A 115,343-nucleotide genomic window follows, 5' to 3' on the forward strand; every position below is an offset into this window, starting at 1 on the left:
AAGGTTCCGAACTGCGTGAGTTCGGTTACGCCCGCGTTGATGTGGTTGGCAAGAGCCGCCTGCTCGACGGCATCGAAGACCACATCGACGCTGACGGCCTGTTCGGCCTCGACGTGTGGATGAGCCACGGTGACAAGGTCACCCGGATGCCGGAAGACTTCCACATCCTCGCCAGCACCCCAAGCTGCCCGATCGCCGGTATGTTCAACGACGACCGTGGCTACTACGGTGTGCAGTTCCACCCGGAAGTGACCCACACCAAACAGGGCGGTCGTATCCTGTCGCGTTTCGTCCTCGACATCTGCGGCTGTGAAGCCCTGTGGACGCCGTCGAAGATCGCTGAAGACGCCATCGCCAACATCCGCGCACAAGTCGGCACCGACAACGTGCTGCTGGGTCTGTCCGGCGGCGTTGACTCCTCGGTTGTTGCTGCGCTGCTGCACAAAGCCATCGGCGACCAACTGACCTGCGTCTTCGTCGACAACGGCCTGCTGCGTCTGCACGAAGGCGAGCAAGTGATGGCCATGTTCGCCGAGAACATGGGCGTCAAAGTGATCCGCGCCAACGCTGAAGAGCAGTTCCTCAACAACCTGGCCGGCGAAGCCGACCCGGAGAAGAAGCGCAAAATCATCGGTCGCACCTTCATCGACGTCTTTGATGCCCAGTCGAACAAACTGGAAAACATCAAGTACCTCGCTCAGGGCACCATCTACCCGGACGTGATCGAGTCGGCTGGCGCGAAAAGCGGCAAGGCCCACGTGATCAAGTCGCACCACAATGTGGGCGGCCTGCCGGAAGAGATGAACCTGAAACTGGTCGAGCCACTGCGCGAACTGTTCAAGGACGAAGTCCGTCGTCTGGGTCTGGAACTGGGCCTGCCGTACGACATGGTCTACCGTCACCCGTTCCCGGGCCCGGGCCTGGGCGTGCGCATCCTCGGTGAAGTGAAGAAGGAATACGCCGACCTGCTGCGTCGTGCCGACCACATCTTCATCGAAGAACTGCGCAAAGCCGACTGGTACCACAAAGTCAGCCAGGCGTTCGTGGTGTTCCAGCCAGTGAAATCGGTTGGCGTTGTTGGCGATGGCCGTCGTTACGCTTGGGTGGTTGCCCTGCGTGCCGTGGAAACCATCGACTTCATGACCGCGCGTTGGGCTCACCTGCCTTACGAACTGCTGGAAACCGTCTCCGGCCGCATCATCAATGAAATCGAAGGCATCTCCCGCGTCACTTACGACGTGTCGAGCAAGCCGCCGGCGACCATTGAGTGGGAGTGATCCCGCTGCAGGTTGATTAACGAAAAACCCTTGGCCTGAAGCCAAGGGTTTTTTCGTTTCATGCCCTGAAAACAGTCAGCTGGGTAAGCGACTTTGCAGGGTCAAGCCGATCTCTATCAAGCGCTGGGATAACGCGCCGAGGTCACGGAACATGATGCCGCTGATCCGCGGCATCGTCTGTGCCCAGATGTAAACCTGACCGTCCCTTCTGCGATTCACCATTGTTCGAACAATATTGCTGGCACTGTCGCGACGCACGAGTGTGTATGCATTCTGCGTTTTTTCGAACATGAACATGCCGTTGCGATTCAGCAGTGTGTTCACTGTTGCCTCAGTCCATTGCGGTACAGGTGCTGCGATCTGCAAGCGCAGATCAGCGTATAAGACGTCGGAGGAGTTGCGCGTCGTTGCCCCGTTATCAAACGGACCTCGAGCGACTTCCAGTCCCGGGTCGACTCTGATGTCAGCCACTTCGGTGGACGCCACTTCTTCGATCCGTAAACCGATGCCGCCTCTGAGTTCGCTGATGCCTGGCAGATTTCTGAAGGTATTGGTGTTCGTTGCGTCGACCAGGGCAACCCATTTCCCTGGTTTGTTGAGGAGATCGTCACCCCACATGATTTGATTGGCGAGCCGGGCGTGGATCATCTGCTCTTCGATCGAAGTCAGCGGTACCTTCAACTTGTAACTGTGCGCGACTTCAAGCCCATGGGGCCGGATGCCATTGGCCTGAGCAGCCTTGATCAGTTCAAGGATGTTGAATCGTTCATCAGGGTCGGTACCCAGGCTGGACAAGTAGCCTCGAAGATCCTCTGACATCTCTCCCGAGCGGTAAAAGTCATTGAGATCTTCCTGGGCAAAATCACTCAGCAAACCACGTACGTATAGTGTGCGGATATGCCGTGAAAACGTCGGCATGTTTTCGATCATGAAACGCATACTGGCGATGCGATCAAGTGTTTCGCCGACGACCAGCCCATCGGTATTGGCAAAGATGCGATCAATCAACTCAGCGGCCTGCATCTCGGCGTCGATTTGCGGGATGACTGGTCGTGCGGGCAGGTTGGTCCAGTTCAGTTCTGAGTAATACTCTTTGGCCTCGTTTAGCATGGACGTGCGTCTGTCGCGGAAATAGGCTGCATACGTATCGGTAGTTGATGATTTACCCTGGTTTGCACTGGCAAGCTCGACGGAAGTCTCGGGCAAGTTCATTGCCCATCTTTTCATTTTCGCCAAGTCCATTCCGATGATGTCGTTGAGAGGAGTAACCAGGCGCAACGGCCGCGCAACCGGTGAAACCGGTTCGACGAGGGGAAGCTCCGCGGACGGCGTGGCCGGATCCGGGGCCGAGGACGAGGTCAGGTCAGTGTCCAGGAAACACGCCTTGCCCACGCATTGGCCTCCTCCCCTGAGACGCAGCGCGGGTATGCGTTCCCACTTGCCGCTACTACCGAAGCGTACGGGTAACGAGTACGCGAATTGATTGGGGCGTTCGGGATTGACAATGGCCCAGTTGCCACTGTCTTCAGAGTCGGCAAAGTAGCGCACGTAGTACGCGGCACCCTCCATTTCGATGGCATGGCCCGGCTCCTTGTCCAGGCGGTAAATACCCTCATATTTGCCTGGCGCTGCCTCTACAGAACGCTGTGCCAGTAACTCGTTGCATCGATATTTGGCAGGAATCTTTGGAAAAGACGAACCCTGGCGCGCAGCAGCCGTGGCCAACTGCTGGCTGGATGCGAGGGTCGTCTCGATGGGGATTTCGTTTGCCAGCTCAACGGCCGCCTCTGGATCAACCGCCGTGACTGGCGGTAGATCCCGAGGCGGCAAGAATGGTGGTTCAGGCGAAGTGAGCTCGATCAACCCGCGCATTTCTTCAGCTTCAGCAAACTCCACCTGTGGGCCCACTTCAAGTTGTGGGCCAGTGCTGATCAGAAACGGAATGTTGAACACAATGTCGATCGCGTTGAGCACTGCGCCGGTGACACCGGCTTTGCGTTCGGTTGGCGTAGTGCCGTTGACGGCCTGATCGATGTTCAAGCCCAAGTTCGCGATGCTCGCGCCAATCAAAGGCAACGCCACAGGCCAGCCCACAGCGGCCATCGGGCCGAACACTTTCAGACCGGCACTCAAATAACCGATCCACAGTTTTTTGCGCAGGGCACTGTTGGATGTGAGTGCCAAATGTGCCTCGGCAACCATGCTCGTGCGTGTCGACTCGCTCAACCAAGTGAATGCGTCACCGCTGATCGCGACGTTGCTGCGATTGATCATTCGGTGATCGCTGTGGCCCCAGGTGCTCACCAGACGGTTCATCAGGTCGGTGAGGTTTTCGGTCATGTGATTGCGCTCAGCCAGCGGGAAATGCTTGAGAAAGGCCGTGCGCTTGTCCTCTGAATTCATCTGCTCAAGCATCCACCAGTGCAGATCCGTTTCATTGTCCATCAAGAGGAATGACTGGGCTTCGCCTGGCAAGTAAAGGGTCTGCCTGCCACTGTCTTCCACCAGACGCAGCGCATTGGAGGCTAGCTGGCCATCGAGATCCAGCGCCCGCACTTCAGCACCGACCGGGTGCAACGCTTGCAGCATTTGCAAGGTAACGGGCCAGGTGACGGGCCCGATAACCGAGGCGACGACGCGCTGAAAATCAGTCCCGTCAAGGTCACCCTGTTGCAGCGCCTGCACCGCCAGGCTGAGAAAGTTGCACTTTGCCAAGGCGCGGAAGTTATCCGACGAGGTTTGCCAGAATGTCGTCAGTTGACCTGTGTAACGCGCGCTGAAATCGACATCCCAGAACGCTTTCAGCACATCGCTGCCAAGCAGCCGTACTTCATTGCTCTGATTGAAGTTTTCCGCCTCCGGGCCATCCGAATAGAAGCCGCAGTAAAGGCCAAGCAGGTCTGCGTTGTCTTGATCAGTCGCACGAAAGCGATGGATCACCAACTGCGTGAGGGTGAGCGTTTCGTAAGGCTTTTCGAGCAAATGCTCCCAACCCGTGAAGGTCAGCGCGCTGCTCTGCGCCGTTTTGAAACGGTGGAAGTAAACCCGGTCGGAATCCAGGCCGGACAGGCCTTTGTCCGCCAGGAGTTCGTTGGCGACTTGCCGGGCTGCGTCGAGCAGACTCGGGCAAGTCTGCACGATCGTCGTGGCAATCGCTTTGAGGGCAGTTTTGTCCGCTGCGTTTGGCAGGAGACGTCGTTCGGGGGAGGTCATGCGTTCTTCATCCTTGAGAAACAAAGACCGAGCATGACCGATTCGCTCAAGGGGAGTGCACTAGCCGGCTACCGCATATTGCCCACTATTGATAATTGAGTGGGGGTGATGGAGGAGGACTGTTTGTCCGGCGTCCTCCAGGCACTTGTCGCCGGTATCAAAGATATTGGGATCGAATGAGATCTGTATCGAACGGCGTCAGCCCTTGATCTGGCGCAAACACTGCCTCTGCCTGCTGCGGCGAATCCACTCGTTCTCCCCGCGCTCGAGCATGTAAGTCGAAAAGTGTTTCCAGATCCGGGCGTGGTGTATGCACCAAGGCCCGCAGCATCAACGATACCCCGCTGAGGTTTTTGTCGACGTTGTTCCACCGGGGAGATGAAGTAAGCCCCAGATCGGCCCAAATCATGCGTCGTTCCTGCAAGTCCATCACGAATGGCAGACAAATCACTGTATCGGAGGCGATATCGATGCGATCGACCACGGAGCGCGGTTCGAATACTTCACCCGACGCCGTATCAGTGCGCGCCATCCAGCCAGCGAAGCATTCCGGAAGATCGCAATACGGCTGCTGAGTAAAAGAGTTGATGGACGTGACGACATAGCGGATACCTTTCTCGACCAGAACATCAAGGTCGAGGTCGATGAACTCCGAAGCCCCGTCGGGCGCATCGACGATGTCGCCGCTGTGGTAGCCGCCGTAACCCTTCAGGTTGTAGTACGCGACCGTATCTTTGAATACGAAATTGGCGTCGAAAAATGCGGCGGACAAGTCGATGTCCGTACGGGCACGACCGTTCTTCCACCACAGGAACAGGCGAATGAAACGTGTGTCGGGCATTGGCAGCCGACAGCCCCGAACCAGCGTACGTAGCGATTTCGATGCGGCGCGCTGCGCCAGCGGAACCTTGTATTCGTGTAGTGCTGGATCGATGTAACAGCGGCCTAGCGGCGGCAATGACGCAAAACGTTGTACGAGCGCGTCCTCACAGATGCGGGCTGCACGCGCCAATACTTCAGGTGTGAGAGGTTCGCGTCGATCCTTGATGGCATAGACTTTGGCGAATGAACCTTTCGGTGTGAACGCCCGCAGGGGCAAGGGGCGCGGGGCGCGAACCTGGACCAGTACCTGCAACAGGACAGGCGAGGACACCTGTTCTGCAACCGCCTCGAACGCGTCGAGTACCGAGTCTGCTTCCGTCGCGCGGCGCAGGGTCACGTCTAGTCTTCGTGCGAACTCACCGGGACGGCTTTGTAACAGGAGCGTGAGCGCGGTGATGTCACGCTGGGCCAGCAATCTTTCGACACGTGAATTAAATGTGATGGGCGGTTCGTTACGGCGCGCTGCCGTGATAACGGCTAGAGCTTGTGGGTACTTATCGCCGTAATCGCCGGGATGCAGTACTTCAGCCAGACGTTTCCAGCGCTCAGCATGGCGCATCACGTCTTCTGCTGCGTTGGGTATGTTATCGAGCAGGCGCAATAATAGACGGCGCATCGAGCGCTTCATTGCTTTGAAGCGTGTCGTAGCTGTCGTCAGCGACACGTCTCCGCCACTCAACGCGACCGCCAGTCGTAGCACATCAGTTGCTGTTTCGACGTTTCGCTGCAGGAATGCGTCCACACGTGCATCGCTGGCGACATACCGAATCAGCGCGCCGCCAACCTGTGCACGGATTTCCCGGAACGCAATGGTCTCTGGCAGCAGACGGAACACATCGCTTTTGTACTCTCGGATAAACCAGACGACATCGGCCGTTTCCTCCTCAGAGAGCGAGGTGCGCGATGAAACCAGCGGCTCAAGCAGTGACTCGAATTCAGCGACGCCTCCCGGTTCGATAACGCGGGAAATGAAGTTGCCTTCCAGCATCGGAGGTCGAGCGTGTTCAGTCGCTGGTAATCGCCAAAGCGTGAGGTAGTGGATGACGGCGTTAAGGTACAACTCCGCCTCGGAGGCCGCTAGAACATGCTCTGGAAAGTCTGGATAAAACGGCCGGTGGTGCACGTGAGCACCAGTCTGCCGGCGAAGCACTCTGATAATATCGCGCAGCCAGTACTTGAGTTCTGTGGCTGACAACATGCCGATTTGCTCGATCAGAGGCTCTGACAGTACGCATCGGAACGCCGCGACTTCCTGGACAGCCGACGCGACCTGGGCGCGCGTAGCACCGCCAGAACCCATCGGGACGTGAACTTTGCTGCGGCGACGCAGGAACAGCTCCTGATTCATACTTGAATTTCTCCTTTGATCGCCGTCATGGACGAGCTGCAGCATCGTGTCTACAGCAGATGTAAAAACGCCTGCAAGAAGCAGGCGCAGTGTGGAGAGCGAAACCCCTAGGTCATAGGAGGTTTAGAAGGAAGGTGTTCCATAGCCACGCCGGCATTCTACGTAAGGTTGTCTTTGTTTGGCAGGTGGTTGCCTGTTTCAACGGTAACAAGCTGCTTCGGCAGAAGATTGGTTAATACCGATCAGCCTCAAACAGGGATCCGGCTACGCAATATCAGCCCGGTATCGGACAAACGTTGAGACATTTCCTTCAGGTTAGCGAACTCAATGTCATTCACCCGCTGCCACGCAGGTCGGTGGAGGGAGACATTACCGTCACTCAATCGAGATATCGGAGTGCGCTGGAGCATGCCCTGTTTGCTGCGGTGGATCAGGGTGTAGCTGTCGCCTGCTTTTTCGAACAGATACATGCCGCGCCGGTACAAAAGATTCTCCAACGTCTCCTCGCTCCAGACCAGCTCGGGTGCCTGAACTTTCAAGCGCAAGTCGGCGCGAAGCAGATCCGGATTTCCTTGCCTGACAGTGCCACCGGGCGAGCTGCCGCGTGGCACTTCAATACCCGGATCGACATCCACACCCAGCTCTTCACCAATGCCGACTTCATCGATTCGCAGACCGATTGCTCCTTTCAATTCACTGATGCCCAGCAGTCCTCTGAAGGTATTGGTGTTGTGAGCATCCGTCACTACGATCCATTTTCCCGGGCTGTTGAGGTAGACGTCGCCGGTCATGATGTCGTTTGTCAGATAGGTGCTCATCATCTGCTCGTCGACGGAGGGCAGCGGGGTTTTCATTTTGTAGCTGGCGGCGCAGTCGATCGCCTGGACCCGAACGCCGTTCGCTCGCGCGACCTGGACCAGTTCCAGTGGGTTGAATCGACTGGCGGGATCGGTGCCCAGGCTGCTCAGGTAAGTGCGCAAATCAACGGTCATGTTGCCGCTGGTGAAGTAGCGGTTCAGCTCAACCTGAGCGAAGTCACTGAGCAGCCCACGCATGTAGAGGGTTTTCGCGTGGCGGGCCAGTGCCGGCATGCTTTCAATCAGAAAACGCAGGCTGGCGATGCGATCAAGGGTTTCTCCCACCACTAGCCCTGAAGCACTTTCAAAAATGCCATCGACAAGATCGGCCAGCGGCATCAGACGGCTGATTTCGGGGATTGCCGGACGCGCAGGCTGGATGATCCACGGCAGATTCTTGAAAAAGCCTCGGGCCGAACCTTGCAGCAGCTTGCGTTTGCCGGCGGCATACAATTCGAACGGGTCATCCATGCCAAAACCGCCTTCTCCGTCGGGCTGCAACTGGGCATGGGTTTCGTTGAGGTTCAACGCCCAGCTTTTAATGGAACGGCGCACCGGCGGATCGATGTCGTAGGCGCTGGTTACAGGACGCGGGGGGCGCGATGTCGAGGGTTGCAGTTCTTCCGCCGGTGGAGCGGCCGCCTCGGGTGATACAGGTTCGAAGGTGTCGAGTTCGAGATCCGGGGTGCATTGTTTGCCCATGCACTGGCCGCCACCTTTGAGGCCCAGGGCTGGCATCCGCTCCCACTGCCCTTCGCCATTGAGGCGGATCGGCAAGGCGTGAACAAGCTGGTTGGGACGCTCCGGGTCAACGATTGCCCAGTCGCCACCGCCGCGAGAGTTGGCGAAGTAGCGGACATAGTACGGAGTGTCATTCATCAGAACGGCATAGGGCGGATCAGAGTCGAGACGGTACACGCCGTGGAATTTCCCGTATCCCTCGCCGAGTGCCGCGCCATCGAGCAGTTCGTTGCATTGATAGCGTTCGGGCACCGGGGGCGGTGGGGCGTTCTGCGCCGGAATCAGCGTCGTTTCATCGATATTTGGCACGGTGATGTCGAGATCGTCCGGCACCATGATCTGCAATGGGGGGGCGGCTTCGGCGGAGGGATTCAAGGCTTCGCTGTACTCGGCCATTTCTGCGGCCTCTGCCGCCTCTACCTCAGCGCCCACCTCCAGCATCGGCCCGGTGCCGATCAGCAATGGAAGGTTGAATAACAGATTGATGCCACTCAATACCGCACCCAATACGCCCGCCTTGCGTTCGGCGTTGCTCTTGCCGTTCTGCGCCTGATCGATATTCAGGCCCATGCTGGCGATGGTCGCGCCTATGACCGGCAACGCCAGCGGCCAACCGACAGTGGCCATCGGTCCAAACACCTTGAGGCCTGCACTCAAGTAGCCGATCCACAGTTTTTTGCGCAGATCACCATTGGACGTCAGCGACAGGTGAGCTTCAGCAAACATCGCCTGACGTGTGGTGTCGCGCAGCCAGCTGAATGCATCATCGCTCAGCACCTGGTTTGTGCGGTTGATCAGGTGATGGTCGGCCCGGCCCCAGGTGGCCACCAGGCGATTCATCAGATCGGTAATGTTCTCGCTCATGTGCTGACGATCGGCGAGGGCAAAATGATTCAGGAAGGTCGCGCGGCGTTTTGCGTCGTTCAGCTGATCCAGAACCCACCAATGCAGGTCCGCCGGCGTTTCCTTGACCACGAAGGCTTCGGCTTCACTGGGCAGATAGATAATCTGCCGGCCGGCGGGGTCGACGATGCGCAGCAGCTGCGTGGCGACGTGCCCGTCAATGTCGAAGGCGCGTACCTCCCCCGTTGCCGTGTGGCTCGTGTGCAGCATGCTCAGGGTGACCGGCCAGCTTACAGGCCCCACCACCGAGTCCATCAGCCATTGAAAGTCACTGCCGGTGAGCTGCCCAAGATCCAGGGCCTGCACCGCACGGCTAAGGAAATTGCACTTGGCCAATGTGCGGAAGTCGTCAGCGTGGCTGTTCCAGAAGTCCGTCAGAGTGGCGGTGTAGTGACCACTGAAATCGAGGCTCCAGAACGCGTTCAAGACCTCGTTGCCGTGCAGGCGCACCTGATTTTTCTCGTCGAAATTCTCGCCCTGCGGACCTTTGGTGTAGAAGCCGCCGTATAGATCGAGAAGATCAGCGTTGTCCTGGTCGGTGGTGCGAAAACGATGAATCACCAACTGTGTCAGGGTCATCGATTCGTAGGGTTTTTCGCGGATGTGCTCCCAGCCGGTAAACGAGCGGGTGCTGCTTTGGGCGGTCTTGAAACGATGGAAATAAACCTGATCCGGATCAAGGCTCGACAAGCCTTTGGCTTCCAGCAGATCACGGGCCGCTTGATGGGCGGCGTCCTGCAGACCGGGGCAGTTCTGCACGACGGTATAGGCGATTCGCTTCAGCGCCGCTTTGTCTGCCGCGTTTGGCAGAGGACGTGGTTGGGTGGCGTACATGCTTTCTCCATCCTTGAGAAATGAGAGCCGAGCATGGCCGATTCGCTCAAGGGGAGTGCACTACATATGTACCGCACACGATCGTTGGAAATGTGCCGGGGTCAGCGCCGAGCCACGTCGGAAAAGTAGAACTTGTCGAGGGTGTGCCGTGATTCGGTGTACTCGAACTGCCGACCGTCCTGAAGAAAGGTCTGGTTGCTGACCACGATCACATGGCTCTGGCCGTCGAGATCCAGGTGCAGTTGATCGTCCTTGCTGCGCGGCACGGCTTCGATGGTGCGTTGGGCGTAGGCAATCTGTAACTGCAATGTCTGTTCGATATGCGCATAGATCGACTGTTCGGCGATGTCGAGGGACAGGCCGGGAATCACTTCGCTGACAAAGTGGTTGATGTCGAGGATGACCCGTTTGCCGTCGATCCGCCGCACACGCTTGATACGGGTGATGAGGCTGCCGGGTTCGGCGTGGATGTGCTCGAGCAGGGCGCCTTCGAGCGGGATCTGGCTCAGCTCGACCACTTCGGTGCTGACATCGTTGCCCAGGCGCGGGTAGGTCTCTTGAAAGCTGACGATGCCACCGAGCTGAAACTCGATCGGGTTGGTCGAAAGCACGAAGGTGCCTTTGCCGTGGATTTTCTGCGCAAAGCCACGCTCTTGAAGTAATTCGATGGCCTTGCGCACCGTGCCACGGCTGGCCTGATAGCTGTCCATCAGTTCGGTTTCGGAAGGCAGGCGGGCGCCGCGCTCCAGGCGTTCAGTCGTGATGCTGGCCAGCAGATCGCTATAGATCTGGTTGTATTTGCTCATGGGTAGGCTCGGTGCCGACTGTGCTCAAAGCTTCGAACCTTAAGGCCAGGGTAGGGCTTTGTCCATGTGGACGATGGAAATCACCTTAGGGCTGAGTAGGAAAATTCGTCTTCGGTCTGGCAGGAACATACATAAACAAACTCGTCTGTACGAGTTGTTGCATTAACTCGTACAGACGAGTATTTTTCGCTTCGGCGTGCTGCCAATAACAACAATCCATAGCGGAAGAACTAGCATGAGCCACGACTACCCGAATATCGCCAGGCAATTGCTGCAAAGCCTCGGCGGCAGCGACAACCTCGAACAGGCCGCCCATTGCGTCACGCGGTTGCGACTGGCCCTGAAGGACCCGAGCCTGGTCGACACTGCCACGCTCAATCAGATCGATCTGGTCAAGGGCTCGTTCTTCACCGGTGGTTTGTATCAGGTGGTGATCGGTCCGGGCGAAGTGGAAAAGGTCTATGCCGAACTGCGTCGCCAGACCGGTCTCGCGGCGTCGACCATCGCTGACGTCAAACAGAAAAGCGCCGAAAAGATCAACGCCATGCAGCGTCTGGTGCGGGTGTTTTCCGATGTATTCATGCCGATCCTGCCAGCACTGATCATTGCCGGCCTGCTGATGGGCATCAACAATCTGCTCGGTGCCAAAGGCATGTTCATTGACGGGCAGACCCTGCTCGATGCCTACCCGAAACTCGACGGGTTGTGGAGCCTGATCAATCTGATGGCCAACACCTCGTTCGTGTTTTTGCCGGCGCTGGTGGGCTGGTCGGCGGCCAAACGTTTTGGCGGCAGCGAGATCCTCGGCATCGTGCTCGGCCTGATGCTGGTGCATCCGGATCTGCTCAACGCCTGGAACTATGGCAAGGCCGTGGCCGGGCTCGACGGGCAGCAGTTGCCGTACTTCGACATTCTCGGGCTGTTTCAGGTGGAAAAGGTCGGTTATCAGGGGCAGATCCTGCCGATTCTGCTGGCCGCCTACGTGATGAGCGTCATCGAAAAATGGCTGCGGGCGCGCGTGCCCAACGCCATTCAATTGCTCGTGGTGCCGATCACCACCATCGTCGTTACGGGCGTGCTGGCGCTGGCAGTGATCGGCCCGGTGACCCGCCACATCGGCATCTTCATCACCGAAGGGCTGGTCATGCTGTTTGATCTGGCGCCGATGGTGGGTGGAGCGATTTTCGGTCTGCTGTATGCGCCGCTGGTGATCACCGGCATGCACCACATGTTTCTCGCGGTCGATCTGCAATTGATCTCGACCCAGGGCGGCACCTTCATCTGGCCGATGATCGTCATGTCCAATCTCGCCCAGGGCAGCGCCGCCTTGGCGGTGTTCTGGATGACCCGTAATGCGCGGGACAAGAGCATGGCGTCGACCTCGGCGATTTCCGCCTACTTCGGGATCACCGAGCCGGCGATGTTCGGCGTAAACCTGCGCTACAAGTTTCCGTTCTACGCCGCGCTCACCGGCTCGGCGCTGGGCTGTGTGTTCCTGTCGCTGAACAAGGTTCAGGCCTCGGCCATCGGCGTCGGTGGTCTGCCGGGTTTCATCTCGATCATTCCGCAGTACATCCCGATGTTTGTGCTCGGGATGCTGATTGCCATGCTCGTGCCGTTTGTTCTGACCTGTGCACTGAGCATGAAGATTGTCCGCCCCGGTTATCGGGTTGCCTGACATTATTGAAGGAGTTGCGCCATGCAAGACTGGCAACGTTCGGTGATCTACCAGATCTATCCGAAGAGCTTTCATAGCCACGCCGGCAACCCGACAGGTGATCTGCTCGGTATCGTCGCCAAGCTCGATTACCTGCAGTGGCTGGGTGTCGACTGCTTGTGGATCACGCCATTCCTGCGTTCGCCGCAACGCGACAACGGCTATGACATCAGCGATTACTACGCCATCGATCCGAGCTACGGCAGCATGGCCGACTGCGAATTGCTGATCGCCGAAGCGGGCAAGCGCGGAATCAAGCTGATGCTCGACATCGTGGTCAATCACACCTCGATCGAACACGTATGGTTCCAGCAGGCGCGCAGCAGCCTCGACAACCCTTACCGTGATTTCTACATCTGGCGCGATCAGCCGAACAACTGGGAATCCAAATTCGGTGGTTCGGCCTGGGAGTACGAAGCCCAGACCGGTCAGTATTACCTGCACCTGTTTGACCACACCCAGGCCGACCTCAATTGGGACAACCCCAAGGTGCGCGCTGAAGTGTTCCGGATGATGCAGTTCTGGCGGGACAAGGGCGTGGGTGGTTTTCGTCTGGACGTGATCAATCTGATCTCCAAGCCGGAGGACTTTCCCGAAGACCGCAGCGATGGCCGGCGCTTCTATACCGACGGGCCGAATGTCCACGCGTACTTGCAGCAGATGCACCGCGAAGTCTTCGAAGGGCACGACCTGATCAATGTCGGCGAGATGTCATCGACCAGCCTCGAACACTGCATTCGTTATTCGAATCCGCAGTCTAAAGAGCTGTCGATGACCTTCAACTTTCATCACCTGAAAGTCGATTATCCGAACCTGCAAAAGTGGGTGCGCGCCGATTTCGATTTCCTCCAGCTCAAGGGGATTCTGTCCGACTGGCAGACCGGCATGCAGGCCGGTGGCGGCTGGAACGCGCTGTTCTGGTGTAACCACGATCAACCGCGAGTGGTCTCGCGTTTCGGCAATGACGGCGAGCACCGCGAACGCTCGGCGAAGATGCTCGGCACCGCGCTGCATTTTCTCCAGGGCACGCCGTTCGTGTATCAGGGCGAAGAGTTGGGCATGACCAATCCGGGGTTCGAATCGATCGAGCATTATCGCGATGTCGAGACGCTGAACATCTTTCGCCTCAAGCGCGAAGCCGGCAGCAGTGATGCCGACAACATGGCGGCAATCAAGCAGAAATCCCGTGATAACGGCCGTACGCCGATGCACTGGGACGCCGGGCCGAACGCCGGTTTCAGCAGTGTCGAGCCATGGATCGGAGTGCCGGCCAATGCCGCGCAGATCAACGTCGCCAGACAGCTCGATGACCCCGATTCGGTACTCCATCACTACCGCAATCTGATCGCACTGCGTCGCCGCGAATCGTTGATGACCGAGGGGGTGTACCGACAATTACTGCCCGAACATCCACAAGTCTGGGCCTATGTACGTGAAGGCAGCGCCGAGCGTTTGTTGGTGGTGAACAACTTCTACGGGACAACCTGTGAAGTGGAATTGCCGGCGACGGTCATCAGCGAGTCAATGAGCCAGCGCCCGTTGATCAGCAACTATCCGGACGGGCCGTTGCGCAAACGCCAGGTGACGTTACGGCCTTACGAGTCCTTCGTTCTGCACCTGATCGATCCCTGATCCTTAACTAAAAAAACAGCTTTCAAAAAAACACGCAGAGCATTGCGCGGGGGATTTCTGCGCGCCGAATTCATGCAACCAGACAATAAAAACAATGGGGTGGCTTATGAAAACAACAATAAATCGCAGCCTTGCAGTCGCAGGTTTTTGCCTGGCCTTACCTTCGACTTCACATGCGCTGGAGTTTGGCGGCTATTTGCGCAGCGGCGTCGGCACGTCGGTCAACAGCAGCGGTCAGTCGTGCTTCCAGTTACCGGGGGCGCAGACCAAATATCGTCTGGGTAACGAATGCGAGCAATACGGTGAGTTGGAGTTGCGTCAGGATCTGTACACCCTCGACGACGGTTCGGTCCTGAGTGTCGATGGCATGGCTTCGCTGTATAACCGTTACGACCGCAGTCCCACATTCAAAGATGACAACGGCTCGATACGCTTGCCGCAGGCCTACGCACAGTGGTCAGCGATGCCCGCGCTCAATGGCGGTTCTCTGTGGGCCGGGCGCCGTTACTACAAGCGCAATGACATCCATATTTCCGACTTCTACTACTGGAACCAGAGCGCCACCGGGGGCGGGATCGAGGACGTATTGATCGGTGATCTGAAGTACAGCTACGCCTTTTCGCGCAAGGACAACCTGTACCAAAAGGACTACATCAATCGGCACGACTTCAACGTCGCCGGGTTCAAGACCAACCCTGGCGGTGAGCTGGAGTTCGGCTTGAGTTATATCGACAAACCCGACAGCCGCGATGCCCACCGGGGCTGGGCGATCACCACGCAACATGTGCAGACGGATTTCCTCGGCGGCAAGAACAAACTCGCGCTGCAATACGGTGAGGGGCCGGGCACCGGGCTGGGTTATACCGGCAACGTCAAACTGGACGACAGCAACAAGAGTTACCGGATGGTCGAATTTTTCGACTGGCAAGTGACGCCGCGTTTCGGTGGCCAGATTGCGGCGGTGTACCAGAAAGACATTCGTCCGGACGGTGTCGACCAGAACTGGATCTCTCTGGGTGTGCGTCCCGCCTATGCGCTCAGCGAACACTTCAAATTGGTCACCGAACTGGGCCACGATCAAGTTGAAGCCCCGGGTGGCACGCGCAAACTGAGCAAGTTCACGTTTGCCCCGACCTGGTCGCCCAAAGGCCCGGAGTTCTGGGCGCGACCCGAGGTGCGTCTGTATTACACGTACGCCACCTGGAACGAGGCGGCGAAACGTGCGGCCAACCAACTGGCCAAAGGCTCGGCACTCTCCGATACCGGCGCCTTCGGCAGTGCTCGTCACGGTGCGAATGTCGGATTGCAGGTCGAATACTGGTGGAAATAAGCGATGCTGATGGAGCGTCGCGCTCCATGGGCACTTCAAAGCATAAAAACTGCAGGTGACGTCATGGCCACACCCCAACCATTGCAACTGCTGGCTCCCTTGTCCGGTGTCCTGATGGCGCTTGAGCAAGTGCCCGATCCAGTGTTTTCCGGGCGCGTGATCGGCGACGGTCTGTGCATCGATCCGACCTCATCGACCTTGTGCGCGCCTTTGGCCGGGGTCATCAGCAACGTGCAGGTCAGCGGGCATGCGGTGAGCATCACCGATGAGCATGGCGTACAGGTGTTGATGCATATCGGCCTGGATACGGTGAACCTCGGCGGGCAAGGCTTCACCCGTCTGGTCGAAGAGGGGCAACGGGTTGCCGCCGGGCAGGCGCTGATCGAGTTCGACGCCGACTACATTGCCCGACATGCGCGCAGCCTGATGACGTTGATGTTGGTGGTCAGCGGTGAGCCGTTTACCTGGCTGGTCGCGTCGAGCGGGCGGGTCGAAACAGGTCAGCCGTTGCTTGAGCTTGTCAGCGCACAGGCGATCAGTGAAGAGACAGTCGCGGCAGACAGTCCAGCGCGGTTTTCACAGCCGTTGAAACTGCCCAATCCCAACGGTCTGCATGCGCGCCCGGCAGCGGTGTTCGCGCAAGCGGCAAAGGCTTTCGCGGCAAAGATTTACCTGCATAAACAGCAGGCTCAGGCCAACGCCAAGTCTCTGGTGGCGATCATGGCGTTGCAGACCGCGTTCGGCGACAGCGTGCAGCTCAGTGCGGTGGGCGAAGACGCTGACGCGGCAATCGATGCGCTGACCCGGTTGTTGGCCGAAGGCTGCGGTGAAACGGTGACGGCGGCGGCGCCTGTCGAGGTGGTGGAAACCGAGGTTCTGACTCTTCTGCGTGGCGTCTGTGCGTCACCCGGTTCGGCGTTGGGCCAAGTGGTGCAGATCAGCGAACCGGTGTTCGACGTCAGCGAGTTTGGCGGCGGAGCAGACCTGGAGCGTGTGGCTCTCGCCAATGCCCTGATCGAAGCGGATCTGGCCTTGCAGCATTTGCGCGACACCGCTACGGGTGAGGCTGAAGCCGAGATCTTCAAGGCGCATCAGGAACTGCTCGAAGACCCGGGCCTGCTCGATCAGGCCCAGGCATTGATCAGTAAGGGCAAAAGTGCGGCGTTCGCCTGGCGCGCGGCCACTGAAGAAACTGCGGCGATGTTTCGCCAACTGGGCAGTGCGTTGCTGGCCGAACGGGCGGCGGACCTGACCGATGTCGGACGTCGCGTCCTCAAGTTGCTACTGGGTATTGGCGAGCAGGCGCTGGAGTTGCCGCAAGGATGCATTCTGATCGCCGATCAACTGACGCCGTCGCAGACCGCCGGCATCGATACCAGCAAGGTGCTGGGCTTCGCTACGGTCGGGGGCGGCGCGACCAGTCACGTGGCGATTCTCGCCCGTGCCTGTGGTCTGCCATCGATCTGCGGGGTGCCGGTGCAGATGCTCGCGCTGAGTAACGGCACTCCAATATTGCTCGATGCCGACAAGGGTGAATTACATATACATCCCGACCCTGAGGTCGTCGGGCAGTGGCAGGCTCGATACGCACAACAGCGTCAACGCCATGAGCATGAACTGGCCAGCGCAACGCTTGCGGCACGGACCCGTGACGGCCATCACGTCGAGGTGTCGGCCAACGTCGCCTCGTTATTGGAAACCGAGCAGGCCATGGCCCTCGGCGGTGCGGGCGTCGGCCTGCTGCGTTCGGAGTTTCTCTATCTGGGCCGCAACCACGCGCCGAGCCATGACGAACAGGTCGCCACTTACAGCGCTATCGCTCGCTGTGTCGGGCCTGCGCACAATCTGGTGGTGCGCACCCTCGATGTCGGCGGCGACAAACCGCTGGCCTATGTGCCGATGGACAGCGAAACCAACCCTTTCCTTGGCGTGCGCGGCATTCGTTTGTGTCTGCAGCGTCCGCAGCTACTGCGGGAGCAGTTCCGGGCCATGCTCGGCTGCTGCGATCTGACGCGTTTGCACATCATGTTGCCGATGGTCACGCAACTGTCGGAGCTGCGTCTGGCGCGGCAGATGCTCGACGAGGAAATCCTCGCGCTAGGCCTGACGCAACGGCCGAAACTGGGGATCATGATCGAAGTGCCGGCGGCGGCGTTGATGGCGGATCTGTTTGCACCGCTGGTGGATTTCTTCTCGATTGGCACCAATGACCTGACGCAGTACACCCTGGCGATGGATCGCGATCACCCGCGTCTGGCCAGTCAGGCGGACAGTTTTCATCCCTCGGTATTGCGCCTGATCGCCACGACCGTGAAGGCGGCACACGCCCATGGCAAATGGGTCGGCGTGTGCGGGGCGATGGCTTCGGAACGTCTGGCGGTGCCGCTGTTGCTGGGGTTGGGTGTGGATGAACTGTCGGTGAGTGTGCCGATGATTGCACCGGTCAAGGCAACGGTGCGCGAGCTGGAACTGGCGGATTGTCAGGTCATCGCGCAGCAGGTGCTCGGTCTGGAAAGTGCCGGGCAGGTGCGTGAGGCGTTGCAGCTGTTTCATGAGGCAACCGTCGATACTTTACGGGTTCTGGAGAACTGAACATGTTCGATCAATTGCAGAAGGCATTCTGGAAAGCTCTGACCCCGGATCTGGTGGTGGATACCCCCGCAGCGGCGGCCGAGCCGAGCGACGGATTGAGCAGCGACATTGTCGCGGCGCTGGGGGGTGTGGATAACCTCCAGTCCCAGCAACCGCTGGCGTTGACGCGGGTACGGGTGGTGTTGCGTGATGTGTCGCACATGGACCCGAACGCGTTGAGCGCCGCCGGTGTCGCGGGCGTGATGCCTTTGGCGGACGGCGTGGTGCACCTGATTACCGGGCTGCGATCTTAAGCCGGCAGGTGATGTGCGGCCTCAGGTCGCCCTTACTGTTTCTCAACCGCAGGTGTATCGTATTCGCCTTTTGCAGGCTTTCAGGGCCTGCTGCTGATACGTGAGGTAGTTGAGTTCATGTCCTTTACCCGTCGCCAAATCCTCGGTGGCCTGGCCGGTCTTGTTGTCGTTGGTGTCGGGGCGGGGGGCGCGTCGCGTTATTGGCTCGGCAAAATGGCCGACGCCGAGGCGGGCCATGACTATGAACTGATCGCCGCACCGCTGGACGTCGAATTGGTGCCGGGGCACAAGACCGAGGCCTGGGCATTCGGCCCGTCGGCGCCTGGCACCGAGTTGCGTGTGCGCCAGGGTGAATGGCTGCGGGTACGTTTCATCAACCACTTGCCGGTGGCGACGACCATTCACTGGCACGGCATTCGTCTGCCGCTGGAAATGGACGGCGTGCCGTACGTGTCGCAGCTGCCGGTGTTGCCGGGCGAGTACTTCGACTATAAGTTCCGCGTGCCGGATGCCGGCAGTTACTGGTATCACCCGCACGTCAGCAGCAGCGAAGAGCTCGGGCGCGGGCTGGTCGGGCCGTTGATCATCGAAGAGCGCGAGCCGACCGGTTTCAAGTACGAAAAGACCTTGAGCCTGAAGAACTGGCACATCGATGACGAAGGCAATTTTGTCGAATTCAGTATTCCCCGTGAAGCGGCGCGTGGCGGTACGGCGGGGCGCTTGTCGACCATCAACGGTGTGCCGACCCCGGTGATCGAACTGCCGGCCGGGCAGATCACCCGGGTGCGTTTGCTCAACCTCGACAACACGCTGACTTATCGCATCAACATTCCCGGCGTCGAAGCGCAGATCTATGCGCTGGACGGCAACCCGGTCGAACCGCGCCCGTTGGGCAAGGAATACTGGCTCGGCCCGGGGATGCGTATTTGTCTGGCGATCAAGGCGCCGGCGGCGGGCGAAGAATTGTCGCTGCGCAACGGTCCGGTACGTCTGGGCACCCTGCGTTCGGTGGCCAATACCGACGCGCCGAGCGACTGGCCAAAAGCGCTGCCGGCCAACCCGGTGGCAGAGCCGGACCTGGCCAATGCCGAGAAACTCAACTTCAATTTCGAATGGGTCGGCTCAGTGTCGGTCAACATCGACAATGGCCGGCCGCCGAGCCTGTGGCAGATCAACGGCAAGGCCTGGGACATCACCGACAAGACCTGCGCTGACCGACCGATTGCCAGCCTGAAACTGGGGCAGAGTTACATCTTCGAATTGAAGAACATGACCCAGTATCAGCACCCGATCCACCTGCACGGCATGAGTTTCAAGGTGATCGCGTCGAACCGGCACAAGATTATTCCGTACTTCACCGACACCTATCTGCTGGGCAAGAACGAGCGCGCGCAAGTGGCGCTGGTGGCCGATAATCCGGGGGTGTGGATGTTCCATTGCCACGTGATCGACCACATGGAAACCGGCCTGATGGCCGCCATCGAGGTGAAGTGATGCGCCAGATTCGCCCCGCGGCCATCATCGACCGCAGCCGTGACCAAGACTTCATGCGTGAAGCGCTGACCCTCGCTGCACAAGGCGCAGCCCTCGGCGAAGTGCCGGTGGGGGCAGTGTTGGTGCAGGACGGCGAGATTATCGGGCGCGGCTTCAATTGCCCGATCAGCACCAGCGACCCGAGTGCCCATGCAGAAATGGTCGCCATCCGTGCGGCGGCGCAGGCGGTGGATAACTATCGCCTGCCGGGCTGCACGCTGTATGTGACGCTGGAGCCGTGCAGCATGTGTGCAGGCTTGATCGTGCATTCGCGGGTGGCGCGGGTGGTGTATGGCGCGCTGGAGCCGAAGGCGGGGATTGTGCAGAGTCAGGGGCAGTTTTTTACCCAGGGTTTTCTCAACCATCGAGTGCTATATGAAGGCGGGGTTTTGGCCGAAGAGTGTGGCGCCGTGCTGACCGAATTCTTCCGTGCTCGCCGAGCAAAAAGCCCCTCACCCTAACCCTCTCCCAGAGGGAGAGGGGACTGACCGAGCTGGATGGGCGAGGTCCGTCGACCTGAGATTCCGAGTCGAACTCAAGTCTTGAAAAGCTTAACGATCAGCCCCCTCTCCTTGGGGAGAGGGGACTGACCGAGTTGGATGGGCGAGGTCCGTCGACCTGAGATTCCGAGTCGAACTCAAGTGTTGAAAAGCTCAATGATCGGCTCCCTCTCCTTGGGGAGAGGGCTGGGGTGAGGGGTGGGCTCACCGCGGTGTTTGGGCGATTTGATTATTTACGAGCGACAATCACCGCGCGCATCGGCGCCGGCAATCCTTCAATCGTTTTGCTGTGATCTTCCGGATCAAGGAAATCACTCAGCGACTGATACTTCATCCACTCAGTCCCGCGCTGTTCTTCCACCGTTGTCGTGCTCACATCCACGCAGCGAATATCGCTGAACCCGGCACGACGCAACCACAACTCCAGCGCCGGCACCGACGGCAGGAACCACACGTTACGCATCTGCGCGTAACGGTCTTCCGGCACCAGCACTTGATGCTTGTCGCCTTCCACCACCAACGTTTCCAGCACCAGTTCACCGCCCTTGACCAGGCAATCCTTCAGCGCCAGCAAATGCTCGATCGGCGAGCGACGGTGATAGAACACGCCCATCGAAAACACGGTGTCGAAGCCTTCCAGGTTCGGCGGCAGGTCTTCGAACGGGAACGGCAGGTGCCAGGCATTCGGCTCGGACAGGTAACGCTGCACCGCCTGGAACTGGCAGAAGAACAGCCAGTTCGGGTCGACACCAATCACGCTGTTCGCGCCGGCACCGAGCATGCGCCACATGTAGTAGCCGTTGCCGCAGCCGACATCGAGGATGCGTTTGCCTTTCAAATCCAGATGCGGGGCGACGCGCGACCATTTCCAGTCCGAACGCCATTCGGTGTCGACGTGCACACCAAACAAGTCGAACGGCCCTTTGCGCCACGGCGACAAACCCATCAATGCAGTACGCATCTGCGCACGGGTTTCGTCGTCGCAATCGGTGTCGAGTTTCAGGCCATTGAGCAGATCGATTTCGCTCGGCTGAATTTTCGGCAAGGCATCCAGCGCACTTTGCCAGCGCTCCAGATCGCCGTGACCTTTCTCCATTTTCTTGTCGAGTTGCGCCTGCAGGGTGTTGGCCCATTCGGCCAGCGGTGTGCCGGCCAGACGACGGGCGAGGGGGGACAGATCAATCATGGCAAGGCAATCAACGAGGCAAAGTTAAGACACTGGAACCACGGCACGACTTTCGAGAACCCGGCGGCCAACAGGCGTTCGCGGTGTTCTTCGAGGCTGTCGGGCTTCATGACGTTTTCGATGGCGCTGCGTTTCTGGGCAATCTCCAGTTCGCTGTAGCCGTTGGCGCGTTTGAAGGCGACGTGCAGATCGGTGAGCAGCGCGTGTTCTTCGGCATCGTTGAAGCGCAGCTTCTCCGAGAGGATCAGCGCGCCGCCCGGCAGCAGCGATTGGCGAATGCGCGAGAGCAACGCGGTACGCTGATCCGGGGCGATAAATTGCAGGGTGAAGTTCAGCGCCACCACCGAAGCAGGCTGAAAGTCGAGGGCGAGGATGTCGCCTTCAATCACTTCGACCGGCAGCAACTCTTGGAACATCGAATCCTGACCGTTGAGGTATTCGCGGCAGCGTTCGACCATCGCGGCAGAGTTATCCACAGCGATCACCCGGCAGCCGTCGGTGCGCACGTGACGGCGCAAGGCCTGAGTCACTGCACCTAGCGATGAACCGAGGTCGTAGAGCACGCTGTTCGGCTGGGCGAACTGTGCGGCGAGCACACCGAGGTTTTCGACGATGGTCGGGTAACCCGGCACCGAGCGCTTGATCATGTCCGGGAACACCCGCACCACGTCTTCATTGAAGGCGAAGTCAGGCACCTGGGCCAAAGGCTTGGCGAAAATACGATCGGGTTCTTTGCTCACGGCGGTTCCGGCGGTGTAAATGGAAAGGCCGGCATTTTAGCCAAAAGGGCGCGGGGATGCTTGGGTTGTCTGATAAAACGCGGGGATATTGCTCTGGTTGATCGTTCCCACGCTCTGCGTGGGAATGCCGCCCCGGACGCTCCGCGTCCCTGCGCAAATGACGCAGAGCGTCACAGGATGCATTCCTACGCGGAGCGTGGGAACGATCAGATCCGTTTGGTCTGGGAGAACGCCGAGGCGGCGATGCCCCACTGGCCCAGCCAGTAGCTGAGGATGATGACGTATGGCGCGGCGTGGAATGGCGATACGAAGCGATCAATACCGATCACGCTGTCCGAGAACACAAACGCCAGCGCACCGCCCGCCGCTAGCAACGCCGAGCGTTTCGGCGCATCGGTGCCCAAACGGGCCAGTGCGCGCCAGAGCATCGCGCTGATCGCCGTGCCATAAACAATCACCGGCACCAGCAATGGCCCAAGACCGCTGGAAATCAGAAGACCCAGCAGCACGGCACCCACTCCGAGGGCAAGTACCAGCGGCAAAATCGCCAGACGTTTGCAGTCACTCAGATAAGCCTTCAGATAAGCCAGATGCGCGACCAAAAAGGCGCCGAGCCCGAATACAAAAAGATCCCCCGGCCACGCCAGCAACACATCACCCAGCAACGAGAAAATCAGACCGAGACTGATCCAGCGCCGATAGTCACTGGGTGGCGCGTCGTGCAGCCAGCCGAGCAATGCCAGCACCGGCAACGGTTTGACCAACAGGCACAGCAACGCCGCATGGGTGCTGACACCGTAGAGAAACGTCACCGCGCCCATCAGCGCCAGAATCAGCCAGCCCACGATCAATTTACCGAAATGGCGCAGTCAAAGGTTTCCACTGGCAGCACTTCCGGTGCCCACGGTTGTTGTGAAGTCAGGCGCAGGCGCCCGGTGCCGGGGGCGAAGGCCTGGAAGCGCCAGGTCGATAAACCCGCTGCGCCGACGACGCCAGCGTCTTCCGGATTGCTGTAGACCTCGGGGCTAAGTGCACGCAGTACGCCGCCAGCGGAATCCTGAATGGCCCAGCGATAACCCGTGGTCGGGTTGCTTGGCAGCATGATGATGAGGTTTTGCCCGTTAGTGAGCCGCACCGGGCATTCGCTTTGTTTTTCCACGGTCACGTTGTGTTTCGGTTGCGTGGCGCACGCGGCCAGCAATGAAAGGGCGAGGGGGAGAAACAGGCGAGTGGGGGACATAAGGTTAGTGGCTCCGGGTGTTCACGACGAACGGCGAGCATAACTGAAGATGAGACAAAGTGTGACAGTGCCTGCCCTCACCCTAGCCCTCTCCCAAAGGGAGAGGGGACTGACCGGGGGATATTGGTGAGGTACGCCGACCTGAACGTGCGTCAGCGAATCCATAATCGACCCGGTGTTTCAGGTCGGCGCATAGCGCAAGACCGCTCGGTTGGCTCCCTCTCCTGGGGGAGAGGGCTGGGGTGAGGGGCTACAGGCTACCGGTCAGAACAGGATCTTCGCCACATCGGCAAACTTCTTCGCAAAGTGCACCGTAATCCCTTCCTTCAGATAATCCGGCAACTCCTCAAAGTTACCCCGATTCGGCTCCGGCAAAATCAATTCGAAAATCTTCTGCCGCCGCGCCGCAATCACCTTCTCACGCACCCCGCCAATCGGCAGCACATGCCCGGTCAGGGTCAATTCGCCAGTCATCGCCACGCCTTTCTTCGGCGGTTGATTACGTGCAAGCGAGAGCAGGGCGCTGGCCATGGTCACGCCGGCGCTCGGGCCGTCCTTCGGTGTCGCGCCTTCCGGAACGTGCAGGTGGACGAAGGCTTCGTCGAAGAACTTCGCGTCACCGCCAAACTGTTTCAGGTGCGAGCTGACGTAGCTGTAGGCGATCTCTGCCGATTCCTTCATCACATCGCCCAGTTGCCCGGTGAGCTTGAAGCCACGGTTAAGCGTGTGAATCCGCGTCGCTTCGATCGGCAAGGTCGCGCCGCCCATGCTGGTCCACGCCAGACCGGTAATCACGCCGGTGCCGGACAGCACTTGCTCGTTGCGGAACACCGGATGGCCGAGTGACGCTTCAAGGTCTTTCGGCCCGAGTTTGATCACCGCTTTCGGCTCGTCAATCAGCTTCATCACTGCTTTGCGCACCAGTTTGCCCATTTGCTTCTCGAGCTGGCGCACCCCGGCTTCACGGGCGTAACCGTCGATCAAGGCTTTGAGCGCGCTGTCGCTGATGCTCAGGCTGCCCTTGGACACACCGGCCTTTTCCAGCAGTTTCGGCCACAGGTGGCGCTTGGCGATGGCGACTTTTTCTTCGGTGATGTAGCCCGACAGGCGAATCACTTCCATGCGGTCGAGCAACGGGCCGGGGATCGAATCGAGGGTGTTGGCGGTGCAGACGAAGAGGACTTTCGACAGGTCCATGCGCAGGTCGAGGTAGTGGTCGAGGAATTCGACATTCTGCTCCGGGTCGAGGGTTTCCAGCAGTGCCGAGGCCGGGTCGCCCTGGTAGCTCTGGCCCATCTTGTCGATCTCGTCGAGCATGATCACCGGGTTCATCACTTCGACGTCTTTCAACGCCTGCACCAGTTTGCCCGGCTGCGCGCCGATGTAGGTGCGGCGGTGTCCCTTGATCTCGGCTTCGTCGCGCATACCGCCGAGGCTGAAGCGGTAGAACGGCCGGCCGAGGGATTCGGCGATGGATTTGCCGACGCTGGTTTTACCTACGCCCGGCGGGCCGACCAGCAGCACGATGGAGCCGCTGATCTCACCTTTATAGGCACCGACGGCGAGGAATTCGAGGATGCGGTCCTTGATGTCGTCCAGGCCCGCGTGGTGTTTGTCGAGAATTTTGCGCGCGTGCTTGAGGTCGAGTTTGTCCTCGCCGTACACGCCCCACGGCACCGAGGTCGCCCAGTCGAGGTAGTTGCGGGTGACCGCGTATTCCGGCGAACCGGTCTCAAGGATCGACAGCTTGTTCATTTCTTCTTCGAGGCGCTTCTGCACCTGCGCCGGCAGGACTTTGCCTTCGAGGCGTTGCTCGAACTGTTCGAGGTCGGCGCTGCGGTCGTCCTTGGTCAGACCGAGTTCCTGCTGGATAACCTTGAGTTGTTCCTTGAGGAAGAACTCGCGCTGATGCTCGCCGATCTTGCGGTTAACCTCCGCTGAAATCTCTTTTTGCAGGCGCGCGACTTCGACTTCCTTGCGCAGCATCGGCAGGACTTTTTCCATGCGCTTGAGCATCGGCACGCAGTCGAGCACGCCTTGCAGTTCGGGGCCGGTGGCGGAGGTCAGGGCGGCGGCGAAGTCGGTCAGCGGCGACGGGTCGTTGGGGCTGAAGCGGTTGAGGTAGTTTTTCAGCTCTTCGCTGTACAGCGGGTTGAGCGGCAACAGCTCTTTGATCGCGTTGATCAGCGCCATGCCGTAGGCCTTGACCTCGTCGGTCGGCTCGGTGGGCTGGTGCGGGTATTCGACTTCGACCAGATACGGTGGGCGATGGTGTTTCAGCCAGGTCTTGATGCGTACGCGGCTGAGGCCTTGGGCGACGAATTGCAGTTTGCCGTTCTCGCGGCTGGCGTGGTGGACTTTGACCAGGGTGCCGTATTGCGGCAGGGCGCCGGTGTCGAAGTGGCGCGGGTCTTCCTGGGGCGTGTCCATGAAGAACAGGGCCAGGGAATGGTGTTCGGATTTGCTGACCAGTTCGAGGGTTTCGGCCCAGGGTTCTTCGTTGACGATGACCGGCAGGACCTGGGCCGGGAAGAACGGGCGGTTGTGGATCGGGATGATGTAGACCTTGTCCGGCAGGTTCTGGCCGGGCAGGGCGAGGCCTTTGCCGCTGGAGGTGTGTTCGATGTGTTCGGCTTCGGTGTAGTCGTCGGGGTTTTCCGGGAATTCTTGCTGGTCGCTCATGGGGCACCTGCGCAATGGGGTATGGGTCTTAGATGGGGCAGGGTTTGGGTGGTTTCAATGGCGGGGGATGTTTCTGCTTGTGTGTTCAGGGTTTTGACAGGGTTCACGCTTTTGACTTGGCGGCCTTTGGGCCGACCATGCTCTTTGGGGTTTTGGGTGTATATCCGTTTCTTCGGTAACGGCGGCTTAGGGTTTCGCCCTGACGGCGACTCACTTTTTTGACAAACGCCTCAAAAAAGTAAGCAAAAAAACGCTTGCTCCTACGTGCGGCCCGCTCGCTGGGGCTCGGGGTTCCTTCGCTCCGGGATCGATCCGGGCACAGCGCCTACGGTTTGCTTCGCTGCACCTCCTCTCGCTGTGTTTGGCTGCGCCAAACGGTCGCTGCGCTCCCACGCCCGGATCAATCCCTCCACTCAGCCTTCCGACGTCGCCTGTGGATCAAGATCAAGATCAAGATCAAGAGCAGGCGAGCTGACACTCGGCCTATTGAGTGGTGAAGAGCACGGCGCGCATGGCTTTGGTTTTTGTGGTGCTCTTGCCCCTCACCCCAGCCCTCTCCCGAGGGAGAGGGGGCCGATTTGTGGGCATTTCAGAATCTGAGTTCGACTCGATATTTCACGTCGGCGTAGCTCGCCCAAACACCTCCGTCAGTCCCCTCTCCCTCCGGGAGAGGGTTAGGGTGAGGGGCTTTTGATTTTACGTTCTGCATTTGGGTACGGGGTTACCTGACCAAGGTCGTTACAAAGGCCACGTCAGTTCCTGGAGCAGAAAGAACCCGTTGCAGGTGAGTTCACGTGTGTCATCCGTGTAGCGTGCCTTGCCGAAAAGTTCGAAGTCTTTGAAGTCATATCGGTAGAGGTTGGGGTTGAGCTTGGTGACTGCGATAGTTGAAGAGGACTCTGTTTTAAATTCATAAAACTGGATACCCCGGCCTGTAACGACTCGTTCAGAGTAGGCAGGTGTAGATGGCTTTAGCAGGTCGCGAAGTGAAACGGAAAAAGTTCGTTCGCTCGATAAGCCTTTTTTGTGACCGAAATCAAAGTAATACCCCCCTAACGGGTTGAATGACACAGAAGTGGCTTTGGTCCTGTAGCTGGTCAGATCTAAATACGTACCGCTGATAGTGCCTTTCACATCAATATCAAGAACACCGACGGCGAAGACTGCTGGGAATGCTTTTGAAGTTGTCATAGGGGGCTTCCTCGATTGATTGAGTTGGAGAAGGAAGTCTGAGAGAAACGGCATAACCTGTTAACTGTCATATCTGACAGGTTTTTATGCCTATTCGTGATGATGGCCTATGAGACGAGTTATATAGGACGCGCAAGATAATCCGGTGGCGGGGAGGGCCGCTTGCGAAAGTGACCTGACAGCCGACCCTTTTCTAGCTAAATGCGCTCAATCCGACTATGGGCGAGCCTGCTCGCGGACGCGGTGTGTCAGGCACTGTAGATGTTGAATATGCTGACGCCTTCGCGAGCAAGCTCGCTCCCACAGGTTATTTGGGGGTGTTTTTGAAATAGCGTGCACAAATAAGGCGATGCCTCTCGACAGTCATCTGCAATCTGGCGGTTAACTCATAGATCAAAATTCATTGCGGTTTATTTCGAAGCGGTCTTGGGCCCCTGTAATTTCTGACAGTAGACACGTTGCCCGGTCGATCCGAGATTAACCAGGCGTCCTCAGGCAGGGCGGCGCATGCCGATTTACGGACTTAAAGGAATCCAGCCATGAGTTATACCGATACGAGTTACGAGGGCTGCACTGTTCGCGAATACTCCCCTGACACCCCGGGTCTGCGTTATCGGGTGATCTATAGCGCGACGGATGAGAGTTTGTTGCTTGAGACTCGCAAACAGGCCGAGCAATTGATCATTGAGCGATTGCGGTTGATGAAAAACGGAGGGAAAGCTTCTTGAGTCAGCCGGGCTAACGCTCACCTGTGCAGGAGCAGCCTGCGGCAGCTCCTGCACAGGGTGGTTTGTCAGGTATTTGCGGGGATTTCGTGGTTATCCAGCACGCGGTTCACCGCCAGTTCGGCGAGCATTATGATCTGCTGAATGGCCAGGATCGTGCGCCGCTGTGGCAGGTCGATGTAGGCGGCGATGTCGCTGGTCATGAGGCTGGCCTGGGCCAGTGATTCGCAGGCGTGGACCAGAAGGCTTTCGCTGTCCTGTTCGGGGGCTACCTGAAACATGGTGCTGGGTTTGTGGAAGCGCAGGGTTAACGCGTTGGGCTTGAGGTAGTGGTCGAGGGCGCGTTCGGCGGCTTCGTGGAATTTCTTGGAATCGGGGGATTCGTAGGGCGAGGTGTCGTCGGTTTCGGGGGGATTGGGTGTTGGCTTTTTCATAGTGACGCTCCGAATGATAAGTGGGGCTGTCACTCTCAATCACCGCGACGCGACGGAGGGTGGCAGCTGTACGCAGGTTCGCGGACCGAGCCATTCGGCAATCTCGGCATACCCGAAGGTATCCCGCGCACAGCCACCATCAAACCAAACAACAAGCACCTGAGCGCTCCGGTTTGGGCCGGCGATTATGCATCAAATCGAATGAACTGCTCGGGCCGCGACGCCCGTTCGCTGAATTTGCAGCGACCCCCCGAGCCTATCCAGCCGATTTCCGAGGCACAACCGACGCGACTTGTCGGAAATCTCTCGCTGACAATGCGCTTCTGTAGGACGAACACCGTCCTTTGTAGGAGTGAGCCTGCTCGCGATGGCGGTAAATCAGTCACCGAAGATATTGACTGACATACCGCTATCGCGAGCAGGCTCACTCCTACAGGTTTTGTGGTGAATTCTGAAATGGCGTGCACAAAAAAGGCGATGCCCCTTGCGGGACATCGCCTTTATTTTTACCGCCGCTAAATCTTATTCCGGCAGTTTGTACGCAATCACGTAGTCACCCATTTTGGTGCCCAGCGAGCCGTGACCGCCGACAACCAGCAGCACGTATTGCTTGCCGTCCTTACCGGTATAAGTCATCGGAGTCGCTTGACCACCCGCCGGCAGACGCGATTTCCACAGCTCTTTACCGCTGTTCACGTCGTACGCGCGCAGGTACTGGTCGAGGGTGCCGCTGAGGAAGCCGACGCCGCCCGCAGTCACCATCGAGCCGCCCATGCTAGGCACGCCCAAGGTGAAGCCGATCGGGATTGGCGAGCTGTCGCGGCTGGTGCCGTTTTTGCGTTTCCACACGACTTTGCTGGTGGTCAGGTCGATACCGGCAACGTAACCCCAGGCCGGGGCCTGGCACGGTACGCCGAATGGCGACATGAACGGGTGCATGATCACCGCGTATGGCGCGCCGGTGTTCGGTTGCACGCCAGCGGTTTCGCTTTCGCGTTTGCTGCCGGCGGCGACTTGCTCGCGTGGCACCATTTTCGAAACGAAGGCCATGTAGTTCGGGCTGGTGAACAGCATTTGGCGAACCGGGTCGACCGAGACGCCGCCCCAGTTGAACACACCAACGTTACCCGGATAGATCAGGCTGCCCTGTTCCGACGGCGGGGTGTACTGGCCTTCGTAACGCAGTTCTTTGAACTGGATGCGGCACAACATCTGGTCGAACGGGCTCGCGCCCCACATGGCTTTTTCGGTCAGTTCCGGGGCCAGCAGGTTGAGGTCCGAACGGGCCTGGGTCGGTGCGGTGTGGTCGCCTTTCACGGCGCCTTGCGGGACCGGGATTTCCTTGATCGGGATGATCGGCGTGCCGTCACGACGGTCGAGGACGTACAGGCTGCCCTGCTTGGTCGGGGCGATCAGCGCAGGTTTCACGCCATCGGCGGTTTTCATGTCGAGCAGGGTTGGCTGGCTGCCAACGTCCATGTCCCACAGGTCGTGGTGGGTGAACTGGTAGTTCCAGCGCACTTTACCGGTGGCCAGGTCGAGGGCTACAACGCCGGCGCTGAATTTCTCGGCGCCCGGGGTGCGGTCTGCGCCCCACTGGTCTGGGGTCTGGTTACCCAGTGGCAGGTAAACCATGCCGAGTTTTTCGTCGACACTGGCCAGCGACCACATGTTCGCCGAGTTGCGGCTGTAGGTTTCACCCGGTGCCAAAGGCTCGGTGGCGTCTGGCTTGTCGCTGTCCCAGTTCCATACGAGGTGACCGTCGCGCACGTCGAAAGCGCGGATCACGCCCGATGGCTCGTTGGTCGATTCGTTGTCGGTGACGTGACCGCCCATGATCACCAGATCACGAGTGATCGCGGCCGGCGAGGTGGAGTAGTAGCCGCCAGCGGTGAACGGGCCGATGCCTTGGGTCAGGTCAACCACGCCTTTGTTGCCGAAGCCTTCGCAGATTTTGCCGGTGTCGGCATTCAGGGCGATCAGACGGGCATCAGCGGTTGGCAGGTACAGACGACGCGGGCAGGCCTGAGCAACGGCTTTGCCGGCTTCGGAAATCACCGCGGAGGCGGCGTTTTCAGACTTGGCGTAAGCGGCTTCGTCGTAGTACGACACGCCACGGCAGGTCATGTGGGCGAAGCCTTTGAAGCCGACCGGGCTCTTGATCTGTGGGTCGAAGCGCCACAGTTCTTTGCCGGTGTCCGGGTCCAGGGCCAACACTTTGCTGTGCGCGGTGCAGGCGTAGATCATGCCGTTGGCTTTCAGCGGGGTGTTTTCGTTGGTCAGCTCGACCGGGTCATCCGCGGTCGGCAGGTCGCCGGTCTGGATGCGCCAGGCTTCTTGCAGCTTGCCGACGTTGGCCGGGGTGATCTGCTTCAGCGGCGAGTAACGGTCACCGAACTCGGTACGGCCATAGGCCTGCCAGTCGCCATCAGGCATGGCTGGCGCGGTGCTGGTGGTGTCCGCGGTGTCGCGGCCCAGTTCGCCGAAGGTTTCGCCCGGGTGGGTGAACAGGCTGGCCAGAGCGGTAACGCCGGCCAGCACCACAGCGACGGTCAGACCGCCAGTGCCCATTGGCGCAGGGCCGTTAAGCAGCAGCGGACGACGGAACCACGGCAGCAACATCACGAAGCCGAGGACAAACCACAGGGCCAGACGTGGCACCAGTTGCCACCAGTCCAGACCGACTTCCCACAGCGCCCAGACGGTGCTGGCGAACAGAACGATGGCGTACAGGCCCAGCGCCGCGCGACGGCGCATCAGCATCAGAATGCCGGACAGCGCGATGCCGATACCGGCCAGCAGGTAGTACAGCGAGCCGCCGAGCATGCTCAGCTTGACCCCACCGGCCAACATGGCCAGGCCCATCAGTAGAAGCAGAATGCCGAGCAGGCTCGGTAGCAAACGGCCCCGACTCGAAGCACTTTCGGTGCTCATAGTGTGATTCTCCGTGACGTTTATGTAGTCCCGCGCTGTAGTCACTTTAGATGACGATTTGGCACAGGCATGGTTCAGATAAAAACTTGTCTAGCTAACGAAATTCATTTGTGTAGGAGTGAGCCTGCTCGCGATGGCGGTGCGTCAGTCTCTGGAGATGTCGCCTGAAACACCGCTATCGCGAGCAGGCTCACTCCTACAATGGATTTGCGTATTGCTTTAGAACGAGGACTGGATCTTGATCCCGCCGATCAGGGCGTCGTCGACGTCGTTCACGCCACCGGGGTGGCGGATGTATTGCAGGTTCGGGCGCACGGTCAGCCAGTTGGTTACGTGCACGCCGTAATACAACTCGGCGCTGTATTCGGTGTCTTGCGGCGGCAGGAACGACGGATCGTCGTAGTCGTACACGGCGTTGGCGCGGTTGCTGGCTTCAGCATTTTTGCGGAAGGCCGGGTTGACGTGTACGCGGGCGAGGGCGAAACCGATGTCGTCCTTGGCGCGCGCATCGAACGGGCCTTTGTAGGTGATGCCGGCCTGGACGTAGTTGTCGATCGCGTTGGTTTTCTTGTCGTGCATCGTGCCGTTGGCAAACACGCTGAGGCCGCGCGAGTTGTCGCTGGCCATGCTGGTGATCTGCTGCTGAATGCCCAGCCACACGCCGTGTTTGCTCGACGCGCTGCGGTAGGCTTCGCCGCTGAGAGCCGCCGGTTGGCCGTGGCTGTCTTTATAGACGTCGCTGGCATTGGCGTTGCTGTAGTAGTAACCGGCGCGGTATTCGCCCGGCAGGCCGTTGAGTTTCGGCGTCCACACCAGTTCGATCGGCAGGATTGCGCCCTGGGTGCCGCTGCCGCTGAGTTTGAAGCCGTTGCCGCGATCGAGGTTCGACGGGTTCTGCTCGTAGGCGCCGACCTGTGCGTACAGCTCCGGGGTCAGGTGATATTTGACGCGCAGCGCCCATTGGCTGACCGGCCAGTTGTACCAGATGCCGCCGACCCAGTTGCCGACCTGCGAGCCGCAGAACGCCAGGTTCTGGAAGTCGCACGGAAAGCTGTTGAAGTCTTCGCCTTCGCCGAAACGGCCGACCTTGATGTCGAGTTTCTGATCGAAGAACTTCTGCTGGTACCACATCTGCGTCAGGCGTGTGGTCTGGCCACGGCCCCAGACTTCCTGGGCCGAGGTGAAACCACCGACGCGCGGATCGTTGATGCGGTCGTTGCTGATGTTGTTGCCGCTGCGTTTGGTGATGGTCAGTTGAAACTCCGCATCGTCCCAGCCGAGGATCTTTTGCAGGTCCAGGTGTGTGCCCAGGCCAAACTGATCGCTGTAACGCGCGGTGCGGTCATGGTTGTAGCCACCGTGCAGGTTGCTGCCCATTTCGCCGGTGTAATCGAGCTTGAAATCGTAGCCTTTTTCCGAGAGTTCGGTGCGCGTGCCGTTCCAGTCACCGAGCATGTACGGTGATTCACTGTCGAACGCGGGCGCCGCTTGCACGCAGCTGGCGAGGCCGAGGGCGGTACAGCCGCCAAGGGTGCGCAGGGTTAAGATAGCGCTGTCTCGGGAGAAGGAAAAATCGGGCATGGCTAAGTCTTTTTTTGGTGTTTTCGGGGGCGCGAGCTGAGTGCTTCAATAAGTCGCAGGCAGTGAAGCGATTCAGCGGAAGGGCGGCAGGATAATGATCTGTTACAAAAACACAAAGGCCTTTTGTGAACATGCAGCGTTTCAGATTCGGTAACAGTGCGGCAAACGGGCGCATTGTCGGCCGGTTCGCAGCCTGCGATCTTTTCAGGTTGGCCTACATTTGAAGGTAGGCCTTCCACCCGATCACCCCCTCGGCTAAGGTGCGCGGCTTCTGCATTTTCACTTCGCCCAAAGGCCTGGCATGAACGAACAAACCCCCGATCCGCTGCACGGCGTCACCCTCGAACAGATTCTCAATGCGCTGGTGAGCCATTACGAATGGTCGGGGCTGGCCGAGCGCATCGATATTCGCTGCTTCAAGAGTGATCCGAGCATCAAGTCGAGCCTGACGTTTCTGCGCAAAACCCCGTGGGCGCGGGAGAAGGTCGAGCGCCTGTACGTGAAGTTGATGCGCACCAAGCGACCGCTTTGAAATGGACGCCGGTTGTTGGCGTCGTCGCCTGATCACCTGCGCAGCCGTGTTGGGCTGGGCGGGATTGGGCATTCAGCTTTACCTGATTTTCTTCGCGCGTTTAAGCGTTGGCGCGAGCCTGTTGGGCGGCGTGGTGAGCTTTTTCAGCTATTTCACGATTTTGACCAATACGCTGGTGGCGACGGTGTTGACCTGCGCGGTGACCGAGCGTGAATCCGCTGCGCGCCGCTGGTTTTTGCTGCCGTGGGTCAGCAGTGGGATTGCCGTGAGCATTGCTGTGGTCGGACTGGCCTACAGCATTCTGCTGCGGCATTTGTGGCATCCCGAAGGTTGGCAATTTATTGCCGATGAACTGCTGCACGACGTGATGCCGTTGCTGTTTCTAGGCTATTGGTGGTTGTGCGTGCCCAAGGGCACTTTGCGGTTGTGGCATCTGCCGGTGTGGCTGCTTTATCCGCTGGTGTATTTCATCTATGCGCTGCTGCGCGGGCATTTGCTCGGCGCGTATGCGTATCCGTTCATTGATGTGGCGGTGTTGGGTTATCCACAGGTGCTGGTCAATGCCGGGGGGATATTGGTGGGGTTTGTGCTGATTGGGTTGTTGGTCATTGGCATGGACCGATTACGGCGATGAAAATCAAAAGATCGCAGCCTTCGGCAGCTCCTACAGGTGTACGCATTCCAATGTAGGAGCTGCCGAAGGCTGCGATCTTTTGATCTGGGGATTTACTCCTCTTCGGAGGTGCCTTCGGCGCGCCAGTAGCCGACGGCTTTGATCAGTTGCTCATCCAACCCGTGCTCATCGATCAGCACCCGGCGGATCTGCCGTGAAACTTTCGTTTCGGTGGCTACCCACGCATACAGATTGCCCTTGGGCACCTGCAACTGCTTCACCGTACTCAGCAGGTTGTCCTTGCCACCGTCACGCAACACCCAGATCACATTGACCTGCGCTGCGCTTTCCAGCACTTGCTGCTCGGCGCCGTTCTCCACTTCGATCACCACCAACGCCTTGCGATTGGCCGCCAGGCCTTCGAGGCGGCGGGCGATGGCGGGCAGGGCGGTTTCATCGCCGATCAGCAGGTAGCTGTCGAAAATGTCCGGCACGATCATCGAGCCGCGCGGCCCGCCGATGTGCAGGAACTGCCCCGGTGTGGCTTGCTCCGCCCAGGTCGACGCAGGGCCGTCACCGTGCAGAACGAAATCGATGTCCAACTCCAGCGCGTCGAGGTCATAGCGACGCGGTGTGTAGTCGCGCATTTCCGGTTTCGGCCCATCGTCCTTGCCGGCGCCGAGCACCATCGTCTCCAGCGCGGCGGCTTGTTCGGCGTTCTGCGGGAACAGCAGTTTGACGTGATCGTCGGTGCCCAGGCTGATGAACCCGGCCAGCTCCGGTCCGCCGAGGGTGATGCGGCGCATACGCGGCGTCAGGTCGACCACGCGCAGGACTTCCAGCTTGCGGCGTTTGATTTCGTGCATCACGCGGTGAATGGTTTGGGTATCGACTGCAGTCATTCGGCTTTCTCCGGGGCAGGTTGAACGGCAGGGCCGTCGACGATGGCTTTGGCGGTGTCGTTGAGCAGGTCACGCACGCGCAGGATTTCTTCGGCGCTCCAGCGGCCGTGGTGCATCTGCAGGGCATGGCGCAGGTTGTGCACGGCTTCATGGATTTCCGGCGGCCGATCATGGCCGCGCAGCGAGCGTTTGCTCACATCGATGCGCATACGCACACCGTCCAGCGCCACGGCTTGCTCGCTTAAAGACAAACGACCGGCGTCGGTGGCGCTGTAGCGTTTTTTGCCGCCCTCGGCGTCGCCGGTGATCAACTCGCTTTCTTCGAGAAAGGTCAGGGTCGGGTAGATCACGCCGGGACTGGGGCTGTAGGCGCCGTCGAACATGCCTTCGATCTGGCGGATCAGGTCGTAGCCGTGGCACGGCTGTTCGGCGACCAGCGCCAGCAGCAGCAATTTCAGGTCACCGGGGGCGAACACCCGAGGGCCTCGGCCGCCGCGCTCGCGCCCGGGGCGCTTTTCGAAGCCGTCACGGCCGTCGCCGTGTTCGCGATGGGGGGAATGATGGTCTCTCATTTCTGTCTTCTCTCGTCGTGTTTAGATACAACTTAAGATATATCTTGGAGGGTGTGCAAGACGTTTTTCCCCGAGAAAGGGCGTCGCCTGACGAGCGGCAGATCCGATTCGGGCGCAAGCAGCGAATCTCGGCCGGTTGTCGGAAACGATAACTTGAAAGTTAAAGTCATCGCTCTATTGTGTGTAGAGTATATGTTCTAAATTGCACTAAGTTGCCGTGCTGTCAGGGTGAAGTTGCTGTATGGTTTTTTTACTGAAACTGTCTGTAGGGTGAAACTTACAGTCAATGTTTTGAATATCTGTTTTATGTTCTTTTTTCTTGCGGGTCATGGGGTTGTTTAACTACGCGGTTGTCGGAAGTTGCCTGCTTACTTCCAAGAGTTAACAGTCGATGATGCTTCGGCATTGAAAGTTCAAGTTGACCTGGCTCAACTCGGGCAGCGACTCGGGCAGTGATTGTCTTGAACTTTCAATGTTCATCCCCCTATCAAGAAAACAGGTACATAACGATGTTCAAGAAACTCGCAATCGCCGCTCCACTGGCTCTCCTGGCACTGGGTTCGACTGGCGCATTCGCCGCTGGTGAAGCGTCGCACTCGATCAGCCTTGTCGCGCATGTGCCGACCAACGGTTTCTATGTAGTGCCGACCGATCCGGACCTGGTCAACAAAGACCAGGACATGAGCTACCAGCCGAGCACCGGGAAAATGCGCGACGTCAATGGGTTCTTCGATGTGCGCAACAACAACGGTTCGGTACACGCCAGCCTGGAAAGCCAGCCGAAGCTGGTCGCTGGCAATACCTCGATCGACCTGCAAGTCATGCTCAACAACAAGGAACTGACCCTCACCCCGCAAATGGTTGTGGGTGAATCGGAGTCGGACGTCAACTACCGCGCACCGCTGAAAATCAGCGCGGTGGGCAGCAACTTCGTGCCGGGGGATTACACCGGCTCCGTGGCGATGATCTTTGATGCCGTGCCACCGGTTGCTGGCAACTGATCGCATTGATCAGGCACTAAGGCGCGCTTTTACCAGTGGCGCTAACCGACGGGGCAGATAGCAGTGTTTGTCCCGTCGGACTTTCCTTGTTTGTAAATCAGAGTACGAGTTCATGTTCCCGATGACACCCATCGCGGCTGCGCTTGCGCTGTTGTTTTGTGCCAGCGCAGCCGTGGCGTCCAACTCCACCGGTACCACGCCCCGCAGTCTGCTGGCGCAGGCCAAGGGTTTGCCGGCGGATTTCGAAGAGCATTTCTTTGATGTGCCTCTGGCGGTACGGGTCGAAGTCGATCAGCAACCGCTGGGTGAGGCCATGGTGGTGTTGTCGCACGATGATCGCATCACCCTGCTCGAATTCACTGACACCAGCGATAACCGTCTCGGCCCGGCCGAGCGGGAAAAATGGGCGAGCTATCTCAAGCCCGGCGTGCCCTTGGGCGCGTGCAGCGGTTCCTGTCCGGACCAGTTTCTGGCGGTGCATTACAACCTGGAAAACTCCCTGGTCTCGATCCTTACCGAAAATGCCGAGCGCGACGTTGAGGCCAAGCGCTATTACGAGCAGCCCGACAGTGGCAGTCACGGCCTGATGGTGCGTAACCAGCTCAACCTCAACGGTGGTCAGGAGCAGGATCTGGGCGGACGCTTCGGCCTCGAAGCCAGTTCAAGCCTGGGCAATTGGAGCCAGACGCTGAACCTGCAAGTTGCCCGTCTTGGTGGCCCGGACGACAAGCTTTATCACGCCATCCAGGAGCTGCACACCCAGCGCGAACTGCAAGGCAGTTTTTTCCGTCTGGGCTATTTCACCCCCAATTCCGAAGGGCTGATGCGCCAGCCGCGCACGTTCGGCACCAGCCCCGACACCGCCGTTGGTGTGATGTACGGCAGCTCCGACAGCCTGGCCATCAACAGCGCGATGCCCAGCGTTTATCCGATCTATGTCACCGCCAACCGTCAGGGCTCGGTGGAGATTTGGCGCGATGGTCTGCTGATCAATACCCAATCGGTGCCGGCCGGCTTGCAGACCCTCGATACCCGACCGCTGCCCGGCGGCATTTATGAAGTGGAAGTACGGCTGATCGAAGACGGTCAGATCACCTCCACCACCCAGGAGCTGGTGTACAAGCCCAACAACTGGCGCAACCTCGACGAGCGCTGGCGCTACAACGTCTTTGCCGGCGAAGAACAGAAACTGCTGAGCAACTGGGACACCCAGGCCAGCGGCAATCCGACGGCGGGCGCGTCAGTGAATTACCTGCTGCATCCGCGGGTGATCCTCGGGCTGTCGGCGCGGCAGATTCGCGAAAAACTGCAATACGGTACGTCCATCGACTGGACCCTGGCCAATCACCTCAGCCTCTACGCCAACGTCTACAAGACCGAGGATTACGGCACTGGTCTCGACTTGCAAAGCCTCTACAACTATGGCGCCGGCAGCATCGTCGTCAGTCACAGTCGTAGTTGGCTCGACACCACCTATACCTACGACACCCTGCCCGATGGCACTCGGGTTCGTCCGCGCAACGTGTTCATCGGCCAGACCAGCAATTCTTCGCTGGCGCTCAACCATCGCGTCAGCAGCAAGAGTTCAGTCAATGCGCGGGTGTCGCACAGCGAAGGCAATGTCGAAGGCATGGGTATGGATCTGGGCTGGACGCAGCGCACCACCCTGCTGGGCAGTGACGCCAGTTGGCGGCTTTCGTTGTTTGATCGGCCCGGCAGTTACAGCAGTGGTGATGCGCGCAATCGCGGGGTCGACCTGAGCATCAACATGGCGCTTGGCGCACCCGGCCAGCAGATCACCGGCAGCATCGGCTCACGCACGGCCCGCGACGGCACACGTGACAACAACGCCTCCCTCGGCTGGCGCAAGGATTTTCAGGATCACGTCCTGCAAAACGTGTCGCTCACGGCACTCACCGATACTTACGGGGTGGGCGTCGCCAGCCTCGCCAACTTCCGCACTGATGCGGTCAATGGCGATGGCTTCATTCAGCGCTCCTCCTACAACGGCAACTTCACCGGCGGCCTCAACGTTGACAGCACCTTGGTGGTCGGCGGGCAACAGATGCTCATGACCAGCCAGAGCGATGTGCGCGGCGCCGGGATGATCGTCGATGTCGAGTCGGATATCGAGGACATCGTCCTGCGGGCTGACGATTACAGCGGTGGCGGGGCGGCGTTGAAGCCGGGGCGCAACTTCATCCCGATCACCGCGTACCGGAACAGCTCGGTGAGTTTTGATTTCGAGGGTACCCACGTGCCGGCGGCGAGCATTGAGCCGGCACGCACCCGTTATCACCTGAACAAGGGCGGGGTCGAGTACCGCAAAGTCCGCGTGATGAAAACCCTGACCGTGCTCGGTCGACTGGTGGACGCACAAGGACGGCCGCTCAAGGGCCATCACGTGATCAACCACGCCAGCCGCGGTGTAACGGAAGTCGACGGCTTCTTCTCGATGGAAATGAACGCCGGCTCACCGACCCTCGAAGTGCGTCAGGGCAACCAGTTGCTGTGCCAGTTCCGCCTCGATGCCGGCAGCCATCGCAGCGAAAACGATGTGTTGATGATCGGCGACCTGCGTTGCACGCCGGACACGCTGGCCGACGTTACGTTCACCGAACAGAAGGCAGGTTGATCCGATGAAGATAATCACAAGTGGATGTGTATTGGCGCTGGCGCTGAGCATGTCGCCGGCACAGGCCATCAATCAGGAGATCCGCGCGCTGTTTCAACCGGATGCTTCTCAGCCGGGCAAGAACCTGTTCGTCAACCAGACACCCAATAGTGGCTATTGCGTGAACTTCCCCGCGCAATGCGCCAGCAACAACATGTTCAGCATTGAGTTGCCCGTCCGCTACAGCTCAGGCGAGCTTAGGCCGGGTGACGATGTCTCAGTGCAGGTTCCGGCCGGCTGGAGACGGTTGACGGTCACCAATCAGGATACTCAGGAAACGGAAACCGTAGAGGTGCGTATCACCGGCATCGGTTCCCGATTTGTCCTCAGCGATAGCGTGGATAACCTGACCGGAGTGGCAGCCCCCACAGGCCATGACATCCTCTGGACGTCCCTTAGCGGTTGGCTTTATGCCCCGGCGCCTTGCCAAGGCACTAGCGTGGCCGGGTACAGCGATCGCACCTATCGCTTTTTCTGGCAGACGCCTGTGCAAGCGCCCTGTACCAAAACCGCCGCTTTTCGCATCCCCTCTATGTACTTCGAGAGGATTGATTTTGCGTATGAGCTGAAAACCCCAAACCCGTTGAACATGTCGAGCGGTCTGTACACCGGATCCATCTCCTACAGCATGGGTCCCAACGGTGATTTCGATATGGGCGCGACATTTCAACCGGATGACGGCAACCTCACCCTGGACTTTGTGCTGGACGTACAGCACACCCTCAAGGTCGATCTGCCGCCGGGTGGCAACCAGGTGTCGCTGGAACCCCAAGGTGGCTGGGCGCGCTGGATCGACAGCGGGCGCAAGCCGACACGGATTTTTCGCGATCAGCTGTTTTACCTGTCCGCCTCGTCGCGCTTCAAAGTCAAGATGGTGTGCAATTCCACTGGCGGCCCGGCGTGCAAGCTCGGCAGCCCCAAGGGCAATACCACCGAGGTCGAAGTATCCCTCAGCTTGCCGACGGGGATTACCGGTCCCAGCGGCAATGTCACCCGGCATCCGTTAAAACACGACGAGTGGGCGGGGCCGTTCCTGCCAAGCCTGTACGTGGATCGCAAGCCCGGCACGCTGCATTTCGACATGACCCCGTTTGCCATCGAATTCCTGTTGCGCCCCGGCCTGAGTGACCGGCTGCGCGGCAACATCACCATTATCTGGGACTCGGAAGCATGAGCGGTCCCGCCTGGCCATTCTCGACATTCATGGAGTTGAAAACGATGAACCGTGGTTTTCTGCTGGGCCTGCTCAGCGTGTTTTGCCTGACGGCGCAGGCCGGTCCGCAGATCAATGTCGGCACCGTTTACGACTATCTCGACGCCGATAAAAGTACCTATCTGAAACGCGTGTTCAATAGCGGCGACGCGACGGCATTCGTCAAGATCAATGTGCTGGAAATCATCTACGACAGCGATGGCAAGCCGCAGGAAATTGCAGTCGAGAACGCTGCCGACGGCGCCTCACGCAATGGTTTGATGGCCAGTCCGGCGCGGCTGATCGTCCCGGCTCAGGGCATGCAAGGCACGCGTTTGCTGTACATGGGCGAGCGTGATCGTGAGCGTTATTTTCGCGTGCGTTTTGTCCCGGTAGTCCCGGAAAAGGAAGACGACTTTGTGGTCAGTGGCGAAGAGCGGGATGAGTACAAAAAATCGCTTTCGGCCGGGGTCAATGTCATGACCGGATTCGGCACGATCTTTTTCGTGCGGCCCAAGGACGTTCGTTTCGCCACCGTGGTCAATGAAACCGAGAGCCGCTATGAGCTGCGCAATGACGGTAACACCGTAGTGATTGTCGATGAGTTCAAGAGCTGTTCGCTGAGCAAGGAAACCGACTGTGGTGCGACCACCAAGCACCATGTGCTGGCGGGCAAGACTTTCGCGTTCGACAAGGACAAGGGGCGCGAGTACCGCTTCTTCCTGATCGAGGGCAGCGCCAGAAAAACCATAAAGACCGCCAGTCGCTAGGTCTGTTTTCCAATGACGCATCGGGTAAACCACATGATCAAGCAATGCATCCTCGGCACGCTGATGGCCACTGCCGTGTTGGCCAGCGTTGGGGCCTGGGCCGCTCGCGAAGAACACACCTTTGAAGTGTCCCTGACCATTCCCAGCCGGCCGTTCTACATTATTCCCGCAGAGCCGGACTGGATTCACCGGACCCAGCGGCTTGCCTGGGATTACCCGCGTGCGACGCTTGGTGGCCTGGAGAAAAATTTCGACCTGCGCCACGACAGCGGCGCGATCGAGGCGCGCCTTGGCTCCGACCCTTATCTGGAAAACGGCCGCCCCGGCGAGGTGATCGAGTTACAGGTCACGTTCAATGCCGTGGAGTTGAGTTCACACATCACGCCGCGCCAGGTGCTGTCTCAGGAAGAGGCGGCGGCCGGCAAACGCGTAGCCCTGAAGATCAGCCCTGTCGAACCGGCGGGCGGGTATCGCTCCGGCGATTACAGCGGCAACGTCGTGTTGTTGTTCAACGCCAGGGCGCCGGGTGTCGAATGAGGCTGTTGCGTAGTCATCTTCGCGCCAGGCCCGATCCTGTGGCGGTCTGTTGCTGGCGCTCAACGTCAGCGCCGCAGCGGCCGAAGTGCATCACATCGAAGCCCGGCGTGGCGTGAAGTTACTCAGGCCACGTCACCGTGATTCGGGATTCGGAAGTGGCGCAGGCGCGATGAAGCTCTGCCAGCTTTGACCGGGCTGGCAGAGCAACAGCGTTGTCGTTAGAAACCCGCTCTGGCCAATGCTTCACGAGTCAACTGCCTGGACAGTTCATCGCGCTCATAGCCAATGTTGTCCGACAGCCGTCTGTGGCGTGCGGCGCTCATGGCTTCGCCGCTGAAGACCTCTGCCTGCGGTATGCCCAGTTGATCGGCAAGGCTTTCCATTTTTCGCGCCAGTTGATTGAGCGGCGTTTGTGGCGTGGCGTTGGCCCATTCAGCCTGCGCATCACGCAGCTCATCGAGCCGTCCCAGTTTTTCCGCGTAAAAATCATCATTGGTTTCATAGCGGTCCGGGTGGTTCTTGCGCAAATGAGTCTCCCAGAACTTCTTCGAATAGAGGTGGATCATTCCGTTGACCAGACCATCGCCCTGTTCGCGTTTGATGATCGTGTTATAGGCCGCGTCGAGTTGTTCGGTACTGACGCCGGAGCGAGGTCGGTAGAGCATACCCGCGGCCTGCCAGGGCAGCCCCAGTCTTTCGGCCAGCCCGGTCTCATAGGCCAGATGGATTTCTACCTCATCGGGAGCGGGGATGCTGTTATCGATCTTGTTTTGCTGTTTCTGACGCTGGTATTCAAAATCTGCCTCATCGGTCACTCGGTTCAGTCGGGCGGCACTGCGGGCGAGGCGTACGAGTCTGTCATCCAGAGCGCTGGCTGATGTCGACTCTTCGTAGGCTTTGGATACCAGTACTTTCATCCCCAGTGAATTGAACAACTGAGTACCCAGATCGCCGCAATCGTCGGGGGACACAATCTGTTTGAACAGTTCTGCGCGCAGTTGTGAATCGATTGCCGCCGCTTCGACCATTTCCCATACGCGCCGGGTCAGATTCTGTCGACCGCGACTCGTCCGGTAATCCGCGCTTTCCCTTTGCTTGCGGATAACGCTGAAAAAACCGGCGGAGTCTGGTTCTGCCATCAGGTCATGCCAGGATTCTTCGCGATATTTTTGCAACGCTGCGGACGGTCCGAACCCGCCAGGCTCAACGGGAAACATTTGCCAATGGCTGAGCTCGTTGCTGGCTGCCGGCAAATAGCTTTGCACCAGACCCAGGCCTGAAGATTGCCGATACAGGCCATAACGCACCCTGTCCTCATTGGTCAGTTTTGCCAGGTCAAAGCGCGCGCGGCTGAGGACAAACGCCTGATCGGAGCCGGGCGTGACCTGGGGCAGGGTATTGATCGGCGCCCGCCGCATGTCGAGCATGAAACCGCGCCGTCGCGGCCAATCGCCGCTGCCGGGTTCGAACAACCCCTCGGGCCAGGTTTTAATGTCGGTATTGGCCAGGCCCAGTTCATACAACTGGGACATCCGCCCGACATCGGGTGGCACGCCCAATGGATTTCCGTTCAGGTTCAGCGTGCGCAGACGCACCAGTGCGTTGAGGTGTTCGCCGGACTGTGGCGTCAAGTGAATCCGGTTGTCGCTCAGATCCAGATACTCGAGCCGGCGCATTTGGCCGAGGGTGGAAGGTATCTCTTTCAGACCGCACTGGCGGGCGCTCAATTGCCGCAGCTGCGGCAGGCTGCCGAGTAGTCCTTCGGCGGTAGGCGAGAGGGGCATTTTGTTGACTCTCAGCGAGGTGATCTGCTCAAGGTGTTTCTGCAGGTCAGGTTGTTCGCGTAAATCTTTCCACCACCTTTCGAGCTCAAAGCTCAGGAAATCGGACGTCAGGTCCAGCGTATAGCCTTGTTCGGGATGATTGCTGCCACCTTCGAACAGATCGCTTTTACGCTCGAAACATTCAATCAACTTGTCTTCGATGTGCCTGCCGCCGTTGTGCATGTAATCCAGGGATGCTCCGTAGGCCGGATCTCCCGAGTCGTCCATGCCGGCGGGGTAATTGTCACGCCATTTCTGCAGTGCCTGGTGCAGATCCTCGCGTTCGTTTTCCAGCTGTTTGATCGCGTTTTCGGGGTTATCACCCTTGCGTTTCAACACTTCGATGAAGGTGGTCACCTCGCTTTCCTTCATGTACGGGTAGAGCTGCCTGATTCGTTGTTCCGGTGTCTGTTTGGCAAACGGCCACGGCCAGCCGCGCAGCAGCGTTTCGGTTTCAATCGTCGCCACCGGGCGGATGGGTGGCTCTGCCAGCGCGGTTCGGCGCTGTGCAGGGGACGTGGCCTGTTCCATGATCCATAGCTTCAGCGGGCGTCCCTGACCGCGTTGATAACCCACTTCAGGCAAGGTCTGGACAGGCACCGCATGAAGAATCGACTCGTAGAAATCATCGCCTTCATGCAGTTGGCGGTTATTGGCGTCGAGCACTTCATAACGCCCCCGTTCGTCGCGAATCAGACGTCTGACGGTGGTTGCGTCAGCCGGCCCGACACTGCAGCGCAGCGTTCCGTCAAAGCTGCCATCGCGAACCTCCAGGCGCAGGTCGGCGAAGGTGTCGGTATTGACTCTGAGGGTGTTGAGCGCGAGGCGTTCAGTCTCCGCAGTGATCAACTCATCGTGATAAAAACCATCGTAAGCCCGGGTAGCGGATGCTTCGAAATCCAGTTCTCGGGCTTGGTTCTTGAGGCGCAGCGGCAGGCGTTGTTCATCGGCGATGCGCTGCAGTTCGGCGGGTTTGGCCTGCGCCACGACTTTTTCTGCAAGCTCGAGTGGAAGATCCGGGAACGTCTGTCGGACGCGCTGGATATCGGCTTTGCCTGATCGTTCCCCAGCTTGATAAACATGCCGGGATACGGCGCCGCTGCGTTTGTCGACGTCATCGGCGAGCTGATTGCGCAAGGCCGCAACACGCTCGCCAGGGGGAACCTCGCGCCCCAGCAGACTGTTGAACTCTGCCTCGGTAAGAAAACCCGCCACCCGATCCGGCAACTTGCCCGCGTTCAGATCGGCGAGACTGATGCTCAAGGTATCGGCCTCCAACGCTTGGGGGTTGCCGTACTTGCGCGAATAGCCGGCCAGGTCGGTGTCGGCAAACACCTCCAGCGCCCGGTTGTACGGCCAGCCTGGCAGGCTGGTCAGCACCGGTTCCAGCCACACCGATTCAGCGGCAATCGGCTGCCCGTTACGGATGTTGGCGGTGGCGATGCGAATATCGTCGTAGGCACTGAACCGCTTGACCGTGTCGGCCAGCAGCGGTGGTGGTGGACGGGTGTCCACATACATCTGGCGCAGAGCGTTGTGGTCGGTACCGCTGCTGATGCGGATCTGCTCCAGTTCCCTGGGGGAAAATCGCTCGACGCGATGGCCCAGGCGCCGCATCAGTGCTTCATTTGGCCAGTCTTGCGGGGTTTCCGCTTCATGCACCCAGGCGCCGTGGCCATTGTGTTCGATCCGTGGCTGGTAGGCGTTGGCGCGGTTCGGGTGTTTGATGCGGTGGGTGGTGGACGTCGCGTCAGTCGAGGCTTTTTCGACGAAGTACAGCTTGCCCTCCAGTGGCAGGACGTTTTCGTTGCCGTACTGATGCAGTCCCTGGTGGTCAGGTTTGGCGTCTGGCGAGAGCATCAGTTCATTGCGTGCGTAAGGGCTCAGATCCGGGTGCCATAAACTGTTTTTGCCATCGGGCAGCTTGACCGGTTTCATAGCGTCGACCAACGGCGACAGCTTCACGCGAAAGGCTTCGCCGATCTGCGCGCCCGCAGTGAAGGCGGCTAACTGGATGATGTCGGTCACCACGCTGATGACATGCCCGGCGGCTTCCTGCCAAAGCCCTTCGGCCAGATCGACGATGCCTTCGATGACGTCGCTGGTCAGTTGGTAAGCGGTGTAGGCCATCATCAGTTCGCCCAGACCCGGGACGAAAGGAGTGGCGATCAACAAGGCGACATTGGCAATGTCCGAGAGGATTTTCTTGAAGTTGTCCCACCACGCCCAGCGCGCCTTGCTGTCGGTGTCGGCGGTGGAGACGGCGATTTCCCGGGCATCGTTGAGAATCTTGTTGAGCTTTTGCTGATAGGCGTGGCGCCAGTAATCACCCTGTAATTTCAACCGGCTGAATTGCAGGTTGGGATTGTCCACCGGATCCTTGCGCCACGCCGGTCGCTGGTCGGCCGGATCCTGACGCGGGTGATACCTGACGATGAACAGTCGCTGTTCGAGTTCAGCGAAGAAGTGTCCGCGCTGCTGCTGGTCGACAAACTGGCTGAAGAATTGACGATAGGTCTGTTGGCTTGAGGCACTGAATCGGTCTTCGCGAAACTGCCGCGTCAATTCATCGCGCAATGCTGTCAGAGAGTCGTACTCCTTGAGCGGGTGATCCGGATCGTGAGGAATATAGGCGATCACCCGTCGAACACCGCGGTTGTCCGATACCGCATGCGTCAGTAGCAGGATCCCGGTCAGGCGGGTGCCGAGCAGCGACAGGTCAGAGCACTGCATTGAACGGCCATTGAGCCGCAGTTGCGGTTTGCCTTCGGCCAGGGTCAGCAGCATTTTGTAGGCGTCGTACTGGATATCGTCCTTGATCAGTGCCAGGTGCGCCGCGACGGCGAGGGCGTCTTTCTGACTCTCGTTCACCTTGTGTTGCAGCACGCCTTCAGCCAGCGGTTCACCCGGTAGCAGGTAGCTTTCCAGATGCTTTTTATACTGGGCGCCGATATCCAGGTCGCGGCACAGCGTCTGGAACTGGCTGATGGGCATGGCGCTTTTGATCGGCACGACATCGAACAGACCGCGTTCATCGGGTTGGCTGATGTAGTCCGAGCCAGGACCGACCGTTTCGCTGTTGGCGAAGTTGTGCAGGGCGGCGTCCAGCAAGGAGACGGTGCGGGTCACGACACCTGCGGAGAAATCGATGGCGTACCACGGTTTTTCTTTCGGCAGGTACAGGCGTAGAAAGGTGCTTTTGACGTCCGGCTCGATGCCGTGACGTTCTTTGATTTTTGCCTTGAGCAGCGGTTCGGCGAAAGCGTACAGATCGGTTTTCGCCAGCAGGTGGTCAACCTGGTTCTGCGAACCCCAGGCCTTGAGGTTGGCGTCGGCGAGTTTGTTCAGATAGGCGGCGGGCGCGGTGGTGTACCAGGCTTCATTCTTCAGTGGCGAGGCTGCCAGGGCGAGGCCCCGGCTGACGGTAGCGGTCTTGAAATTGTCGTCGACGGCGGATTTGATGAATTCGTAGTGCCGTCCTTTGTCCGTGTTTTCCGCAGGCTGGGGAGAGAGAGACATGGCCAATCATCCTTGATTGTTGAGGAGTGATCAGCCTACTCAGGGCAGGGCAAAACAAAAGTTCAAAGATCGGGAGGCAAACGGCGTTGCGCAGCACCAACCCGACGAAAATTCGAATCTGAAAAATACATGAATACCACCCGCCGAATCGAAAATTCGTCACTCTGATGCAGAAAAAACCGACACGATTTGTTACCTCGCTGTAGGGCGCGGCGCTTCGAGCATCGCCACGCTGGCGGTTTTCGTTGGCGTGCATTGCGAGTCGCTGCCCGGTTGCAGATACGGCGTCAGAATCGGCGCCATGCCCTTGAGCACCTGCACTGGCAGGGCCGAGGTGAACTTGAAGTTCTCCGCCGAGCGCCCCGGGACGAACGCGGTGAGGGTGCCGAAATGGTGATCGCCGATGTAGAACACGAACGTCGCCGTGCGGTTGATCGACTTCGAACTGAGGATGCGCCCGCCCGAACCGATGGCTTCGATGCGGTTGTCACCGGTCCCCGTTTTGCCACCCATGGCCAGTGGGCTGCCATCAGCCAGTTTGAAACTGCCGGAAACACGTTTTGCCGTACCGGCGTCGACCACTTGCGACAGCGCCTCGCGCATGGCCGTGGCGACTTCGGACGGCATCACCCGTTTGCCGACATGCGGGTCATTGACCAGTTGCGTTTCGTAGGGTGTGCCGGCGGCGAAATGCAGGCTGTCGATGCGCAGGGTTGGCATGCGCACGCCGTCATTGAGGATGGTGCCGATCAGCTCGGCCAGTGCGGCCGGGCGGTCACCGGAACTGCCAATGGCGGTGGCCAGCGAAGGCACCAGGTGGTCGAACGGGTAGCCGACTTTCTGCCAGCGCTGGTGAATTTCCAGGAACGCTTCGATCTCGAGCATGGTGCGAATACGGCTGTCACGAGCGCCCTTGTGCTTGCTCTTGAACAGCCAGCTATAGACTTCCTGACGTTCGAAATGGCTGGCCTTGACGATCTCGCTGAAGGTCGCGTCCGGGTGGTTCAACAGGTAGCCCATCATCCACAGGTCCAGCGGATGCACCTTGGCGATGAAGCCTTGATCGGGCAAATCGTAACTGCCGGGGCCATAGGAATCGTAGAGGCGGATCAGGCGATCATCGGTGAGTTTTTCGCTGAGCTTGGCGCCTTTGAGGTGTGAGCGCACGAAGGTATTGAAGTCTTCCTGACTCGCCTCCGGCAGCAAGTAACGATGCACGGCGGCCATGCGAATCGGCGTCGGGCGCATGCTGTCGAGAAAGGTGTCGAGGCGCGCTTGAGTGTCTTTGTTTTTGTACTTTTTCCAGAACTTGAGCTGGAACGAGGTGCCTTCGCGGTCGGCGAAGCTCGCCAGGTATTCCTGCCGGCGCGGGTCACGATCATCCTTGAGCAACTCGGCACTGCTGTTGGGCCCCGAATAAGTGACATAACGCACCACGTCGCGCATCAGCCGAATGAACGGCAGGTTGATCGACTCGCGCAGGGAATCGCGCAAGGTCGGCAGGCGGCCGTTGTCTTCCTTGCGAAAGTTATGGAACGTGTGCAGGCCGCCGCCGGTGAAAAACGCCTCGCCGGGGCTGGCCGAGTATTTGCGGTCGAGGGCTGCGCCGAGCATCTTTGAAAGGTCGTGGTCTTTGTTCTGGATCAGGTAGTCGATGACCCACTGGCTCAAGCGGTCCTGATCGGGGACTTCGACTTTCTTCAGTTCCGGCACGCCCATTGCGCCGTACTTGTCGTGGAGTTCGGCGATGATTTGCAGGTAAGTGGTGAGCACGCGCATTTTCGCCGTTGAGCCGAGTTCGAGTTTGCTGCCTTCGTTGATGTCGAACGGCTGGTCGGTGCTGTCGGTCTGTACCCGCACGCGGGAACCGTCCGGGGTCAGCTCGAAGAGGGTGAAGCTGTAGCGCACTTGGGTGGTGCTGGTCGGCGTCAGCAAGCGTTCACCGAGCAGGCCGATTTCGGCGGCGTAGGCCGGGTCGGCGAGTTTTTTCAGGTAGGCGGTGGCCTGGGTTTGCAGGTCGCCTTGCAGCGTGCTGGTGGCGGACAGATCCAGGCGATCGAGATCGTACAGTGGCCGGTTGAGCATGCTCGCCAGACGACTGCGGGCGACGCTGATGCCTTTGTTGGTTTCGATCGGTTGCATGGTCGGCTGGGTCTGCCAGTCGCGGTAGGTGACCTTGCTGGCGAGGGCGGCATCGGCCAACGCGCTGTCGATCACCGCGTTCTGCTTGAGCAGGCGCAAGTGGCTGTCGGTGAGGTTGGCGAGTTCCTCGCGGCCCTTGGTCAGGTAATGCGAAGGGCGACGCTGGGCGATCATCAACGAAAGCATTTCACGCAGGACCAAGCCTTTGGCCGCCATGGTTTTCGGATCCGTGGCCGGACTGTTCAGCTGTGCATTGGCCTGGTTGAAATCACTGCCGTACCAGACGCGCAACCCCTCCGCCATGCCATGCACTTCACCATGCCCCGGCACCGCCGAGAGCGGCACGCTGTTGAGGTAATCGCGCACGATGTTCTGCCGTGCCCCCAGAGTTTGCGGGCCGGGCTGATAGGCGCGCACGCTGGCGGACATCATCTGCCGCAGCTTTTCGGCACCGGAGACTGTCAGGCCATCCGGTGAGTGCCGGTACTTTTCCAATTGCGTCGCCAGCGTACTGCCGCCTGCCGATTGGCCCGGCAATCGCAGCAGTTTCGCCACTTGCGACCAGGCGGCCATGCCGAAGCGCGGCCAGTCCACTGCCGGGTTGGCCAGCGGCTGTTTCGGGTCGAGCAGGAAGCGGTTTTCGATAAACAACAGGCTGCTGACCACCACTGGCGGGATGGATTCGAAGCTTGAATACAGCTGCTGCGGGTAGTTGTACTTGTACAGCGGCGCAGCCCGGCAATCAGTGATCGACAGCCCGGCCTGGATCTTTTCCGAATACGGCACGAACAGGCCTTTGTCGGTGTAGCTGAGCAGCGCCGGGGAAAAACGCGTCTGCTCGGTGATGACGTAATTGCGTTTGAGCAGGCGTGGCAGAAATTCATCCAGCGAGCTGTAGCCCAGGCGCAGATCGAATGGCCCATTGCCCGGATAGCGAATCGCTTCGCTGGGGCCGGGTTCGAGATGGTAAGTCAGCGACGCGGCGTACTGGCTGAGCTCGCGCGACTGGAAGCGCGAGGTGCGCATTTCCTTGGACGCGGCCAGTCCCACGACAATCGCGATAATCACCAGCAACAACCAGAAAGCCTTCCACCCATGCCGGTTGCGGCGGGGTTTTTCAGGGACAGGCGCTTCATCCACACGGTCAGTCGGAACCACGGCTTTACTCGAATCGGTTTGCCACAAAGCGCCCATAGTCGATTGATCCATTCACGCAGATTGATCGGACTTGTCTGAAGCTTAGACGGTGGTTGGCGAGGGGCGAGGGAATTGTGAGCGGGATGCGCCTCGAAGCACTGAGCCGTCTCGACCACTCGATGAGTGGCCGGGGCTTTTCGGTTTCCACCACGTGATCGTCCCCCGCCACACGATCACGCGGTTCGCTCGAACTTCGGTTGCCGGGGTGGCTGGTCTGATCGTTTTGACAGGCTCCTGACGGCTAAAAAGCATGACTGCCTGTATATGTTTTACAGCGAGCGAAGAGAGCGGGAACAAAACTTGATAAGGCTTTTATCGACTTGTGTTTTCCGGCTGTTCTTTTTTCTTCGAATGATTTGTTTTCATGATGTTGAGTGTGATTGCGCATTGTTTGTTAGAAGGAATCGTTGGTTGGATTTTACATACAGTTGGTAAAACACTTAATTGGTAATGGTTGTCGGCTTTTTCTTTTAGTGTTTTGGAGGTTTACTTTTTCCTTGTTTTAATCCTGAAGGAAAAGTGTATGTCTGAGTTTGAAAGTTCTACTTCGAATTTTGTTTCGGTAACTGACAGTGATACAAATAATATTGATTCCATAAAGCGTGAAGCCGAAAAGGTTTTGCCTTGCGCACTGGCAGATTTTGCCGGCGCTTTATCCTGGCAAATTCCTTTAAGTGTCGAGCAGAAGAAACAGGTGTTGGAAGCCGTTCGGCTTTTTATCGCCGGTCTTGATGACACGCCGCAGCCGGATCAAGGGCTGCTGGAACTAATGAACATAGAGCAACCGCTCGCCGCCGACGCCTTGCGCGATCCAGCCAGGGCACTGGAAACCCTGATTGCCGGAACTCGCGGTCAGGCATTGGGGCTGGCAGTGCAAACTCACTTGAAAGGTTTTGCCTCGGATGTAAGCGTCAACGACTACGCGCTGGCCGCACTTCAACTTGACCTTGATCCGCAGTCGATTGAAAACCATCAACGCAATAATGTCGCCGGGTTCGATCTGGACAGTAAGCAACATTGGGGGGAACCGGTTGCAGCAGTATTCAACAAACTGCGCGAACACCTGATCAAAGACCGTGTCTGCAACTCCGAAATGGCTGGGTTGGGCGCTTACTTGTTGCTGGCCAGGCATGCTCCATTATTTCTGATCAAAGACCTGCCGACCGCAGTTAAATACGGTGGGCCGGCATGGTTCAACCTGTCCGTTGCCGCTGCGACCATCGAAGCTGAATCGCCGGGCAAGGTTGCAAAGATGAAGTTCGCACAGGTCATGGTCTGCGCCGAAAGTGCAGCGTTGATCGAGCCGGCCGTTACTCAGTACGCGCAGACCGTTACGCTGATTGATTGGGGCGTTGTCCACGGGCTGGTGGAAAGGAAAAACGATGGACATTACACCCCGGCTGAACTGGATGTACTCAAAACACGTTTCAATGAGGCCTTGGCCGACCGGCTCAACACGCCAATTTTGTTGAGCAGTGTGTTCCCGAGTCGCAAGGAAATAGCTCGGGCCGGCCTTAAGAAAGAGTTTGGCGAGAACTATCCGATTGAAGAACACGTCCTTGAATGGGACCGCTCGGTGGGGGCGAAAATAGTCGGCGCACTCTCCCCGGTACCCAGTGCAATCCAGGGGCCGGTCGGGATGCACACGTTGCTGGACGTTGCAATGATGGACGGGACGTACAAGTGGAAAACCAGCCACTCACTCGTTAACTTCCGTATTCACGACATCAACGAACTGGATCTGCGTGTACGAAGGATCTTCAACCGTGAGTTTGAAGCGACGCTCAATCACCTCAAGGAAGGTACCCGGTTAACCATACGCCATCTGATTTCCGAGTTACCGCTGGAAGACCGAGAGAACATTGAATACGGCAAGATCGATTTTTATCAGGACAAGACCATCAAAGCCGGTTTGCAGTTTCATGACAAGTTTGTGCGTGTCGGCAATCAAAATTTGACCCTGAGAGTGGAGCAGGGCATCGATAAAAAAGTCTCGGTGTATTACATCGATCTGAAAGCGGGCTCAATCACCAAAAAAGACGTTGATCCCGTCACACAGACAGACAGGGTCAGCGTGCATATCCCCAGCGTTTCGTATGGTGTGAGGCCGTTCTATCTTGCTGACAGGGACATCGCCAAAAAACTCAAGCGAAGACCCTCCCCGTCATGGACATTTCCCGTTCCCGACAGTTATTCCAGCGAGAGAACCCGCATCATTGCCGATGCCTTTGTCGAACATCTTGATTACGACAGTGAAGATATTCTCAAAGCCGCTGAAGGCCTGACCACGTGGGATCAGGAAGTGGAGGTGCTGGAGAGGAGTGTGAAGTTTCTGCTTAATCTGATTCCCTTCAAATCGGCCATCAGCAATTTTATCGACGGCAAATACCTGGACGGTGCAATTGACCTGTTTCTCGACGTGTTGGGATTCGTTACCGCTGGCGTGAGTGCCACGGCAAAGTTGGCACAATTGGGCGCCAGGACGGCATCGGCACTCAGCAAGGCGCTCAAGGCCGCGAAAATCATCGGCGCACTGGTTATCGGCGAACTCAATCCGTTCAGCGGGTTGCACGGTCTCGCAACGGGAGGCGCGCGGCTCGCAGGCAACGGAGTCAAGTTCCTTGCGAACCGCGGCCTGGGAAATATCGCCAGATTGCGCGGCGGGGCTGCGGGTAGCTACGAGCTGTTGCAGGCGGTGGGAAAACAACACGGGACTGCATTGCCTGGTACTTGGAAGGTAGGCGAGCAGAATATTGCTGGGATAGGCGTTTTGAAGAATGATCAGTGGTATCCCTACAATCCTGTAAACAACAGGATCTATGGCGCCCCTGGCAACTTTCAGCCCAGACAAGGCCGTTTGGGCAGCCTTTCTGGAGTGGATGCCGGCTATGCCGATCGCTATGCGGGTTTTAGCGCCAATATCGCGGCTGCCCGCACGCCACTCAACTTTCCAGCCTTTAGAAAAGCTTATGACGACGGGCTGGATATTCTGGAGGCCATCACTGATTACAGCTTCCGAATGGACACGCAGCAATTGGTCGAGTTGGCGGCCCAACCCGGCCGCCGCCCTGAAGAAATGGGGGCTCTGGTAAGGGAGATAGAAGACAGCCTGTTTGACGACGCCACGTTTTATACAAATCTTCTCCGTCAGGACATGCCCAAAGGCGTAACAGTGGAGCCGTTCTCGCAGTGTTATTTTCTGGCACGGGTCGATATGGCTTCCAATGGCAGATGCGCCGCCCTGTCATACGCCATGGCGTATGCCTATCTTCATCGGCGAGAAGGCACTCTTTTGAGCAATGTCTTGAAGGCCGCCGAGAAGCAAACTCATCCGCAAGCGGCGCGATTTATTTCCGCTCTGGAAAAGAGTCAACAGAGACTGGGTCCCAAGTATTCGTTTCATACAGGTGGGGCGCCTAAAAAAATGGATGCCCAGAACATCATTGATGAACTCGTCGCTTCTCGTGATTCAAAAATCCTCATGATCGGTACTAAAAGTCACGGAATGGTCGCCGGCACCCGATTCACAGGCGGCAAGCAGGAATGGTTTTTTTTCGACCCTAACTCTGGCATGGCGATATTTGAAACCAGACAAACCTTACAGCAAGGTTTGTCTAAAGCGTTCGGGAACGGGTCCTTGGCGAGCACCTTCAAGACCTATGGAAAAAAACGCGGCGGCGCTGATTATGCTGTCAACGAGTTCCGGCCTGGCGATGTCGAATTGACCGACGTCCGTGACACTCTCGAGAAATTTTCCGCCATGCCCCTGAGCGTGTGATCCGCCCTGAAGGGGCAACTCCTCGAACCTCGTCCGTACGGGGGGCGCGGAAGCGCCGGTAACGCGTTACCGAGAGCGGTAAAAAGCAGGGCGAAGCAGAACGGCTTGCTCTTTTTGTGAAATACTCGCCGCTGTTTTCAGTGGCGAGTTTTCCTACTGGTGCCAGTTGATCCAACGGGTTTGCTGGCCTTCTCGCGACAACTCCCGCCTCAGGCTTTTTGCCGGTCTCAAGTACAAGATGTGGCTGTGCCCGGTCAGCTCGTACTTTGCGCTGGCGTTTCTGGTCCTGCTGACCGTGTTGTTCTACGTGTTCAAGCTGCAGCCGAATAATCTGCCGCAAAGTGCCGCGCGTTCGGTGCTGTAAGGTTTCAAGCGTTCAAGACCATCAACAAAGATCGCTGCCTGCAGCAATACCTACATCGTTCAATCATGTAGATATTGTTTCAGGAAGCGATTTTTTTTGTTGTAACAGTAATCTCAAGATTCTCATTTGTTATGTTAAGAAGCATTTTTGGATGCGCGTCTGGGCGGGTCAAATGAATGTCTGTCTTTGCTGTGCGCCAAGTTATGGCGGTCGGTGTCTGTTGTTTATAATGTTCTGTGACATTCACTAAGTAACAGTTTTTTCATGGTTGTTGATTAAATTGTTGTCTGTCGGTGTTGGCGCGCTATATCGGTAATGGTTCTTCGGTTTATGTTCTGCCGAATTCATTATCTACTTTGGATTCTATTAATCCCGTCAAGGAACAACAGATGTCTGAATCCAATGTAGACGTTGTTGCTGAAGTATCGTTATCCGAAAATGATCAGCTGGAAAAAATCGCAACTTTTCTGCAAGTCGAAAAAGTCACTGTCCATCCGTTTGCTGACTTTGCCGGAGCATTATCCTGGCCGATTCCACTGACGGTCGCGCAGCAAAAAGAGGCCTTGCACGCCACGAGTGTTTATCTGGACAGCCTCGATATTGTGTCGATACCCGGTGCCGGAGTACTGGACTACCTGGACGCTGACGAGCCGCTTTCAAATGCGGCACTGAGTGATCCGCACTCGGCATTGGCTCGCCTTATTACCAGTCCTCGCGGGCAGGCGCTGGGGCAGGCGATCCAGACCCGCTTGAACGGAATCGCCACGGATGTCAGCGCCAGGGAATACGCAATGGCTGGCATCCATTTGAGCCTGCATGAGGGGGATATTGATCAACCGTCGCCTCGCAAAGTTGCCGGTTTCGACCTGGCCGGGGAGAAACTTTGGGGCAGACCTGTTTCGGCGGTTTTTGGCAATCTGACTGATTACCTGATCAAGGAACGTCTTAGTAGCCGGAAACTGGCTGGATTGACGGCGGCACTGTTGCTGCTTCGCAAGGCGCCCGAGTTTCTCGTCAAGCAGTTGCCTGCCAGTTTGAAATACGGCACGACGGCATGGTTCAACCTGAGAGTCGCTGCGCGAACGATTGAGGCTCACACACCCGGAAAAGTGGCGTATATGACGTTTGCCCAAGTCATGGCCAGTGCAGAAAGCGCTGCGCGGATCGACTCGCAAGTTGCGCCGCAAGTCAATGCCGCCGCCCTGGCAGATTGGGGCGTGGTCAGCGGCGTATTGCAGAAGAATAATGATGAACATTACCCCCAGGACGAGTTGGAAAACGTCAAGACACACTACAACCGGCAACTCGCTGACCGCCTCAATGCTTCGATCCTGTTGAACAGCGAACTTCCGAGCCGCAAAGCCATCGCGAAGCACAGACTCAAGCAAAAATTCAAAGGCGACATTCCTTTTGAAGAGCGGCTGCTGCAACAGCCCACTGTGGCCGCTGTTGACGGTGCCTTCTTGTACCCGACCCTGAACGGTCGATATTCGCTGCTCGACATCGCCATGATGGGAGGCCCTCCCTACTATCAATGGACGACCCGCGATCCTCGCTTGCAGCCGCTGCTTGACCAGATCAATGCGCCGCTGGAACTCGGTGTAGTCGACGCCTTCCAGACTCAATTCGAGAGTGCCGTCAGTAACATCAAGCAAGGTTCCCGGCTGCTGGTTAAACATCTGCTCGCCGAGTTGCCTCTGGAGGACAGGAAAAATCTCGAATACGGCCAAGTCTCTTTTTACCAATACAAGACTTACCGTTTGAGTATGGGCTTTTTCGGCAAAAACCTGACATCCACACATGGCACCCTGCGAGTGAAAGTTGATCTGGGCCATGAGTCGAAGCTTTATGAGATCGATCTCAAGCAAGGCGTTATTCATACCCGCAGCTACGATCCAGAGGAGGTGACGGAACGCACCGATGCTTTTGTTCCGAGCATCCAGTACACCATCGAACCGTTCAAGCTGGCTGACGAGTCGAAGGCCGGGAAGCTCCTGCCACAGACCGCAAACAGAACTTCGGTGCCCGCCAGTTACTCGAGCGAGAGGACCGAGCTGATTGCCCACGCCTTTGTTGAACATCTCGATCTGGACAGCGAGGCCATTCTGAAGGCCGCCAGTGGCCAGACTACGCAAGACCGGGAAAACGCAGCGGTGCAGAAGGTTATTGATTTCGTGGTCGACCTGATCCCGTTCAAGTCGGCGATCACCAATTTCGTCAAAGGCAACTATTTCGACGGTGCGATGGATCTGTTTTTCGATGTATTGGGATTCGTGACTGCCGGTGCGAGTGTTGCCGCGAAATTGGCCAGGATAGGCGTTTCCACGGCATCAGCCATCAGCAAGACACTCAAGGCTGCGAGAATAATTGGCGCGGTGGTGATTACCGAACTCAACCCGTTGACCGCTCTGCGCGACGTGGGGGTGGGAGTTACCCGGCTTGTCGGTCACGGGCTCCAATTCATCGGAAGGCACGGTCTGCAGCAAATCATGAAATTACGCAAGGCGATGGACCTCAGCGAATTGGTGCAGATGTTGCGTAAAGAACACGGGCCGACGCTGATCGGTGCCTGGAAAATAAACGGACTAAGTGTCGACGGCCTCGGTGTGCTGAAAAACGAGCAGTGGTATCACTACAATCCGCTGAGCAATCGTCTTTATGGCTCGCCGGGTGATTTCCGGCCCAAGCCTGGCCGCTTCGCACTGGGCGGATTCGACAATAACGACTTCAAGCGCTTCACTTTTAAGCCAGCGGAACTCAGTGGACTTGAAGCCAATGCCCACGGTATTTATCGCAGTGCCGATGGCCAGCGCTTCTATATCCGCAACATCGATGCAACCGGCAAGGAAGCGGTGTATGGCATCAGGAATGATTTCAATCTGAAAGTTGATTTAACGGACGTGGTGATTGTTGATCCTTTGAACAATCGTCCCCACGGTCCCCGACTCTGGCAAGTCGCGCCGGATCAATGGCAGCCAGTTTCACTGCGCGGCGGCGATCTTCCGCCGGGGGCGGCAGACGTCCCGGCTGGCGAGATTGTTGATGAAAGTGCCAGTGTCAGCCATCAGCTCGTATACACCTCAAGCAATCCGCTGCGTCCGGACCCGGCATTTGTGCGCGAGCGGCTGCCCAACGGTTTATGGGAGCCCGTTATCGAAGCCGTCACTAAAAGTGAAGTTGAGCACTTGGCGTACGATTGGGGTGAGTCTTCCCTGATGCAATATTCGTTTCAGCTCACCAGCATCAATGAAGCGTTGTCGCCAGCGCAGTTGAGCCGGTTTACGGTGGCAACAGGGTTGTTGCAGCCGGTTCGAGTCAACTACAGCGACGAGATCACGAAACGACTGGTCAACAAGCAGGGCGGTTCGAGTTTCGCCTTTGTCATGGAACGCATTCAGCCCGTCAATTCGCCCCGGGCTGAATTCAATGCACTGAAAATTCATGACCCCAAATTCGGCAAACTTCCGCAACCATCGAATGCCGTGGTGGGTTATTGGGCAGCGCAGGGAGGCTATGTCGATATCCCGATCCATCCCAAGTGGGGCGAGCCCGATCATGTATTTACGCCAGGCTTCGGTGGCTGTTCGTTGGTGGTCGATCAGTTGGACGCCAGTCGCCTGCGGGTACGGCATGTCGAGGGTGGAAAGGAACTCGCTCAATACAACGGCCTCGCCACTCATGAACATGGCTTGGGTCTCAGCGCGTCCATGGAATATCCGGACTATGGATTGCGCGTGAATGCAAGCGGACAGGTAGACTCGAGGATGGTGGGTTTCGCCTTCATGAAGTACGACCATTCGGCGCGGTCCTGGAAGTTGCATTTCCAGATCAGCGAAGGCGCTGCAACAATCGTAAAATATTCCTCGGCGAAACCTGGCTGGATAACGCGGCCGGACACATTGGTCGGCGTCCACCCCAATTCCAGAGTTACCAAAGTGGTGACCAGACCGGTGCTGATCATTGATACGGTGGGCGCCGGGTAATGTGACGCTGCACCATCCTTGTGCAATACTCGCCGCCATTTTCGGTGGCGAGTTTTCCTACTTGTGCCAGTTGATCCAACGGGTCTGCTGGCCTTCTCGCGACAACTCCCGCTGAATCTTGTGGTTTATAGAGTGAAAAATCCTGCCTCAGGCTTTTTATACTGCACGCCCCGCTGATCTTGCAGGTTCTCTTGCAGGACGCGTCTGCCCACGAGGCAGGCGCGGTTTCACAGCAGCCAAGGCTTATCGGCCGACGCTTCGACACTCGGTGGTCATATCCAATAACAAGACGAGGTTGTCCCCCTATGCCAACTGGCAATCACCTGCCTCACGGCGACACCGCTCAGGGCGGTCCGCTCAAACGCGAACTCGGCGAACGGCATATTCGCCTGATGGCACTCGGTGCCTGTATTGGCGTCGGTCTGTTTTTAGGTTCCGCCAAGGCCATCGAAATGGCCGGTCCGGCGATCATGCTGTCGTACATTCTGGGTGGTCTGGCGATCCTGGTGATCATGCGCGCCCTCGGCGAGATGGCCGTGCACAATCCGGTCGCCGGCTCGTTCAGTCGCTACGCCCAAGACTACCTCGGCCCATTGGCGGGCTTCCTCACGGGCTGGAACTACTGGTTCCTGTGGCTGGTGACCTGCGTCGCGGAAATCACCGCGGTGGCCGTGTACATGGGCATCTGGTTTCCCGACGTGCCGCGCTGGATCTGGGCCCTCGCGGCGCTGATCAGCATGGGCTCGGTCAACCTGATCGCGGTCAAAGCCTTCGGTGAATTCGAGTTCTGGTTCGCCCTGATCAAGATCGTCACCATCATCGCCATGGTCATCGGTGGCGTCGGCATCATCGCCTTCGGTTTCGGTAATGACGGTGTGGCGCTGGGGATTTCCAACTTGTGGGCCCACGGCGGCTTCATGCCCAACGGCGTGACCGGCGTGCTGATGTCGCTGCAAATGGTCATGTTCGCCTACCTCGGTGTCGAGATGATCGGCCTGACCGCCGGTGAAGCGAAGAACCCGCAAAAGACCATTCCTGATGCGATCGGCTCGGTGTTCTGGCGGATTCTGCTGTTTTACGTCGGCGCGTTGTTCGTGATTCTGTCGATCTACCCGTGGAACGAAATCGGCACGCAAGGCAGTCCGTTCGTGATGACCTTCGAGCGTCTGGGCATCAAGACCGCCGCCGGCATCATCAACTTCGTGGTAATCACCGCCGCGCTGTCGTCGTGCAACGGTGGCATCTTCAGCACCGGGCGCATGCTCTACAGCCTGGCGCAGAATGGCCAGGCGCCGGCCGGTTTTGCCAAGACGTCGAATAACGGCGTGCCGCGTCGTGCATTGTTGTTGTCGATCGCTGCCTTGCTGTTGGGCGTGCTGCTCAACTATCTGGTGCCGGAAAAAGTCTTCGTCTGGGTGACTTCGATTGCCACCTTCGGCGCGATCTGGACCTGGGTGATGATCCTGCTGGCTCAGCTGAAATTCCGCAAAGGCCTGAGCGCCAGCGAACGTGCCGGCCTCAAGTACAAGATGTGGCTGTACCCGGTCAGTTCGTACTTTGCCCTGGCATTTCTGGTGCTGGTGGTCGGCCTGATGGCGTACTTCCCGGACACGCGCGTGGCGCTGTATGTAGGCCCTGCGTTCCTAGTGCTGCTGACGGTGTTGTTCTACGTGTTCAAGCTGCAACCAAGTAACGTGACACAAGGTGCTGCGCGTTCGGCGTCTTAAGTAAAAAACGCTGATACAGCCAAGCCCCGATCGCGAGATCGGGGCTTTTTTGTGGGGGCTGGTGCCGCCCGACCACTGGTCTGAAACAGCGATACAAAACCGCCGTGGCCGCTCAAAGCTTTATCACACAGCGCTTCCCGCGCAGTCGTGAACAGAGGCGCCGCCATGAGGATCAGCGATTTTGTCGTTCGCGAGCTCGGTCGTCGCCAGGTTCTGCTGTTCTTTGTGCTGGCGACCGGGTTGTATGTTCTGCCGTTGATCCTCGCCGACTTTCCTTACATCGACGACAACTGGCGCGCACTGGCCGCCGGTAATGCCTGGGCCGGTTACGGGCGGCTGTTTGCCGACTGGCTGTATCAGGTGTTGACGTTCACCGGCGCTGCGCCGGATGTCTTCCCTTTGCCTTTGCTGCTCGCCACCTTGGCGATGAGTCTGGCACTGACCCGGCTGACGTTTCACTACTTTGTCGAGCCGACGCTGGCCTGTTGTCTGGTGCCATTGCCGCTCTGGTACAACCCGTTCCTGCTGCAGAATCTCTCCTATCAGTACGACGGGCCAAGTATGGCGTTGAGTCTAGTCGCGATGATCTACGCGATCACCTTTCACGGTGCGACTCGGGTGCAGCGCTGGCTGATACCGGCGTTACTGATTGCACTGGGCACAGGGTTGTACCAGATCAGCGTCAACGTCTTTCTTGGCTTGTGTTGTGTGGAGTTGCTCAGGGCGTTGCACCGGCAAGTATCGTGGACTGAGGTCTGGCTTTTGCTTGGCGGCAAGCTTGCGCAGCTCGGTCTGGGCATCGCGATCTATGGCGTCACCGCGTATCCGTTCATGACAGCCGGGCGCTATTCAGAACGGCTCGATGGGGCAGGGCATCCATTCCTGCAGATCGGCACGAACATGGGCCGCGTGCTGGAAAAAACCGCGCTGTTGTTTCACGGCGGATATCTTTGGGTGTTTGCCGCTTTGGTGCTTTGTGCGTTCTTGGGGCTGGCCCGTCTCGGTCGTCCGGATCGGCGCGCAAGTCATGTGATCCTGGGCCTGACGGTTTTTGCTGTATTGGTGCTACTGGTGCCAGGTATCACGCTGTTGTTTCGCGACTTCAACGAGGGCGCGCGCACGTTGATGGGGTTTGGCGTGCTTCTGGTGTGTTTGTTTTATCTCAGCCGTCTGGCGCTGGCGGCGCATAACCGCTGGTTGCCCTTGCTGCTGATCATCCCGCTGCTGGCGACGTTGTCGCTGTCGTTTGCCTACGGCCGCGTGTTGAGCATGCAGAAAACCTTCGCCACTGCTGCCCTGTACAGCCTCGGTCACGACATCGTCACCCATCGCGAACTGCGAGAAGCCAAGCGTATATACCTGTCGATCAACTACTCCGATCGCTGGCTGGCCAGCGCCGAGGGATCGTTCAGGCAACTGCCGGTTTTGCGTTATCTGCTCAATGTCGACTACTACATGCTCGCGGAAAACCTGCCTTCGGTGGGCATCACCAACGTGGTTGCCGAACGTGAGCGCCGCAATGCCACGCACGTTGGCTATCTGCAATATCCAGCGCTGGTGGAAAGCCTGTATTACCGCATTTATCTGCTCGGCGATTACGGGTTTATCGTCATGAAGGAGCCGCCGCACGGGCGGTTGTTGCAATGGTGAGTGCTGATTATTCGTCGGGAGGAACGCGCCAGTCTGCGGTGCAGACCGGCGCTTTTGTCGTTATGCCGCGGCCACTTCCTGCGGCTCGAAACTGTCCGCCCGCGCCATCTGCCACATCCGCGAGTAAAACTCGCCATTCACTTCCCCGGTAAGCAATTCCCCCGGTTTCAAGAACACGTGCAACTGCGAGAACAACTTGATCTCGGTCGCCGACATGCGCCGCACCAGATGCTTGGCTGACAGTTGTGATGGATGTTCGAGCCCGGCCGCCGCGAGCATTTCCGCCAGCGCCTTCAAGGTGTTGCGGTGGAAGTTGAATACACGCTGGGCCTTGTCCGGCACCACCAGCGCACGTTGGCGCAAGGCATCCTGAGTCGCTACGCCGGTCGGGCATTTGTTGGTGTGGCAGCTTTGCGACTGGATGCAGCCGATGGCGAACATGAAACCGCGCGCGGAGTTGGCCCAGTCGGCGCCGATGGCCAGCACGCTGGCGATGTCGAAGGCGCTGACGATCTTGCCGCTGGCGCCGAGTTTGATCTTGTCGCGCAGGTTTAAACCGACCAGGGTGTTGTGCACAAACAGCAGGCCTTCGCGCATCGGCACGCCGATGTGGTCGGTAAATTCCACCGGTGCGGCGCCGGTGCCGCCCTCCTTGCCGTCGACGACGATGAAGTCCGGGAGGATGCCGGTTTCCAGCATGGCTTTGGCGATGCCCATGAATTCCCACGGGTGGCCGAGGCAGAACTTGAAACCGACCGGTTTGCCGCCGGACAGCTCTCGCAGTTGCTGAATGAACTGCATCATTTCGATCGGCGTGGAAAACGCGCTGTGGCGTGACGGCGAGACGCAATCTTCGCCCATCAGGATGCCACGGGTTTCGGCGATTTCCTTGGTGACTTTGTGCTTGGGCAGGATGCCGCCGTGGCCGGGTTTGGCGCCTTGGCTCATCTTGATTTCGATCATCCGCACTTGCGGGTTCTGCGCTTGGGCGGCGAAGCGTTCCGGGTCGAAACGGCCGTCGCTGGTGCGGCAACCGAAATAGCCACTGCCCAGTTCCCAAGTCAGGTCGCCGCCATGTTCGCGGTGATAGGGGCTGATGCTGCCTTCACCGGTGTCGTGGGCGAAGTTGCCGAGTTTCGCGCCTTGGTTCAACGCGCGAATGGCGTTGGCGCTGAGCGAACCGAAGCTCATCGCCGAGATGTTGAACACCGACGCCGAGTACGGCTGGCTGCACTGCGGGCCGCCAACGGTGACGCGGAAACTGCTCGGGTCGCTCAGCGGTGCCGGACGCATCGAGTGGCCGATGAATTCAAAACCGGATTGATAGACATCGATCAGCGTGCCGAACGGTTTGTCGGCGGTTTCGTTTTTCGCTCGCGAGTAGACCAGCGAACGTTGCGCGCGGGAGAAGGGCAGGGCGTCGCTGTCGGACTCCAGCAAATACTGGCGGATCTCCGGGCGGATGCCTTCGACCAGGTAACGGATGTTGCCGAGGATCGGGTAGTTGCGCCGTACCGCGTGGGGGCTTTGCAGCAGGTCGAACAGACCGATCAGGCTCAGTACGCCGGTGACGGCGGTGATTGGCCATAGCCAGTCATGTTCGAGGAACGGCAGGCTGGCGAGGGTGAACATCACACAGACGGCAAAGAAGGCGTAGCGGCTCAGGAGTGACAGGCTCATACGGTTTCCTTGGTTCGGACTCGGAATAATCAGCGAAGATTGAGGGATAGACACATTCCCTTGTAGGAGTGAGCCTGCTCGCGATAGCGATATATCAGCTACGAATGATTTGACTGACCCGACGTCATCGCGAGCAGGCTCACTCCTGCATAAAGCAACTTCACCAAACGATCAGGCGTTTTGTGCCTGAAGAAATATCGAAAACAGCTCGGACTGGGATTTGATCCCCAGCTTGCTGTACATGTGTTTCTTATGGACTTTCACGGTTTCTACGGAGATTTCCAGCTTACGGGCGATTTCTTTGCTGGAGCAACCGCTGAGCATCAAACGTCCGACATCCAGTTCCCGGGCGGTCAACTGCGCGCCCTTGAGTTGCTGCACCGACGCCTCCAGTTGCACCCGCCAATCGGTCGGCGCGGGGGCGGTGGCGAGGGCCACGGTCTCGTTGATTTCATAAGGCAGGCGCTGACGCAACAAGCCCAGCACCCAAGGCTGGATCAATGACAGCAAGGCGATCTGTTCGCCAGTGAAACGTTTTTCACTGCCCAGCGACAGACACAACGTGCGCTCACCTTCGAGCTGACAATTGAACTGGATTTCGTCCGCCACGACATTCAGACGAAAGTATCGCTGGTAATACTCGGTCAGTTCGAAATGCTCCGGCGCCACTTCTGACAGGCGATACAAACCGGTGCGCGTTTGCTCACGGCAGGCGATGTAGAACGGGTCAAGCAGGTACAGGCCACGCAGATAATCCTGAAACAACGGATCAGGGCTGCCGTCTGCGCCGGGGCATTCGGCGAAGACTTGCGGGTGTTGATCGGCGCTGAACAGCAACGCCACCCAGCTATCGAACGGCACGTACTGGTCGAGCAACCGCACCAGTTGCGCCCAGAAATTCGGCTTGTCGAGCGCGTCGATCAGTTGCCCGACGGCGCGGTGCCAGGTGATGTCGTCAAACGAAAGTGTCATCGATCTACCCCTATCGGGTTACCCCGGCCGCGTAATTCCCTGGCCGCTCGCTTGCTGCGCATACTGGCCCACAGACAGCCACCGGGCAATCTTTCCGCGCCCGTCGCTCAGCACAAGGAATTCCCATGAAAGTCGAACTCGCCCAACTGGCGGGCCGTGACAATGCCACGGCCTACAACCTCGAACGCGCCCTGGCGGCGATTGCCGCGTGCGCGGCCGATACGCAATTGATGGTGTTCCCGGAAACCCACCTGATGGGCTTCCCGACAGCCGAAACCGTGGCGCAAACCGCCGAATCCGTCGACGGCCCGACCGTCAGTGCGGTGCTGGCCGCTGCGCGCGAACGCAACATCGCCGTGGTGATCGGCATGGCCGAGAACGACAACGGCCATTTCTACAACACCACGCTGCTGATCACCCCTCAAGGCATCGCCCTGAAATATCGCAAGACCCATCTGTGGGCGTCGGATCGCGGCGTGTTCGAGGCCGGCGACCGCTATGCCACGTGCGAGTGGAACGGTGTGCGTATTGGCCTGTTGATTTGCTACGACATCGAGTTTCCGGAGTCGGCCCGTGCCTTGGCACAACTGGGTGCGGAACTGTTGATCGTGACCAACGGCAATATGGATCCGTACGCGCCGACGCACCGCACCGCGATCATGGCTCGCGCGCAGGAGAATCAGGCCTTTGCGTTGATGGTCAATCGCGTGGAGGCGGGGGATGACGGTTTGATGTTTGCCGGTGGCAGTGCGTTGGTCGATCCGCTGGGGACGCTGCTGTTCGAGGCCGGGCGTGAGGAAGGGACGTTCTGCGTTGAACTGGATTTCGCGCGGTTGGAGATTGCGCGCAGGGATTACCGCTATCTGGATGATCAGCGTTTGAAGTTGCCGGGGGAGGTGCTGGAGCGTGGCGATGGTGTTCGCGAATTGTTGATTCCACGCCGTTGACCGCTGCCCTCACCCTAGCCCTCTCCCAGGGGGAGAGGGGACTGTCCGAGTTGATTATCCGAGGTACGCCGACCTGCAATACCGAGTCGAACTGAGGATTTGAAACTGCGAATCAAACTCAGGATTTGAAACTGCGAATTCAAGTCGAGCTCAGGATCTGAAACCCATGGAGATCGGCTCCCTTTCCCCCTCTACCCCTTGGGGGCGGTCCGACGTTTCGGGAGGGCTGGGGTGAGGGGGAAGAGATTTCAAGTCGAACAAAAAACTCAAGCAACACCAGAACAATAAAACCAACCCGAAAACATTCGCCGAACCCGGCTCTGCCATAAATCCAATAACATTCGGAGTAAGTCGCCCATGGCTCGTTTGCAACGCACCCTTTCATTAGGGTCGGTGGTGCTGTTCGGCATCGCCTACATGACGCCGATCATTGTCCTCGGCACCTTCGGCATCCTCGCTCAATCCACCGCTGGCATGGTGCCCGCCGCGTATCTGGCGGCGCTGGTGGCGATGTTCTTCACCGCCATGAGCTACGGGCGCATGGCCGCCGCGTTCCCCGTCGCCGGTTCCGCTTACAGCTACGTGCGCAAGGCGATCAGCCCGAAACTCGGCTTTATCGCCGGTTGGGCGGTGTTGCTCGATTACCTGTTTCTGCCGATGGCGATCTGGTTGATCGGCGCGGCTTATCTGGCCTCGGCGTTCCCGTCGATCCCGCAATGGATCTGGGTGCTGGCGTTCATCGGCATCACCAGCGCAATCAACATCATTGGCCTGAAACTGGCCAACGGCATCAACGCCTTGCTGATGCTGGTGCAGTTTCTGGTGCTGATTGCTTTCGTCGCGCTGTGCGTGCACTACATTGGCGGCGATGCGGGCACGCCGTTGTGGTCGATCAAACCGTTCTTCAACGGCGACATGCAGATGCCGCTGATCATGAGCGGCGCGGCGATTGCCTGCTATTCGTTCCTCGGTTTCGATGCGGTCAGCACCCTGACCGAAGAGACCCGCGACCCACGCCGCACCATTCCAAGGGCGATCATGTTGATCACCTTGATCGGCGGACTGATCTTCGTCGGTGTTTCGTATTTCGTGCAGATCGCGCACCCGTCGTTCCAGTTCGACAGTGTCGATTCGGCCGCCTATGAAATCGCCCGCAATATCGGCGGCGATCTATTCGTGTCGATTTTCCTCATCGGTCTGATTGTCGGCCAGTTCGCCTCGGGACTGTCGGCGCAGGCCAGCGGCTCGCGACTGCTGTTCGCCATGGGCCGCGACGGCGTGCTGCCCAAGTCATTTTTCGGCACCTTGCACGCGCGCTTCGGCACACCGGTCAACAGCATCCTGCTCTGTGCCGTGGTGGCGTTGCTGGCGCTGAAACTCGATGTGACCACCTCGACTTCGTTCATCAACTTCGGCGCTTTCCTGGCGTTCAGTCTGGTCAACCTGTCGGTGATCTTTCATTACTGGATCGGCGGTGAGAAAAAAGGTCCGCGCGAGTGCCTGCTGTTTCTGGTTTTCCCGTTTATCGGGCTGGTGGCGGACTTGTGGCTGATGGTCAGCCTTGATCATCTGGCGGTGTATCTGGGGCTGAGCTGGCTGGCGATCGGCGTGGTGTACCTGGCGGTGCTCACTGGTGGTTTCCGTCGGCAGCCGCCGGAGATGGACTTTCAGGAAACCACCTGAAGCGCCCTCAGGCAGCGGGCCGGTTCTGGCGCATCGGCAATTCGACGCGAAAGGTCGTGCCGACGCCCGGTTCGCTGCGTACGGAAATGTCGCCACCGTGCTTTTTGACGATGCCGTAGGACAGGGACAGGCCCAGCCCGGTGCCTTGGCCGACGGGTTTGGTGGTGAAAAACGGATCGAAGATTTTCTGCAGGATGTCCGGCGCAATCCCCGCGCCGGTGTCCGCGACTTCCACCCAGGCCGTGTCTTGTTGCTGCCCGGTGCGCAGGGTGATGGTGCCGCGCTCGGGGCCCATGGCCTGCGCCGCATTGACCACCAGGTTCATGATCACTTGATTGATTTGCGACGGCAGGCACTCGATGTCCGGCAGGGGCTGGTACTCCTTGATCAGGTCGGCCTTGTACTTGAGTTCGCTGGCGACGATGTTCAGGGTCGACTCGATGCCTTGTTGCAGATTGGCCCACTGCCATTGCTGCTGGGTATCGACCCGGGAGAAATCCTTCAGGTCCTTGACGATCTGCCCGACCCGGCCAATGCCTTCCTTGGATTCGCGGATCAGCACCGGGATGTCCTCGAGCAGAAAATCCAGGTCGGCGTCTTTGCGCAATTGCTCAAGCCGCGCCACGGACTCACTGTCTGGCATTGGCCCAAGCGTCTGCCAGGCGTCGAGTACGCTGAGCAATTGTTTGAAGTAGCCGTCCAGCGTGCCGAGGTTGGAGGAGATAAAGCCGATCGGGTTATTGATTTCATGGGCCACGCCCGCCGCCATTTGCCCCAGTGAGGCAAGTTTTTCCGACTGCACCAACTGACTTTCCAGTTGCTTGCGCTCATCGATTTCCCGCTGCAGTTCTTCGCTGGCCTGCTTGAACTGGGCCGTGCGTTGATCGACCAGATGTTCCAGGTGATGCATTTGCAATGACGCCCGTTCGGTCATCTGCCATTTGGTCAGCAGGGTGTTGGCCATCTGCTGCACTTCGATGTTGTCGAACGGCTTCTTCAGAATCAGCAAGCGGTCATGCGCCTGCAGACGCTCCAGCAGTTCATCCCAGGAATAATCCGAGTAGGCGGTGCAGACCACCACTTGCAACTGCGGATCCTGCTGCCACAGATGCTCGATGGTTTTCGCGCCGTCCCAGCCGTCGGGCATGCGCATGTCGACAAAGGCCAGCGCGTAGGGGCGTTGTTCTGCCAGGGCCTGTATCAGTTTGCCCAGGCCCTCTTCGCCGCCATAGGCGGAATCGAGTTCGAACAGTGGGCGCTGGGGGCGTGTCTGGGCACCGAACAGTGCCGCTTCCATCTCGTCCAGTTCCACGGACTGCGCCGCCGGCGGCGCGAGAATCTTGCGAAAGTCTTCATGAATCGACGGCATGTCGTCGATCAGCAGAATGCGGCGGTTCGACAGCTCGCTCATGCGTTCTCCGTGACGCTGATCAGGGGGATCTGCAAGGTGAACAGCGCACCCTGGCCCGGGCCGTCGCTGTGCGCGGTGAGGTGGCCATTCATCTCGATAGCCGCCAGGGCGCAACTGTGCAGGCCGAAGCCGTGGCCTTCCTTGCGGGTGGTGAAACCGTGGGCAAAGATTCGCGTCATGTTTTCCGGCGCAATGCCTTCGCCGTCATCCTTGACGCTGATCTCAAGGAAATTGTTATCGACGATCCTGACCGCCAGGGTCATGGTGCGGGGGCGGTTGCTGAGGTCGGACATGGCGTATTTGGCGTTGCTGATGAGGTTGATCAGGATCAGCAGCAATCGGTGTTTGTCGCCCATCACCTGCGGCACTTCGGCGTACTCCCGGACCACCGTGACATGGTGGCGGGTCAGGGCACCGGCGTTCATGCGCAACGCGTCTTCGAGCAATTCGTTGATGAACAGCGGTTCGGTCATGCTGTTGGCGCCTGCATAGGATTGCTGGGTGGCGACGATGTCCTTGATGTGATCGACGCTTTTGTTCATCTGATTCAATTCGTCGAGCATTTCCTGTTGTTCCTGGGCAATCGCGACCACCAGTTGGTTGAGGTAACCGGGGAGCAATTTGCCTTTGGCGTCTTCGCTGAGGAACGCGCCGAGGTCATCCGGGTGTTCATTGATCAGTTGCATGGCCTTGCCCAGGCCTTGGCTCTTGCTGTTGCGCAGCTTGCGCGTGATCAGGTCGCTGGAGATGTTCACGCTGTTGAGCACGTTGCCGACGTTGTGCAGCACATTGGTGGCGATTTCCGCCATGCCGGCCTGACGTGCCGCGTCGAGCAGTTCGCTCTGGGCGTCCTTGAGTTCGCGGGTGCGTTCTTCGACCCGTTGTTCCAGCGCATCGTTGGCCGTTTGAAGCGCATTATTGACCCGGTTGATTTCGGCGAAGCTGCCGATCAGGCGGATGGCCAGCCACACCAGCGACAACATCAACAGCACCGAAAACAGCAGCAGGTAGAAGTGGTATTGCCGGTCGACCTGATCGGCGCGCTGCTGATCGTGATCGAGCATGGTGGTGATGTTGTCGAGGCTGTCAGCCACGGGGATGTTTTCGATGTTTTCGAGCAACTGGTTGACCAGTGGCTGTTCGCGAGCAATCAGTGAGATATGGCTGCTCAGGATTTTGATCGGGGTCTGAAACGCCGGCGGCAGGCGTTGTGCATTGACCTTCAGCTTGTTCAGGCCGACCTCGATGTCGGCGGCCCGGTCGTCGGAGGTGACCTGGGCGAACTCAAGGGCGCTGAGCAGCAAGTCGTAGGTATCGGTGATGATGTTTTGCAGCTGCAATTTATCGAAGTCCGACAGGCTCGCCAGTTGCTGCTGGATGTCGTCTTCAGCGGTGGGTAAAAAAGCCAGGGAGTTACGCAACAGCGCGTTGTGCGATTTGAACTGTTCGACCAGACGGGTCTTTTCCTGCATCGCCTGCAGGAAACGCTCGTGAGCTTCGTTCCATTGCGCCGAGTCTTTACGCCCGTGCCCGGACTCGATCGCTTCGAAGCGCGCCCAGAGCCGGTTCATTTCGTTCATCGGCGACACCAGCGGATCGTAGTTGTGGGTGAGCGCCACTCGCGCCTTGAGAATTTCGTTTTCCCACAGCGAGTTCTGCTGTTTGATCTGCCGGATCAGATCCCGTGATTCGGTGTACGTCATGCTCTGGTCAGAGCTGGATTTCAAGTACAGAAACAGCAGAGTCGAGGCCAGCGCCAGGGCGACCAGGGTCAGCAACAACAGGCTGCGTCGCCGCGAGATGTTGATCATGGCTTGTCTCTCCCTTGGCCGGTGAGGGTGGTGAGAAACAGAATGATCAGTGTTTTGTCCTCTTCACTCGGTAAGCGCCCCAACTGGTACCGGAACATCACATCCACAGCATCTTCGAGGGTGAGCGCCGAACCGTCGTGAAAGTACGGCGCGGTGATCGCGACATTGCGCAGGCTCGGCACCTTGAACACGGCCCGGTCGGCTTCGTCGCCAGTCACGTTGAAGCGGCCCTGATCGGCCACGGTCGGATTGCCGCGGTCGGCAATGTAATCGCCGAACACACCGAACTTCTGGAACATGTTGCCGCCGATGTTCACCCCTTGATGGCAGGCAATGCAGCCGTATTCCTTGAAGCGCTGGTAACCGTATTTTTCCTCCAGAGTGAGGATGTCGGTGTTGCCGAGCAGGTATTGATCGAAGCGTGAGTTGGGCGTCAGCAGGGTGCGTTCAAAACTGGCCAGCGCCTGCTGGACATTGGCCTGGGTCACGCCGTCCGGGTAGGTGGCGGCGAAATCACGACGATAGTCGGGGTCGTTGCCGATGCGTTCGATCACGGTGCGCCAGTCGCTGCCCATTTCATGGGGGCTGGTGATGACGACATTGCTTTGTTCCTCCAGCGTTTTGACGCGGCCATCCCAGAACTGACGAAAGTTGAGGGCCGCGTTGAACACGGTCGGTGTGTTGACCGCTACCGGTTTACCGTCGAAGCCCAGTGACAAGGCGCGGCTGTCGGCCCCGTTCTTGTCGAGTTGGTGGCAGCTGGCGCAGGACAGCGTGTTGTTGATCGACAAGCGTGGCTCGTGGAATAACCGTCGACCGAGTTCCACGCGCCGGGCATCCTGTTGCGGCACTGCGGGCAACGGTTTGAGCGGCTCGTCCAGTGGCTCGGCACTGGCGCCGACGCAGAGTCCGCACAGCAGCAACGCCATGGCGTGGTGGAACAGGCTCATCGGCAAATGTCTCCCTGACTCAAGGCCGTTTTTACAGTGATCATTCAATCGCCCAGGGCGTGGGTTGCGTACCAGCGAGCAACTGCGCAAACGTGTCTGCCGGCAGCGCCTTGCTGAAAAAGTAGCCTTGGCCCTCTTCGCAGTGGTGGGCCTTGAGAAACGCCAGTTGTTCGGCGGTTTCGATGCCCTCGGCGATGACGTTCAGGCCCAGGCTCTTGCCCAGGTTGATGATCGCGCTCACCAGCGCGGCATCGCTGCGGTCGTTGCACAGGTTGCGAATGAACGATTGGTCGATCTTCAGCACATCGATGGGAAACCGCCGCAGGTAGCTCAGGCTGGAATAACCGGTGCCGAAGTCGTCGATGGCCAGCCGCGTGCCTAGCGTTTTCAGGCGGTTAAGTGCTGTCATCGTCGCTTCGACGTTTTGCATCAGCACGCCTTCGGTGATTTCCAGTTCCAGCCATTCGGGCGCCAGACCAGTCTGTTGCAGTACGCGTTCGATGCCGGCGACGAAGTCACGCTGGCGAAAATCGATGGGTGAAGTGTTGACCGACATGCGGATCGGCGGCAGTCCGGCCAGTTGCCAGGCACGGGTCTGCCGACAGGCTTCAGCCAGCACCCATTTGCTCAACGGCACGATCAGGCCACTGTCCTCGGCCACCGGGATGAAGTCCGCCGGATAGATCCAGCCATGCCCGGGTTTTTGCCAGCGCAGCAGTGCTTCGGCACCCACCACGGCGGCCGTGCGCAGGTCGATTTTCGGCTGATAGTGCAGGACGAATTCATGTTCCTGCAGGGCGCGGCGAATGCCCGACTCGATGCTGTGCTGTTCCCGGGCGTGCTGGTTCATGGCTTCGATAAAGAAGCCGATGTTGTCAGGCCCCAGTTCCTTGACGTTGCGCATCGCGGTCTCGGCCTTCTTGATCAGCTCGGTGGCTTCGAGGCCGTCATCGGGGTAGACGCTGATGCCGACGCTGGCAGTGACGCTGACATCGTGACCGGCAATCGTCTGCGGCAAGCGAATGGCCGTGAGGAGTTTTTCCGCGACGGCGTGGGTTTGCTGAGGGTGGTTGATGTCGCCGAGGATCACTACGAACTCGTCTGAGCCGTAGCGAAACACCGAGTCCGAATCACGCACACAGGTCAGCAGTTGTCGGGCGACCCGTTTGAGCATCTCGTCGCCCGCCGGATGGCCCAGCGCATTGTTGATGCGCTTGAAGCGATCCAGGCCGAGAAACATCACCACCAGTTGTTTGTCATGCCGTCGGCACACCGCTATGGCCTGGCTCAGGCGATCACCGAGCAGGGTGCTGTTGGGCAGTTCAGTGAGGCTGTCGTATTGCAGCAGGTGCGAAACCTTGAGCAGTTCGTGCACCCGCGCCTCGATGGTTCGCTCAAGGCTGAGCATCTTCAGCGCCGCGTCTTGCGCCAGTTGCCATTTCCACGTCAGGGCGTTGGCCATCTGGCGGATTTCCAGACTGTCGAACGGCTTTTTCAGGATCAGCAACTGGTCGCCAAACTCCAGCCGTTCGGCCATCGCCTCCCAGCTGTAGTCGCTGTAGGCGGTGCACAAGGCGATTTGCAAATTCGGGTCGACTCGCCACAGTTGCTCAATGGTTTCCAGGCCGTCCCAGCCGGGCGGCATGCGCATGTCGATAAAGGCGAGGGCGTAGGGATTGCCACTGGCCAGTGCCCGGTTGACCAGCGCCAGCGCTTCCTGGCCCTGATAGGCGGAGTCGAGCTGGAAGCTCAGGTGCGGCGTCTGCTGAGTGCCGAACAACGTTTGCTCCAGTTGCTGCAAATCCGCTGCGTCTGAAACCTGTGGCGCAAGGATCTTGCGAAAGTCATCGTGGATCGCCGGCGTGTCGTCGATGATCAGGATGCGCCGGTTGGTCTGGGGAAAAGGCGCTTTCATGCCTCGTCCTCCTTCGGTGCGAGGAGGGAACTGTCCTTGAGCAAATGCCCGGCCTGTTCGGCGCTGACCGCCGCGCTGAAATACAGGCCCCGGGCACTGGGCAGCGCGGCTGCGGCAGAGGGCGCGCGCGGCTGCTCCGGCGATGGCTGGCCTTCAGCGATGATGCCGATGCCCAAGTCCCGGGCGAAGTTGACGATCGCGCGCAGGGCATTGGCGCCGGCGACATCGTGGGCGGCACTGTCGACGAAACTCTGCGCCAGTTTGAGGTGATTGACCCGGTAGGTTTTCAGATAGTCGAACGATGAGTATTCGGTGCCGAAATCATCGATGGCGATGGCCACGCCCAGTTCACGCAGGCGCGGCAGCGCATCGTTGTGCGTCCACTTGGTCTGGGCCAGCGTGGCCTCGGTGACATCGAAGCGCAGCTCCCAAGGGGCGAGCTCCCAGCGGGCGGTGGTGCGCAGCACGTTGTAGATCAGTTCCGGGCCGCTCTTGAGTTGCGCCAGCGAGAGTTTGATCGCCATCACCGGCGGCGCGACGCCTTCGTTACGCCACAGATGCATCTGCTGGCAGGCGTGATCCAGCACCCAGCGTCCGAGCGGAATGATCGCGCCGGTTTTCTCCGCAATCGGCACGAAGTCGGCGGCCGCCAGCAGACCGCGGCGGGGATGCTGCCAGAGGACTTGCGCCTCCATGCCGAGAATTCGGCCGCTGTGCAGATCGATTTCCGGCGCATACCGCAGCATCAGTTCATTGCTCTCGAGGGCGGTCATCAATTCGCTGACGAGGGTCATGCGTTCGGCCACTTCCCGGGAGATTTCCTCGGAGTGGAAGTGGTACTGGTTGCGGCCCATTTCCTTGGCGCGGTACAGCGCCATGTCGGCCTGCCCGAGCAGCGCGTCGGCATCGAGGCTGAGGTCGCTGTAACTACTGATGCCGATGCTCACCGAAATATGCAACGCATTACCGGCCAGGTGGTAGGGCGCCAGCAGCGTGTCGCGGATGTTGGCAGCCATCGTGGCCGATTGGGTCGGGTCGCTGACGTCCAGTTGCAGGATCGCGAATTCATCGCCGCCCAGGCGCGCCACTACGTCACTTTCGCGGACGCCGAACTTGATACGCCGGGCGACCTCCTGCAGCAGCAGATCGCCCACCGGGTGGCCCAGGGTGTCATTGATCCGTTTGAAATGGTCGAGGTCCAGGTAGAACACCGCGAACGGCATGGCGCCCCGTCGCGCGGCAGCAAACGCCTGATGCAGGCGTTCGATCAACGTGGCGCGATTGGCCAGGCCCGTCAGGCCATCGGAGCGCGCGAGCAAGGCCAGTTTTTCCTCGGCCAGGCGGCGTTCGGTGATGTCGAGGATGATGCCTTCGACTTCCAGCAGGCGGCCGTCCTGATCGCGCACCGGAATGTAGCGGTTCTCCACCCAGCGCCAGGTGCCCTGGCCGGTGCGCATGCGGAATTCGATGGACGCGCCCGACGCATGCCGATCCAGCACCCGGGCCATGGCCGCATCTACGTTCGCCTGATCGTCCGGATGAATCAGTGCCTGCGCCCAGTCGGGCGACCCCACCAGATCGGCGGCGACATGACCGTAACGGGTGATGTTGTGGGAGATATACATTAGCGCAAACGAGGGTTCGCCGCGCAAACGGTAAAGAATGGTCGGGCTGTTCTGCACGATCATATTGGCATCGGACAGCTCGCGGGTGCGCTCCTGCACCGCAGCTTCCAGCAGGGTCATCTTCAGCTCGGCGTCTTCGGTCATCTGCCATTTGACCGTGAGGGCGCTGGCCATCTGCCGTATCTCGATGGCGTCGAAGGGCTTTTTCAGGATCAGCAACCGATCGTTCAGCGCCAGACGTCGGTCGATGTCCTCCCAGGAATAATCGGAATAGGCCGTGCACAGCGCAACTTGCAGCTTGGGGTCGATCTGCCACAGCCGTTCGATGGTCTCCAGGCCATCCCAGCCCGGCGGCATGCGCATGTCGATGAAGGCCATGGCGTAGGGACGGTTTTGCGCCAGTGCGGCCTGGAGTTTTTCCAGGGCTTCGCGGCCCTGAAACGCCGAGTCCAGTTCGAAATGTTGGGATTGCTGTACTGAAGGGGTGCCGAACAGCAGGCTCTCGGTTTCGCCCAGACCATCGTCGCCGGGGATGACCGGACAGAGAATCTTGGCGAAATCGCCATGGATTGCCGGGCTGTCGTCAACGATCAGCACACGGCGATTGATGTGCACGGTTGCTGCTGTCATGCCGCGCCGCCCGTGGGGAGGCATGCTGTGATCATCCGGGGCATCCTTTTCCCTCGCCATTTGCCTGCTTGTATCAGCCGATGGTGTCTTGCGCTGTCTTCAGCATAGTCGGCTCCTCGGTACTACGCTTTCGGCCCCGGACAAAGATCGGCGTGAATGCCGGCGAAAATCATCTAGCCTTGGACTCAGGCGCGGACCGGCGCAGTGTTGGCTCGGTGCGTCGTAATTTCCCTGTTTGCTTGAGGCCATGCCATGGAAGAGCCATCCGCGCCGATGCCGGCGCATCGACCCACTGTGCTGCTGGTCGACGACGAGGAGTCGATCCTCAATAGTCTGCGTCGCCTGTTGCGCGGCCAACCCTACGATCTGCTGTTGGCCACCAGCGGCGCCCAGGCGCTGGAGCTTCTCGCGCAGCAGCCGGTAAATCTGGTGATGAGCGATGCGCGCATGCCGGGCATGGATGGAGCTTCGTTACTGGCGCATGTCCGTGAGCGTTATCCGGCGACTGCGCGGATCATGCTCACCGGCTACGCCGATCCGGCGGCGATCATCAAAGCCATCAATGACGGGCAGATTCACCGTTACATCAGCAAGCCGTGGAATGACGAGGAGCTGCTGCTGATTCTGCGCCAGTCCCTCGAACACCAGCATTCCGAGCAGGAGCGCCAGCGTCTGGAACGCTTGAACCGGGTGCAGAACGACCAGTTGAAACTGCTCAACAGCACCCTGGAAAAGCATGTCGCGGCGCGCACCGCCGAACTGCAGCAGACCGCCGACATGCTTGATCTGGCGTACGAAGAGCTCAAGCACAGCTACGTCACCGGCACTGAAGTGTTCTCGCTGCTGGCCAATCTGCGCTTGCCACCTGCCAAGCAGACCAACCGGCAGATCATCGAACTGGTGCGCAGCTACTGCAAACAGCACGGGCTGGACGAGGCCACCAGCCGCGATCTGACCATGGCTGCGGCGCTGTACAACATTGGCAAACTGAGCTGGACCGACGCGATGATGACCACGCCCTCGGATCTGCTGCGCCATACCGAACGCGAGCGCTATCGCAGTTATCCGAAGCAGAGCGAATCGTTGCTCATGACCCTGGATCCGATGAAGGATGCGGCGCGTCTGATCCTGCATCATCAGGAGCGCTGGGACGGCAGCGGTTTTCCCGACCGGCTCAAGGGCGAGGGCATTCCGTTCGGTTCACGCTTGCTGAAACTGGCGGTGGATTTCGTCGAGTTGCAGCGCGGTCTGATCCTTGAGCGGCAGATGAACAGCGATGAAGCGCTGCTGTACCTGCGCCAGTACGCCGGACGTTTGTACGATCCCGATCTGGTCGAAGACTTCATTCAGGTGTGCGCGGCGTTCCTCAGCGACGTGACGCTGGCCGATCCGTCGGTCAAGGTGCTGTCTACTCGGGATCTGGCGGCGGGGATGATTCTGGCGCGCAATCTGAATGCCGATAACGGCATGCTGCTGCTCAACGCCGGCAAGGTGCTCAGCGCGCTGCTGGTGGAAAAGCTGATTGCGTTCGAAGCCATGGAGGGCGGCAAGTACACGATTTTCGTCAAGGTGCCGGAGGAGGTTGAAGCCACGCTCAAGGCTCAGGGTGAGTGATTTACGGGGTGACCTCAGCGGCGCTCGCATGGGATCCTCGGGGTTTTTCACGCTGGTGGCTGCCCCATGACTTCTGTATCCCTTGTTTCTGCAAACCTGATTCGTATAGCCGCCGCGCTGTTGCTCAATCCCGAAGGCCAGACCCTGCTGGTGCGCAAGCGTGGCACCACGGCATTCATGCAACCGGGCGGCAAGATCGAGGCGCATGAGTTGCCGGTGCACGCGCTGGCCCGCGAGCTGGAAGAAGAGTTGGGGCTGCAGATCGATCCTGCGCAGGCCAGGTTTCTCGGCCAGTTCTCGGCGCCTGCAGCCAACGAGCCGGGGTGTGTCGTTCAGGCCGAGATCTTCCAACTGACCATCGACGCTGAAGTCACGCCGGCCGCAGAAATCGAAGAAGTGATCTGGGTCGATCCGACCACTGATCCTGCTGTCGTTCTGGCGCCATTGACACGCGACCTGATCCTGCCGTTTTATCGCAACTCGCTGAGCGCAATCGCCTGATCATCCACGCAAAGGACTTTGCCATGATCCCGCTGCAAGACCTGCTGATTTTTGCCGCCGCTGCCCTGCTGATGGTGCTGACGCCGGGGCCGAACATGATCTACCTGATCTCGCGTTCGATCTGTCAGGGACGCAAGGCCGGGGTGACGTCGTTGCTCGGCGTGGTGGCGGGGTTCTTTGTGCATCTGTTTGCGGCGGCGGCCGGTTTGACCGCTGTGTTTCTTGCGGTGCCGATGGCCTACGAAGTGCTGAAATGGGCCGGCGCGCTGTACCTGCTGTGGCTGGCCTGGCAAGCGGTGAAGCCTGGCGCACGCTCGCCGTTCCAAGCGCAGCAATTGCCGGCGGACTCGTCGCGCAAGCTGATCACCATGGGCTTTCTCACCAGCGCGCTGAACCCGAAAATCGCCGTGTTCTATCTCTCGGTATTTCCGCAGTTCATCACCCCTGAACACGGCTCGGTGTTCACCCAAAGCATCATTCTCGGCCTGACCCAGATCAGCGTCAGTTTCTGCGTCAATCTGCTGATCGCGCTGTTCGCGGCGGGCATCGCTTCGTGGTTTGTGCGTAACCCGACGTGGCTGGCGCTGCAGCGTTATTTCATGGGCTTCGTCCTCGGCGGTCTCGCTGTGCGGCTGATGCTTGAGCAGCGCAGGACGCCGTGAGCATGTGGATCGAACGGCTGGACGCCAGTCATGCCCTGGCTTACCGCGAACTGATGCTCGAAGCCTATGACCGCCATCCGCAGGCTTTTACCTCAAGCGTGCGCGAACGCGCGGTGATGCCATTGAGCTGGTGGGAAGGGCGCCTGACCAGCAAGCTCGATGTGGTTCTCGGTGCCTTCGATGGGGGCACGCTCGCCGGCATCGTTGGCCTGGCCTTCGAACCGCGCGAGAAGGCGCGGCATAAAGCGACCCTGTTCGGCATGTACGTTTCAGCGGATTTTCGCCAGCGCGGCCTGGGCCATGAACTGGTGCAGGCGGCCATTGCCGAAGCGCAAAACCACCCGGCGCTGAAACTGCTTCAGCTCACCGTGACCGCCGGCAATGACGCGGCATTCAAGCTCTATCAGCGCTGCGGCTTCATCCAGTTCGGCCTCGAACCACTGGCGGTGCGGGTGGGCGAGGACTATTTCGACAAGATCCATATGTGGCGTCAACTCTGATATTCCACTGATCCCTGTGGGAGCGAGCCTGCTCGCGAAGGCAATCTGACAGTCACTATTTGTGTGTCTGATACATCGCTTTCGCGAGCAGGCTCGCTCCCACAAGTGACTCAGCGCACGGCGCTGACACCGTCGAGAGTCGAGAACGACGTGTCTTTCGCCGTCAGCAGAAAATCACGCATGTACGGCGCATCGAGCATGTCGGTACGAATCGCCGCGTACAACGTCGCGAACAAGCCTTTTTCCCCCAGCCGTTTGCCCTTCACGTAACCGCGCGAGCTGTATTCATGCAACGCCCAGTGCGGCATGCCGCAGACGCCACGGCCGCTGGCAACCAGTTGCATCATCATCACTGTCAGCTCTGAAGTGCGCACTTGGGCTGGCTCGATGTCGGCCGGTTCCAGGAAGCGCGTGAAGATGTCGAGGCGGTCGCGTTCCACCGGGTAGGTGATCAGCGTTTCCGTCAGCAAGTCTTCGGGGACGATGTACGGTTTGCTCGCCAGCGCATGCTGATTGGCCACGGCGAGCATGGCTTCGTAGGTGAACAGTGGCACATAAGTGATCCCGGCGATTTCCAGTGGATCGGACGTCACTACCAGATCCAGATCGCCACGGGCCAGCGCCGGCAATGGAGCGAAAGCGAAACCCGAGGCGAGGTCGAGTTCGACTTCCGGCCAGGCATCGCGGAACTGGTCGATGGTCGGCATCAGCCACTGAAAGCAGCTGTGGCATTCGATGGCCATATGCAAACGCCCGGCGGTGCCACCGGCCAGCCGACCGATATCCCGTTCAGCGGCGCGTAACAGCGGCAGGGTCGCATCGGCCAGTTGCAGCAGGCGCAAACCGGCACTGGTGAAGCGCACCGGTTTGGTCTTGCGCACGAAAAGAGCCATGCCCAAGCGCTCCTCAAGCTCCTTGAACTGGTGCGACAGCGCTGACTGCGTCAGGTGCAAACGGTCGGCGGCATCGACCAGACTGTCGGCTTCGCGCAAGGCATGCAGGGTTTTCAGGTGGCGGATTTCAAGCACCGATGGCTCCATGAGGAAAACTTGTGATTAACGCAAAGAGGGTGAGTTTGTCTCAAGTTGAGAGCGCTGTCGACGATTACACCTTTTTACGCGTGCAGTCTCGAAGTCGCCTGCCATTCCCTGATCGTTTCAACGGCTCAACGTGGGTTCCGTCGTCGAACCATTGGCTGCGCGAACACCTCTCCGCGCTACTGTCAGATCTGACAGTAGCGACGGGCGGTAGCACGTGTGGATTCAAATCCCTTCGAAATGCTGCAAAACAATCGACTGTGCGGTGATTCTGGAATCGAGCAGGGTCGGGTCGTCAGCGTGAGTCAGGTGGCGATGCGCTGGCAGTTTCAGATGAGCCCTTTCGAATTTGCGCAAAGGTCGGGTCGCCGAGCGGTAATGGAAATGTGCGTACCAGAGCAGTTGCTCAGGTTCGCGCGTGATGTTCCAGATCTCATATTCCTGCAGGTAGTCGGGTTGCCCCTGATGGTCGGTGATGCGCCGGATCGCAAGGGGTCTGCGGATCACTACGGCGTTCTGTCCGATGAGGTCATCAAGCATACCGTCGGTGGGCTTCTGACTGGTCAGTGAGTATTGGGTGCGCAGGGCACGACCTTCGACGATCAGCTCAGCGGCCTGATCGCGCAATTGCTGAATGATCGGCTGCTCTGCTGACTTGGCGGCGATGCGATTGGCGCGGGTATTGAGCTCGCCTGCCTGGCTGGTCATCATGTGTTCCAGGTTGACAGGGAGCATGTCCCGGTCGGCGTTGCTCTGCACTTTGGCGCGGTAAGCTGCCACGTTATCCAGACGCTGCTGTGCTTCGGTGAGCAGTTTGGCCAGACTTAACGCGGCGGGCGAACGGGTTGCGATGTTTTGTGGATTGGTCAGGCGTAATCTGCCATCGGCGCCTTGTTCCCAGATCTCTTCATGGCCACCAGGCCCGGTACTTTTATATTGTCGGGTCTGGGTCGCACTGTCCCATTGCTCGACGCCATGGCGCAGTTGATTGTCTTCCGTGATGAACACACGCTGTTGCGGTTGTCCTGCAACGCTTGGCCCGGGCGGCTTGTTGATCCCGGCGCGCGCCCGATCGGCCAGTCGGTCAACGCCTTCAAGCAATGGCTCGACCACTTCCAGATGAAAGAATTGCGGATAGCTGGCGGTCCAGGCGGCCATCTCGCGACGGTACTCGACACAGACGTCGACGCACTCCTGAAGAATCCGGTTACGTTGGGCGACCGTGCCAAGAATGTTCGGCAGGTCGTACTGGCTGTACAGGACACGGTCGATGTTATTTCGAAGTGGCTCCGCCAGTTCCAGCAGATAGAGCCACGACGCATCATCGGGGCTGCCGGCTTTCTTGACGATCTCAAGGCGTTGAGAGGTTTTCAGGTACAGCAGGGATGTATCGCTGTGCAGAACGTTGATGTTGTCGACGAGTGCGGACATCTTCGGCCGGTCTTTGGCAAGCATACGTTCATACCATTGATTGACCTGCTCCTTGAACCCTTCCATATGGTCGAGCTTTTTCACGATCTCGACACGCAAGACACGTATCTCTTCCATGATTTCCAGGCGCCGGGCCAGTGTGCCGTCTGGCAGAGCATCGCGTACCTGCTTGAGCTCCTTGATCTTCAGTGTCATGGCGTGAACATTGTGCGATGCGTGAACTGCGCGCCGCCGATAGCGATCGGTCAATAACCATGCGGTCTTGCTTTGCATATCGGCGACTTCCCTGCGCTTTCTGCGATGGGCCACCTCAGTCAGCTCGGTCAACGTCTGGTAACGCTGTTGGGCTAATTGGATATCGCCGACGCAGGCGGCTTCGACCGCCGGCCACATGGCGGGGCGTTCCGCTACCGAGGCGGCGCGGTAGGCGTTCAGTACCAGGTCGCTTTTTGCACCTCGGGCCTGCAGTTGATCAGCCAGTTCGTCAGCGGCGGCGGTCAGTTGATGGTGACGGCGAAAGTTTCGATCCACCAGCCAGCGCGGCAGGCGCTGCCGAATCGCCGGTGGCCAGTAAGCATCCAGCGTATCGGCGACACGCCCGGCAATATTGCCGCCACCGGCCAAGCCGCTTTCAAGGGGCTCCCCGTAGACGCCGAACCAGGTGTCCCATTGCCCGTTTTCATCCAGTGCGATCGGCTGCTTGTAAGTTTTTCGCGAGTTACCGGACAGACGCCAGCTGCGCGAATCCCGGCTCAGCTCCACTGGGTAGAGGCGACCCTGACGTTCAATGAAATCACCGTCGGCATGCCGGTAGATCCCGCGGTAGAGGCCATGGCTGGCGGGTTCTGTGCCTGTCAGGGAAATCGGCTTTTCGTATTCGTAATCCTTGAAGCGCGCCAGCACATGCCGGGCGTGACGCTGCGTTTTGATCTGCAATGCCGCCACGTTGCGGACCACCGCGTGAAGTTGGCGCGCCCGAGTCAACGCGCGGGTCGTGCGCGAGAGAGTCGAGGCGGCTGCTTCGCCCGGGAGCAAATCCATGAAAGCGTCGACCAACGACAGCAACATCGACTCGATTTCCACCAGACCGTCAGCCACGTCGCCACGCAGAAATGCAGCGACGGCCTGATTGGCAGCGGTCCAGGCCTGATAAAGCGCCAGCACACTGCCGACGAAGGGCACCATCCCCAGCGCCATTTTTATGTAGTTGAAAGCGCGCGGACCTTTCAGGGCATAGCGCTCGAAGAACAGTTCATCGTTGGAGCGCGACGTGCCGCGATGGGCTTCGATCAACCGGCCCATGTGAGCATCGAGCAGGTGCGCTGCCAGCGAGGTACTTGCCGGCCAGCGCACGCCCACTTCAATAATGGCGTCGAAGTTTTTTTCCACGGCCTGGCCGATACGGCTGATATGAGCCCTGACGTTGCCTTGCAACGTCCTGCCCGCCAGATACTCGATCCACTTGTCACTCCCGCACAACCGGAACAACCCTTTGCGCGCCGCTTCAAGATTGTCGTAGCGGCGGAAAAACTGCCCGTCCTGGCTGTCTGGCAGATACAGCAAAGTGACGCCGCTGATCTGTTCTTCGATCAGGCTGACGCCGGACAGGGTTACCGGCCCTTCGCCGGGGGTATCCTTGCCGCCCGCTTTCAGAGCGACCGGCAGCAGGACCAGGCGCTTGCCGTTGGCTTGCCACGCGTCTACGGTGCTGGCATCGATGGCGATGTTCAGCAAGGCGGACTCATCACGGCTGAGATGTTTTTGCAGGCGGGCAGTCTCGCTTTGTATTTTGAGCATCAGCCGCCATGGCTCGATCAGGCTTTCCCGGCGATGCTGTTTGACGAAGAGCGACTCGCTGCTTGCGCCTCTGAATGCTTCATTGATCTTCTGTTCATACGCCTTGGGCAGATCCAGTTCCGGCAGCACCTTGCGCAGATACCTCAGGTTGATGCCGTTGAGCAGGCGGGAGCGATCCTTTTTATGCGTCGCGGTGACCTCCAGACGCAGGAAGACCAGACGTTGCGACAGCGAGTCATTGAGCACTGATTGCACGTTATCGATATTCAGCTGGGCCAGGTCCTCAAGTGACATTTTGCTGCGGGACTTGCCAGGGACAATGACGGTGGTTTTGCGAATGCCACCGGGCCCTGCCTCAGGAACCTGTTCGGTGGTGGTCGAGTCGGGCAACTCGACTTGTATGGAAAAATGGCCTTCAAGGGAAAAATCCTTGCGCAGTCGGGCGTACAGGTGTCGGCGGGTGAAGTCGTCACGCGGTTCCAGCGCGAGCGTCATAAGGGCGTGGCTTGTGCGCATCGCTGCGATATACGCCTCGATGTTGTGTTTCAGCCCGTTACGCTCATTCTCGTTGAGTCTGGTCAACCAGCCTGGCCGATGGCCGGCGAGGGTGGCGGTGCGTTCCTGCTCTTGCAGGTGAGCAAAGGCCAGGCTTCGGGCGTCGTGCAGCGGAACCTGCACAGTGGCGAGACAGCCTTGGCGCAGAATTTCCAGGGCGTCCGCCTGCTCGGGCTGACCGCGCAGAAGGGTGGCTTTTGAATCGAAGTCGGTTATCAGCTCATTGAGGCAGTGATGCAGCGGGTCTGTGGTGAGCGGGCTCAGTTGCAGGGTCAGATCGCTGGCGTGGTCCGCAATCCTGAACACCTCGCGCTCCAGTGTCTGGCGATCAGCAAAGCGCTGCAGGCCCCCGCCGGTGCCTGGCCAGTAGAGCAGCAGACTGGACGTCGATGCTCGGTCCGTGAGCATCGCCTGGCGTCCGATCACCAGCACGCCTTTGAGCCGTTCACTCTGCGTCGTACGAATCTCGTCCTTGGTTTCGGTCAGTGACAAGGTCAGGCTCGCTGCCGTGATGTCCGGGTCGCGTTCGGCGGCAACAGGGTTGTCCAGCACGGCTTTGAGCAGATCGTGATCGGCGCTGTCGAGTTGGCCCAACGCCGCTTGCAGATTGCCTTCGGCATACAAGCCATCCCGGTGCGCCTGACGCAGGGCTGTGAGCGCCGTGTTGAAAGTGCTGACGTCGAGCGGATTGTCGCGGTACAGCAGGGATGAGGCGGCGGTCTCGCCGGCTTGCTCAGCGGTTTCCAGCGTTTTGAGGGCTTCCTTGCATTGCCGATAGCGAGCACCGTCGCCATCGTTGCTCTGCAAGCGTTCAAGCGCATCGCGTTCGCGTTTGAGCGCTGCTTGTCGCACGGCCAGTGGAATGCCGGCCGACAGGCTGCCGAACAGCGATTCGTCCTCCATCTCGCTATCACTGCCGGGCGTGAGCGGTTTTGGCGGGGCCGCCACAATGATCGCGCTGCTGCGTTGATGATCGATCAGGTCGACATGTATCAGTGATCGCGCGCCGTGCTCTTTGATCCCGGGAGTGTCTTTGTTGGTATTGCTCAACGCATCGAGTTGCGCGTGGTGTCGACCTGCGAACAGATCGCTTGCCCCGGTGACCATCGGGTCGAGCGCTGCGCTGTAGTCAACGCGCAGTATTTCCTTGGGCAGTCCCGTGGGGATCGGTATCTGACGGGGCAGCCACGTCTGCATTGCTGCGCGTGTATTGAAGGCCTGGATCGATGTGGCGTTGCAGGGCAGATAAAGCAATGGTGCCGCTGTGGACACATCGCCGACGCTGACGACCCATGCACCGGGGAGTTTGACCTTGCTGTCGTTGCTCAGCACCAGCGCCAGTTTTTCCGTATGAATGGGCTGACCATCGATCGTCAGCGCGTCAGCACCTGAATCAATGATCAGTTGCAGCGTTTTGAGTTGCGCTGCGGTAATCGTCTGATGAGCGAGAGCCATGTGCGCAGTGGCTTCGAAATGCGCACGGTAAAGCTGCGTGGCTCGGGTACGGCGCGACACAGGCGTGCGCGGCGCTCGCGCGTCCCAGAACTGTGCCCAGCGAGTCTCGTGACTTTTGCGTGGGTCGAGGGCTTTGAGTTTTTCCAGGAGTTGCAGGGGCTTCAAGGCATACAACGGATGATCTGCGCCGATACCGGTGAGGTCACAGCGCTGATCCAGGTCGGTTTCCAGCGTCGGCTGTTGAACGACAAAGGCACAGGCATCGGTGAGGCTGACGATATGTTCCGGCTGGTCATCGGTGGCAGCAAAGCGCAGTCCGGTTTTTTCGCCATCCAGTTGCAGTTGTTGGCGCAGCAGTTCATTGACGCTGTCGCGCAGGGCCGGGCTGGCGGCAAACAAGTCGCGCAAACCCTCACTGCTGGTGCGCCAGCGTTGGTTGGCCTGCAGCAGCAGACTGTGATCAATCGTTTTCGGCAGGTGCTCGACGGTCTCTGGCAACGGTGACGGTGCGGGGAGCTCATCCAGAATAAGGCGATCGGGCATGGTGGCGTGACTCGCATTGGCGGGGCGGGGAATCCGTCCCTGAGCGGGTCATTCAAGAGAAATCGCGCAAGGCGATGGCGGTACATAGATATTCTTTGCGACCAGCGTCCATGACCGCTCGGCACTCTTCATCAAACTGTCATGGAAGTGTGGCAGCGCGCTTGAACAAACTTCATCAGACTCGCGCTCTACTGGGGTTCTGCGTTTCGGTGTTTTTCATGGTTAAGGCTTTTTTATCGGTCGCGGCTGTTTTGGTCGCGATTTTTTTCGGACCGTCGTCCTGGGCGGCGGCGCGTTGCGACGTCAATGTGCCGACAGAGCACGTTGATCTGCAGCAGGTGAGCCTGGCTTACCAGAGCATTGGTCGCGCGTCGGATCCGGCGTTGTTGCTGGTCATGGGCCTGGGCGGACAGTTGATCCACTGGCCGGACGAAGTGGTGGTCGCGCTGTGTCAGCAGGGCTTTCGGGTGATTCGCTATGACAACCGCGACGTCGGTCTGTCGACCTGGCGTCAGGCGCCGGCCGAAGCCAACCTGACCTTTGAAGTACTGCGCTACAAGCTCGGTCTGCCGGTGTCGGCGCCCTACAGTTTGACCGACATGGCTGACGATGCGCTGGGCTTGATGGACGCGCTGCACGTTGAGCAATTCCACGTGCTGGGCGCGAGCATGGGCGGGATGATTGCCCAGCACATGGCGGCAATGGCCCCGCAGCGGGTCGAGAGCCTGACCTTGATCATGACCACTTCGGGCGCCGAAGGATTGCCGGCACCGAGTGCCGCGCTGGTTCAGTTGTTGTCGCGTCGCGGCGCACCGAATCGTCAGGTGGCACTGGAGCAACAGGCTGATTTGCTGGCGGCACTGGGTAGCCCGGCGGTCGCGGATGACCGGCAGGCCTTGCTGCATCAGGCTGCGCTGTCGTATGACCGTGCGTTCAACCCCGAGGGCGTGAAGCGGCAGATCATGGCGATCCTTGCCGAGCCGAGCCGGGTGGCATTGCTCAATCAATTGCGGGTGCCGACGCTGGTGGTGCATGGCACGGCGGATCCGCTGTTGCCGGTGATGCACGGGGTTCATCTGGCGGCACATATTCGCGGCAGTCAGTTGAAGCTCATTCCGGGGCTGGCGCATCGTTTTCAGGAGGCGTTCAAGGCGCCGTTGCTGGCGGCGGTGCTGCCGTATTTGCAGGCGCATCGTGAAGACACCTCGCACTGGGCGCAGATTGAACCGGTGGTGGGCGCGAATCTGCTCTAAACAAAAGTGGGCGGTGTTGGTATGGCCCCTTCGCGACCTCATTTGGAATGCGTATCCCTGTGGGAGCGAGCCTGCTCGCGAAGGGGCCGTTACGGTCACCACAAAATCCGGAGCAGGTGTATCGTGCAAACTTTCCCGCACGATTTCCCCTGCGAGGTGTTTGATGAATTCCGCTCTGAAAATCGACTTTGTCAGCGACGTGTCCTGCCCTTGGTGCGTCGTCGGTTTGTATGGCCTGTTACAGGCACTGGAAATTCTGCGCAACGAAGTGCAGGCCGAGATCCGATTTCAGCCATTCGAACTGAATCCGAAAATGGCCGCCGACGGGCAGAACATTGCCGAGCACATTCAAGAGAAATACGGCTCGACCCCGGAGCAATCGCAGAAGAATCGCGAAGCCATTCGCGCCCGTGGCGCCGAGCTGGGGTTTGCCTTTCGCACTGATGGCAACAGCCGCATCTACAACACCTTCGATGCGCATCGCCTGTTGCACTGGGCCGGTCTTGAAGGTGTGCAGTTGGCCTTGAAAGAGGCACTGTTCAAGGCCTATTTCAGCGATGGCGGCAATCCGTCCGATCACCGGCAACTGGTGCAGATTGCTGAAAGTGTCGGGCTGGATCGTCAGCGAGCCGAGGCTGTACTGGCGTCGGACGAGTTTGCCGATGAGGTGCGTGAAGAAGAGCAGTTGTGGCTGCAGCGCGGGGTGAGTTCGGTGCCGACCGTGGTGTTCAACGGGCAGTACGCGGTGACGGGTGGACAGCCGGTGGAGACGTTTGTTGGCGCGATCCGGCAGATCATGGCGGAGTCCAAGGGCGGGACGGTCAGCTGATATCGGTAGGAGCCAAAAGCCCCTCACCCTAACCCTCTCCCGGAGGGAGAGGGGACTGACCGCGTTGTATTTGGCTATCCGCCGACCTGATGCATTGAGTCGATTATGGATTCGGTACTGCACTTTCACGTCGGCGGAGATCTTCAATATTCAGCGGTCGGCCCCCTCTCCCTCTGGGAGAGGGCTGGGGTGAGGGTCAGCTGTGCAACCGAACCCAGACCGTCACCAACACCGTAGCAGCCATCAACCACGCCACCGCCGCCACGGCCAACGAAGCCTCCAGCCGCAGCCGGTCCACCATCACATACAAGGTCGCCAGATAGATGAAGTACGGAATGATCGACCACATGCCGAACACGATCGTGGTCTTCAGATCTTCAATCGAACGCCCCTTGCCGACGATGTAATGCGCAATCAATGCAAACGTCGGAAACAGCGGCACCAGCCCGGCGATGTAGTAGTTTTTGGTCTTCGACAGCGCGGCGATGATCAGCACCACCGCCGCACCCAGCAAGGCTTTGAAAAAAAGATCCACATCGTTCTCGCTTAATGGCTCAGGCCGTATTTTTTTACTTTGTCGAACAGCGTGGTCTTGGCCATGCCCAGCTCAAGACTGGCCTGAGTCAGGTTGCCGCCGCTGCGTTGCAGGGCGTCGCTGAGCAGGTTGCGTTCGAACGCTTCCACCGCTTCGGCAAACGCCAGGCCTTGTCCACCGCTGCTGGCGCCGGATTTTTTGAACGCTGGCAGGCCGAGGGCAAAACGCTCGGCGACGTTGCGCAGCTCGCGCACATTGCCTGGCCAGTCGTGGCTCATCAGGTTCGACAGGGTCTGGTTGTCCAGCTCCGGCAGCGCGCGGTCGAAACGCAGGGCCGACTGCTGGGTGAAGTGTTCGAACAGTTGCAGGATGTCTTCGCGGCGCTCGCGCAGGGGCGGCAGCTCCAGGGTCACGACGTTGAGACGGTAATACAGGTCGCTGCGGAACTCACCGGCCTTGCTCGATTCGTCGAGGTCGGATTTGGTCGCCGCGATGACCCGGCAATCCACGGCCACGCTCTGGTTCGAGCCGAGGCGTTCGAGGGTGCGTTCCTGCAACACGCGCAGCAGCTTGATCTGCAACGGCAACGGCATGCTTTCCACTTCGTCGAGGAACAGCGTGCCGCCGTCGGCGTGTTCGATCTTGCCGATACGCCGCTTGCCGGCACCGGTGAAGGCATTGGCCTCGTGGCCGAAAATCTCGCTTTCGAAAAGGTTTTCCGGCAGGCCGCCGCAGTTGAGTGCGACGAATTGTTTGCTGTGGCGACGACTGAAATCATGCAAACAGCGCGCGACCAGCTCCTTGCCGGTACCGGTCTCTCCTTCGATCAATACGTTGGCCGAGGTGTCGGCGACGTTGGCGATCAGTTCGCGCAGATTCTGCATCGCCGGCGAGCGGCCGATGATCCGCCCCTCGAGGGAATCGCGTTCGGCCAGTTGGCGGCGCAGCGAAGAGACCTCGCGGGCGAGGCTGCGTTGCTCCAGCGCACGCCGCGCGACGTCGACCAGACGCTCCGGCGAGAACGGTTTTTCCATGAAGTCATAGGCGCCTTTCTGCATCGCGCCAACGGCCATGGAAATGTCGCCGTGGCCGGTGATCAACACCACCGGCAAGCTGCGATCGCGTTGTTTGAGGCGGGTCAGCAATTCCAGGCCATCGATGCCCGGCAGGCGAATGTCGCTGATGACGATGCCGGCAAAGTTGTCGCCGACACGCTCCAGCGCTTCTTCGGCGCTGCCAACGCCGACACAGGGGATGTCTTCCAGCGTCAGCGCCTGTTGGCAGCCGAGCAACACATGGGGGTCGTCTTCGACGATCAGCACACTAAGGTCGTGGTTCATATTGGCTCGGCAGGAGTAGGGCTTACCAACGGTAAACTGAGGACGAAGGTGGTGCCACCGCTGGCGGGGTGTTCGACACCCAGATGCCCGCCGGTGGCGGCCGCGAGGCTGGCGGAAAGGGTCAGACCAAGGCCCAGGCCTTGTTCGCCGGGCTTGGTGGTGAAGAAGGGTTCGAACAGATGCTTGCGCGCTTCGGCGTCGATGCCATGGCCGTTGTCACGCACGCGCAGACGATATTTGGCGTTGAACTCTTCGCCCTCCAACCACAGCTCGGGCAGGGGTTGCGCCTGCATGGCGTCGAGGGCGTTGCCGATCAGGTTGACCAGAATCTGCTCGAGGCGGGTCTGGTCGATCTGCACCTGGACATCAATGAACTGGCGGTGAATGTTGACCGCCGAACTCTCCAGGCGTGCCCCGAGCAATTGCAGCGCTGCCTCCACGGCTTTGCCGAGGCTGGCCTGGCCCTGGTTGTCACCGCGCCGGGCGAACGAACGCAGGCTGGCGGTGATCCGGCCCATGCGGTCGATCAGCTCGTTGATGGTTTTCAGATTGGTGCTGGCGACATCCAGTTGACCCCTTTCGAGGAAGCGCACGGTGTTGCCCGACAGCGTACGCATCGCTGCCAGCGGCTGGTTCAATTCGTGGGCGATGCTGGTCGACATCTGGCCGATGGCAGCGAGTTTTCCGGCCTGCACCAGCTCATCCTGCGCACGGCGCAGGGTCTCTTCGGCCTGACGGCGTTCGCGGATCTGGCTCTTCAGACGCTCGTTGCTGGCGCGCAGGTCGGTGGTGCGTTCGGTAATCCGACGCTCCAGTTGATTGTTGGCTTCCTGCAAGGCTTCGCGGGCGGCAAGTCGGGTGGCGATGACCTTGCGCCGCTCGTTCCAGGCGATCAACAGGAACGCCACCAGCGCAAACGCGACCGCCACCAGAACCCCTTGGTTGATGGCTTCGCGACGCAGGTCCTGCAACGGCGTGAGCAGGGTGAAATTCCACGGCGTGTCGGTCAGTGGCCGGGTCTGCGCCAGATAGCTGATGTCGTCATCGTCGGAGCGCACTTCGCTGTTGGCGGGGAAGGTGAGTTTTTCCACACCTTCGGACAGGGTTTCCCGGGCCAGCGGTTGCAGCTCGTTGAGCGGGAACCAGTAGTACTGCAGGCTGCGCGCGAGTTTTTCTTTGATTTCGTCACTCAGCGGAATCACTGATTTAAGGCGACGTGCCGGATCACTGGAAAGAATGATGATGCCGTTCTCATCGCTGACAAAGGCTTCGAGACGTGCGCGTTGCCAGCGTTCTTCCATGGCTTCCAGGCGCACCTTGACCACAGCGACGCCGATGATCTTGCCGTGCTCTTCGAGGCCGTGAGCGAGGTAATAACCGGGCTCGCCGTTGGTACTGCCGATGCCGTAGAAACGGCCAGGCTCGCCGCGTACGGCTTTTTGGAAATAGGCGCGGAAAGACAGGTCTTCACCGAGGTAACTGTCGACATCGCGCCAGTTGCTGGTGGCCATGACACGGCCAGTGGTGTCCATCACGTAGATGGCCCGACTGCGGCTGCGCCGGTTCAGGCCTTCAAGGTAATCGTTGACCGCTTGCCGGTTTTCGGGAGTCGGGTCAGCCAGCAACTGCGACACACTCGTTTCGAGTTCCAGCAGGCTGGGCAGGTAGGTGTATTTGCTGATTTCGCTTTCGACGGCGCGTGCGTTCAGTTCGAGCTGGCGCTGGCCGTTTTCGCTGAGGCTGCGAATGCCAAAATGCTCACTGGTCCAGAAGCCGACGTAACCCAGACCGATCATCAGGATGATGACCAGCGGCGGCAGGAACAGATGACGAATCAGACGGGGTTTCACGGCAAGTGATGGCGGCGCGGCGCGATAGAGATTGGGGTCGCATTTCATCACAGTTGCCTTGGGTCAACCACCACAACAAACTTCACCAATCCCCTGTAGGAGCTGCCGCAGGCTGCGATCTTTTGATCTTTAAAAACAAAGTCAAAAGATCGCAGCCTGCGGCAGCTCCTACAGGGGGAGGCGGTGTTGCTTTTAGTGCTGCAGGATTTTCTCGAGGAAATGCTGCGCGCGTTCGGAGCGGGCGCTGATATCGCCGAAGAACTCCTCTTTCGGGCAGTCTTCGATGATCTTGCCGGCGTCCATGAAAATCACGCGGTCGGCCACTTTGCGCGCAAAGCCCATTTCGTGGGTCACGCACATCATGGTCATGCCTTCGTGGGCCAGTTGCACCATCACGTCGAGCACTTCGTTGACCATCTCCGGGTCGAGCGCCGAAGTCGGTTCGTCGAACAGCATGACGATCGGGTCCATCGCCAGCGCACGGGCAATCGCCACGCGCTGTTGCTGACCACCGGACAGTTGCCCCGGGTGCTTGTGGGCGTGTGCAGACAAACCGACGCGCTCGAGCAGTTGCAGACCTTTCTTGGTCGCCTCTTCCTTGCTGCGGCCCAACACCTTGATCTGCGCGATGGTCAGGTTTTCGGTGATGGTCAGGTGCGGGAACAGTTCGAAATGCTGGAACACCATACCGACGCGCGAGCGCAGTTTCGGCAGATTGGTCTTCGGGTCGGCAATCGAGGTGCCATCGACAACGATGTCGCCCTTCTGGAACGGCTCGAGCGCGTTGACGCATTTGATCAGGGTCGATTTGCCGGACCCCGACGGACCGCAGACCACGATCACTTCGCCTTTTTTGACCTCGGTGCTGCAATCAGTCAGCACCTGGAAGTCGCCATACCACTTGTTGATGTTCTTGATAGAGATCATACGGCAAACCTTTTTTGCAGACGCTTGACCAGCAGCGAGGCGGCAAAGCTGATGATGAAGTAGACGACACCGGCGAAGATCAGGAACTCGTTGGAACGACCAATGATGTCGCCACTGGCGCGGGACGCGTTAAGGAAGTCAACCAGACCCACGGTGTAAACCAGCGAAGTGTCCTGGAACAGAATGATGCTCTGTTGCAGTAACAGCGGGGTCATTTTGCGGAACGCCTGGGGCAGGATGATCAGGCGCATCATCTGGCCGTAGCTCATGCCCAGCGCTTGTGCCGCGCCCATCTGGCCTTTCGGGATCGACTGTACGCCGGCCCGAACGATTTCGCAGAAGTACGCCGCTTCGAACATCATGAACGCCACGATGCACGAGGTGAACGCGCCGATCGGGGTGTCTTCGCCGGTGATCCAGCGCAGCACGAATGGCACTGCCAGATAGAACCAGGTAATTACCAGCAGCAGCGGGATCGAGCGGAAATAGTTAACGTACGCGCCAGCAATGTTCGACAGCAGTTTGTTGTGCGACAGCCGGCAGAGCGCGAGGATCGTGCCGAGAATGATCCCGCCGACCACACCCATGGCCATCAGCTTGAGGGTCATCACCATGCCGTTCCACAAACCGGGAATGGCCGGGACGATGCCACTGAAATCGAATTCCATTATTTACCCCCCACGGAAATCAGGCCGGGCACGGAGACTTTCTTCTCGACCATGCGCATCAGTAGCATCAGGCTCATGTTCAGGGTGAAGTAGATCAGGGTCGCCAGGGTGAACGCTTCAAACAGGTTGGCCGAGAACTCGGCAGTCTGTTTGGTTTGCGCGAGCAGCTCCATCAGGCCGATCAGCGAGGCCACGGAGGAGTTCTTGAAGACGTTGAGGAATTCCGAGGTAAGCGGCGGAATGATGATGCGGTAGGCCTGGGGCAGCAGCACATTCCAGTAGATCTGTGGCAGCTTGAAGCCCATGGCGCGGGCGGCGGATTCCTGGCCACGCGGCAGCGCCTGGATACCGGTGCGCACTTGTTCGCAGACACGGGCGGCGGTGAACAGGCCCAGGCACACGACTACGCTGAGGTAAGCGGAAGTGGTCGGGTTGAGGTCCTGCTTGTACCACTCCTGCAGATCCGCCGGCAGCAGGTCGGGCACCAGAAAGTACCAGATGAACAGCTGAACCAGCAGCGGCACGTTACGGAACAGCTCGACGTAGCACGTCGCGATGCCCGACACGATACGGTTCGGCACGGTGCGCATGACGCCCAGTATCGAGCCCAGCAGCAGGGCGATGATCCAGGCCACGATGGCGATGGCGATGGTCCAGCCCAGACCGGAGATGAACCAGTCGAGATAGGTCTCGCTGCCCACGCCGGTGGACTTGAAGAACACGCCCCAGTCCCAGTTGTAATTCATTAGGGTCTCCCCTCGATTCGATCGATGTACAAGTGCCCGCCTGGGGAAACTCCGTTCCCTCCCTGACCTTGACGGTCAGGCACACGCGATCGGCTCGACAGCCACCGGTTCGAGTGTTTCCAGAAAATGCCAGCAGGGAGTGACCATCCCCTGAAAAGGCAGAAGCCTCCTCAGGGGATAAGGTTAGTCAGAAATCAGGATTTCTTGTCGTCAGCCGCTTTGTCGGTCGGATTGGCGATCAGGGCCTTGAGCTCGTCGCTCATCGGGAAGTTCAGATTCAGGCCTTTTGGCGGAATTGGCTGCATGAACCACTTCTCGTAGATCTTGTTGATCGCGCCCGAAGCGTAAGTGGCCTTGATGGCGTCATCCACAGCCTTTTTGAACGGCTCGTCGCCTTTGCGCATCATGCAGCCGTAGATTTCGTACGACTGTGGAGTGCCGGTTACGGCCCAGTCAGTCGCCTTTTTGGCCTTGGCGGCTTCACCGGCCAGCAGCGCGTCGTCCATCATGAACGCAACGGCTCGACCCGATTCCAGCATCTGGAAGGATTCACCGTGGTCTTTGGCGGAGATGACGTTCATGCCCATCTGCTTGTCGGCGTTCATCGCCTTGAGGATGCGCTCGGAGGTAGTGCCAGCGGTGGTCACGACGTTCTTGCCTTTCAGATCGTCGAAATCCTTGTACTTGGAGTCAGCCTTGGACAGCAGACGGGTACCGATTTCGAAGATGCCGACGGAGAAGTCAACCTGCTGCTGACGCTCGACGTTGTTGGTGGTGGAGCCACACTCGACGTCCACGGTGCCGTTCTGCACCAGCGGGATACGGGTCTGCGAGGTCACCAGATTGTATTTGACTTGCAGGTTTGGCAGGTCGAGGTCTTTCTTGATCGCTTCGACGATGGCCAGCTGGATATCGTGGGAGTAGCCAACCGGCTTGCCGGAAGCGTCAGCGATGTAGGAAAACGGGATGGAGGCGTCGCGGTGGCCCAGGGTGATCACACCGGACTCTTTGATTTTCTTCAGGGTGCCGGTGAGTTCGGCGGCGAAAACTGGCGTGCTGATCAGAGCGGCCGCAATGGCTGCGCCCAGGATATGGGGAACGATGCGCATCAAATTTTCCTCGACATTGTTTTTTTTATGGAGCCAGTTTGTCGGCCCTTTTGTGCTTCGAATGCCTGACGGCTCCTGAAGTGTTGGCACAACAGGCATTCGTCGAGAGAGTGTAGAGCATGACTCGTGCCAGACCAGTCGCAGATAGATAACGTGTTGTTTTATAACGTTATTAAACTTTTGTGGCGGTATTTTTTAACGTAACTGATCCGGTTAACCGAATCGACCGTAAGGTCGCGTTCGGAAAACCGAACGAGAAGCCTCAGCGCCACACAGGCAGACAATCAAATACGAACAGCAAATGGGACACCGCGCAGATCGCCCCGAAAAACAGCACCAGCACGATCATCGGCGTCCCCCCCCACACCTGATAGCGTGGACTGCCAAAGCGTTTGCGCGAAGCCCGAGCCAGTAGCGCCGGAGTAATCACCGCCCACAATGTCGCCGCCAATCCGGCAAAACCGATGGCATGCAGAAAGCCTTCCGGCCAGAGCAATCCGCAGAGCGTCGGTGGCGCGAAAGTGATGGCGGCGGTCTGCAGGCGGCCGATGGGGCTGTCGTCGAAACCCAGCACATCGGCCAGGTAATCGAACAAACCCAGGGTCACCCCGAGAAATGAACAGGCCACGGCGAAATTGGAGAAGAACGTCAACAGCAGATCGACGTTGGCGCTGTTGAGCTGTGAACCCAGGGCGCTGATCAGCGCATCGATATTGCCACCGCGCTGAGCGATGTCCTTGAATGTGTCGCGGGGGATGTTGCCCATGCTGCAGAGCATCCACACCAGATACAGCGCCAGAGCGATCAACGTGCCGCCGACCAGGCAAGCGCGAATCCGCTGCGGGTCCTTGCCGTAATGCTTCATCAGGCTCGGCACGTTGCCGTGAAAACCGAACGAAGTCAGGCAGAAGGGCAGGGTCACCAGCAGATAAGGCCAGTAATGGTTGTCACCGCTGTTCAGGTTGAGCAGCGTGGTGCTTTGCACATGGCCGAGCAAACCGCCAAAGGTTAGAAAGAACGCGAGGATTTTTGCGCCGAACACCAGCGTGGTCATGCGACTCACCGCCGTGGTACTGAGCCAGACAATGAACGCCACCAGCAGCGTGAACCCCAAACCGCCCGCGCGCGATGACAACTCAAGCCCGAAGGTTTGCGCGGTGTGATGAAGCACTGAGCCGCTGGCGGAGATGTAGGCGTACGTCAGGGTGTACAGGACAAAGACAATGCTCAAACCATTCAAACGGCTCCAGCCACGCCCGAGCAGATCGCCGGTGATCGTGGCGAAACTCGCGCCTTCACGGTAATTGAGATTGGCTTCAAGAATCATCAGGCCCGAGTGCAACGTGCAGAACCAGGCAAACAGCAGCACGGCAACCGAGCCGTAGAACCACAGCCCGGACATGATCACCGGCAGCGAAAACATGCCGGCACCGACGATGGTGCCGCCGATGATCATGGCGCCGCCAAGGATCGACGGCGAGCGTTCGACAGCGGGAACGGAGGATATTGAGGTGACGCGCATGGCAAGGCCCGCAATTTGAATTGTTATAGGTGCATCGACGCAGAGCCCCTGTAGGGGCGAGCCGGCTCGTGATAGCGATGTGGCAGACGAAGTTGATGTCGACTGACACGACGCCTTCGCGAGCAGGCTCGCTCCCACAGGGATCGTGGTTTAGCCGATGTCGAGCAGGTGCTTCAGGTGCCGCACATTGGCCAATAGAAAGTCGTCCTGCTCTGGCAATGCATCGAACGACAGGCCCACCGGTAACGCACCCGCCGCCGCTACCGGCACACTGATGCTTGGCGCCGCCAGATTGCTCGCCGGGTCGGTATTGCGCACGAACGTTTCAAAGTTGCTTTCATCCGCGCAAGCGCTGAGCAGCGGTGCGCTGCACGTGACGGTCGGGTAAGCCAGCAGGTCCAGTTGATGGCGGCTGAAGAGGGCGCGGTATTCCTTCTCCAGACGCAGTTTGCTCATCAATGCCTGCACGTAGTCGGTGTAGGAAATCGCTGGGCTTTCCAGTTGGGCGGTGAGGATTTTCTTGATCGCCGGATCGCGAATCTGCGCGAGGATGTCGAGGAACTGCTCACCGCGTCCGGCTTTCATCAGGAACCGTGGAAAATCGATGAAGAACTCGTAGATCGGTAGCGGAAACTGAATGCTCTCGTTGATCTCGCCAATCACGGCATCGTCGACCCGCACGATGATCACACCGCGATCGGCCAAGGTATCGATGGCCGTGCGGCAAGCGCGTTGCACGTTGTCAGCGAGGTCGGTCCAGAGAAACCGCTCGGGAATGCCAATGCGCAACGGCCGGGTTTCTGCCTGATGCAGGCAGCCGGTCAATTGCCCGTGAACGAACTGACAATCCTCCACGGTGCGGGTCAACAAGCCCGGAGTGTCTTTGGTTTGCGACACCGGGACGATGCCGTCGACCGGATAAACGCCGGTGGTGGGGCGAAACCCGACAATCCCGCAGAACGCCGCCGGTATCCGTACCGACCCCCCGGTGTCGGTGCCGACCGCACACGCCACCAGTCCGGCAGCGACGGCGGCAGCACAGCCGCCGCTGCTGCCACCGGCACTGTGGCGTTCGTTGACTGGGTTGATCACCGCGCCATGGGAATGGTTGGCCGAGGTCACGCCGAACGACAATTCGTGCATGTTGTTCTTGCCGACAATTTGCGCGCCCAATTGCCGAAAGCGCTCGACGATGCCGGCATCGGTTTGCGGCACATAGTCGGCCAGCCCGGGCGTACCGGCTGTGGTCGGCATGCCGCTGACGTTGATGTTGTCCTTGAACGACACCGGCAGGCCATACAGTGCGCTGTCGCGCCCAGCGGCATTTGCCTTGGACGCTGACGGGTCGAAGGTGATGAAACTGTTCAGGTGTTGCATCTGCACATGACGCTCGCGCAAGGCATGCTGCCAGGTGTCCGGGCAGTTTTGGCCACTGCGCAAGCCGTTGACGAGCTGTTCAATTGAAAGCTGGCTGTACATGGATGATTCTCGGCGTGGAAAGGGACTGGGTCAGCAGTAGCGGTACTGCGAGTGCAAGTCGTCGAGCGGGTTGCCGGCAAGCAGATCGCCGCCCAGGCTGCTGATCACCGCGCACGCACCGTTGAGTGCGGTTTGAATCGCGCCTTCGGCCCAGCCACCGGTGAACGAGGCGCCGCAACCGGCCAGGTACAAACCGGTATCCTGTTGCGGATCGAGTGCGGTACGGAACTGATAGAACAGGCGCTCGGAGTAGATGTCGTCGCCGGGGAAATTCAGCTTGAAAGCGCCGAGTGCGTGCTTGTCGGTCAGCCAGTCGTATTCCAGAACGTAGCGCTGGTAGTCACCGTCCAGCGGCAGCAGATGGCTGGCAAATTCCGGTGCGCTCATCGCCAATTCGTCGACCAGACGCAGGCAGCGCTGCACCTTGTCGGTCATCGAAACCATCTTGTGCGAGTCGTCTTCCCAGGTGTAACTGATCAACACCACGCCCCAGGAATCCGGATCGTGCGGCGCGTAGTCGAGGCAATACACGCCCTTGACCAGGGTGTCGGTCTGGATGTTTTGCGCCAGGCCATGTTTGAGCCAGAACTTGTCCTTGGTCAGGATGAACAGCTTGGATGAGCCGACCATGTGCGTTTCGTTGATCGCCCGCGCGACGTCGCGATTGACGAAGGCCTGGTTCTGCGTGAGCTTGAGGTTCACTTGCAGGGCGCGGGTCGTGGTGGTGGTGATTACCCGGTCGCAGGCGTAGGTTTCGCCGTTGCTGCCGGCCAGCAGAATCTCGCCGTGCGCACCTTTGTTGATCGACTCGATGCGCGTGCGGCAAATCATGTCGCGCACCTGAATACCGTTGAATTCGGTGTCGGCAATCCGCTCGGCCAGCGAGGAAATACCGTTGGGTACCAGACGCTGATTGACCTCCAGTGCATTGACCACCAGGCGCAGGATCTCGGTGAACGAGGCGCGGTACACCGACTGGAAACCGCCCGAGCCAATGCCCAGCGAGCCGAACAGGTGGAAGTCTTCGGGCTTGCGCCACGGTTTGCCGCCCGGCGGTTTTTTGCCGGTGAAGATGCGCACCATCGCCGAGTAAAACGAGCTGTCACCGAAGCAGTCCAGGTAGCGTTGCCACTCGGGCTGCACTTCGCAGTAATTGTGCTGCTTGAGCAATTCGGTGATCAGCAGCGGTGGCGCCAGGCACGTGCCGTCATCGAGGGTCACACCTTCGCTGAGAAAGGCGATCCAGCCTTGGTGCACGGTGCTGAACAGCGCCGGCGGTGGTTGCATGGCTGCCCAGTGATGGGCTTCGCCACGGTAGTGGATTTCGGTGTCGACCACGCCCGGGTCGGGAAACGCCTCGGTGGTCTGGATGCCGAAGCGATTGAGGTAATGAAACAGCCCGACTTCACTCGGCGGAAAACGCATGGCGCCCATTTCCGCGATGAACTGCGGCTGTTCCTCATCAAAACACTGCGTCAGCAGACGCCCGCCGACATGCTCGGGTTCCGCTTCAAACAGCGTCACGCGACGCGCACCGGCGCGCAGCAGTTCGTAAGCGGCGACCAGCCCGCTGAGGCCAGCGCCGACGATGCCGATGTGTTTCTCGGCAGTTTCCGCCGGCAGGTAACCAATGGCTTCATCGGCACTGCGCAGGAACTGGCCATAGTCATACAGCAGATCGACGTAGGGAAAAGACAGGCACGCGGACGCCTGACTGGAATCATGGGAAATAGCTTTCACAGGGAGACTTCTCGATCGATCAGATAATGAGCTGCAGGCTTTCAAGGGCGCGTGCGGGGTTGAGCAACAGGATCTTCTTGCCGTGAATCTTCCACGTGCCATCGATGTTGATCAGTTGATGTTCGACGGTCACCGGGTAGTGCCATTCGTTGTCGCCGCGCGCTTCGCAATAGAGCATGTTGGAGCTGGCGCACGCGCTGAACGAGGCTGCGTCGAGCGTGATGCGCGGGCGCTGGGCGATGTGCAGGCTGCGGCTCTTGGGCTGTTGGGAGAAGTTGCGCGCATTGGCCAGTCGGTTGATCCGCAGCGTGGTCAGAAAACGGTCTTCGTACACCAGCGATGATTCGTGCAACGGACTGACCTGCTCACGGGTCATGGGAATCCAGTAGTGGTAGTCATCGCTGAGCAGCTGTTGCCAGGCGTCGAAATCCTGCTGGTCGAGCAAGTGCAGTTCGGTCTCGATCAGTTGCGCGATGGCGTGGTGATTAGATTGATCGTGTTGCATGGTCGTCCCGCATCAAGTGCTGCCAACTGTTATAGAAATTACGCATGGCCATTTCGCTGGTGCCGGACACCACTTGGGTCTGCGCATAGGATTCGTTCGGGCTGAACAGGCGGGCGACGTTGACCCATTCGTTGGCGTCGCTGCCCATGCCTTCCATGGCCCGTTCGTACATTTCCACGTCGTCGTGGGCGACCATCGAACACGGCGAGTTGATCAGGTTGTTGTACTGCACAGTCCTTTCCAGCAACTGCACGGGTGCGCCCTGCAGTTCGAAGATCCACGACTCGACGATGGTTTCGCGGGCGCTGAGCGGTTTGATCACGCGCAAGGTCTGGATCGGTCCCTTGACCATCAGGTTGGGGAAATACACGGTGTTGTGGCGGGTGTCGTCGAGGATCGCCCGGGCCTGCTCTTCACCGTAGCTTTCCACCATCAAGTCCCAGTAACCGGGGATGTCGGTGTAGGCCTTGTGGATCGAATTGCTGACCCCGGTGTGCCCGTGGCCATTGGGCCAGACGCGAATGCCCATGCCGGCGAAAAACTCGTAGGAGGCCATGAACGGCGAGAACAGTTCGACGGCCATCGGTGGCTTGCCCTGATCACCGGTTTCCTGCCACAGGCGGATGGCTTCGCCGGCCGAAGATTCGTGGGCGATCATCGGGTGGCAGGTGTCGGTCTGGTTGTCGACGACCATTTTCCAGTTGCAGCGATGGCGGTGCAGCAATGGCTGGCCGATTACTTTCAGCTGGCCCTGCGGCGAGCGCATGACCATGTTGTCGAGTGTCGACAGCGACTCGCCAAAGAACTCCTCGAAGCCGATGCCTTCTTCCGTCAGGCGGACAAAGACGAAGCCGCGATAGTTGTGCACCGCGTTCACCGGGCGCATGCCTTTGTGCGCGGAACAACTGCTCAGGTCGCAGTCGTCGTACTCCTTTTTCACCGGAATGCTCAGCAGCTCGCCGTCCGTCTTGAACGTCCACGCGTGGTACGGGCAACGCATGAAGCGGCCGACATTGCCGCGCGCTTCGGCCAGCACTTTCACGCCTTTGTGCGGGCAACGGTTATGCAGCACGACGATGGCGCCGTTCTTCTGCCGAACCATGGCCAGCGGCTGTTGTGCAAGGGTGGTGGTGAAGTAGTCGCCGGTCTCGGGGATCAGGCTGTCGTGACCCAGGTAGCACCAGCTCGCGGCGAATACGCGCTGCTGTTCCTGTTCGAAAAGCGCCTGATCAAGGAACAGAGATTTATGCACTTCTCTGCCATTGAAATAGTTGTCCAACGGAGTGTCCTCTCTCAGATCGCCAGTTTCAGGCGCGGGCTTTTGGCGCGGGAGACGCAGGGGTAGATTCGCGCACTGCACGCCGCTTCCTGTTCGCTCATGATGAAATCGCGGTGGTCGACTTCGCCTTCGAGGACGTCCAGCGCGCAAACGCCGCATTCACCACGACGACAGTCGTACAGCGGGTCGAGCCCGGCCGCTTCCAAGGCTTCGAGCAGCGACTGTTGCGGGCCGACATTGATGCTGACGCCGGAGTCGGCCGCCTCGATGACGAAGCCTTGCGCGGTGGTTTCGCGGGCAACGTTGAACACTTCCAGATGGATCTGTTCACGCGCCAGGCCAACGCTTTCGGCGTGACTGAGCACTGCGTTGAGCATCGCTGCCGGGCCGCAGACATACAGACGGTCATCGGCGCGCAGATCGGCGAGCACTTCGCTGATCGCCGGGCGACTGCCGGAGAGGTGCAGTTGCAGGCGTTCTTGCAGGTGTTCTTGCAGGTGCCGGGCGTAGACCGCGTCGTCGGCGCTCTTGGCGAAGTAATGCAGGTGCGCAGGGCGATCCAGCGCAGTCAGGTGGCGCAGGATGCCGGTCAGCGGCGTGATGCCGATGCCGCCGGCAATCGCGATATCACGCCCGCTGTCAACGTCGAGCGGGTAGTTGAAAGTGTTCAGCGGACCTTCCAGTTCCACGCTGTCATTGACCGCCAGGGTGCGGATGTACTGACTGCTGACGGAGTCTGGCGAGAGGCGAATGGCGAAGGTGAACTGGCCATCCTCAACCTCCTTTACATGCACCGTCGAGTAGTGACGACAGTCATCCAGCCCCGGGATCTGCCATTTGAAATGTGCCCCGGCGTGGCTCATGTCGATCAGGGAAGGCGGGCCGCTGACGGTGACTTCCTTGATCGACGCCGAGAGCATCCGGCAGTGGGTGACGGTGTATTTCATGCAGGTTTTTCCTGGCTCAACGGTGTTTCGTGCAAGTACAACCACTGGACGTCGTGGTGCTGGACGCGAAGGATCGCCAGCGAAATACGCGAGGTTTCGCTTTGGTTCAGGCGATGGGTTTCCTTGTAGCGCAGGGCCACGGTCGAACCTTCGTGCCAGACCGTGTGCAGGTCGCTGATCAGAATCTCCAGACCTTTGCGGGCACCGACGGCGCCGCTGAACAGTTGCTCGACTTGCGCCCGACCGACCACGGCGGCCGAGGTGGTGACCATGCTGAAGTGCTCGGCAAACACCTCCATCAGCGGCGCGATGGCGTCTGCGCCGGCCCCGTCGGCGTCGGTAAAGACGCGGTGAATCAGTTCGTGCACGTGGTGAATACTGTGTTGCGCTCGTTCAACCAGGTTGTTGTTCATGGCATTCCTTTGGAGGGTTCAATTGACTCATCTGAAACAGCGGGAACAGCCCGACCAGCGCGGCAATCGCGAACGTCGCGTGGTAGGCCTGCGTGGTGTCGAACTGCTTGAGCAGCACATTGAAAATCATCAGAAACAACGCGGCACCGAGGCTGAACGACATCTGCCGATTGATGTTCCAGATCACACTCGCCTTGTGCGTATCGCCGCCGGCAAAATCCATCAATGAGGTGGTTTGCGCGGTGTTGGCACCGATGCCACCGCCGATGCCCATCAAGCTGTAAGCGATGACGATCACCCACAGGTCCGTTGGCGCGTTGACCAGCATCAGCGTGGCGATGCCGGCGCTGTGCAGCAGCATGCCGAGGGTGAACAGGCGTTTCGCGCCGACCCGGTTGTAGACCCGGCCGCAAATCGTCATCGCAATGAACGCGCCGATGGCGTAGAGGATCATGAACATCCCGGTCAGCCGGGCGCTGAAGTGCAGCGTGTTCTGCAGGAAGAAAATGCTCATCAGATTGACCCCGGTGAACACGCCGGGAATCGCGTAATAGATGAAGATCGAGGTGCTGAGCTTTTTACTTTTGAGCAGGCTCAATTCGATGATCGCGTTGCTGCAGCGGCGGTAGTGCCGCAGGTACAGCACGATGAACAGCAAACCCGCCGCGACACAGCTCAACGCGGCCAGCGCCGGGTAGTCGCCGCCGTACAGCGACATGCCCATCAGCAGGCTGGCGAGCGCGGCACTGACCAGTAGCAGGCCTTTGATGTCCGGGCGCGGCAGATCGGTCGGTTTGCTTTCCTTGATCCAGAACCATGACAGCCCGGCCGCGATCAACGAAAACGGGATGTTGCTGTAGAACACCCAGCGCCAGGAGCTGCTGTCGACAATGATGCCGCCGACCGTCGGTGAAATCGCCGGGGCAATCAGCGCGACGGCCATCACCAGTGTGGATATTTTCGCCCGTTGCTCGCCCTGAAACAGATTGAAGGTCAGCGCCTGACCGACCGGAATCAGCAGCCCGCCACCGACGCCCTGAATGAACCGCCAGATCACCAGTTCGTGGAAACTGTCGGCCATGCCGCACATCCACACAGAGCCGGTGAACACCAGCATCGAAGCGGTGAGAATCTCGCGACTGCCAAAACGCCCGGCCAGCCAGGTGCTGACCGGAATAATCAGGGTCAGGCCAAGAATATAAGCATTGGCGACCCACGCCACCGATGAAGTACTGACCTGTAAAGTTGCCGATATACTCGGCAGTGCCACCGCCGACATAAATATGTTTATACAGTCAATAAAAAAGCCGATCAGAAAGATTAGCGCGATCTTATAGCGATAGTTCATGTTGAATCCCCTTTGCCGCGCAGCATAGGGGCGATGGACTTGAAGTGTCGATACGACTATGCTTAAAACAATGTTTGACAGGATTTAACAGTGAGCCATAGCGCCATGCACTCTCATCTTAATCGGGTTCAGACGTTCCTCGCGGTGGTGGATTTTGGTTCTTATACCAAAGCTGCAAACTACCTGAGTATCAGCAAAGCCATGGCCAGCCTGCATGTCAAGGCGCTGGAGGAGGTTTTGTCGGCGACGCTGTTGATCCGCAACACCCGCAATATATCGCTGACCGAAATAGGTCAGGAGTTTTATGAAGAGTTCAAGGGGATTGTCGCGGACATCGACAATGCCTTTGATAATGTCCTGAAAGGTAATAATCGGGTATCCGGAAAGTTACGGATTAGTTCAACCAGTGAATACGGTGAAAAGTATATTTTGCCGTTGATCCCACTGTTCTCCGAGCGTTATCCGGAAATTCGCCTGTGCTACAACTTTAACTCTTCATTGAATGATCTGGTCGCGGAAAAACTGGATCTGGTGATCCGTCTGGGTAACTTGGCGGATTCGGCATTCAAGAGCCGCAAGTTGGCCGATTATGAAATCGTGCTGGTCGCCACCGAGCAATTCCTCGCCCGACATCCGGTGCGGCAACCGCTGGACCTGAACAGCGTGCCGTGGATTGCCAACAGCAATTTGCAGGCGCCGACTCAGTGGACATTGCGCCATGGGCCAGGGCAGGGCGTTGAGGTCGGTGGCACCAGCCACTTCGAATCGAACTCGTCGACGGCGATTCGCTCGATGACGTTGTCTTCACTGGGCGTATCGGTTCTGCCTGCCTGGGTGGTGGCAGATGACATTGCCACCGGGCGTCTGGTGCGCTTGCTGCCGGAGTATTCGCTGCCCTCGCAGTCGATCAATGTGGTGTTTCCCAACACCCCGCATCTGCCGCACAAGTCGCGGGCGTTTATCGATTTTCTGTTGTTGCATTTGGCGCAGTGATGCCAGCCCCAAAGCCCCTCACCCTAGCCCTCTCCCAGAGGGAGAGGGGACTTGATCGCGTGGTCCTTGCGAGTTACGCCGACCTGAAATATCGAGTCGAACTCAGGATTGAAAAAGCCCTCGATCGGCTCCTTTTTCCCAGCGCGGTATTTGAGCGAGCCCCGATCTGCTCCCTTTCCCCCTCGCCCCCTTGGGGGGAGAGGGCTGGGGTGAGGGGGGCTGGATCTCATTGGCACAACAAAAAGCCCCTGAATCTCACAATTCAGGGGCTTTCGTTTAAGCGTTGATCAGGCCGCTTCGATCTTGCGGTTTTGTTCAACCTTGCCCAGATAAGCCGCCAGTTTTTCCTGCTCTGCCGGCGTCGTGAACAAACCGAGTTTGCTGCGGCGCCACAGAATGTCGTGGGCAGTGGTCGCCCATTCTTCGCTGCACAGGTAATCGACTTCACGGGTGTAGAGTCCGCCGCCGAGGTGCTCGCCCATGTCGGCCAGGGTTTCCACGCCTTCGAGCATGCGCCAGGTGCGGCTGCCGTAAGTGGTGGACCAGCGACGGGCGATCTCGGTCGGCACGAAGTCGAACTTGTCGCGAATCTGCGCGCACAGAGCCTGTGGCGTGGTCATGTCTTCGCCACCGGGCAGGGTGGCGGTGGCCGTCCAGCTCGGGCGCATCTGGGTGAAAAATGGCAGCAACTGCGCCATCGCCGACTCAGCGAGTTTGCGGTAGGTGGTCAGCTTGCCGCCGAACACCGACAGCAGTGGCGCTTCTTCGCCGCCAGCCGACAAGGCCAGGGTGTAATCGCGGGTGACGGCCGACGGGTTGTCGGATTCGTCGTTGCATAGTGGTCTTACGCCCGAGTAGCTGTGCTGGATGTCGTCGCGGCTGATCTGCTGCTTGAAGTGTGCGTTGACCACTTTCAGCAGGTAATCGGTTTCGGCATCGGTAATCGCCACTTTTGCCGGATCGCCAGTGTATTCACGGTCGGTGGTGCCGATCAGGGTGAAGTGGTTGTTCAGGTACGGAATGGTGAAAACGATGCGCTGATCTTCGTTTTGCAGAATGTGCGCGTGATCGCCTTCATACAGCTTCGGCACGATGATGTGGCTGCCCTGAATCAGACGGATGCCGTACGGCGACTCCATCTTCAGGTCATCACGAATGAACTTGGCGACCCACGGGCCAGCGGCGTTCACCAGCGCTTTGGCAGTGATCGAAAACAGGCTGCCGTCGGCACGTTCCAGGTTCAGGTGCCACAGGCCCTTGGCGCGGCGAGCGCTGACGCAGCGAGTCTGGGTGTGTACGTGGGCGCCTTTTTCACGGGCGGCCATTGCGTTCAGAACCACGAGGCGGGCGTCGTCGACCCAGCAGTCGGAGTATTCGAAGCCTTTCTTGATTTCGCTTTTCAGCGCGCTGTCGGCGCCGAACTTCAGGCTTTTCGAACCTGGCAGTTTTTCGCGCTTGCCGAGGTTGTCATACAGGAACAGGCCCGCACGAATCATCCACGCCGGACGCAGGTGCGGACGGTGCGGCAGCACAAAGCGCATCGGTTTGACGATGTGCGGCGCTTTGGCCAGCAGTACTTCGCGTTCAGCCAGCGCCTCGCGCACCAGGCGGAATTCGTAATGTTCGAGGTAGCGCAGGCCACCATGGATCAGCTTGCTGCTGGCCGACGAGGTGTGGCTGGCCAGATCGTCTTTTTCACAAAGGAACACCGAAAGCCCGCGACCGGCGGCATCCGCTGCGATCCCCACGCCATTGATCCCGCCGCCGATAACGGCGATGTCGTAGATCTCGGAGATTGGGGGCGTACGCAAGGTAGAGGTGGACATCGGCTGGCCTCGGGTTCTTTTGATTTTCTATATTGGAAATCGAACATTAATGTTCATTTGCGAAAATGGTAGCCCATAAAGACGCGCGCAGCCAGTCACGTTCGATTGAAAAAACTCATCGAAGGGCGATTAAAAGAAAATTTTCGAACATTAAAAGCAAAAGATCGCAGCCTGCGGCAGCACCTACAGGTCAAGTGAACTCATGTAGGAGCTGCCGTAGGCTGCGATCTTTTGATCTTGCGGGAGTTAGACGACTTCGAGGCGAATCTTGTGCTGACTCAACAATTGCGCGAGCGCAGGCACCGGCTGCTGATCGGTTACCAGACAATCGATCAGGCTGATCGGGCCGAGGCGAATCATTGCATTGCGGCCGAACTTGCTCGAGTCCGCCGCCAGAATCACCTGCCGCGCATTGGCAATGATCGCCTGGGAAACCCGCACTTCCTGATAATCGAAATCCAGCAAACTGCCGTCTTCATCAATACCGCTGATCCCGACCAGCGCGAAATCAACTTTGAACTGATTGATGAAATCCACACTGGCCTGGCCGACCACACCGCCGTCACGACGGACATTACCGCCGGTCAGCAGCACATCAAAATCATCCTTGGCACTGAGCATCGACGCTACGTGCAGGTTGTTGGTGATGATCTTCAGATGATTGTGATTGAGCAGAGCGCGGGCAATCGATTCGGTCGTGGTACCGATATTGATAAACAGCGAGGCGTGATCGGGAATCTGGGCGGCGATGGCTTCACCGATGCGTTGTTTTTCATCGCGCATCTGATCGGCGCGCATCGCATAGGCAGTGTTTTCGACGCTGGAATCATAAGCGGCACCGCCATGATAACGACGCAGCAGATTGGCTTCCGCGAGCTGATTGATGTCGCGGCGGATGGTTTGCGGGGTAACAACGAACAGCGTGGCCATTTCCTCGATGCTCACATAGCCGCGTTCGCGGACCAGCTCGAGGATTTGCTGCTGACGGGGAGGCAGATTCATGGGGCTTCCTTTGGGCTGCCGTGCAAAATTTGCCCATGATGACGCAGGAATCCGCTCCCTACCAGTTTCCAAACAACGTGAAAGCTACTTCGTGCTGGGCGCCTACGGCGTTACGCAAGCCATCCTGCGTTAAAAACAGGCTCGGACTGCTCATTTACAAACCCGTAAAGTCGAGTGCGACCCCAGCCGGTCCTCGCCTGTTTTTGCCTTGGCTTGCCTTCGCTCGCTACGCTTTCACGCTGTTTGGACCGTTTTAGCCAGTCCTAAGGTTGGCTTATTCAGCGTCTTCACGCGCCCAGTCACGGGTGCGGCTGACGGCTTTTTTCCAGCCTTTGTACAGCTTCTCTTTCTCAACTTCACCCAGGCTCGGCTCGAACTCGCGCTCGATCACCGCTTTACCGCGCAGTTCTTCCAGGCTGCCCCAGAAGCCGCACGCCAGACCGGCCAGGTAAGCTGCGCCGAGTGCGGTGGTTTCGCGCATTTGCGGGCGCTCGACCTGCGTGCCGAGGATGTCGGCCTGGAACTGCATGAGGAAGTTGTTCGCCACCGCGCCGCCGTCAACACGCAGAGCCTTGAGGCGTTCGCCGGAGTCCTGTTGCATGGCGTCGAGCACGTCGCGGGTCTGGTAGGCGATCGATTCCAGCGCAGCGCGGATGATGTGATCCACACGTACGCCGCGCGTCAGGCCGAACAGCGCACCGCGGGCATACGGGTCCCAGTACGGCGCGCCGAGACCGGTGAAGGCCGGCACCAGGTACACGCCATTGCTGTCCTTCACTTTATTGGCGAAGTATTCGGTGTCGTGGGCGTCGTTGATGATTTTCAGTTCATCACGCAGCCACTGCACCGTGGAACCGCCGTTGAACACCGCGCCTTCCAGTGCGTAAGCAACTTCGCCACGCGGGCCGCAGGCGATGGTGGTGAGCATGCCGTGTTGGGATTTCACCGCTTTGTCGCCGGTGTTCATCAGCAGGAAGCAGCCGGTGCCGTAGGTGTTTTTCGCCTGGCCTGGCTCGACGCACATCTGGCCGAACAGTGCCGCTTGCTGGTCACCGGCGATACCGCCGATGGCGATGCCGCTCTTGGTGCGACCGTAGATTTCCGAAGAAGCCTTCACTTCCGGAAGCATCTCGCGCGGGATATCGAGGATCTCCAGCATCTTCGAATCCCACTCCAGCGAGTGGATGTTGAAGAGCATGGTGCGCGAAGCGTTGGTGTAGTCGGTGACGTGCACCTTGCCGCCGGTGAATTTCCAGATCAGCCAGCTATCGACGGTGCCGAACAACAGTTCGCCATTGCGCGCACGCTCGCGGCTGCCTTCGACGTTGTCGAGGATCCACTTCAGTTTGGTGCCGGAGAAGTACGGGTCGGTGACCAGACCAGTGTTGTCGCGGATATATTCTTCGTGGCCATCGCGCTTGAGCTGCTGGCAGATCTCGGTGCTGCGGCGGCACTGCCAGACGATGGCGTTGTACACCGGGCGGCCGGTGGTCTTGTCCCAGACCACGGTGGTTTCGCGCTGGTTGGTGATGCCGATGGCAGCGACCTGGTCGTGGTGCAGACCGGCCTGGGCCAGCGCTTCAACCATTACCGCGCTCTGGGTGGCGAAGATTTCCATCGGATCGTGTTCGACCCAACCGGCCTGCGGGTAATGCTGAGCGAATTCGCGCTGCGCGGTGCAGACCACGTTCGCATCGCGGTCGAAAATGATCGCGCGGGAGCTGGTCGTACCCTGATCGAGGGCAATGATGTAGTTCTTATTCTGAATGTCGGTCATGTCGATTGCCTTGGACGAAATAAGGGAGAGTGGGCCGTGGCGCAGGCTCTATCGGGCAGGAGCCGGCGCCGACTGTTTCAAGAAGTTCTTGGTTTGCCGTCAATGGCCGGTTCTGCATCCTTTGTAGCAGGTGTGGCGCCGGTCAGGTGACGGGCGATGAGCCCGCGATACCCGGCAGCGCCGAGGCAGGCACCGACAATCGGTGCAAAAATCGGAATCAGGAAGTACGGAATATCGCGGCCGCCAGTGAAGGAAATTTCACCCCAGCCGGCGAAGAAAGTCATCAGTTTCGGACCGAAGTCACGCGCCGGGTTCATCGCGAAACCGGTCAGCGGACCCATCGAGCTGCCGATCACCGCGATCAGCAAACCGATCAGCAGCGGTGCCAGCGGGCCTTTCGGCAGGCCGTTGTTGTCGTCGGTCAGGGACATGATCACGCCCATCAGGATGGCGGTGATGATCATCTCCACCAGGAATGCCTGAGCAGTCGACAGCACTGGATTGGGGAACGTCGAGAACACCGAGGCCAACTCGAGGCTGGCAGCCGAGCCGCGAACCATTTGGTGAGTTTGTTCGTAATCGAAGAATAGATTGCTGTACAGCGTGTAAACCAGCAGCGCTCCGCAGAAGGCGCCGGCGATCTGGGCAAGAATGTAGAACGGCAGTTTGCGCTTTTCGAAGTCAGCGAAGATCGCGAGCGCAATGCTCACCGCTGGGTTCAAGTGTGCGCCGGAAACCCCGGCAGTGAGGTAGATCGCCATGCTCACGCCGACGCCCCAAATGATGCTGATTTCCCACAGGCCGAAGCTGGCGCCCGCGACTTTGAGCGCGGCGACGCAACCGGTGCCGAAAAAGATCAGCAGTGCAGTACCCAGAAATTCGGCCATGCATTGGCTCGAGAGCGATGGTTGCTGTAAAGCAGTTGTCATTGAAAACCTCGGTTTTTGTTGTTGTCTGGCGTCATGCCGATAGGGCAGGGCGCGATTTTCCCCGGTCAGGAATCCCCATTCCTTTCCCGGTTTACTGCTGAGTGCTGCGATGACGATAATTCTTACATTATTCAGATTCGAAAAAATATAGACAAGAAACAAACCTGTCAAAGGTCGAAAGTGAACCATCGGTCACAATAAAACTATTCGCTGTGTGAATGATCCTTCGCCGGCGAGGCGGAACGGCGCGCTCAGAATGTCCGCAAGTCACGGGAATCACGGCTTGGGATAGAGCCTTTTAGGGGCTGATCACCTAGAATCCGGCACAGTGTTTTTCCGTCACTGCCGAGCCCGGAGCTGCCATGACCCCTGCGTTGGACTTGTTGAAAAAAGTTCGTGCCGAACATCGCGTGCACAGTTACGAACATGACCCCAAAGCCGCCTCCTATGGGCTGGAGGCCGCAGAAAAACTGGCACTTGAGCCGGCACAGGTGTTCAAGACCTTGCTTGCAGCCAGCGAAAAAGGTGAATTGCTGGTCGCAGTGGTGCCGGTCGTCGGAAGCCTCGACCTCAAGGGCCTGGCGCATGCTGCCGGGGTGAAAAAAGTCGAGATGGCTGACCCGGCGGCGGCCCAGCGCTCCACCGGTTATCTGCTGGGTGGCATCAGCCCGTTGGGGCAGAAGAAGCGCTTGCGCACCTTCATCGATAACTCCGCTCAGGGTTTTGCGACTATTTATGTCAGCGCCGGCCGGCGCGGCCTTGAAGTGGAATTGGCGCCCGCCGTGCTTGCGGAACATACCCAGGCGAAGTTTGCCGATATCGGCCGCACGTAGCCGTTATCGCTGTATGCAGAAAATTGGCCGGTTCTGTCACTGGCGCTGATTGCCTCGTGGTTGCATGCTCGGCGGACTGACTTAGGGAGAAGGTTATGCAGCTCGAGTTTCATCAGGTCGACGCGTTCAGTGATCGGCCGTTCAGTGGCAATCCGGCGATGGTTTATCGGCTGGAGGCGTGGCTAGCGGATGAGTTGATGCAGAAGATCGCCGCCGAACACAATCTGGCGGAAACCGCGTTTCTGGTGCGCGAAGGTCAGGCTTGGCATATCCGCTGGTTTACCCCGACTACTGAAGTGCCGTTGTGCGGGCACGCCACGTTGGCCAGTGCTTATGTGCTGTTCGACATCTACAAGGAAAGCGCTGAGCGTATCGACTTCACTTGTAAGTCCGGCGCGCTGAGCGTCACTCGAGAAGGTGATCGGTTGTGGCTGGATTTTCCGTCGATCATGCCGTCAGAGATCGGCGTTACCCTGGATGTTGAGCGGGCGCTGGGTGTCGAAGCGGTTGATGTCCTTGGCTCAAACGAACTGTTTGTGGTGCTGGAGTCAGAGCAGGCTGTGCTCGATTGCAAGCCGGACATGGTTGCACTCGCCAAACTGCCGTGGCTGGGCGCGATCGTTACGGCGCGGGGCAATCAGCACGATTTCGTTTCGCGCTATTTTGCACCGGCGATCGGCATCAATGAGGACCCGGTGACCGGTTCGACGCATTGCAGCCTGATTCCGTATTGGTCGAAACGTCTGGGCAAGTCGAGCCTGACCGCGTGCCAGCGCTCGGCGCGGGGCGGGGAGTTGTTCTGTCGTCTGGAAGGTGAGCGCGTGAAGATCGGCGGCAATGCGACGCTGGTTGCCAGTGGCACCCTGATCCTCGGTTAAAAGCTAAAAGATCGCAGCCTTCGGCAGCTCCTACATTGATCCCTGTAGGAGCTGCCGAAGGCTGCGATCTTTTGATCTTTAAAGCGCGGTGCTGTAGCGGCGGACGCCGTTTTCCACTGCCGGGATTTGTGCAGCGGTACTGCCCGATGCCTGGAACAGCACCAGATGTTCAGCAGCTACGCGAATCCCCACCTCTGCCCCAACCTGATGATCGGCATGGCTGGGGAAAATCGATTCCAGCTGCGCACCCGTCGGCAATTGCAGGCGATACAACGTTGAAGCACCAAGGAACGTCTTGCCGACAATCCGCGCTTTCAACGCACTGTCCGGCGCATAAACAATGTCATCCGGACGCAACAAAACATCCACCGCGCCGCCAATCGGCCAAGTGTAAGCACGATTGCCGCGCAGCTCACCCAGCTCAGTCTGCACCGATTCCGGGCTGTCGAGCTGGCCGCGAATGAAGTAACCCTGTCCGATAAAACTGGCCACATAGGGCGTTGCCGGCTCGTGATACAGGTTGTAAGGAGTGTCCCACTGTTCGAGTCGACCTTCCTTGAACACTCCGACGTGATCGCTGACGGCGAAGGCTTCTTCCTGGTCGTGGGTCACCAGAATCGCACTGGTGCCACGGGCCTTGAGGATGTCGCGCACTTCATGACTGAGCTTGCGCCGCAGTTCACCATCGAGGTTGGAGAACGGCTCGTCGAGCAACAGCAATTGCGGCTCCGGTGCCAAGGCGCGGGCGAGGGCGACGCGTTGTTGCTGGCCGCCGGACAACTCGTGCGGAAAGCGTTTGCCAAGGTTTTTCAGGTTGACCAGTTCGAGCAGCTCCTCGGTGACGCGCTCCTTGTTCGGGTGCTTGCGGATACCGAAGGCAATATTGTCGGCAACGCTCAGGTGCGGGAACAGCGCGTAATCCTGGAACACCATGCCGATCCGGCGTTTTTCCGGCGCCAGGGTGAAACCGGCGCTGGAGATGGTTTCGCCACCGAGGGTGATTTCACCTTCGTGCACCGGTTCGAATCCGGCGATGGCGCGCAGGGTGGTGGTCTTGCCGCAGCCGGACGAACCGAGCAGGCAGCCAATGTCACCGGCGTTGAGGTGCAGATTGAGGTTCTGCACCACGCGTTGGTCTTGATAGCCGCAAGCGAGGTTGCGCAGGTTCAGCAGTAATTCATGGCTCATGCGTGGTGATATGCCGGTTCGACGAGGAACTCGAGCAGGGCCTTTTGTGCGTGGAGACGGTTTTCTGCCTGATCCCAGGCGACGGAGCGCGGGTCATCAAGCAGGTCGAGGCTGATTTCTTCGCCACGGTGCGCAGGCAAACAGTGCATGAACAGCACGTCCTCGGCAGCGAGGTCGAGCAGGGCGCGGTTGACCTGGAACGGGGCGAACAGCTTGAGGCGCTTGGCAGTTTCCTCTTCCTGACCCATCGAAGTCCAGACATCGGTGCTCACCAGATGCGCGCCGCGCACGGCGTCGGCCGGATCGCGAACGATGGTCACGCGATCGCCAGCCTTGGCCACGAACTCCGGGTTAGGCTCGTAGCCTTCCGGGCAGGCGACGCGCAACTGGAAGTCGAACTGGATCGCCGCCTCTATATAGCTGTTGCACATGTTATTGCCGTCGCCGATCCAGGCCACGGTCTTGCCCTGAATCGAGCCACGGTGTTCAAGGAAGGTCTGCATGTCGGCCAGCAACTGGCAAGGGTGCAGGTCATCGGACAGGCCGTTGATCACCGGCACGCGCGAGTTGGCCGCGAATTCGGTCAGAGTGCTGTGGGCGAAGGTGCGGATCATCACCGCATCGAGCATGCTCGACATGACGATGGCGCAGTCACCGATCGGCTCGCCCCGGCCCAGTTGGGTGTCACGCGGGGACAGGAAGATTGCCTGGCCACCGAGCTGGATCATGCCGGCCTCGAAGGAGATCCGGGTGCGGGTCGAGGATTTCTCGAAGATCATCCCCAGCACGCGGTTTTTCAGAGGCTCGAACAGTACGCCGCGGTTACGCAGGTCCTTGAGCTCAACGCCTCGACGGATCACGCTGACCAGCTCTTCGGGCGTGCAATCCATCAGGGAGAGAAAGTGCCTTGCGCTCATCATTGACTACCTTTTTGCTACAAACCGCAGATGCTCAAAGCCTTGTTTAACGGAACAACGGGCGAGACCTGCGGCGTAAGCCGCACGGGGCGACGAAATAGGGGAAGGCGCGATATTGACACTAAATGTCGCGTTTTTCCAATAGGCTACGGTTTTTGCGGAAATCGAAGGGCGCACTGGATGTAGCAGTCACGCATTTGAAGTCGGGTTCAGGACAGCAGCGAGCCTCTTTGTACACTGGCCTCGCGGGGCTTGGCAATGCGCCGTGACGGGGATTGGGTCAACTGGGTCGGTTTACGACCGTGGCGCCATGCCATCACTTGGTCGGATGCTTGGGCTGAAACATTTGCTAAAGCAAAGTGCTGGGTTATAAATAAGTTTCGAGCGACGCAGGAAGCCTCCGCATGGAATCGAAAGAAAAACTGTTAATGGAACTGTTGGGCCACACGGCTCGCTCTCTGACTCATCTCACCGCGTCAGTCACTTCAATGTCATTCGAACTGCTGCGCAGCGAAGACGAAGTGGTGAAGAGTGCCGGCCGCCACATGATTGATCGCATGGCGACTATCAGCGCCGGGCTCGACGAGCATTGGCGGTTGATTGGCGAACTGACCGGCGTCCATGTCGCCCACGAGCAGATCGAA

The 115,343-nt window shown here is 59.0% G+C and carries 80 protein-coding genes (2 of these 80 only partly in view); 33 read left to right on the forward strand and 47 right to left on the reverse strand.

The features are described from left to right. Positions 1–1,277, forward strand: the 3' portion of a protein-coding gene (guaA, locus tag ACM6JQ_RS01975; protein ID WP_007916833.1) for a glutamine-hydrolyzing GMP synthase. 301 nt of this gene lie to the left of the window's left edge; the window shows 1,277 of its 1,578 coding nt (coding positions 302–1,578); the start codon falls outside the window, past its left edge; it ends in the stop codon at positions 1,275–1,277. A gap of 75 nt (positions 1,278–1,352) precedes the next feature. Here guaA and ACM6JQ_RS01980 read toward each other — a convergent pair whose 3' ends face one another. From ACM6JQ_RS01980 to treR, 4 genes are all read right to left on the reverse strand, one after another. Then, complete coding sequence (locus tag ACM6JQ_RS01980; RefSeq protein ID WP_414893133.1) at positions 1,353–4,490, reverse strand: membrane-targeted effector domain-containing toxin; 3,138 nt, start codon at positions 4,488–4,490, stop codon at positions 1,353–1,355. 157 nt (positions 4,491–4,647) lie between these two features. After that, complete coding sequence (locus ACM6JQ_RS01985; RefSeq protein ID WP_414893134.1) at positions 4,648–6,720, reverse strand: TerD family protein; 2,073 nt, start codon at positions 6,718–6,720, stop codon at positions 4,648–4,650. Positions 6,721–6,968: 248 nt separating this feature from the next. Further along, on the reverse strand, positions 6,969–10,055 hold the full coding sequence (locus ACM6JQ_RS01990) for a membrane-targeted effector domain-containing toxin (protein ID WP_414893135.1): 3,087 nt from the start codon (positions 10,053–10,055) through the stop codon (positions 6,969–6,971). A gap of 101 nt (positions 10,056–10,156) precedes the next feature. Continuing rightward, entirely contained in the window at positions 10,157–10,861 is a 705-nt protein-coding gene (gene treR / locus ACM6JQ_RS01995) for a trehalose operon repressor (protein WP_034156275.1), read from the reverse strand. 235 nt (positions 10,862–11,096) lie between these two features. Between treR and treP the strand changes: the two genes are divergently transcribed. The 7 genes from treP to tadA all read left to right on the forward strand — a co-directional run bounded on the left by treP (position 11,097) and on the right by tadA (position 20,419). Next, a complete protein-coding gene (gene treP, locus ACM6JQ_RS02000; RefSeq protein WP_007916823.1) occupies positions 11,097–12,539 on the forward strand; it encodes a PTS system trehalose-specific EIIBC component in 1,443 nt (480 codons plus the stop codon). Positions 12,540–12,560: 21 nt separating this feature from the next. After that, on the forward strand, positions 12,561–14,210 hold the full coding sequence (gene treC, locus ACM6JQ_RS02005) for an alpha,alpha-phosphotrehalase (RefSeq protein WP_414893136.1): 1,650 nt from the start codon (positions 12,561–12,563) through the stop codon (positions 14,208–14,210). A gap of 106 nt (positions 14,211–14,316) precedes the next feature. Further along, positions 14,317–15,540 (forward strand): maltoporin, encoded by a 1,224-nt coding sequence (locus tag ACM6JQ_RS02010; RefSeq protein ID WP_414893137.1) that lies wholly within the window; start codon positions 14,317–14,319, stop codon positions 15,538–15,540. A gap of 63 nt (positions 15,541–15,603) precedes the next feature. Continuing rightward, positions 15,604–18,132: a phosphoenolpyruvate--protein phosphotransferase gene (gene ptsP / locus ACM6JQ_RS02015; protein ID WP_414893138.1), complete on the forward strand. Its 2,529-nt coding sequence runs from the start codon at positions 15,604–15,606 to the stop codon at positions 18,130–18,132. A gap of 2 nt (positions 18,133–18,134) precedes the next feature. Beyond that, positions 18,135–18,425 (forward strand): PTS transporter subunit EIIB, encoded by a 291-nt coding sequence (locus ACM6JQ_RS02020; RefSeq protein ID WP_007916817.1) that lies wholly within the window; start codon positions 18,135–18,137, stop codon positions 18,423–18,425. Between the two features lie 117 nt (positions 18,426–18,542). After that, a complete protein-coding gene (locus tag ACM6JQ_RS02025; RefSeq protein WP_414893139.1) occupies positions 18,543–19,919 on the forward strand; it encodes a multicopper oxidase family protein in 1,377 nt (458 codons plus the stop codon). After that, positions 19,919–20,419 (forward strand): tRNA adenosine(34) deaminase TadA, encoded by a 501-nt coding sequence (gene tadA / locus ACM6JQ_RS02030; RefSeq protein WP_414893140.1) that lies wholly within the window; start codon positions 19,919–19,921, stop codon positions 20,417–20,419. The genes ACM6JQ_RS02025 and tadA overlap by 1 nt, the downstream gene beginning before the upstream one ends. 268 nt (positions 20,420–20,687) lie before the next feature. On the opposite strand, the gene cmoB is transcribed toward tadA, so the two are convergent. The 6 genes from cmoB to ACM6JQ_RS02060 form a co-directional block, all read right to left on the reverse strand. Further along, positions 20,688–21,644 (reverse strand): tRNA 5-methoxyuridine(34)/uridine 5-oxyacetic acid(34) synthase CmoB, encoded by a 957-nt coding sequence (cmoB, locus tag ACM6JQ_RS02035; protein ID WP_095112371.1) that lies wholly within the window; start codon positions 21,642–21,644, stop codon positions 20,688–20,690. Further along, positions 21,641–22,384 carry a carboxy-S-adenosyl-L-methionine synthase CmoA gene (gene cmoA / locus ACM6JQ_RS02040; RefSeq protein WP_007916813.1) on the reverse strand — a complete coding sequence of 248 codons (744 nt, stop codon included), beginning with the start codon at positions 22,382–22,384 and terminating at the stop codon, positions 21,641–21,643. Before cmoA ends, cmoB begins: the two co-directional genes overlap by 4 nt. Before the next feature lie 206 nt (positions 22,385–22,590). Beyond that, on the reverse strand, positions 22,591–23,229 hold the full coding sequence (locus ACM6JQ_RS02045) for a lysoplasmalogenase (protein ID WP_414893141.1): 639 nt from the start codon (positions 23,227–23,229) through the stop codon (positions 22,591–22,593). Positions 23,230–23,231: 2 nt separating this feature from the next. Further along, a complete protein-coding gene (locus ACM6JQ_RS02050; RefSeq protein ID WP_007916811.1) occupies positions 23,232–23,624 on the reverse strand; it encodes a protease inhibitor I42 family protein in 393 nt (130 codons plus the stop codon). Between the two features lie 264 nt (positions 23,625–23,888). After that, positions 23,889–26,306, reverse strand: a complete 2,418-nt coding sequence (gene lon / locus ACM6JQ_RS02055; RefSeq protein WP_007916809.1) for an endopeptidase La — start codon at positions 26,304–26,306, stop codon at positions 23,889–23,891. 738 nt (positions 26,307–27,044) lie between these two features. Beyond that, entirely contained in the window at positions 27,045–27,497 is a 453-nt protein-coding gene (locus tag ACM6JQ_RS02060) for a hypothetical protein (protein ID WP_007916808.1), read from the reverse strand. Positions 27,498–28,036: 539 nt separating this feature from the next. Between ACM6JQ_RS02060 and ACM6JQ_RS02065 the strand changes: the two genes are divergently transcribed. Then, complete coding sequence (locus ACM6JQ_RS02065; RefSeq protein ID WP_414893142.1) at positions 28,037–28,225, forward strand: hypothetical protein; 189 nt, start codon at positions 28,037–28,039, stop codon at positions 28,223–28,225. Positions 28,226–28,290: 65 nt separating this feature from the next. Here the strand turns inward: ACM6JQ_RS02065 and ACM6JQ_RS02070 are convergent, their stop codons facing one another. From ACM6JQ_RS02070 to ACM6JQ_RS02080, 3 genes are all read right to left on the reverse strand, one after another. Further along, a complete protein-coding gene (locus ACM6JQ_RS02070) occupies positions 28,291–28,656 on the reverse strand; it encodes a DUF6124 family protein (RefSeq protein ID WP_007950222.1) in 366 nt (121 codons plus the stop codon). A 522-nt stretch (positions 28,657–29,178) separates the two neighbouring features. Beyond that, positions 29,179–31,590 (reverse strand): glucose/quinate/shikimate family membrane-bound PQQ-dependent dehydrogenase, encoded by a 2,412-nt coding sequence (locus tag ACM6JQ_RS02075; RefSeq protein WP_007950221.1) that lies wholly within the window; start codon positions 31,588–31,590, stop codon positions 29,179–29,181. 219 nt (positions 31,591–31,809) lie between these two features. Beyond that, the gene (locus ACM6JQ_RS02080; protein ID WP_414893143.1) at positions 31,810–33,171 is read right to left on the reverse strand and encodes a carbohydrate porin; all 1,362 of its coding nucleotides are present in this window, start codon (positions 33,169–33,171) and stop codon (positions 31,810–31,812) included. 301 nt (positions 33,172–33,472) lie between these two features. Here ACM6JQ_RS02080 and ACM6JQ_RS02085 point away from each other — a divergent pair, with 301 nt between their 5' ends. Both ACM6JQ_RS02085 and ACM6JQ_RS02090 read left to right on the forward strand, forming a co-directional pair. Continuing rightward, complete coding sequence (locus ACM6JQ_RS02085; RefSeq protein WP_007916799.1) at positions 33,473–33,703, forward strand: VF530 family DNA-binding protein; 231 nt, start codon at positions 33,473–33,475, stop codon at positions 33,701–33,703. A gap of 1 nt (position 33,704) precedes the next feature. After that, a complete protein-coding gene (locus ACM6JQ_RS02090; protein ID WP_414893144.1) occupies positions 33,705–34,337 on the forward strand; it encodes a Pr6Pr family membrane protein in 633 nt (210 codons plus the stop codon). Between the two features lie 92 nt (positions 34,338–34,429). Here ACM6JQ_RS02090 and ACM6JQ_RS02095 read toward each other — a convergent pair whose 3' ends face one another. Together ACM6JQ_RS02095 and ACM6JQ_RS02100 are read right to left on the reverse strand one after the other, a co-directional pair. Further along, positions 34,430–35,218 carry a siderophore-interacting protein gene (locus ACM6JQ_RS02095; protein WP_414893145.1) on the reverse strand — a complete coding sequence of 263 codons (789 nt, stop codon included), beginning with the start codon at positions 35,216–35,218 and terminating at the stop codon, positions 34,430–34,432. After that, the gene (locus tag ACM6JQ_RS02100) at positions 35,215–35,790 is read right to left on the reverse strand and encodes a PadR family transcriptional regulator (RefSeq protein WP_007916794.1); all 576 of its coding nucleotides are present in this window, start codon (positions 35,788–35,790) and stop codon (positions 35,215–35,217) included. Before ACM6JQ_RS02100 ends, ACM6JQ_RS02095 begins: the two co-directional genes overlap by 4 nt. Before the next feature lie 509 nt (positions 35,791–36,299). Here ACM6JQ_RS02100 and ACM6JQ_RS02105 point away from each other — a divergent pair. The 5 genes from ACM6JQ_RS02105 to ACM6JQ_RS02125 all read left to right on the forward strand — a co-directional run bounded on the left by ACM6JQ_RS02105 (position 36,300) and on the right by ACM6JQ_RS02125 (position 41,964). Then, on the forward strand, positions 36,300–36,791 hold the full coding sequence (locus tag ACM6JQ_RS02105; protein ID WP_007916792.1) for a CS1 type fimbrial major subunit: 492 nt from the start codon (positions 36,300–36,302) through the stop codon (positions 36,789–36,791). Positions 36,792–36,903: 112 nt separating this feature from the next. After that, positions 36,904–39,426: a CS1-pili formation C-terminal domain-containing protein gene (locus tag ACM6JQ_RS02110; RefSeq protein WP_007916790.1), complete on the forward strand. Its 2,523-nt coding sequence runs from the start codon at positions 36,904–36,906 to the stop codon at positions 39,424–39,426. 4 nt (positions 39,427–39,430) lie between these two features. Further along, complete coding sequence (locus ACM6JQ_RS02115; protein ID WP_007916788.1) at positions 39,431–40,639, forward strand: hypothetical protein; 1,209 nt, start codon at positions 39,431–39,433, stop codon at positions 40,637–40,639. Between the two features lie 44 nt (positions 40,640–40,683). Next, on the forward strand, positions 40,684–41,427 hold the full coding sequence (locus ACM6JQ_RS02120; RefSeq protein ID WP_007916787.1) for a hypothetical protein: 744 nt from the start codon (positions 40,684–40,686) through the stop codon (positions 41,425–41,427). 33 nt (positions 41,428–41,460) lie between these two features. Beyond that, positions 41,461–41,964, forward strand: a complete 504-nt coding sequence (locus ACM6JQ_RS02125; RefSeq protein ID WP_042704860.1) for a CS1 type fimbrial major subunit — start codon at positions 41,461–41,463, stop codon at positions 41,962–41,964. Between the two features lie 218 nt (positions 41,965–42,182). On the opposite strand, the gene ACM6JQ_RS02130 is transcribed toward ACM6JQ_RS02125, so the two are convergent. Then, positions 42,183–47,306 carry a dermonecrotic toxin domain-containing protein gene (locus ACM6JQ_RS02130; RefSeq protein ID WP_414893146.1) on the reverse strand — a complete coding sequence of 1,708 codons (5,124 nt, stop codon included), beginning with the start codon at positions 47,304–47,306 and terminating at the stop codon, positions 42,183–42,185. Between the two features lie 192 nt (positions 47,307–47,498). Next, entirely contained in the window at positions 47,499–50,642 is a 3,144-nt protein-coding gene (locus ACM6JQ_RS02135) for a transglycosylase domain-containing protein (protein WP_095112361.1), read from the reverse strand. Positions 50,643–51,168: 526 nt separating this feature from the next. On the opposite strand from ACM6JQ_RS02135, the gene ACM6JQ_RS02140 reads away from it, so the two are divergent. From ACM6JQ_RS02140 to ACM6JQ_RS02160, 5 genes are all read left to right on the forward strand, one after another. Beyond that, entirely contained in the window at positions 51,169–54,423 is a 3,255-nt protein-coding gene (locus ACM6JQ_RS02140) for a hypothetical protein (RefSeq protein ID WP_414893147.1), read from the forward strand. 238 nt (positions 54,424–54,661) lie between these two features. After that, a complete protein-coding gene (locus tag ACM6JQ_RS02145) occupies positions 54,662–54,787 on the forward strand; it encodes a hypothetical protein (RefSeq protein WP_256588356.1) in 126 nt (41 codons plus the stop codon). A 389-nt stretch (positions 54,788–55,176) separates the two neighbouring features. Then, positions 55,177–58,770 (forward strand): hypothetical protein, encoded by a 3,594-nt coding sequence (locus ACM6JQ_RS02150; RefSeq protein ID WP_414893148.1) that lies wholly within the window; start codon positions 55,177–55,179, stop codon positions 58,768–58,770. 305 nt (positions 58,771–59,075) lie between these two features. After that, a complete protein-coding gene (locus ACM6JQ_RS02155; protein ID WP_414893149.1) occupies positions 59,076–60,497 on the forward strand; it encodes an amino acid permease in 1,422 nt (473 codons plus the stop codon). A 165-nt stretch (positions 60,498–60,662) separates the two neighbouring features. Then, entirely contained in the window at positions 60,663–62,147 is a 1,485-nt protein-coding gene (locus ACM6JQ_RS02160) for a glucosyltransferase domain-containing protein (RefSeq protein ID WP_414893150.1), read from the forward strand. Positions 62,148–62,207: 60 nt separating this feature from the next. Here ACM6JQ_RS02160 and ACM6JQ_RS02165 read toward each other — a convergent pair whose 3' ends face one another. Beyond that, positions 62,208–63,827, reverse strand: a complete 1,620-nt coding sequence (locus ACM6JQ_RS02165) for an FMN-binding glutamate synthase family protein (RefSeq protein WP_007949595.1) — start codon at positions 63,825–63,827, stop codon at positions 62,208–62,210. 171 nt (positions 63,828–63,998) lie between these two features. Continuing rightward, positions 63,999–64,799, reverse strand: coding sequence for a helix-turn-helix transcriptional regulator (locus ACM6JQ_RS02170; RefSeq protein WP_007916767.1), 801 nt, complete (start codon positions 64,797–64,799; stop codon positions 63,999–64,001). A 125-nt stretch (positions 64,800–64,924) separates the two neighbouring features. Here ACM6JQ_RS02170 and ACM6JQ_RS02175 point away from each other — a divergent pair, with 125 nt between their 5' ends. Together ACM6JQ_RS02175 and ACM6JQ_RS02180 are read left to right on the forward strand one after the other, a co-directional pair. After that, positions 64,925–65,746, forward strand: a complete 822-nt coding sequence (locus ACM6JQ_RS02175) for a carbon-nitrogen hydrolase family protein (protein WP_007916765.1) — start codon at positions 64,925–64,927, stop codon at positions 65,744–65,746. A 357-nt stretch (positions 65,747–66,103) separates the two neighbouring features. Then, positions 66,104–67,429 (forward strand): APC family permease, encoded by a 1,326-nt coding sequence (locus tag ACM6JQ_RS02180; RefSeq protein ID WP_007916762.1) that lies wholly within the window; start codon positions 66,104–66,106, stop codon positions 67,427–67,429. Positions 67,430–67,436: 7 nt separating this feature from the next. Here the strand turns inward: ACM6JQ_RS02180 and ACM6JQ_RS02185 are convergent, their stop codons facing one another. Genes ACM6JQ_RS02185 through ACM6JQ_RS02205 form a run of 5 tightly spaced genes read right to left on the reverse strand, consistent with a single transcriptional unit; the run spans position 67,437 to position 75,771 of the window. After that, a complete protein-coding gene (locus ACM6JQ_RS02185; protein WP_414893151.1) occupies positions 67,437–68,840 on the reverse strand; it encodes an ATP-binding protein in 1,404 nt (467 codons plus the stop codon). Continuing rightward, entirely contained in the window at positions 68,837–70,651 is a 1,815-nt protein-coding gene (locus ACM6JQ_RS02190) for a DAHL domain-containing protein (protein WP_095112354.1), read from the reverse strand. Before ACM6JQ_RS02190 ends, ACM6JQ_RS02185 begins: the two co-directional genes overlap by 4 nt. Beyond that, positions 70,648–71,601, reverse strand: coding sequence for a cytochrome-c peroxidase (locus tag ACM6JQ_RS02195; RefSeq protein ID WP_414893152.1), 954 nt, complete (start codon positions 71,599–71,601; stop codon positions 70,648–70,650). The genes ACM6JQ_RS02190 and ACM6JQ_RS02195 overlap by 4 nt, the downstream gene beginning before the upstream one ends. Before the next feature lie 40 nt (positions 71,602–71,641). Further along, the gene (locus ACM6JQ_RS02200; protein WP_414893153.1) at positions 71,642–73,516 is read right to left on the reverse strand and encodes a putative bifunctional diguanylate cyclase/phosphodiesterase; all 1,875 of its coding nucleotides are present in this window, start codon (positions 73,514–73,516) and stop codon (positions 71,642–71,644) included. Further along, entirely contained in the window at positions 73,513–75,771 is a 2,259-nt protein-coding gene (locus ACM6JQ_RS02205; RefSeq protein WP_042704859.1) for an EAL domain-containing protein, read from the reverse strand. Before ACM6JQ_RS02205 ends, ACM6JQ_RS02200 begins: the two co-directional genes overlap by 4 nt. Positions 75,772–76,023: 252 nt before the next feature. On the opposite strand from ACM6JQ_RS02205, the gene ACM6JQ_RS02210 reads away from it, so the two are divergent. The 4 genes from ACM6JQ_RS02210 (at position 76,024) to ACM6JQ_RS02225 (ending at position 79,048) form a co-directional block, all read left to right on the forward strand. Beyond that, on the forward strand, positions 76,024–77,385 hold the full coding sequence (locus ACM6JQ_RS02210; RefSeq protein ID WP_007916752.1) for an HD domain-containing phosphohydrolase: 1,362 nt from the start codon (positions 76,024–76,026) through the stop codon (positions 77,383–77,385). Positions 77,386–77,451: 66 nt separating this feature from the next. Next, positions 77,452–77,886: an NUDIX hydrolase gene (locus tag ACM6JQ_RS02215; protein ID WP_007916750.1), complete on the forward strand. Its 435-nt coding sequence runs from the start codon at positions 77,452–77,454 to the stop codon at positions 77,884–77,886. Positions 77,887–77,909: 23 nt separating this feature from the next. Further along, entirely contained in the window at positions 77,910–78,548 is a 639-nt protein-coding gene (locus tag ACM6JQ_RS02220) for a LysE family translocator (protein WP_007916748.1), read from the forward strand. A gap of 2 nt (positions 78,549–78,550) precedes the next feature. Next, on the forward strand, positions 78,551–79,048 hold the full coding sequence (locus ACM6JQ_RS02225; protein ID WP_007916741.1) for a GNAT family N-acetyltransferase: 498 nt from the start codon (positions 78,551–78,553) through the stop codon (positions 79,046–79,048). Between the two features lie 110 nt (positions 79,049–79,158). On the opposite strand, the gene metR is transcribed toward ACM6JQ_RS02225, so the two are convergent. Both metR and ACM6JQ_RS02235 read right to left on the reverse strand, forming a co-directional pair. Further along, positions 79,159–80,076: a transcriptional regulator MetR gene (gene metR / locus ACM6JQ_RS02230; RefSeq protein ID WP_007916739.1), complete on the reverse strand. Its 918-nt coding sequence runs from the start codon at positions 80,074–80,076 to the stop codon at positions 79,159–79,161. Between the two features lie 234 nt (positions 80,077–80,310). Further along, positions 80,311–85,866 (reverse strand): dermonecrotic toxin domain-containing protein, encoded by a 5,556-nt coding sequence (locus ACM6JQ_RS02235; RefSeq protein WP_414893154.1) that lies wholly within the window; start codon positions 85,864–85,866, stop codon positions 80,311–80,313. 218 nt (positions 85,867–86,084) lie between these two features. Here ACM6JQ_RS02235 and ACM6JQ_RS02240 point away from each other — a divergent pair, with 218 nt between their 5' ends. Further along, complete coding sequence (locus ACM6JQ_RS02240) at positions 86,085–87,119, forward strand: alpha/beta fold hydrolase (RefSeq protein WP_007916736.1); 1,035 nt, start codon at positions 86,085–86,087, stop codon at positions 87,117–87,119. Positions 87,120–87,282: 163 nt separating this feature from the next. After that, positions 87,283–87,948 carry a DsbA family oxidoreductase gene (locus ACM6JQ_RS02245; protein WP_414893155.1) on the forward strand — a complete coding sequence of 222 codons (666 nt, stop codon included), beginning with the start codon at positions 87,283–87,285 and terminating at the stop codon, positions 87,946–87,948. Between the two features lie 196 nt (positions 87,949–88,144). On the opposite strand, the gene ACM6JQ_RS02250 is transcribed toward ACM6JQ_RS02245, so the two are convergent. The 15 genes from ACM6JQ_RS02250 to ACM6JQ_RS02320 form a co-directional block, all read right to left on the reverse strand. Next, positions 88,145–88,483, reverse strand: coding sequence for a GlpM family protein (locus tag ACM6JQ_RS02250; protein WP_414893156.1), 339 nt, complete (start codon positions 88,481–88,483; stop codon positions 88,145–88,147). A gap of 11 nt (positions 88,484–88,494) precedes the next feature. After that, positions 88,495–89,823, reverse strand: a complete 1,329-nt coding sequence (locus ACM6JQ_RS02255; RefSeq protein ID WP_123376507.1) for a sigma-54-dependent transcriptional regulator — start codon at positions 89,821–89,823, stop codon at positions 88,495–88,497. Next, positions 89,820–91,721, reverse strand: coding sequence for a sensor histidine kinase (locus ACM6JQ_RS02260; RefSeq protein ID WP_007916731.1), 1,902 nt, complete (start codon positions 91,719–91,721; stop codon positions 89,820–89,822). The genes ACM6JQ_RS02255 and ACM6JQ_RS02260 overlap by 4 nt, the downstream gene beginning before the upstream one ends. Before the next feature lie 144 nt (positions 91,722–91,865). After that, complete coding sequence (locus ACM6JQ_RS02265; protein WP_007916729.1) at positions 91,866–92,600, reverse strand: amino acid ABC transporter ATP-binding protein; 735 nt, start codon at positions 92,598–92,600, stop codon at positions 91,866–91,868. Beyond that, a complete protein-coding gene (locus ACM6JQ_RS02270; protein ID WP_007916726.1) occupies positions 92,597–93,268 on the reverse strand; it encodes an amino acid ABC transporter permease in 672 nt (223 codons plus the stop codon). The genes ACM6JQ_RS02265 and ACM6JQ_RS02270 overlap by 4 nt, the downstream gene beginning before the upstream one ends. Then, positions 93,268–94,014, reverse strand: coding sequence for an amino acid ABC transporter permease (locus ACM6JQ_RS02275; RefSeq protein WP_095112347.1), 747 nt, complete (start codon positions 94,012–94,014; stop codon positions 93,268–93,270). Before ACM6JQ_RS02275 ends, ACM6JQ_RS02270 begins: the two co-directional genes overlap by 1 nt. Positions 94,015–94,208: 194 nt before the next feature. Beyond that, complete coding sequence (locus ACM6JQ_RS02280; RefSeq protein WP_095112346.1) at positions 94,209–95,123, reverse strand: glutamate/aspartate ABC transporter substrate-binding protein; 915 nt, start codon at positions 95,121–95,123, stop codon at positions 94,209–94,211. Between the two features lie 262 nt (positions 95,124–95,385). Continuing rightward, positions 95,386–96,645: a tryptophan permease gene (gene mtr / locus ACM6JQ_RS02285; protein WP_095112345.1), complete on the reverse strand. Its 1,260-nt coding sequence runs from the start codon at positions 96,643–96,645 to the stop codon at positions 95,386–95,388. A gap of 150 nt (positions 96,646–96,795) precedes the next feature. Then, the gene (locus ACM6JQ_RS02290) at positions 96,796–98,124 is read right to left on the reverse strand and encodes an amidase family protein (RefSeq protein ID WP_414893157.1); all 1,329 of its coding nucleotides are present in this window, start codon (positions 98,122–98,124) and stop codon (positions 96,796–96,798) included. Between the two features lie 30 nt (positions 98,125–98,154). Then, positions 98,155–99,864: an NAD(P)/FAD-dependent oxidoreductase gene (locus ACM6JQ_RS02295; RefSeq protein WP_123376504.1), complete on the reverse strand. Its 1,710-nt coding sequence runs from the start codon at positions 99,862–99,864 to the stop codon at positions 98,155–98,157. Between the two features lie 19 nt (positions 99,865–99,883). Next, positions 99,884–100,369 carry an aromatic-ring-hydroxylating dioxygenase subunit beta gene (locus ACM6JQ_RS02300; protein WP_095112342.1) on the reverse strand — a complete coding sequence of 162 codons (486 nt, stop codon included), beginning with the start codon at positions 100,367–100,369 and terminating at the stop codon, positions 99,884–99,886. Beyond that, on the reverse strand, positions 100,350–101,648 hold the full coding sequence (locus tag ACM6JQ_RS02305) for a Rieske 2Fe-2S domain-containing protein (RefSeq protein WP_414893158.1): 1,299 nt from the start codon (positions 101,646–101,648) through the stop codon (positions 100,350–100,352). The genes ACM6JQ_RS02300 and ACM6JQ_RS02305 overlap by 20 nt, the downstream gene beginning before the upstream one ends. Before the next feature lie 14 nt (positions 101,649–101,662). After that, positions 101,663–102,595, reverse strand: a complete 933-nt coding sequence (locus tag ACM6JQ_RS02310) for a flavin reductase family protein (RefSeq protein WP_095112340.1) — start codon at positions 102,593–102,595, stop codon at positions 101,663–101,665. Continuing rightward, the gene (locus ACM6JQ_RS02315) at positions 102,592–103,008 is read right to left on the reverse strand and encodes a DUF4440 domain-containing protein (RefSeq protein WP_414893159.1); all 417 of its coding nucleotides are present in this window, start codon (positions 103,006–103,008) and stop codon (positions 102,592–102,594) included. The genes ACM6JQ_RS02310 and ACM6JQ_RS02315 overlap by 4 nt, the downstream gene beginning before the upstream one ends. Next, a complete protein-coding gene (locus tag ACM6JQ_RS02320) occupies positions 102,989–104,356 on the reverse strand; it encodes an MFS transporter (RefSeq protein WP_095112338.1) in 1,368 nt (455 codons plus the stop codon). Before ACM6JQ_RS02320 ends, ACM6JQ_RS02315 begins: the two co-directional genes overlap by 20 nt. 105 nt (positions 104,357–104,461) lie before the next feature. Here ACM6JQ_RS02320 and ACM6JQ_RS02325 point away from each other — a divergent pair, with 105 nt between their 5' ends. Then, positions 104,462–105,349, forward strand: a complete 888-nt coding sequence (locus ACM6JQ_RS02325; RefSeq protein ID WP_414893160.1) for a LysR family transcriptional regulator — start codon at positions 104,462–104,464, stop codon at positions 105,347–105,349. 287 nt (positions 105,350–105,636) lie between these two features. Here ACM6JQ_RS02325 and glpD read toward each other — a convergent pair whose 3' ends face one another. The 4 genes from glpD to ACM6JQ_RS02345 form a co-directional block, all read right to left on the reverse strand. Continuing rightward, positions 105,637–107,175 (reverse strand): glycerol-3-phosphate dehydrogenase, encoded by a 1,539-nt coding sequence (gene glpD, locus ACM6JQ_RS02330; RefSeq protein WP_007916702.1) that lies wholly within the window; start codon positions 107,173–107,175, stop codon positions 105,637–105,639. Positions 107,176–107,421: 246 nt separating this feature from the next. Further along, positions 107,422–108,177 carry a DeoR/GlpR family transcriptional regulator gene (locus tag ACM6JQ_RS02335; protein WP_007916700.1) on the reverse strand — a complete coding sequence of 252 codons (756 nt, stop codon included), beginning with the start codon at positions 108,175–108,177 and terminating at the stop codon, positions 107,422–107,424. A 274-nt stretch (positions 108,178–108,451) separates the two neighbouring features. Continuing rightward, the gene (glpK, locus tag ACM6JQ_RS02340; protein ID WP_414893161.1) at positions 108,452–109,954 is read right to left on the reverse strand and encodes a glycerol kinase GlpK; all 1,503 of its coding nucleotides are present in this window, start codon (positions 109,952–109,954) and stop codon (positions 108,452–108,454) included. Between the two features lie 77 nt (positions 109,955–110,031). After that, positions 110,032–110,883, reverse strand: coding sequence for an MIP/aquaporin family protein (locus ACM6JQ_RS02345; protein ID WP_007916695.1), 852 nt, complete (start codon positions 110,881–110,883; stop codon positions 110,032–110,034). A gap of 362 nt (positions 110,884–111,245) precedes the next feature. Here ACM6JQ_RS02345 and ybaK point away from each other — a divergent pair, with 362 nt between their 5' ends. Together ybaK and ACM6JQ_RS02355 are read left to right on the forward strand one after the other, a co-directional pair. Further along, positions 111,246–111,716 (forward strand): Cys-tRNA(Pro) deacylase, encoded by a 471-nt coding sequence (ybaK, locus tag ACM6JQ_RS02350; RefSeq protein WP_007916692.1) that lies wholly within the window; start codon positions 111,246–111,248, stop codon positions 111,714–111,716. A 95-nt stretch (positions 111,717–111,811) separates the two neighbouring features. Further along, positions 111,812–112,594, forward strand: a complete 783-nt coding sequence (locus ACM6JQ_RS02355; RefSeq protein WP_007916690.1) for a PhzF family phenazine biosynthesis protein — start codon at positions 111,812–111,814, stop codon at positions 112,592–112,594. A 78-nt stretch (positions 112,595–112,672) separates the two neighbouring features. Here ACM6JQ_RS02355 and ACM6JQ_RS02360 read toward each other — a convergent pair whose 3' ends face one another. Further along, entirely contained in the window at positions 112,673–113,782 is a 1,110-nt protein-coding gene (locus ACM6JQ_RS02360; RefSeq protein WP_007916688.1) for an ABC transporter ATP-binding protein, read from the reverse strand. Then, the gene (argF, locus tag ACM6JQ_RS02365; RefSeq protein WP_042704963.1) at positions 113,779–114,699 is read right to left on the reverse strand and encodes an ornithine carbamoyltransferase; all 921 of its coding nucleotides are present in this window, start codon (positions 114,697–114,699) and stop codon (positions 113,779–113,781) included. Before argF ends, ACM6JQ_RS02360 begins: the two co-directional genes overlap by 4 nt. Before the next feature lie 404 nt (positions 114,700–115,103). On the opposite strand from argF, the gene ACM6JQ_RS02370 reads away from it, so the two are divergent. Next, positions 115,104–115,343, forward strand: the 5' portion of a protein-coding gene (locus ACM6JQ_RS02370) for a hypothetical protein (protein WP_007916677.1). The gene runs 51 nt beyond the window's last position; the window shows 240 of its 291 coding nt (coding positions 1–240); it begins with the start codon at positions 115,104–115,106; its stop codon lies beyond the right edge, outside the window.

Source organism: Pseudomonas sp. IT-232MI5 (assembly GCF_949767845.1).
Classification (GTDB): domain Bacteria; phylum Pseudomonadota; class Gammaproteobacteria; order Pseudomonadales; family Pseudomonadaceae; genus Aquipseudomonas.

Coding starts and splice junctions, on each gene's coding strand:
- ACM6JQ_RS02345 (WP_007916695.1), bottom strand. CDS start 110,883: ATGACAACTGCTTTACAGCAACCATCGCTCTCGAGCCAATGCATGGCC.
- cmoB (WP_095112371.1), bottom strand. CDS start 21,644: ATGATTGATCTGTCCCCCCTCGCCCGTCGTCTGGCCGGCACACCGCTG.
- treC (WP_414893136.1), top strand. CDS start 12,561: ATGCAAGACTGGCAACGTTCGGTGATCTACCAGATCTATCCGAAGAGC.
- ACM6JQ_RS02215 (WP_007916750.1), top strand. CDS start 77,452: ATGACTTCTGTATCCCTTGTTTCTGCAAACCTGATTCGTATAGCCGCC.
- treR (WP_034156275.1), bottom strand. CDS start 10,861: ATGAGCAAATACAACCAGATCTATAGCGATCTGCTGGCCAGCATCACG.
- ACM6JQ_RS02065 (WP_414893142.1), top strand. CDS start 28,037: ATGAGTTATACCGATACGAGTTACGAGGGCTGCACTGTTCGCGAATAC.
- ybaK (WP_007916692.1), top strand. CDS start 111,246: ATGACCCCTGCGTTGGACTTGTTGAAAAAAGTTCGTGCCGAACATCGC.
- ACM6JQ_RS02290 (WP_414893157.1), bottom strand. CDS start 98,124: ATGTACAGCCAGCTTTCAATTGAACAGCTCGTCAACGGCTTGCGCAGT.
- ACM6JQ_RS02175 (WP_007916765.1), top strand. CDS start 64,925: ATGAAAGTCGAACTCGCCCAACTGGCGGGCCGTGACAATGCCACGGCC.
- ACM6JQ_RS02300 (WP_095112342.1), bottom strand. CDS start 100,369: ATGCAACACGATCAATCTAATCACCACGCCATCGCGCAACTGATCGAG.
- ACM6JQ_RS02075 (WP_007950221.1), bottom strand. CDS start 31,590: ATGAGCACCGAAAGTGCTTCGAGTCGGGGCCGTTTGCTACCGAGCCTG.
- ACM6JQ_RS02235 (WP_414893154.1), bottom strand. CDS start 85,866: ATGCCCGATCGCCTTATTCTGGATGAGCTCCCCGCACCGTCACCGTTG.
- glpK (WP_414893161.1), bottom strand. CDS start 109,954: ATGACCGACATTCAGAATAAGAACTACATCATTGCCCTCGATCAGGGT.
- ACM6JQ_RS02225 (WP_007916741.1), top strand. CDS start 78,551: ATGTGGATCGAACGGCTGGACGCCAGTCATGCCCTGGCTTACCGCGAA.
- treP (WP_007916823.1), top strand. CDS start 11,097: ATGAGCCACGACTACCCGAATATCGCCAGGCAATTGCTGCAAAGCCTC.
- ACM6JQ_RS02060 (WP_007916808.1), bottom strand. CDS start 27,497: ATGACAACTTCAAAAGCATTCCCAGCAGTCTTCGCCGTCGGTGTTCTT.
- ACM6JQ_RS02165 (WP_007949595.1), bottom strand. CDS start 63,827: ATGAGCCTGTCACTCCTGAGCCGCTACGCCTTCTTTGCCGTCTGTGTG.
- ACM6JQ_RS02010 (WP_414893137.1), top strand. CDS start 14,317: ATGAAAACAACAATAAATCGCAGCCTTGCAGTCGCAGGTTTTTGCCTG.
- ACM6JQ_RS02320 (WP_095112338.1), bottom strand. CDS start 104,356: ATGAACTATCGCTATAAGATCGCGCTAATCTTTCTGATCGGCTTTTTT.
- ACM6JQ_RS02080 (WP_414893143.1), bottom strand. CDS start 33,171: ATGCCCGATTTTTCCTTCTCCCGAGACAGCGCTATCTTAACCCTGCGC.
- ACM6JQ_RS02105 (WP_007916792.1), top strand. CDS start 36,300: ATGTTCAAGAAACTCGCAATCGCCGCTCCACTGGCTCTCCTGGCACTG.
- ACM6JQ_RS02100 (WP_007916794.1), bottom strand. CDS start 35,790: ATGAGAGACCATCATTCCCCCCATCGCGAACACGGCGACGGCCGTGAC.
- ACM6JQ_RS02125 (WP_042704860.1), top strand. CDS start 41,461: ATGATCAAGCAATGCATCCTCGGCACGCTGATGGCCACTGCCGTGTTG.
- ACM6JQ_RS02325 (WP_414893160.1), top strand. CDS start 104,462: ATGCACTCTCATCTTAATCGGGTTCAGACGTTCCTCGCGGTGGTGGAT.
- ACM6JQ_RS02360 (WP_007916688.1), bottom strand. CDS start 113,782: ATGAGCCATGAATTACTGCTGAACCTGCGCAACCTCGCTTGCGGCTAT.
- ACM6JQ_RS02050 (WP_007916811.1), bottom strand. CDS start 23,624: ATGTCCCCCACTCGCCTGTTTCTCCCCCTCGCCCTTTCATTGCTGGCC.
- ACM6JQ_RS02095 (WP_414893145.1), bottom strand. CDS start 35,218: ATGACTGCAGTCGATACCCAAACCATTCACCGCGTGATGCACGAAATC.
- ACM6JQ_RS02115 (WP_007916788.1), top strand. CDS start 39,431: ATGAAGATAATCACAAGTGGATGTGTATTGGCGCTGGCGCTGAGCATG.
- ACM6JQ_RS02195 (WP_414893152.1), bottom strand. CDS start 71,601: ATGAGCCTGTTCCACCACGCCATGGCGTTGCTGCTGTGCGGACTCTGC.
- ACM6JQ_RS02185 (WP_414893151.1), bottom strand. CDS start 68,840: ATGAGCGAGCTGTCGAACCGCCGCATTCTGCTGATCGACGACATGCCG.
- ACM6JQ_RS02145 (WP_256588356.1), top strand. CDS start 54,662: ATGTGGCTGTGCCCGGTCAGCTCGTACTTTGCGCTGGCGTTTCTGGTC.
- ACM6JQ_RS02335 (WP_007916700.1), bottom strand. CDS start 108,177: ATGAATCTGCCTCCCCGTCAGCAGCAAATCCTCGAGCTGGTCCGCGAA.
- ACM6JQ_RS02240 (WP_007916736.1), top strand. CDS start 86,085: ATGGTTAAGGCTTTTTTATCGGTCGCGGCTGTTTTGGTCGCGATTTTT.
- argF (WP_042704963.1), bottom strand. CDS start 114,699: ATGAGCGCAAGGCACTTTCTCTCCCTGATGGATTGCACGCCCGAAGAG.
- ACM6JQ_RS02025 (WP_414893139.1), top strand. CDS start 18,543: ATGTCCTTTACCCGTCGCCAAATCCTCGGTGGCCTGGCCGGTCTTGTT.
- lon (WP_007916809.1), bottom strand. CDS start 26,306: ATGAGCGACCAGCAAGAATTCCCGGAAAACCCCGACGACTACACCGAA.
- ACM6JQ_RS02265 (WP_007916729.1), bottom strand. CDS start 92,600: ATGATCTCTATCAAGAACATCAACAAGTGGTATGGCGACTTCCAGGTG.
- ACM6JQ_RS02205 (WP_042704859.1), bottom strand. CDS start 75,771: ATGACAGCAGCAACCGTGCACATCAATCGCCGTGTGCTGATCGTTGAC.
- ACM6JQ_RS02220 (WP_007916748.1), top strand. CDS start 77,910: ATGATCCCGCTGCAAGACCTGCTGATTTTTGCCGCCGCTGCCCTGCTG.
- ACM6JQ_RS02255 (WP_123376507.1), bottom strand. CDS start 89,823: ATGAACCACGACCTTAGTGTGCTGATCGTCGAAGACGACCCCCATGTG.
- ACM6JQ_RS02070 (WP_007950222.1), bottom strand. CDS start 28,656: ATGAAAAAGCCAACACCCAATCCCCCCGAAACCGACGACACCTCGCCC.
- ACM6JQ_RS01985 (WP_414893134.1), bottom strand. CDS start 6,720: ATGAATCAGGAGCTGTTCCTGCGTCGCCGCAGCAAAGTTCACGTCCCG.
- ACM6JQ_RS02090 (WP_414893144.1), top strand. CDS start 33,705: ATGGACGCCGGTTGTTGGCGTCGTCGCCTGATCACCTGCGCAGCCGTG.
- ACM6JQ_RS02315 (WP_414893159.1), bottom strand. CDS start 103,008: ATGAACAACAACCTGGTTGAACGAGCGCAACACAGTATTCACCACGTG.
- ACM6JQ_RS02170 (WP_007916767.1), bottom strand. CDS start 64,799: ATGACACTTTCGTTTGACGACATCACCTGGCACCGCGCCGTCGGGCAA.
- ACM6JQ_RS02270 (WP_007916726.1), bottom strand. CDS start 93,268: ATGGAATTCGATTTCAGTGGCATCGTCCCGGCCATTCCCGGTTTGTGG.
- ACM6JQ_RS02110 (WP_007916790.1), top strand. CDS start 36,904: ATGTTCCCGATGACACCCATCGCGGCTGCGCTTGCGCTGTTGTTTTGT.
- ACM6JQ_RS02160 (WP_414893150.1), top strand. CDS start 60,663: ATGAGGATCAGCGATTTTGTCGTTCGCGAGCTCGGTCGTCGCCAGGTT.
- ACM6JQ_RS02280 (WP_095112346.1), bottom strand. CDS start 95,123: ATGCGCATCGTTCCCCATATCCTGGGCGCAGCCATTGCGGCCGCTCTG.
- ACM6JQ_RS02310 (WP_095112340.1), bottom strand. CDS start 102,595: ATGAAATACACCGTCACCCACTGCCGGATGCTCTCGGCGTCGATCAAG.
- ACM6JQ_RS02140 (WP_414893147.1), top strand. CDS start 51,169: ATGTCTGAGTTTGAAAGTTCTACTTCGAATTTTGTTTCGGTAACTGAC.
- ACM6JQ_RS02135 (WP_095112361.1), bottom strand. CDS start 50,642: ATGGGCGCTTTGTGGCAAACCGATTCGAGTAAAGCCGTGGTTCCGACT.
- ACM6JQ_RS02150 (WP_414893148.1), top strand. CDS start 55,177: ATGTCTGAATCCAATGTAGACGTTGTTGCTGAAGTATCGTTATCCGAA.
- ACM6JQ_RS02210 (WP_007916752.1), top strand. CDS start 76,024: ATGGAAGAGCCATCCGCGCCGATGCCGGCGCATCGACCCACTGTGCTG.
- ACM6JQ_RS02260 (WP_007916731.1), bottom strand. CDS start 91,721: ATGAAATGCGACCCCAATCTCTATCGCGCCGCGCCGCCATCACTTGCC.
- ACM6JQ_RS02085 (WP_007916799.1), top strand. CDS start 33,473: ATGAACGAACAAACCCCCGATCCGCTGCACGGCGTCACCCTCGAACAG.
- ACM6JQ_RS01990 (WP_414893135.1), bottom strand. CDS start 10,055: ATGTACGCCACCCAACCACGTCCTCTGCCAAACGCGGCAGACAAAGCG.
- mtr (WP_095112345.1), bottom strand. CDS start 96,645: ATGCGCGTCACCTCAATATCCTCCGTTCCCGCTGTCGAACGCTCGCCG.
- ACM6JQ_RS02120 (WP_007916787.1), top strand. CDS start 40,684: ATGAACCGTGGTTTTCTGCTGGGCCTGCTCAGCGTGTTTTGCCTGACG.
- ACM6JQ_RS02155 (WP_414893149.1), top strand. CDS start 59,076: ATGCCAACTGGCAATCACCTGCCTCACGGCGACACCGCTCAGGGCGGT.
- ptsP (WP_414893138.1), top strand. CDS start 15,604: ATGGCCACACCCCAACCATTGCAACTGCTGGCTCCCTTGTCCGGTGTC.
- tadA (WP_414893140.1), top strand. CDS start 19,919: ATGCGCCAGATTCGCCCCGCGGCCATCATCGACCGCAGCCGTGACCAA.
- ACM6JQ_RS02200 (WP_414893153.1), bottom strand. CDS start 73,516: ATGAAAGCGCCTTTTCCCCAGACCAACCGGCGCATCCTGATCATCGAC.
- glpD (WP_007916702.1), bottom strand. CDS start 107,175: ATGTCCACCTCTACCTTGCGTACGCCCCCAATCTCCGAGATCTACGAC.
- ACM6JQ_RS01980 (WP_414893133.1), bottom strand. CDS start 4,490: ATGACCTCCCCCGAACGACGTCTCCTGCCAAACGCAGCGGACAAAACT.
- ACM6JQ_RS02190 (WP_095112354.1), bottom strand. CDS start 70,651: ATGATCAACATCTCGCGGCGACGCAGCCTGTTGTTGCTGACCCTGGTC.
- ACM6JQ_RS02180 (WP_007916762.1), top strand. CDS start 66,104: ATGGCTCGTTTGCAACGCACCCTTTCATTAGGGTCGGTGGTGCTGTTC.
- ACM6JQ_RS02355 (WP_007916690.1), top strand. CDS start 111,812: ATGCAGCTCGAGTTTCATCAGGTCGACGCGTTCAGTGATCGGCCGTTC.
- ACM6JQ_RS02275 (WP_095112347.1), bottom strand. CDS start 94,014: ATGAATTACAACTGGGACTGGGGCGTGTTCTTCAAGTCCACCGGCGTG.
- ACM6JQ_RS02020 (WP_007916817.1), top strand. CDS start 18,135: ATGTTCGATCAATTGCAGAAGGCATTCTGGAAAGCTCTGACCCCGGAT.
- ACM6JQ_RS02245 (WP_414893155.1), top strand. CDS start 87,283: ATGAATTCCGCTCTGAAAATCGACTTTGTCAGCGACGTGTCCTGCCCT.
- ACM6JQ_RS02130 (WP_414893146.1), bottom strand. CDS start 47,306: ATGTCTCTCTCTCCCCAGCCTGCGGAAAACACGGACAAAGGACGGCAC.